Here is a 112,302-nt window from a genome sequence, read left to right on the forward strand (position 1 = left end):
CCGAGCCCGGTCTGCCGTGCGCCGTCGCCGGATCCGCGCACCGGGGCGGGTCTGACGGCACGGCGGGACCCGGCCGTGCCGGCGCCGCCGGAGTGGAGCCGGGTTCCCGCCCGGGTACGGCGCCCCGCTCGGCCTCGCGGGTGCTCTGCGGCGTCTCGGCGGATCCGGGCCGTGCGGGTGTCACCACCGGTGCCGCCCACCGGGGCGGGGCCGGCGGCGGGGTGCCCGGGGGAACCGGTTCCCGCGGGGGTGCGGGAGGCGGGGGCGTGCCGTCGCGACCGGGAACGGCCCGGGGGCGGTTCGGCGGGGCGGCGGGTTCCTGCTGCGGAGGGGTCCGGCGCTGGCGGGGGGCCGTGCGGGGAACCTCGCGTATCGCGCGGAGGGGGGTCGTGGTCTCCGTCGGCGTCTCGGGGCGCCGTGGGCGCGGTGTCTCGGCGCTCATCCGCCCCCCGATCGTTCTCGTGCCTGGACGCCGCCGGGGCAGGCCCGTTCGCCGACGCGTAGCCGTCACTCTAAAGGCTGGACACGCTCGGGCGACAACGCGACCGCAGGTCGGGGCCGTTCTGACCGGAACGTCCCGTCCGCGCCCCCTACCCCCCGGTAGTCGCTTCTGGCACGCTCGGCGCATGACTCCCCCCGTGCTCCCCCGCGCCGCCGACCGGGCCCGCTACGACCGGGCCACCGCCGACCTGGACGCCCCGCTCGCGCTCGTGGACCTGGCGGCCTTCGACGCGAACGCCGACGACCTGGTGCGCCGCGCGGGCGGCAAGCCGGTCCGGGTCGCGAGCAAGTCGGTGCGCTGCCGGGCGCTGCTGGAGCGGGTGCTGGCCCGGCCGGGCTTCGCTGGTGTGATGGCCTTCACGCTGGCGGAGGCTCTGTGGCTGGCCCGCTGCGGTGTGGACGACGTGTTGCTGGCCTATCCGTCCACCGACCGCGCCCGGTACGCGGAGCTGGCTGCCGACCCGAAGCTGGCCCGCGCGGTCACCGTGATGGTGGACGACCCCGCGCAGCTCGGGCTGATCGACTCGGCGCGGGGCGGCGGGCGTGAGGAGGTGCGGGTGTGTCTGGAGCTGGACACGTCGCTGCGGCTGCTGGGCGGGCGGATACGGATCGGGGCGCGCCGTTCGCCGGTGCGGGAGCCCGCGCAACTGGCCGGGCTGGCGCGGTCGGTGCTGCGGCGGCCGGGGTTCCGGCTGGCGGGGCTGATGGCGTACGAGGGCCATGTGGCAGGTGTGGGGGACGCGGTGGCGGCGCGTCCGCTGCGTTCGCACGCGGTGCGGCTGATGCAGTCGGTGGCGCGGCGGGAGCTGGCGGAACGGCGTGCGGCGGCGGTGGCGGCGGTGCGGTCGGTGGCGCCGGACCTGGAGTTCGTGAACGGCGGCGGCACCGGCAGCGTGCAGTTCACGGCCGCCGAGGACGCGGTGACCGAGATCGCCGCGGGTTCCGGTCTGTACGTGCCGCGGCTGTTCGACGACTTCTCGTCGTTCGGCGGCCGTCCGGCCGCGCTGTTCGCCCTGCCGGTGGTGCGCAGGCCGGGTGTGGGCGTGGTGACGGTGCTGGGCGGCGGCTATCCGGCCTCGGGGGCGGCGGGCCGGGACCGGCTGCCGGTGCCGTATCTGCCGGAGGGGCTGCGCTACGACCCGGTGGAGGGGCCGGGCGAGGTGCAGACGCCGCTGCTGGGCTCGCCCGCGGACGACCTGCTGATCGGGGACAAGGTGTGGTTCCGGCACGCGAAGGCGGGCGAGCTGTGTGAGCGGTTCGACCGGCTGCATCTGGTGGAGGGCGACCGCGTGACGGCGGCCGTCCCGACGTACCGCGGCGAGGGCTGCACCTTCCTCTGACCTGCCGCCCCGGCCTTCCTCAGCCGTCGCCCGGGGCGATGCTGCTGCCCACGCCGCCGGTGGAGCCGCCGATCCGCCGGATCCCCTGCGCGATCTCGTCGATCAGCTCCGGCCCGGGCGCGCCCTCGGCCGAGGCGACGGCGAACCGCACGACGACCGGGGTGCCGCCGCCGGTGGGCGACGGGAACACCAGCGACTGGACGTGACCGCCCTCGCCCTTCTCGGTGGTGACCTGCCAGCGCACGAGGTAGCCGGTGCGCCCCGCCGCGACGGCCTGCCGCTGGGCGACCACCTTGTGGGAAGTGATACCGCCATAGGGGGAGTTGCCCAGCGAGTCCTTCCCGAATGCCTCCTCCGCGGCCTTGGAGATGTCCTCCTTCGCCAGCTTCTCGGGGTCGGTCTCGGCGGAGGAGACGGTGCGGGAGCTGACCTGGCCGTACTTGCAGTACCGACTGCCGACGGGGCAGTCGAAGGTCTCCTTGGTGATCATGGTCGCCCCGCTGTACGAGCCGTACTTCGGCTTCTCCCAGCCCTCGGGGACCGGCAGGCTGATGCCGTTGAGCTGGTCGAGCAGCACGGACGGTTCCCCGGCCGGGGAGGCGGAGGGCTCGCGCGGCGGTTCCGGCCCGTCCTTGCCGGTGGCCCGCACCGGGGACTCGGGTGCGGACGCCGGGGGCTGCCTGGACTCCGGGGTGTCCGCGCCGTCCGTCGGCCGCAGCACGACGACGGCGGTGACGGCGACCGCCGCCACGGCGACGGCCGCGGCGGCGATCAGGGCGGCGCGCCGCCCGCGCTTCGGTGGGATGACGACGGCCGCGGGCTGCGCCTGCACCGGTCCACCGCCCGCCGGGCGGGTGTGCGCGGTCCACGCGGTTCCGTCCCACCAGCGCTCGACGGCGGGGGTGGAGGGATCCGGGTACCAGCCCGGCGGTGTCGTCATGCTCACGCGGTCAGCCTAGTCACCGGTCACAGCGGGGTGACGTAGGCACCCGAGATCCCGCCATCCACCAGGAAGTCGGTCGCGTTCACGAACGACGAGTCGTCGCTGGCCAGGAACGCCACCGCCGCCGCGATCTCCTCCGCCTCCGCGAACCGGCCGACCGGGATGTGCACGAGCCGCCGCGCGGCCCGTTCCGGGTCCTTCGCGAACAGCTCCCGCAGCAGCGGGGTGTTGACCGGCCCCGGGCACAGGGCGTTGACCCGGATGCCCTCACGGGCGAACTGCACGCCCAGCTCGCGGGACATGGCGAGGACGCCGCCCTTGGAGGCGGTGTACGAGATCTGCGAGGTGGCCGCGCCCATGACGGCCACGAAGGACGCGGTGTTGATGATGGATCCCCTCCCCTGACGGCGCATGTAGGGGATGGCGGCCTTGCAGCACAGGTACACGGACGTGAGGTTGACGTCCTGGACGCGCTTCCAGGCCTCCAGGCCGGTCTCCAGGATGGAGTCGTCGTCGGGGGGTGAGATGCCCGCGTTGTTGAAGGCCGTGTCGACGCTGCCGTAGGTGTCGTACGCGGTCCTGAACAGTGCCTCGACCTGCTCGGGGTCGGTGACGTCGACGCGCACGAAGAGGCCTCCGACCTCGTCGGCGGCGGCCTTCCCGGCCTTCTCGTCGATGTCGCCGCACACGACGTGGGCACCTTCGGAGGCGAGGCGGCGGGCGGCGGCGAGGCCGATGCCGCTGCCCGCGCCGGTGATGACGGCGGTACGGCCGACGAGGCGGCGGCAGAGGGACGGGTTCTCGGTCATGGTGGGTCAGCCTTCCGTGCTGCCGGGGACGCTGCTGATGAAGACGTTCTTGGTCTCGGTGAAGGCGGCGAGGGCGTCGGGGCCCAGCTCGCGGCCGATGCCCGAGTGCTTGTAGCCGCCGAAGGGGGTCCAGTAGCGGACGCTGGCGTGGGAGTTGACGGACAGGTTCCCGGCCTGGACGGCCTGCGAGACCCGCAGGGCACGGCCCACGTCCCGAGTCCACAGGGAGCCGGACAGGCCGTAGTCGGTGGCGTTGGCGAGGCGTACGGCGTCGGCCTCGTCGTCGAAGGGGAGGACGACGGCGACGGGTCCGAAGATCTCCTCGGTGGCGGCGGGCGCGTCGGGTGCGAGCCCGGTGAGGACGGTGGGCGGGTACCAGAACCCGGGGCCGTCGGGAGCGCTGCCCCGGATGGCACCGGCGCCGGCGGTGCCGTCCTCGGGGACGTAGGACCGCACACGGTCGAGCTGCGCACGGGAGATGAGCGGTCCCATCTGGGTCTGCTCGTCGCCGGGGTCACCGACGACGACCTTCTCGACGGCGGGCGCGAGGAGTTCGAGGAACCGGTCGTACGCGCCGCGCTGCACGAGAATGCGGGTACGGGCGCAGCAGTCCTGGCCGCTGTTGTCCAGGAAGGACATGGGCGCGGCGAGGGCTGCGGCTTCCAGGTCGGCGTCCGCGAAGACGATGTTCGGGCTCTTGCCGCCGAGTTCGAGAGTGACGCGCTTCATGTGCGTGGCGCATCGGGCCATGACCGCCCTGCCGACGCCGGCCGAGCCGGTGAATACGATCTTCGCGACGCCCGGGTGGTCGACGAGCGCCGCCCCGGCGACGGGACCCCGTCCGGGGAGGACCTGGAAGAGGTGCTCGGGAAGACCCGCCTCCACGGCGAGTCCGGCCAGGCGGAGAGCGGTCAGAGGGGTCGTCTCGGCGGGCTTGAGCAGAACGGCGTTGCCCGCGGCGAGGGCCGGGGCGGCGCCCCAGGCGGCGATGGGCAGGGGGAAGTTCCACGGGGCGATGACGCCGACGACGCCGAGAGGTTCGAGGAAGGTGACGTCGATGCCGCCGGGGACGGGGATCTGGCGTCCGGTCAGCCGCTCCACTCCCCCGGCGCTGTAGTCGAGGAGGTCGCGTACGTTTCCGGCTTCCCAGCGGGCGTTGCCGAGAACGTGGCCCGCCTCGCGGACCTCCAGGAGGGCGAGTTCCTCCAGGTGCTCGTCGACGGTCACGGCGAAGCGGCGCAGCAGCCGGGCCCGGTCGGCGGGGGCGAGGGCGGCCCAGATGCGCTGGGCGGCGGCGGCCCGCGCGACGGCGGTGTCCACGTCGGCGGCCGTTGCGGCGGGGACGGTGGCGATGACCTCCTCGGTGGCGGGGTTGAGCACGTCGAGCACGTCGGGCACGTCAGGTGCGGTCAAGGGTCGGTCCTCACATGCGTTCGAAGGAGCGGCGCAGTTCCCAGTCGGTGACGGCGGCGTCGAAGGCGGCCAGTTCGACGCGGGCCATGTTGTGGTAGTGGGCGACGACCTCGTCGCCGAAGGCGTCCTTGGCGAGGGGGCTGGTCTCCCACAGTTCGGCGGCCTCGCGCAGCGTGGCGGGGACGTGCGCGTAGTCGCCCGTGTAGGCGTTCCCGGCGCAGGGCTCGGGCAGTTCGAGCCGCTGCTCGATGCCGTGCAGCCCTGCGGCGATCAGTCCGGCCACGGCGAGGTACGGGTTGACGTCGCCGCCCGGGAGGCGGTTCTCGAACCGGGTGGAGGGACCGTGGCCGACGACCCGCAGGGCGCAGGTGCGGTTGTCGTGGCCCCAGGCGACGGCGGTGGGGGCGAAGGAGCCGGGCTGGAACCTCTTGTATGAGTTGATGTTCGGGGCGTAGAGGAGGGAGAAGTCCCGCAGCGCGGCGAGCTGCCCGGCGAGGAAGTGCCGCATCACCGGCGACAGGGCGGCTGCGGTGCCCACGGGCCCGTCCCCGGCCATCACGTTGCGCCCGTCGGCGTCCTGGAGGGAGAGGTGGATGTGGCAGGAATTGCCCTCGCGCTCGTCGTACTTGGCCATGAAGGTGAGCGCGACGCCCTCCTGGGCGGCGATCTCCTTGGCGCCGGTCTTGTAGAGGGCGTGCTGGTCGCAGGTGGTGAGGGCCTCGGCGTAGCGGAAGGCGATCTCGTGCTGGCCGGGGTTGCACTCGCCCTTGGCGGACTCGACGGTGAGCCCCGCGCCCGCCATGTCGTTGCGGATCCGGCGCAGCAGGGGCTCGACCCGGCCGGTGCCGAGGATCGAGTAGTCGACGTTGTACTGGTTGGCGGGGGTGAGGCCCCGGTAGCCGGTGTCCCAGGCCTGTTCGTAGGTGTCCTTGAAGACGATGAACTCCAGCTCGGTGCCCACGTGGGCGGTGAACCCGTGGGCGGCGAGCCGGTCGAGCTGGCGGCGCAGGATCTGGCGGGGCGAGGCCACGACGGGCGCCCCGTCGTGCCAGGCGAGGTCCGCGAGGAGCAGGGCGGTGCCGGGGTGCCAGGGGACACGGCGGAGGGTGAAGGGGTCGGGACGCAGCGCGAAGTCCCCGTATCCGCTGGACCAGGAGGACATCGCGTAGCCGTCGACGGTGTTCATCTCGGCGTCGACGGCGAGGAGGTAGTTGCAGCCCTCGGTACCGTGCTCCAGCACCTCGTCGAGGAAGAAGGGCGCAGCGAACCGCTTGCCCTGGAGGCGGCCCTGCATGTCGGGGAAGGCCAGGACGACGGTGTCGATCTCGCCGCCCGCGACGAGGGCGCGCAGCGCGTCGACGGTCAGCGGGGGTGTGCGGTCTGCCACGGGGTGGGTCCTCCTTGGATCAGCCGGAAGCCATAAGGTATGGGTGACAACCATTTCTTGGGAAGGGGGTGCGGCCGGATGCCCGAAGAGACGCCCGAACGGGGGCAGGCGGCTGATCCGCTGACGCCGGTGCTGCGGCCGGTGCGGGCGGGCAACGGGTTCGAGGAGGCCCTGGAGCAGATCCTCCAGGTCGTGCGGCTGGGGCTGGTCCCGCCGGGCGAGCGGCTGCCCGCCGAGCGGGAGCTGGCGGAGCGCATGGGCATCAGCCGGGTGACGCTGCGCGAGGTGCTGAAGGTGCTCCAGGAGCAGGGGCTGGTCGACTCCCGGCGCGGCCGGTACGGCGGGACGTTCGTGCTGCGCGGCGACCGGGCACCCGGCGAGGAGGAGCTGCGGCGGCGGATCGCGGCCGTCGACCTGGAGGACGCGCTGCGGTTCCGGGAGGTGCTGGAGGTGGGCGCGGCCGGGCTGTGCGCGGTGGAGGGCCTGGCCGGCGAGGACGCCGAGCGGCTGCGGAAGGCGCTGCGCGCCACACACGACGCGCCGCTGGACGACTACCGCCGCCGGGACACCCTGCTGCACCTGACACTGGCCGAGCTGTCCGGCTCCCAGACCCTGACGGCGCAGTACGCGGCGGTCCGGGCGACGGTCAACGACCTGCTCGACGGCATCCCCCTGCTCGTGCGGAACCTGGAGCACGCCCAGCACCAGCACGACGCGCTGGTGGAGGCGGTGCTGGAGGGCGACGCGGAGGCGGCGCGGGAGGTGGCGCGGGAGCACTGCGCCGGGACGGCGGCGCTGCTGCGCGGGTTCCTGGCGTGAGGGCCGCCGGAGCCCGTCCGGGCGGCGCGTAACCCGAAAGTAACGCACGGGGCTTGCGTTTCGGCCGCGCTCGCCGCAAAGGTATGGGGCCATTCCATTGGGCTGGACCCGAGGCGGGGAGCTGACGCTGCCATGACGCTGGAAGACACCACAGGCACCACGGGGAGCGGGACGGGCCCCGCCGACGACTACCTGAAACGCCGCGCGCTGCGGCAGGGCAGCGCCGGATGGCTGCTGCTCACCGGGCTCGGCGTCGGGTACGTCGTCTCCGGTGACTACTCCGGCTGGAACATCGGCCTGGCCGAAGGCGGTTTCGGCGGGCTGGCCGTCGCCATGGTGCTGATGGGCACGATGTACGCGTGCCTGGTCTTCTCGCTGGCCGAGCTGTCCGCGATCCTGCCCTCGGCGGGCGGCGGCTACGGCTTCGCGCGCCGCGCACTGGGCACCTGGGGCGGCTTCCTCACCGGCACGGCGATCCTCATCGAGTACATCCTGGCCCCCGCGGCCATCGCCATCTTCATCGGGGACTACGTCGAGTCGCTGGGCCTGTTCGGCCTGACCTCCGGCTGGCCGGTCTACCTGGCCTGCTTCGCGGTGTTCATCGGCATCCACCTGTGGGGCGTGGGCGAGGCACTGCGCTTCAGCCTGATCGTCACGGCCATCGCGGTGGCGGCACTGCTGATCTTCGCGGTGGGCGCGTTCACCGAGTTCCGCGCGTCGACCCTGACCGACATCCCGGTGAGCGCGGACGCTTTCGGTGCGAACTCCTGGCTCCCCTACGGCCTGCTGGGCATCTGGGCGGCGTTCCCGTTCGGCATGTGGTTCTTCCTCGGCGTGGAGGGTGTGCCGCTGGCAGCGGAGGAGGCCAAGGACCCGGTGAGGTCGATGCCCAGGGCGATGTCGCTGTCGATGGCGGTGCTGATCCTGCTGGCCGTGGTGACGTTCTTCGCGGCGACGGGTGCGCGGGGCGCGGCGGCGATCCAGGACGCGGGCAACCCGCTGGTGGTGGCGCTGGAGGGCGACGGCGGCCCGACGCCCCTGAGCCGCTTCGTCAACTACGCCGGACTGGCGGGCCTGGTGGCCTCCTTCTTCTCCCTGATCTACGCGGGCTCACGCCAGCTGTTCGCGCTCTCCCGGGCGGGCTACCTGCCCCGCTTCCTGTCCCTGACCAGCCGCCGGAAGTCCCCGTACCTGGGGCTCCTGATCCCGGGCGCGCTCGGCTTCGCGCTGGCCGCCGGGACCGGGGACGGGGCGCGGATGCTGAACATGGCGGTGTTCGGCGCGACCATCTCGTACGCCCTGATGGCGCTGTCCCACATCGTGCTGCGCCGCCGGGAGCCGCACCTGGAGCGCCCGTACCGCACGCCCGGCGGAGTGCTGACCTCGTCGGTCGCGTTCGTTCTCGCGCTCGCGGCGCTGGTGGCGACGTTCCTGGTGGACAAGGACGCGGCGTTCGTGGCGCTGGGGGTCTATGTGATCGCGGTGGCGTACTTCGCGTTCTACAGTCGGCATCGCCTGGTCGCGAGCGCGCCGGAGGAGGAGTTCGCGGCGCTGGCCGCGGCCGAGGCGGAGTTGGACCGCGCGTGAGAGGAGCCGGTGTGGCCGGGCCGCTGATCGGTGTGACGACGTATCTGGACCCGGCGAAGTGGGGGGCGTGGGCCATGCCCGCCGCGCTGCTGCCCGCGGCGTACCCTCGGCTGGTCCAGGCTGCGGGCGGGCTGGCGGCGATGCTCCCGCCCGACGCCCCGCGGGCGGCGGCCCCGGTGGTGGCACGGCTGGACGGGCTGGTCGTCGCGGGCGGCGCGGACGTGGAGCCCGTTCGGTACGGGGCGGCACCCGACCCGCGTACGGGCCCGCCCGCGCGGGAGCGGGACGGGTGGGAACTGGCCCTGATCGAGGCGGCGTTGGCCTCGGGCACACCGCTGCTGGGCATCTGCCGGGGTATGCAGCTGCTGAATGTCGCGCTCGGCGGCAGCCTCGTACAGCACCTGGACGGCCACGCCGCCGGGGTCGGCCGCTTCGGCGCCCACACCGTGAAGCCGGTCCCGGGGACGCGGTACGCCTCCCTGGTCCCCGAGGCGACGGAGGTCCCCACCTACCACCACCAGGCGGTGGAGCTTCTGGGCCGGGGCCTGGAGCCGTCCGCGTACGCGGAGGACGGAACGGTCGAGGCGCTCGAACTGCCGGGCGGGGCGTGGGCTCTGGGCGTCCAGTGGCACCCGGAGATGGGCGAGGACACCCGGGTGATGGCGGGGCTGGTGCGCGCGGCGGGCGCGTGAGCAGGCGGCCCCGCCCTCGCGCCTTCCGGTGACCGGGGGCTTCGCACCCCGGTCACCGTGGGCGCGCCTTCGGCGCTCCTCCTCAGGGTCCGGACGGCTCGGACCGGCGCCCGGGGTCCCCTGTGCGAAGAGCCTGGGGGAACTCGCGGAGCGGGAGCTCGGGGGCGGCGTCCCGGGTCCGGGGAAGGGGCGGCAGGGGACACCGGACGGCCCCGCACCCGCGCGGGTCACCGCGCCCGCGACAGCGACAGCAGGTCACGCGCCGGCCCGGTCGGCCGAGGCCCCCGCGGCCACACCGCCCGCAGCGCCCTGCGCAGGTCGACGCCCTCGACCGGCACCTCCACCAGGCGGCGCGACGCCAGCTCCTCCGTCACGGCCAGTTCGCTCAGCACCGCCGGCCCCGCCCCGCTCACCGCCGCCGCCTTGACCGCGGTCGTCGACGCCAGTTCGAGCAGCGGCGCCGCCAGTCCTCCGTGCCCCGCCAGTGCCGAGTCCAGTACCTGACGCGTCCCCGATCCGTACTCCCGCAGCACCAACGGCATCGCCGCCAGCTCCGCGGGCGTGACCGGAACCCGTCGCCGCGACCACCGGTGCCCCGGCGCCGCGACGACGACGAGCCGGTCATGGGCGACGACCACACCCTGCAGCCCGTCCGGCACGGACAGCCCCTCCACGTATCCCAGGTCCGCCTCGCCCGCCACCAGCAGCGCCGCCACCGCCGCCGAGTTGCCCGCCTGGAGCGACACGGCCGTGTCGGGGCGGTCCGCCCGCAGGGCGATGAGCCACCCGGGCAGCAGGTACTCGGCGATGGTCATGGACGCGGCCACCCGCAGCCGCGAGTCGCGCCGGTCCCGCAGCGCCTGCGCACCCGCGTCGAAAGCCTCGGCCGCCTCGACGACCCGCCGCGCCCAGTCGGTGACGAGCGCGCCCGCGTCGGTGAGCCGGGAGCCGCGTGGCGAGCGGTCGACCAGGGCGACGCCCAACTGCCGCTCCATGGAGCGGATGCGGCTGCTGGCGGCCGGCTGCGTGATGCCGACCTCGCGCGCCGCCCGGCCGAGGCTGCCGTGCCGGGCGACGGCGAGCAGAAGTTCCAGGGCGCCGAGATCAGGCACACGATGCGACAGGCTCATAACCACAGTTTATGGGGTCATAGCAGGAAGGTCCCTGGTCAGGCGGTTGCACGGCAGTGAGAGTGAGAGTCATGTCCACGACGCTCGTACGCCCACGCCCCCTTCGCCAGACCCGGCACGCCGCTCCCGGGGTCCGCCATCTCGGTCCCAACTGGTACGCGGTGGTGATGGGCACCGCGATGGTCGGCACAGCGGGCGCCGGGCTCCCCCTGCCCCTCCCGCGCACCCTCTGGGTGGCCCTGTGGGCGCTGGCCGCGGCGATGCTGGCGGCCCTGCTGGCGGCCCGCGCGGTGCACTGGGCGCGCCACCGGGACCAGGCTCGGGCACATCTGCTGGATCCGGCGGTGGCGCCGTTCTACGGGTGTCTGGCGATGGCGCTGCTGGCGGTCGGTGGCGGGGCCCTGGCGGTGGGCCCTCCCGCCGTCGGCGCGGGCGCGGCCGTGGCGCTGGCCGCGGTGCTGTTCGCCGCCGGTACGGTGACCGGTCTCGCGACGGCCGTGGTGATCCCGTACCTGATGGTCGTCCGGTACCGGATCGGCGCCGGGGACGCGTCGCCGGTGTGGCTGCTGCCGGTGGTGCCGCCGATGGTGTCGGCGGCGGTCGGCCCGCAGCTGGTGCCGCATCTGCCCGAGGGACAGGCGCGGGCGACGATGCTCGCGGTGTGCCTGGGCCTGTTCGGGGTCGGTCTGCTGGCGGTCCTGCTGGTCCTGCCGCTGGTGTTCGGCCGTCTCCTGGTGGGCGGGGAGCCGCCGACGGCGGCGGCTCCGGCGCTGCTGCTGGTGCTGGGGCCGCTGGGCCAGTCGACGACGGCGGCGAGCGCCCTGGCGGACGCGGCGCCCTCGTTCCCGTACGCCGCCGGGCTCGCCGTGCTGTACGGGACACCGGTCACGGGCTTCGCGTTGCTGTGGCTGGCATGGGCGGGGGCGCTGGTGGTGCGGGCGCTGCGGCGGGGGATGCGGTTCGCGATGACGTGGTGGGCGTTCACCTTCCCGGTGGGGACGTGCGTGACGGGTCTTGAGGGGCTGGCGCGGCACACCGGACTCGCGGCGCCCCGCTGGCTGGCGGTGGGTCTGTTCGCCCTGCTGGCGGCGGGATGGCTGGCGGCGGCGTCGGGGACGGTGCGGGGCCTGGTCAGCGGAGCGCTGCCCGCAGGGCCCGGTCCAGCACAGCAGGGGCCGCGGCCAGGGAGGGCCCGTACCAGGTGAGGTGCCGTCCGTCGACGAGCGCGGCGGGCAGCCCGGGGAACGCCTCGGGGCCGTCGGCGGCGGTGAACCGGTAGGGCTCGTCGGGCAGCACGACCAGATCGGCGCCGCTCGCCCGCAGCTCGCCGAGCGGCACGCGCGGATAGCGGTCGGGGTGACCGGCGTACAGGTTGTCCACCCCGAGCCGGGCGAGCAGGTCACCGGCGAAGGTGTCCCTGCCGAGCACCATCCAGGGCCTCCGCCAGACCGGCACGACGGCGCCGAGCGCTGGGCCCTCGGTCCGCACGGCGGCCCACGCCGCCTCGGCCTCGTCGAGCCAGCGCGGCCGGGAGGCGACCCCGCAGGCCCGCAGGACGCGCTCCAGTTCGGCCAGCGCCTGCTCCAGGTCGCGTACCTCGGTGACCAGCACGTCGATACCGGCCTCGCGCAGGGCCGCGAGGTCGGGCGCCCGGTTCTCCTCCTCGTTGGCGACGACGAGGTCGGGCCGGAGCCCGGTGATCAGCCCGGCATCCGGGTTCTTGGTCCCGCCGACCCGCGTGACGTCGAGATCGGCCGGGTGGCTGCACCAGTCGGTGGCGCCGACCAGCAGGCCGGGCGCGGACACGGCCACGGCCTCGGTGAGCGACGGCACCAGCGACACGACCCGCGGGGTCCGGCCCCGGCGGATCACCGCCCCGTCTCCATGTGCGGCGCCACGGCGACGACGAGGAGCCGCGTGTCGGGCGCGGAGGCACGCCAGCGGTGGCGCACCCCGCCGGACAGGTGCATGGTGTCGCCCCGCTCCAGCCGGTAGGCGCGGCCCTCGGCCTCCACCTCCACGGTGCCGTCCGCGACGTACAGCAGCGCGTCGTTGCGCAGGACGAGCTCCCGTCCCGCGTCGTGCTCGCCGGTGAACTCCTCGGCGTGCAGCTGGTGCTCGCCGCGGACCAGGGGGCGCGCGCCGGAGTCGGCGGCGGGGTCCCGGCTGCCCGCGTCGGCGCGTACGACGTCGACGGTACGGGCGGTGTCGGCGGCATCGAGCAGTTCGGGGGCAGTGGTCTTCAACGCCTCCGCGATGCACTCCAGCGACCGGGCGCTGGGGCGGGCGCGCTCGTTCTCGACCTGGCTGAGAAAGGGCACGGACAGGCCGCTGCGCTCGGCGACCGCCGCGAGGGTGAGCGACAGCGCGCGGCGCCTTCTGCGCACGGCCGCACCCACCCGGGGCGCGTCCTTGTCGTCACCCGGCCGGGGCGTCTCCTTGTCGTCGTGCATGTTTCCCTCCCTTCCCTCCCTGCTCTCTCCACCTTACGCAGCACGGGTACCGCCGAGTAGCACAATCGGCCGAAGCGGGCGGCTGCCAGTGCGGTACGGCATGATGCGGGATGTGACGCGACGCCTGATGCTGCTGGACACCGCTTCCCTGTACTTCCGGGCCTATTTCGGGGTCCCCGACACGGTGAGGGCCCCGGACGGGACGCCGGTGAACGCCGTGCGCGGGCTGCTGGACTTCATCGCCCGGCTGGTGCAGGACCACCGGCCGGACGAGCTGGTGGCCTGCATGGACGCGGACTGGCGCCCGGCCTGGCGGGTGGCGCTGATCCCCACGTACAAGGCGCACCGCGTCGCTGTGGAGACGCCGGCCGGGCGGCCGGACGAGGAGGAGGTGCCCGACACCCTCTCCCCCCAGGTCCCGGTGATCGAGCAGGTACTGGACGCGCTGGGCATCGCGCGTGTGGGCGTCGCCGGGTACGAGGCGGACGACGTGATCGGCACGCTGACGGCCGGGGCACGGGGCCCGGTGGACATCGTGACCGGCGACCGGGACCTGTACCAGCTGGTGGACGACGCGCGCGGGGTGCGGGTGCTGTACCCGCTGAAGGGCGTCGGGACGCTCCAGGCGGTGGACGAGGCCTGGCTGCGCGGGAAGTACGGCGTGGACGGCGCGGGCTACGCGGACCTGGCCCTCCTCCGCGGTGACCCCAGCGACGGCCTGCCGGGCGTCCCGGGCATCGGCGAGAAGACGGCGGCCAAGCTGCTCGCGGCCTTCGGTGACCTGGCCGGAATCATGGCGGCGCTGGACGACCCGGCGGCCGGACTCACCCCGTCGCAGCGCAGACGGCTGGACGAGGCCCGCGACTACGTGGCGGTCGCCCCGAAGGTCGTCCGGGTCGCGAGCGACGTCCCGCTGCCGCCGTTCGACCCGGAGCTGCCGAAGGAGCCGCGCGACCCGGTGGCGCTGGGAGAGCTGGCGCACCGCTGGGGCCTGGGCGGGTCGCTGGACCGTGTGCTCACGGCCCTCCCCGGCTGACCACCCACGGAGGTGTTAGCTTAGCCATACCTAAGTGATAGTCAGTCGAGACGGGAGAGCCGCCGTGGCATCGGAACAGTCGGCCCGCAAGGCACCGCGGGCCCATGAGGCCCGGGTAGTGCGCACCGAGCGGATCGCCCCGCACATGGTGCGGATCGTGCTCGGCGGCGACGGGCTGGCGGCGTTCGCCACGGCGGGCTGGACGGACCACTACGTGAAGCTGCTGTTCCCACCGGACGGGGTCACGTACCCGGAGCCGTTCGACATCGAGCGGATCCGCGCGGAGCTGCCCCGGGACCAGTGGCCCGCGCAGCGCACGTACACGGTCCGGGCGTGGGACGAGGCGCAGCGCGAGCTGACGGTCGACTTCGTCGTCCACGGCGACGAGGGCCTCGCCGGCCCGTGGGCGGCGCGCGCCGTCGTCGGCGACACGGTACGGCTCCTGGGCCCGGGCGGCGGGTACGCGCCGGACCCGGAGGCGGACTGGCACCTCCTGGCGGGCGACGAGAGCGCGCTCCCGGCCATCGCCGCGTCGCTGGAGCGGCTGCCGGAGGGCGCGGTGGCGTACGCGTTCATCGAGGTGGCCGAGCCGGACGACGAGCTGAAGATCGCCGCACCCGGGAGCGCTCGGGTCCACTGGCTGCCGCGGCGGGGCCGACCGGTCGGCGAGGCCCTGGTCGCGGCGGTCCGCGCCCTGGACTTCCCGCCCGGAGACGTCCACGCCTTCGTCCACGGCGAGGCCGCCGCCGTCAGGGAACTGCGCCGCCACCTCCGCCTGGACCGCGGCGTCCCCCTGAACCGCCTGTCCATCTCGGGCTACTGGCGTCTCGGCAAGACCGACGAGGCCTGGCGCGCGGTGAAGCGCGAATGGAACGCCCGGATCGAAAAGGAACAGGAAGCCGCGTAGCCCTGTGGGGCGCGGGCCCGGGCGGCGGGCCGCGCCCCTGCTGCGGCACACGCCGCGCCGAGAGCGGAACGGGTGGGCACGGCGGGACCGCCCCCGTGCCCGCGGAACCCTCGCCCGGCGGCCCGCACCCCGCCACGCCCGCAGTGACTGCGTGAGCCGGGGCGCCCCGCTGCGGGGAGACGCTTCTCCCCGGGCACCCGCCGCGGGGCCACTCCAGGGCGCGAGGATTCCGCCCTGCTCAGCGGCGGCCCGCCGTTCGGGCGAAGCCGAGAACGCGCAGGCCCGTTGGCGGGCGGGCACGGGGCCGGCCCCGTGGCCCGAGGATCCCGGCCCGGCCCGCACAGGCCGTCCCGCCCTCCCCGGCACGGACGGGTCGGGGCCGCTACGGGGCCCGCCTCCTCACGACGGCCTCCGCGGGCCCCACCCACGGCGGCCCCCGTCACCGCCCATCGCGGCGGGGGCGTGCCTGTACGCATACCCCCACGCCGGGCGGCCCGGAGGGCGGCGCCCCCACGCTCAGCCCGCACCCGTCCCGTACCGGCGCGCCGACGCGTCGACATGCGCCAGCAGCCTCAGCGACGTGAACACCGCGTCGCCCACCACCGTGCCCACCACTGCGGCCTCCACCAGGTCCTCCCGCTCCACCTCGCGCGCGATGTACGCGAGGTCCGTCTCCGCGACCCGTTCCGCCGCCTGCGCGTACGCGTCCAGGTTCAGTTCGGCGAACCGCTCGTGCCCCAGGCGCCGCAGGGCCGCCAGCGCGGCGGTCAGGGACCCGTACGCGGGGTGGTCCTTGTACGCCACCCACCCCCGCCGGGCGATGAGCGCCGCGACCTCCTGCTCGGCCACCTCCAGATCCGCGTCCGACTCCGCCTTCACCTCCGGCACGACATGCCCGTGCGCCGCACCGAGCACCTTGTGCACGGGCCGCGACGGATCCTCCACCGCCGTCACGACCTCCCGCACCCCCGACACCGAGAGCCCGCCGACGTCGATCAGCGCCCGGATCAGCTTCAGCCGGCGCACGTGCGACTCGTCGTAGCTGGCCTGGTTGGGGCTGCTCAGCTGTCCGGCGGGCAGCAGCCCCTCCCGGACGTAGTACTTGATCGTCGGCACCGAGACCCCGGTCCGACGGCTCAACTCACCCACGCGCACTCCGCGCTCACCTCCCGTTTCCACTCCCGCCCTTGCCAGGGCGACACCCCATCATAGATAGTGTCGCTATCGGATAGTGGAGAGTGCCACTATCCATAGTGCCTCTATCCATGATGCCAACGGGGGGTCACCCATGCCCGATGCACCTGCCGCACCGACCCGGCTTCACCGGCCTCTGGTCGTGGTCTCCGCCGCCATGGCGGTCGTCGCCGTCGCCTGCGCGGTCGGGCTGGCCGTCGACGACCGGACCCTGGTCGGCATGCCGATCTGGAACAAGCCCTTCAAGTTCGCGGTGTCCTTCGTCGCCTACGGCCTGTCCATGGCCTGGATCCTGTCGCTGCTCCCCCGCCACCGCCCCGGCGCCCGGCGTGCCGGCTGGTGGTCCGGCTCCGCCCTCGCCGTGGCGATGGTCGTGGAGATGCTGCTCATCGCGGGGCAGGCGTTCCGGGGGCGGCAGAGCCACTTCAACAACGCGACACCGCTCGACGCGGCCGTGTACCAGACCATGGGCGGGTTCTCCCTGGTCCTCTGGGCCGGCACCTTCGCCGTCGGCGTCCTGCTCTTCCGGGCCCGCCTCGCGGACCGCGCCTCTGCCTGGACGCTCCGTGCGGGCGTCGTGCTGTCCCTCGCGGGCGGCGCGGTCGGCGGCCTGATGGGCATGCCCGCGCCCGGTCAGCAGCCCGGGGTGTCGGACCTGCTCGGCGCACACAGCGTGGGCGTGCCCGACGGCGGCCCGGGCCTGCCGCTGACCGGCTGGTCCACCGTCGGCGGGGACCTGCGCGTCCCGCACTTCGTCGGCCTGCACGCCCTGCAGGTACTGCCCCTGGTGCTGCTGGCCCTGGCCGCCCTCGCGCCGCGCTTCCCCCGCCTGGCGGACCCGCTCGTACGGCTGCGCCTGACGGTGACGGCCTGCACCGCGTACGGGGCGCTGCTCGCCCTCCTCATCTGGCAGGCCCTGCGCGGCCGGCCGCTGACCGGTCCGGACACGCCCACCCTGGTGGCCGCCGCCGTCGTCCTGCTGCTCACCGCAGCCGGGGCCTTCGCCTCACTGCGTACCGCACCGGGCCAGGCGGAGCCGCCCCGGGCCGAGTCCGCCCGCGCGTTCGAGCGCGCGCTCTGACCCGGCGGGCACACGGGTCGCGGCCCCTGCCCGACCGGGCAGGGGCCGCGATTCTCCTGAGCTGTCGTCAGCCCACCGAGCTGTACGCCACCACGCCCCGCAGCAACCCGTCCACGGCCTTGCGGGCGTTCCTCGCGACCGTGCTGCCCTCCGAAGGCGCCGCTGCCGCGATCTGGCCGAGCACGTCGATGACCTGCTTGCACCAGCGCACGAAGTCGCCCGCCGGCATCTCCGCCTCACGCAGCACCTCGTCCAGGCCCTTGCCGGACGCCCACTGGTGGACCGCCCAGGCGAACCCCATGTCCGGCTCGCGCTGGCCCACGCCCTCCGCCTGATTGATCCGGAAGTCCTCCTCCAGACCGTCCAGCCGGCCCCAGATCCGCACCATCTCGCCCAGTGCGGCCTTCGCCTGGCCCGAGGGCAGCTTCGGCGCCACCGCGTCGTCCGACTGCCGCGCCTCGTAGACGAGCGCCGACACGCAGGAAGCCAGGTCCGCCGGACCGAGCCCCTCCCAGACGCCCTCGCGCAGGCACTCGCTGGCCAGCAGGTCCAGCTCCCCGTACAGCCGGGCCAGCCGCTTGCCGTGCTCGGTGACCTCATCGCCGCGCAGGTAGTCCAGCTCCGTCAGCAGTGCCACGATCCGGTCGAAGGTGCGGGCGATGGTGTTCGTCCGTCCCTCGATGCGCCGCTCCAGCTGCCGGGTGTCCCGCTGCAGCCGGTGGTAGCGCTCGGCCCAGCGGGCGTGGTCCTCCCGCTCGTCGCAGCCGTGGCAGGGGTGGGCCCGAAGCTCCTTGCGCAGCCGCGCGATCTCCCGGTCGTCGACGGCCTCGGAGCGGCGCTTGCGGTGCCGCTCCGGCACCAGGTGCCCGGCCTTGGTGCGCAGCGCGGACGCCAGGTCGCGGCGCGACTGCGGGGAGCGCGGGTTGAAGGAACGGGGGATCCGCATCCGCTCGACCGGCTCCACCGGCACCGGAAAGTCGATCGAGGCCAGCCGCTTGACCTGCCGCTCGGCGGTGAGCACCAGCGGCCGCGGCCCGTCGTGGTACTCCAGCCCCCGGTGCCCGTTGGACCGCCCGCCCGGCAGGCCGGGGTCCAGGACGAGGGCCAGGCCCGCGAACTTGCCGGTCGGCACATGGATCACGTCACCGGGCTTGAGCCGCTCCAGCGCAGTGGCCGCGGCGGCCCGCCGCTGTGCGGCGCCCTGCTTGGCCAGCTCGTTCTCCCGGTCCTTCAGGTCGCGGCGCAGCCGGGCGTACTCCTCGAAGTCCCCGAGGTGACAGGTCATGCCCTCCCGGTAGCCCTCCAGGCCCTCCTCGTTGCGCTGCACCTGCCGGGAGATGCCGACCACCGAGCGGTCGGCCTGGAACTGGGCGAAGGACGTCTCCAGCAGCTCGCGCGAGCGGTGCCGGCCGAACTGGTCGACCAGGTTGACCGCCATGTTGTACGACGGCTTGAAACTGGACCGCAGCGGGTAAGTGCGCGTACCGGCCAGGCCCGCGAGGTGGCCCGGGTCCATGCCGCGCTGCCACAGCACCACCGCGTGGCCCTCGACGTCGATGCCGCGCCGCCCGGCCCGGCCGGTGAGCTGGGTGTACTCGCCGGGCGTGATGTCGGCGTGCTGCTCGCCGTTCCACTTGACGAGCTTCTCCAGCACCACCGAGCGGGCGGGCATGTTGATGCCGAGCGCCAGCGTCTCGGTGGCGAACACGGCCTTGACCAGGCCCTGTACGAACAGCTCCTCGACGACCTCCTTGAAGGTCGGCAGCATGCCGGCGTGGTGCGCGGCGATGCCCCGCTCCAGGCCTTCCAGCCATTCGTAGTAGCCGAGGACGTGCAGGTCCTCGGACGGGATGGAGGCCGTGCGCTCCTCGACGATCTCGCGGACCCGGTGACGGGCCTCCTCGTCGTTGAGCCGCAGCCCCGCGTACAGGCACTGCTGGACGGCGGACTCGCAGCCCGCGCGGCTGAAGATGAACGTGATGGCGGGCAGCAGACCCTCGGCGTCGAGCCGCTCGACGACCTCGGCGCGGCCGGGCGTCCAGATCCGCGACCGCTGGCGGCGCTCCCGCTCCCGGTCGGCCTCGCGGACCATCTTGCCCCGCCGCCGGTCGCGGGGGTTGTACGTGCGCGAGTTCTCCATCCGCGCGAGGCGCAGGAGATCGGGGTTGACCTCGCGGCGGGCGACCCCCCGGCCTCCGTGGTCGGTCTCCTCCTCGAAGAGGTCGTAGATCCGGCGTCCGGCCAGCACGTGCTGCCACAGCGGAACGGGACGGCTCTCGGAGACGATCACCTCGGTGTCCCCGCGGACGGTGTCCAGCCAGTCACCGAACTCCTCGGCGTTGGACACGGTCGCGGAGAGCGACACCAGGGTCACCGACTCGGGAAGGTGGATGATCACCTCTTCCCAGACGGCGCCGCGGAACCGGTCGGAGAGGTAGTGGACCTCGTCCATCACCACGTAGCCGAGGCCGCTGAGCGTCTGCGAGCCCGCGTACAGCATGTTGCGGAGCACCTCGGTGGTCATCACGACCACGGGCGCGTCGGAGTTGACGCTGTTGTCGCCGGTCAGCAGGCCGACCTTGGCGGGGCCGTAGCGTTTGACGAGGTCGGTGTACTTCTGGTTCGAGAGCGCCTTGATCGGCGTCGTGTAGAAGCACTTGCGGCCCTGCTCCAGGGCGAGGTGGACGGCGAACTCACCGACGATGGTCTTGCCCGAGCCGGTGGGAGCGGCTACGAGCACGCCCTTGCCGTCCTCCAGGGCACGGCAGGACTCGATCTGGAAGGGGTCCAGCTCGAAGTCGTAGAGCTCGCGGAAGGCGTGAAGCGCGGTGGCCTGCTCGGCAGCCCGGCGGCGGGCTGCCGCGTACCGTTCCGCTGGTGTGAGGTGGTCGTCTGTCATCTTGCCATCGAGCCTACCCGGCGGCGCCGACAGTCAGCTCAGCGTTTATTCGACCTTGTTCACGGCGCCGCCGCCCCGGCCTCCGGACGCGGGCGGGGGCGGCGGCCGGGTGCCTCAGGTGATGTCGTCGTATCCGTTCAGCCGCTTCCCGCTGGAGCCGTCGGCCTCACCGCTCGCCTGCTCGGGCAGCATCCGTGCGCCGCCCACCGGGTCGGCGGGGCCGACGTCCTCGGGGGTCAGGTCCAGCGTGGACGCCTCGTCGTCGGCCAGTTCGGGCCCCTCGCGGCGCCGCCTGCGCCGGTCGTTGAGCAGCGCGACCGCGACGGCCGAGAAGTACAGGGCGGTCATGGGAACGGCCAGGACGATCATCGACAGGACGTCGGTGGGGGTCACCAGCGCCGAGAAGATCGCGATGCACATGATCATGGTTCGCCACCAGCCGAGCATCCGCCTGCCGCTGATCACACCGCCGAGGTTGAGCAGGACGAGCAGAAGCGGGAGCTGGAAGGCGATACCGAAGGCGAGGACCAGCTTGACCGTCATGCCGATCATGTCGTCCACGGTGACCAGGCTCTGCGAGCCGTCGATGCTGAAACTCAGCATGATCGGCACGGCCTTCGGCAGGATCCAGTACGCGAGCCAGGCACCGGCCATGAACAGCGGCACGCCGAGTGCGACGGTCGAGACCGCGTACTTCTTCTCGTGCCTGTGGAGGCCCGGCGCGATGAACGCCCACAGCTGGTAGAGCCACACGGGGCAGGAGGCGACGAGGGCGGCCATCACGGCCACCTTGACGAAGGTCGCGAGAGGCGAGGTGATGCCGATCTGCGTGAGCACCGCGCAGCGGCCGGCCTGCGCGGCCGGGTCGTCCCCGCTCGTGCAGACGGGTACGGGCTCGCTCAGGAACTCCGCGATGGGCTTGGCGAAGAACAGGGCCACGACGAACAGCGGCACGAAGGCCAGGAGCGCCTTGACGAGCCGGTCGCGCAGTTCGCGCAGATGCTCGACGAGGGGCATCCGCCCCTCGGGGTCCTTGGTCTTCTTGTCCTTCTTGCGGGCAGACTTGAGCAACCCACGTCCCTTGTCTCGTCGAAGGCAGCCGCCCGACCGGGCGGACTGTCCACTTCCCTACGGTCTGCATTCTCCGGGGGACAGCCCCCGGCCCCCAGCCGGACAGGCGGGCGTCAGCCCTGCGTGGTGTGCTTCGGCTCCTCGACGGGGCGGGCGGACGCGACGTCACCCGGGGCGGCCTGGATGGTCCGCGGCGAGGCGGTCTGCTCGGCGGTGCCGGCGGTGCCCTGCGCGTCGCCCTTGGCAGAGTTGTCGGTCTTCATGGCGGCGGCCTCGCTCTTCAGGATGCGGGCCGACTTGCCCAGCGAACGGGCCACGTCCGGCAGCTTCTTGGCGCCGAACAGCAGCACGATGATCCCCACCACGATGAGCAGCTGCCAGATGCCGACGTTCTGAAACCCCATGACTGCCTACCTTCTGACCGAGGTCGTCTGAACCGGGACAGTGTGGGCGCAGATCATGAAAAGCCGCCCGCACGAGTAGTCATCGTAACCCTGGCGGGTAAACGCGCGGCAATGCCCCGGCGTCCCTCCGGCGGTCGCGCATATGGCCTCGTACCTGGGCGTTCAGCCCCGGAGATCAGGCGTTTCCGCGGCCGGGCAGGGACTCCCCGGTGCGGGCCAGGCCGGTGGCCGCGCGCTCCAGGTCGTCGGCGGCGCGGCCGAGCCGCTGTGTGGCGTCGGTCACTTGACGGCCGAGGCGGCGGGCCTCGATGAACACCCGGATACCGAGGACGCCGAGGACGGCGATCCCGAGAAACCCCAGGGCGACGGCGAGCATGGGCCAGAGCATGCGCAGAGCCTAGTCCCTGTCAGACGCACGCCCGACAGGAGCCGGACGCAGGCCGGTCGCAGCCGGTCGCGGGTCAGACCGTCGAGTGGAGCCGCAGCGTCCGCACCCCACCGCCGGTGAGGAGCTCGATGATCCGCTCCCCGGCGGGCTTGCGGACGGCGGAGCCGCACTCGGGACAGGTGAAGGAGTAGAAGGTGGTACGGCGGCTCGCGCCGATGGCGAGGCGCAGCGATCCCGCCGCGAGTTCGAGGCGGGCGCGGCACTCGGGGCAGGCGGCCTTGAACACGACCGCGCCGCGCTGTGCCGGGACTCCGGGCAGCAGCGAGCGCCCGGCCCTGTCTCGCATGTCACCCATGTCTCCGCTCTCCCTTCTTCCCCGCCTCCGCACGGTGTCCGACGGCACACGCCGCCTCGGCCCCGGCCGCGACGGCATCGGCCGCCTCCACGCCGAGCGCGCCGTGACGGACCGCCCCCGTACCGGGCACGACGGCATCCGTCACCACACCGGACTCCCCCGTGTCGTACGTCACCGCGCGGACCGCCGCCCCGGTGTGCGTCCCCGGTCCGACCGCCGCCGATGGGGCGTCACGCCGCCGCCTCGTCGTACGCGGCCAGCGCCTCCCGCGCGGCGAGGCGGGCGCTCTCCGCGAGCCCGGCCGGGGCGGTGATCCGCCCGTCCCGGCCCAGCCGCAGCGCCAGCCGCCGCAGGGACGCCGGGTCCGGGGTGCGGAGCGTGATCCTGAGCCCGCCGTCGGGCAGCTCCTCCGCCTTGTCGTGCGGGTAGTACTCCGCGACCCACCGTCCCCCGGGACCGACCTCCACGACGACCTCCGGATCGTCGGCGGACGGCTGGACCAGGCCCTCGGACAGGTCCCGCAGCTCGATCTCGGGCGGCGCGGACGGCGCGTCCAGCAGCCGGATCTCGGCCACCCGGTCCAGCCGGAAGGTGCGTCGCGCCTCCGACAGCCGGCACCACGCCTCCATGTAGGTGTGGCCCACGGCGAACAGCCGGATCGGGTCCACCTCACGCTCGGTGAGCTCGTCGCGGGCGGGCGAGTAGTAGCGCAGCCACAGCCGCCGCCGTTCGGAGATGGCCCGGTCGACCTCCGCGAACACTCCGCCCTCGGCCTCGAAGGTCACCGACAGCCGGGAGCTGGCGCCCGCCGCCTCCCCGGCCGCGGCCTCCAGCTTGGCGGTGGCCCGCAGCAGCGCCTCGCGGTCGCCCTCGCGCAGCCCCGGGAGTGTGGCCACGGCCCGGGCGGCGACCAGCAGGGCGGTGGCCTCGTCGGCGGCGAGGCGCAGCGGCGCGGCCACGTCGTCGGGGTTGTGCCACCAGATCTGCTCGCCGTCCGTGTCGATGTCGAGCAGGTCACCGCCCCGGAAGCTGGTGCCGCACATGGGCAGCACGTCGAGGTCCGCGATCAGCTCGGCCTCGGTGATGCCGAAGGCGCGGGCCACGTCCCCGACGTGTGCACCGGGGCGTTCCCGCAGATAGGTCACCAGGGAGAGCATCCGCCTGGTCTGGTCGATCGCGTTGGGCGCCATCGCTCGCTCGTCCGTCCGTTTCCTTCAGCAGTTCCTGGCTGTCCCTGAGCAGTACGTCCCCGAGGGGCGACGGGCTCAGCGGCCCCCGGCGACGGCCCGCAGCCGCTCCACCACTTCGGCCCGGAGGTCGGCGGGCTCCCGGACGACGACATCCGGGCCGAACTCGACCAGCCAGGCGTCCAGCCCGTGCCCGTACGGGATCTCCAGCTCGTCCCAGCCGTCCCCGGCGTCGCGCACGGACAGGGCGCGGGCGCGCAGCGGATATCCGCAGCCCGCGCGCAGCCGGATCCGTGCGGTACGGGTCGCGCTCTCCCCGGCCCAGCGTTCCACGGTCTCGCGGACGGTGGACACGTCCGGCACGGGCGCGGTGTACTTCCCCGCCCGGGAGCGGACCTTGCCGCTGATCCGGGACAGCCGGAAGACCCGTTCGGCACCCCGGTCGCGGTCCCAGCCCGCCAGGTACCAGTGGCCGCGCCAGCACTCCAGGGTCCAGGGCTCGACCTGCCGGTTCTCGGCGTGGGCGGCGTTGGACCTGCGGTAGGGGAAGACGACGGGGCGCCGGTCGCGGCAGGCGAGCATGAGGGGCTCGAACGCGGCCTCGTGCACGGGGATGCGCGGTTCGAGCGCGCCCGCCCGGTCCTCGTAGGGGTCGTCGGCCTCGGGCATCCCGGCGGCGCGCAGCTTCTGGAGGGCGCCGCTGGCGGCTCCGGCGAGCCGGGCCTGCTGCCACACCTTGGCGGCCAGACCGAGGGCGGCGGCCTCCTCGGCGTCGAGCTGGACGGGCGGGAGGCGGTTGGAGTCCCGGCGGGCGAGGTAGCCGGTCTCACCCTCCAGGTTCTCCACGGTCTCGATGACCAGGCCCAGCTCCCGCAGGTCGTCCTTGTCCCGCTCGAACATGCGGTTGAAGGAGTCCTCGGAGGTCTGGGCGGCGCCGTCCCCGTGGCCGAACGCCTCCCGGTAGGCCTCGATGGAGCCGCGCAGTTCCCGTTTGCTGAGCGGTCTGCCGGTGCCCAGCAGGCACAGCGCGAGATTCATCAGCCGCTCGGCCTTGGCAATGGCCATCGACGCCCAGCACCTCTTCGTATGGAGTCACTATCGCGAGTCACTATCGCCCGATGACCGTACCGCCCCGGGGTGTCCCGGGAAAAGTCGCCCCCGTGTCGGCCCGAACGGGAGTCGCGGCAGACGAACACCAGGTCGCGGCCGGGGAGTCCGGCGGTCCGTGGGCCGGGAGGAAGCCACGAGGGCCCGCGCCGGGAGGCGCGGGCCCTCGATCGGCTCCGAGCGGACACCCGGGCCGGATTCAGACGGCCACGAGGTCGCAGACGAAGATCAGCGTCTCGCCGGGCGCGATCCGGCCGCCACCGGCTCCGCGGTCGCCGTAGGCCAGGTGCGGCGGGATGACCAGCTTGCGGCGGCCTCCGACCTTCATGCCCTGCACGCCCCGGTCCCAGCCCTGGATGACCTGACCGGCACCGAGCTGGAACTCCAGCGGCTTGCCGCGGTTCCAGGAGGCGTCGAACTCCTCACCCGTGGAGAAGGAGACACCCACGTAGTGGACCTTCACCATGGCACCGGCCTTGGCCTCGGGGCCCTCGCCCTCCCAGATGTCCTGGATCTCCAGGTCCTTCGGCGCCGGGCCCTCCGGGAAGTCGATCTCCGGCTTGTCGATGTTCACGAACGTGCTCCTGTTGATCGCGTGTGCACAACCTGCACAGTCTTACATCTCCGCCACTGACGCGAAGACAGGCTCACACCTTCGCCAGGATGTCGAGCGAGAACACCAGCGTGGAGTTGGCCGGGATGGCCCCGGACTCCTGGTCTCCGTAGCCGAGGTCCGGCGGCACCACCAGCATGACGCGGCTGCCGACCTTCTTGCCGGTGAGGCCGTCCTGCCAGCCCTTGATGAGCTGCTGGAGCGGGAACTCGGCGAGCTCGCCGCGCGCGTAGGTGGAGTCGAACTCCTTGCCGCCGTCCCAGAGGACGCCCTTGTACTGGAGGAGCAGCTTGTCCTCCAGCTTCACCTCGGGGCCGTCGCCCTCCAGGATGTACTGCGAGACGAGCTTCTTGGGCGCGTCGGCCTTCGGCACCGTGATCTCGGGCGCCTTGCCGTCGGTGTTGGTGCCGACCTCGGGAAGTTTCGCGTCGCTCTGCGCGACCTCCTCGCCCTTGGCGGAGCTCTTGCCGTTGAAGGTGTCCCGGACGTCGATGACGAACACCATGGTGTCGGTGCCCTTGATGCCGGGGCGCCCCTCGGAGCCGTATCCGAGCGCCGGCGGGATCGCCATCTCGACGCGGCTGCCGACCTTCTTCCCGGCCAGGCCGATCCGCCAGCCGTCGATCACGCTGCCCTGCTGGAGCCGGATGACCAGCGGCTCCCCCCGGTCGTACGAGTTGTCGAAGACCTGCGCCGTGTCCCAGATCTGGCCCAGGTAGTCGGCCTGCACGTAGTCGCCCTCCGCGACCGAGGTGCCCGAGCCGGGCAGCACCGTCTTCACGGCCAGATCCGTGGACGGCTTGCCGGGGCCCTTCGCCACGGTCGGCTTCTCACCGAACTTCGTCCCGGCCGTGATCTCCGGCAGCGGACCGTCCACGACCTTCGCGCTCGCCGTGGGCGAGGCCTCGGCGGACGGGCTGTCACCGGGCTGGGCCTTGTCTGAGCTGCCGTCACCGCAGCCCGCGAGCGTGAGCAGGCCGGCGGGCACGGTGAGAAGAAGGGAGCGACGACGCACGGGAAGCCTCGTATCTGGTCGGTGGTCGGTCTTGCGGTTGACGTGCGCGCCACTTTACGGCGTCAAGGACGCGCCACACGAGCAACGTGTGCACCCCCCACCGCGTTCCGTCCCGCCCCCGCACACGCCGAAGGCCCCGCACCGCTCCCACGGCACGGGGCCCGTGAAGCACGGCCCGGCGGCTCACATCCCGGCGATCAGCTTCTCCACCCGGTCGTCCACCGAACGGAACGGGTCCTTGCACAGCACGGTCCGCTGTGCCTGGTCGTTCAGCTTCAGGTGCACCCAGTCGACCGTGAAGTCCCGGCGCTGCTCCTGCGCCCTCCGGATGAAGTCGCCGCGCAGCCGCGCCCGAGTCGTCTGCGGCGGCACCGACTTGCCCTCGAAGATCTTCAGGTCGTTGCAGACCCGGGCCGCCTGCCCCTTCTTCTCCAGCAGGTAGTACAGCCCCCGGCGCCGGTGGATGTCGTGGTACGCGAGGTCTATCTGCGCGACCCTCGGGTGCGACATCGTCATGTTGTGCTTGGCCCGGTACCGCTCCAGGAGCTTGTACTTCATCACCCAGTCGATCTCCGTGGCGATCCGGTCCAGCTCCTCCGACTCGATCGCGTCCAGCGTGCGGCCCCACAGCTCCAGGACCCGCTCGACCGTGCCCGTGCGGATACCGCGCCGGTCGACGAAGTCGGCGGCCTTCTCGTAGTACTCGCGCTGCACCTCCAGCGCCGAGGCCTCGCGCCCGTTGGCCAGCCGCACCTTGCGCTGGCCCGTGATGTCGTGGCTGACCTCGCGGATCGCCCGGATCGGGTTCTCCAGCGTGAGATCCCGCATGACGGTGCCCGCCTCGATCATGCGCAGCACCAGGTCCGTCGCACCGACCTTCAGCAGCATCGTCGTCTCGGACATGTTGGAGTCACCGACGATGACATGCAGTCGGCGGTACCGCTCCGCGTCGGCGTGCGGCTCGTCCCGGGTGTTGATGATGGGCCGCGAACGGGTCGTCGCGGAGCTGACGCCCTCCCAGATGTGCTCCGCACGCTGGCTGACGCAGTACACCGCCCCGCGCGGCGTCTGCAGCACCTTGCCGGCACCGCACAGCAGCTGGCGGGTCACGAGAAACGGGATCAGGATGTCCGCCAGCCGCGAGAACTCCCCGTGCCGGGCGACAAGATAGTTCTCGTGGCAACCATAGGAGTTGCCCGCCGAGTCGGTGTTGTTCTTGAAGAGGTAGACGTCGCCCGCGATTCCCTCCTCGTGCAGGCGGCGTTCGGCGTCCACGAGCAGACCTTCCAGAATGCGCTCACCGGCCTTGTCATGTGTGACCAGCTCCACGACGTTGTCGCATTCCGGCGTCGCGTATTCCGGATGCGAGCCCACGTCGAGGTACAGCCGGGCCCCGTTGCGCAGAAACACGTTGCTGCTGCGGCCCCATGACACGACACGGCGGAAGAGGTAGCGCGCCACTTCGTCCGGCGACAGACGGCGCTGTCCCCTGAACGTGCACGTGACGCCGTACTCGTTCTCCAGCCCGAAAATGCGGCGGTCCATGACTGAACATTACGCCTCAGCGCCCCCGCGCAAACCGGGTTGGGCAGGACCGTTTCACTCAGTTTCCGGAACTCGGACGACGGCACCCGGCGCCACCGCCGTCCCCTCGTCCCCTGCGGCCGCGGCCGCGGCGCGGTCCACCAGGCCCTCGCCGCCCGCTGCCACCGCCCCGCCGGGCACGGCCACCGCCAGTGCCCGCCCCGTCAGCAGCAGCACCAGCAGCGCCGCCGCACCACCGGCCACGGCGACCGCGAACCCGGCGGGCACCCCCGACAGCTCGACCGCCGGGCCGGCGGCGGCCGTTCCCACCGCCGCACCCACCCCGAACGTCGTCACCAGCCAGGAGAACGCCTCCGTCACCGTCCCGCGCGGCGCGTGCCGGTCCACGACGATGAACGCGCAGGCGATCGCCGGAGCCAGGAACACTCCGGCCACCCCGGCCAGCACGGCCATCACCACCGGCCCGGCTGTCAGCAGCAGCGGTGCGTAGCCCAGTGCCAGCAGCCCCACCAGCACCCGCAGCCGCGCCTCGGGCGCCCCCGCCCAAGGCCGGGCCCCGTACACCAGCCCGCCCACCAGTGCGCCCAGCCCCAGCGCCGCCATCAGCACCCCGTACACGCCCTCGCCGCCGTGCCCGTCCTCCGCGTACGCCATCGCCGCCACCGTGATGGAACCCAGCGCCAGCCCCACGAAGAAGAACGCACCCAGCAGCGCCAGCAGACCACGCGACCGCAGCGCCCCCAGCCAGTGCGCCTCGCGGGGCTCCGACCGCCACGCCCGCGAGGGCTCGGAGACCACCACCGACAGCGCCCCCAGCAGCCCCACCACGTTGATCACGAGCAGCGCCGCCGCGGGCGACCACAGCCACACCAGCAGCGTCACCAGCAGCGGCCCGACGGTGAACATCACCTCCTGCGCCACCGCGTCCAGCGCGTACGCCCGGTGCACCCGGTCCTCCCGGCCCAGCACACTCGGCCACAGCGCCCGCAGTCCGCCCTCCAGCGGCGGTGTGAACAGCCCGGCCACCACGACGGCCGCGAACGCCGACGGCAGCGTCCCGATCCCGACCGCGGCCAGCGCCGCCATGCCCGCCGCGGACACCACCGCCGCCGGGAGCTGTACCCGGGGCTGGCCGTACAGGTCCACCGCCCGGCCCAGCACCGGCTGTCCCAGCGCCGTCGCCAGCCCGTACACCGCCGCCAGGGCGCCCGCCAGGCTGTAACTGCCGCCCTCCGCCCGGGTGAACAGCACGATCGCCACATGCGCGGTGCCGTTCGGCAGCCGCCCCACCAGGGTGCCCACCAGCAGCCGCACGGCATGTGGAGCCCTGAGGATGTCGGCGTATCCGCCGCCTGCCGCGCCCATGTCCGGAACCCCTGCCCCTCCCCCCTGTGTCCGCTCTTCGGCCGACCGCAGGGGTTTTACGTATAACTTCGTGGTCCGTCATACGTACCATGTCCGCATCCAGAGGTCCACCCAGCCGGCACAGGGAGCCAGATGTGACGTCCCCGGAACCCCACCGCGGGGCCCGCCCCACCAGCCGCGACGTCGCCCGGGCCGCCCAGGTCTCGCAGGCCACCGTCTCGCTCGTGCTCGGCGACAAGTGGCGCGGCCGGGTCTCCGAACGCACGGCCGCACTCGTCCGCCGCACCGCGGACGACCTCGGCTACCGCCCCAATCTGGCCGCCCGCACCCTGCGCCTGGGCCGCACCCGCACCGCCCTGCTGGTCGTGCCCGCTCTCAGCGGCGAGTTCTTCGCCCGCGTCTACACCGGCGCCGCCACCGTCGCCGCCCGGCACGACTTCGGTGTCGTCCTCTACCCGTCACCGGAGGGCACCGGCCCCGCAAAGGACCCCTTCGCCTCCGCGCGCGCCGCCCTGGACGGAGTCATCGCCTCCTCCATGGCCGCCGACGCCCTCACCGCCATCCGTGGCACCGACCTGCCCCTCGTCATGCTGGACAGCGATCCCGCAGACCCCGGCCCCGCCGCCCGCGTCAATCTCGACGTCGCGGACGGCATGCGCCAGATCACCGACCACCTGCTGGACCTCGGCCACCGGCACTTCCTGCACCTGGCCTCGGCCGTGCCGTCCTGGACCTTCCACGTCCGCGCCCGCGCCCTGGCCGACCGGCTGAACGGCCGCCGCGGCATCACGCTCCGCACCGCCACCACGCCCCTGGACGTCCCGGGAGCGCGCGCCGCCGCCGAGCGCGCCCTCACCGCGCCCGGCCCCCGGCCCACCGCACTCATCTGCGACGACGACATCCTGGCGGCGGGCGCCTGCAAGGCGGCGCGGCGCCTGGGGCTGCGGGTCCCGGAGGACGTCTCGGTCACCGGCTTCGACGACCTGGCCCTGGCGACCGCCCTGGAACCCGAGCTGACCACCGTACGGCTCCCCGCCGAACGCATCGGGGAACGCGGCATGCAGGCCCTGCTCGCTGTCCTGGAGGGCCGCACCCCCGAGACCGGCGACCTCCCGGTCACCCTGATGGCCCGCGACTCGACGGCCCCGCCGCCCGAGGCACGGAACGGCCCCTGACGCGCCGGTGCCCCGGTCCGCCGCAGGGCGAGCCGGGGCACAGCGACGCGACCGGGGGTTACGGCTTCGTCAGAGGGGTCTCCCCGGGGCCCTCGCCCTCCCCCTCGTCGGACTCGGCGTCCGTCGGCGTGCTGGCCGGCTCCTCGGCGGCCAGCAGCCGCGCGAGCTGCCGCCCGACGATCCGCTTGAACTTCCGGCTCTGCGGACGCGTACGGTCCAGGACCGCCACCTCCAGCCGCTCGGCGGGAATCTCCCGCTCACCGCCGCTGGTGTCCCGCGACAGCGCCTGCACCGCTAGCTTCAGCGCCTCCGCCAGGGACATCCCGTCGCGGTGCCGCTGGTCCAGGAAGCCGCTGATCTGCTCGGCGTTGCCGCCGACCGCGACCGAACCGTGCTCGTCGACGATCGACCCGTCATGCGGGAGGCGGTAGATCTGGTCGCCCTCGGGCGACTCCCCCACCTCCGCGACGACCAGCTCCACCTCGTACGGCTTCTCACCGGCACTGGAGAAGATCGTGCCCAGCGTCTGCGCGTACACGTTCGCCAGACCGCGCGCGGTGACGTCGTCGCGGTCGTACGTGTAGCCGCGCAGATCGGCGTAACGGACCCCGCCGATCCGCAGGTTCTCGTACTCGTTGTACTTGCCCGCGGCGGCGAAGCCGATCCGGTCGTAGATCTCGCTGAACTTGTGCAGCGCGCGGGACGGGTTCTCGCCGACGAAGACGATGCCGTCGGCATACTGCATCACGACAAGGCTGCGGCCCCGGGCGATGCCCTTCCGGGCGTACTCCGCCCGGTCGGCCATGGCCTGCTGGGGTGAGACATAGAACGGCGTCGACACAGGCTATCCGTCCCTTTCTGTCAGTGGCGGGTTCATCAGAGCAGCTCGGCGCGGGGGCCGTCCGGCTGCTCCAGGCGGCGCTCCAGGACCGACCGGGCGACCTCGGACGACTCCTCCCCGGTGAGCCGCCGGTACCCCTCGTCAGTGATCACCGCGACGATCGGGAAGATCCGCCGGGCCATGTCCGGGCCGCCGGTCGCGGAATCGTCGTCCGCCGCGTCGTACAGCGCCTGCACCACCAGGGTGACCGCCTGCTGCTCGGTCAGGTCCTCGCGGTAGAGCTTCTTCATGGACCCGCGGGCGAAGAGCGAACCGGAGCCGGTGGCCGCGTATCCCGGTTCCTCGGAGCGCCCGCCGGTCACGTCGTACGAGAAGATGCGGCCCTTCTCGCGGTCCAGGTCCCAGCCCGCGAACAGCGGGATCACGGCGAGGCCCTGCATGGCCATGCCCAGGTTGCTGCGGATCATCGTCGACAGCCGGTTCGCCTTGCCCTCCAGCGAGAGCTGCGTCCCCTCGACCTTCTCGAAGTGCTCCAGCTCCAGCTGGAACAGCTTCACCATCTCCACTGCGAGGCCCGCCGTGCCGGCGATGCCGACGGCCGAGTACTCGTCCGCCGGGAACACCTTCTCGATGTCCCGCTGCGCGATCATGTTGCCCATCGTCGCCCGCCGGTCACCGGCCAGCACCACGCCCCCGGGGAACGTGACGGCGACGATCGTGGTCCCGTGCGGCACCTCGATGGCCCCCTGCACCGGCGGCAGCGCCCGCCGCCCCGGCAGCAGCTCGGGCGAGTGCTCGCCCAGGAAGTCCATGAAGGACGAGGACCCGGGCGTCAGGAAGGCAGCCGGCAGACGCCCTGTGCTGGGAGTGTTGGCTTCCACGAGTTCCCCTCCAGATATGCGGCTGCCCGACGGGCGACGTCGGGATCGTCTCGATACTTGCCGATGACCGGCTCGCGGCCGGAGCACGGTACGCCACGGACCCTACCCGTCCTGTGACAATGATCCACATCCTCGGGGGGCCAGGACAAGCGGACCGCGCGTACCCCGCCCCGCGCCTCCGTCACGGCGTTGCACTCCGCCTCCGTGAGACCGTACCCCCGCAGGGGACGGCCTGTGCGGCCCCCGGCCTTCGGGTACTCCCCGCGGGCCGTCGGCAGAGCGCCGGACGCGGTCCGGTTCCGCCCCCGGCTCCCCGGGCGTTCTCGGCAGCAGGACGGCGCGCCGTCCTCCAGCGACCGGTTCGATGCGAACGCTGCGCGCGGTTTGGCCTGACGGCGCCGCGCACAGCGCTTCGCTCCCCCCGTCTTCGTCACTCAGAACCCCACTTGACCTTCGGTCTGGCTACTCTCCGCCCTTCTGAACGAAGCTCTTGACGAACTCCTCGGCGTTGGACTCGAGGACATCGTCGATCTCGTCCAGGACGGAGTCCACGTCGTCGCTCAGTTGCTCCTGGCGCTCCTTGAGGTCCTCCGAAGCCTGCGCCTCGGGCGCCTGCTCCTCGACCTCCTCCGTGGAGCGCGTGGCCTTCTGCTGGCCGCCGCCGGTGTCCTTGGTCGCCATATCCCTCACCCCGCTCGAATCTGCCCGCTTGGTCAGGTGTCTCAAGATCAGACCCTACAAGCCGGGTCCGACATCGGCCCTGTCTTTCTGAACGTCGGGGGGCCACTTCCATGATTCCCTGCGGTGGCCCCGCGGAAGCCTCGATCAGCCTCCGGAAAGGACCCGGACCAGCTCCTCCGCCGTGCGGCAGCGGTCCAGGAGGTCCTTCACATGCGCCTTGGTCCCGCGCAGCGGCTCCAGAGTGGGGACGCGCTGGAGGGAGTCCCGGCCCGGAAGGTCGAAGATCACCGAGTCCCAGGAGGCCGCGGCCACGTCGTCGGCGTACTGCTCCAGGCAGCGGCCCCGGAAGTAGGCCCTGGTGTCCTCCGGAGGGCTCTTCTCGGCCCGTTCGACGTCGGTCTCGTCCAGCAGGCGCTTCATCCTCCCCCGGGCCACCAGACGGTTGTACAGGCCTTTCTCGGGGCGTACGTCCGCGTACTGGAGGTCCACGAGGTGGAGGCGGGCCGCGTCCCAGTCGAGGCCGTCGCGGCGCCGGTAGCCCTCCATCAGCTCCCGCTTGGCGATCCAGTCGAGTTCGCCGGACAGGCTCATGGGGTCGTTCTCGAGCCGGTTGAGGGTGTCCTCCCAGCGGGTGAGGACGTCCAAGGTCTGCTCGTCGGCGTCGGCGCCGAACCGGTCCTCGACGTACTTGCGGGCGAGTTCGAAGTACTCCATCTGCAACTGGACCCCGGTGAGTGTCCGGCCGCTGCGGAGCGTGATCAGCCGCTGGAGGGTCGGGTCGTGGGAGACCTGATGGAGGGTGCGTACGGGCTGGTCGACGGCCAGGTCGACGGTGATGAAGCCGTCCTCGATCATGGACAGGACCAGGGAGGTCGTCCCCAGCTTCAGATACGTCGAGATCTCGGAGAGGTTGGCGTCCCCGATGATCACGTGCAGGCGGCGGTACCTCTCCGCGTCCGCGTGGGGCTCGTCCCGGGTGTTGATGATGGGCCGCTTGAGCGTGGTCTCCAGGCCGACCTCGACCTCGAAGTAGTCGGCGCGCTGGCTCAGCTGGAAACCGTGCTCCTGGCCGTCCTGGCCGATACCGACACGGCCCGCGCCGGTGACGACCTGGCGGGAGACGAAGAACGGCGTGAGGTGGCGCACGATGTCCGAGAAGGGGGTCTCCCGCTTCATCAGGTAGTTCTCGTGGGTGCCGTACGAGGCTCCCTTGTTGTCGGTGTTGTTCTTGTAGAGGTGGATGGGCTGGGCGCCCGGGAGCTGCGCGGCTCGCTGGGCCGCCTCGGCCATGATCCGCTCGCCGGCCTTGTCCCAGAGGACGGCGTCGCGGGGGTTGGTGACCTCGGGTGCGCTGTACTCGGGGTGGGCGTGGTCCACGTAGAGGCGGGCGCCGTTGGTCAGGATGACGTTGGCGAGGCCGATGTCCTCGTCGGTGAGCTGGCTGGCGTCGGCGGCCTCGCGGGCGAGATCGAAGCCGCGGGCGTCACGCAGCGGGTTCTCCTCCTCGAAGTCCCAGCGGGCCCGGCGTGCCCGGTGCATCGCCGCCGCGTAGGCGTTGACGATCTGGGACGAGGTGAGCATGGCATTGGCGTTGGGATGCCCTGGGACGGAGATTCCGTACTCCGTCTCGATGCCCATTACTCGCCGTACGGTCATGCGGCCCTCCTTGCCCGGCGGCGTTCCCTTGCGGGAGCGGCGCTGAGTACCGATTCCCCGATGTTCCGCTGTGCGGTGCCCGACCCCGCACTGCGCGCATCGGCGGTACGGAAGAGCCTAGAGCGCCTTTGCGCCGAGGGGGAGATCGATTGCGTCATTGGTCGGGTGTGCTGCGTTGTGGGCGAGGCCCCTGGAATGCAGGCGGCTGCGGATACCGTGCCCCGTGGGGCGTCGGGACATCCGCAGCCGTTCTGCGCTTTTCCGTGCGTTTTCCTGTGCTTTTAGAGGTACTGACCGGTGTTGGCCACCGTGTCGATGGAGCGGCCTGTGTCCGCGCCTTGCTTTCCGGTGACGAGCGTGCGGATGAAGACGATCCGCTCGCCCTTCTTTCCGGAGATGCGGGCCCAGTCGTCCGGGTTGGTGGTGTTGGGCAGGTCCTCGTTCTCCTTGAACTCGTCCACGCAGGCCTGGAGGAGGTGGGAGACGCGGATGCCCTTCTGGTTCTGGTCGAGGTAGGCCTTGATGGCCATTTTCTTGGCCCGGTCGACGATGTTCTGGATCATCGCGCCGGAGTTGAAGTCCTTGAAGTAGAGGACTTCCTTGTCTCCGTTGGCGTACGTGACCTCGAGGAAGCGGTTCTCCTCGGACTCGGCGTACATCTGCTCGACGACGGACTGGATCATGGCCTGGGCGGCGGCGTCCTTGTTGCCGTGGTGCTCGGCCAGGTCGTCGGCGTGCAGGGGGAGGGACGAGGTGAGGTACTTGCCGAAGATGTCCTTGGCGGCCTCGGCGTCCGGGCGCTCGATCTTGATCTTGACGTCGAGCCGTCCGGGCCGCAGGATCGCCGGGTCGATCATGTCCTCGCGGTTGGAGGCGCCGATCACGATGACGTTCTCCAGGCCTTCGACGCCGTCGATCTCGGCGAGGAGCTGGGGGACGATCGTGTTCTCCACGTCGGAGCTGACACCGGAGCCACGGGTGCGGAAGAGGGACTCCATCTCGTCGAAGAAGACGATGACGGGGGTGCCCTCGCCGGCCTTCTCGCGGGCCCGCTGGAAGACCAGGCGGATGTGCCGCTCGGTCTCACCGACGTACTTGTTCAGCAGCTCGGGGCCCTTGATGTTGAGGAAGTAGCTCTTCCCCGCGGGCTGCCCGGTGACCTCCGCGACCTTCTTGGCGAGCGAGTTGGCCACGGCCTTCGCGATGAGGGTCTTGCCGCAGCCGGGCGGACCGTAGAGCAGGATGCCCTTGGGCGGCCGGAGCTCGTGCTCCTGGAACAGGTCGGGGTAGAGGTACGGGAGCTCGACCGCGTCGCGGATCAGCTCGATCTGGTTGCCCAGGCCACCGATCTTGTCGTAGTCGACGTCGGGGACCTCTTCGAGGACGAGTTCTTCGACCTCGCTCTTGGGGATGACCTCGTAGACGTATCCGGAGCGGGGTTCGAGCAGCAGGGCGTCGCCGGGCCGGACGGTGACGTCCAGCAGGGGCTCGGCGAGCCTCACGACCCTCTCCTCGTCGGTGTGCCCGATGACCAGGGCACGCTCGCCGTCCTCGAGGATCTCCTTGAGGGTGACGATGTCCCCGGCGCTCTCGAAGTGCATGGCCTCGACCACGTTGAGCGCTTCGTTGAGCATCAGCTCCTGGCCGCGCTTCAGCTCGTCGAGGTCGATTCCCGGGCTGACGTTCACCCGGAGTTTGCGGCCTCCGGTGAAGATGTCACAGGTGCCGTCCTCGTTGGCCTGGAGGAAGACACCGAAGCCGGCGGGCGGCTGCGCGAGCCGGTCGACCTCTTCCTTGAGGGCCACGATCTGGTCGCGGGCCTCACGGAGCGTGTTGGCGAGTCGCTCGTTCTGTGCGGACACGCCGGCCAGGTTGGTCTGCAGCTCGACGATCCGCTCCTCGAGAATCCTCGTGTGCCGCGGAGAGTCGGCGAGCTTGCGTCGCAGGACGGCGATTTCCTGCTCGAGATAGGCGACCTGGCCGGCTGGGTCTTCAGACCCCCGCCCCGGCCGGATGCCGCGGTTGATGTCGTCGTCGTGGGCTGCCACGGTCCTCACCTCCTCCAAGGGGAGCTGGACGCTTCCAGACCCTACCTGCGCGGGTGGAGATTGAAACCCCTAGATCACAAAGACTGTCGGGGTGTGTCCGATCTTCACCCTTGCGCTCCTCCCCACGTCAAGGGAATACCCACCCATCAACATCGGAAAGCGGCCGGTTGTATCGTCATCATTGGCCAACACCCGTCAGGGAGGGCCCGACTTGCTTGATGACGCTTCACCCGACGCAGGAAACGGCAGGCACATGACCGCGCAGCACGAGGCCCCTTCGACCGGTACCCAGGAGACTCTGGAGGTCTGGATCGACCAGGACCTGTGCACGGGCGACGGGATCTGCGCGCAGTACGCCCCCGAGGTGTTCGAGCTGGACATCGACGGTCTGGCCTATGTGAAGAGCCCGGACGACGAACTGCTCCAGGACGCGGGGGCGACGACTCCGGTTCCGCTGCCGCTGCTCCAGGACGTGGTGGATTCCGCGAAGGAGTGCCCGGGCGACTGCATTCATGTGCGTCGCGTTTCGGACAGGGTCGAGGTGTACGGCCCCGACGCGGAGTGACCGGGTACCGGCACCCTGCTAGCGCGCGGTCCCGTCAGTGCGGAGGAAGGCGCCTCCGGTCCATTGCCACGTGGCCGGTTCCTGCGTGTCGGGGCAGCAGCGGGGGACGTCGGGGGTGGAGTAGCCGAGCAGCGCGGCGGTGACGGCCCGGTCGTGTACGGCCAGCTCCGAGACGTTGAGGCCCTGGCCCGGGTCGACGAGGGTGGCGACGACGCGGGCGGTGGCGCTGTCACGGCTGTGGGTGAGGACGTAGAGGCCGTGGGGCGGTGTGCCGGAGCCGGCCTGGCAGCGGACCGCGGCCACGGTCTCGGGACGCCCGTCGCCGTCGAGGTCTCCGGTGGCGGTCCCGGTGACGGCGGTGGGGGAACCGGCGCAGTCCAGGGGGTAGGCGGCGGTGGCCGCGTCAGGGGCGGGCGCGTCGGGCGCGGGGGCCGCGGTGGTGCGGCTCTCGGGAAGCGAGGCGGTGGCGGGCCGGGGCTGGAGAAGTCCGGCCAGGGCGATGACGCCTGCCATGGCGGTGGCGGTGGTGAGCCAGTGCGCGGGGCGGGCGTGGGTGTGCGCGAGGTCCGGGAGGGCCGAGGGCTGCACGCGGGGCGTCTCCTGTGGGCTGTGCGGTGGGAGGTGGCCAGCATCGTGCCACAGGTCACAGCCGCTGGGAACGGCGGGGGTCGGAGAGGCGGCGGCCGAATGCGGCGGCGCCGCCGCCGAGTTTCCGCGGGGTGCGGAGAACTCGACGGCGGCGCTGTGGTGTTGCTGTCGTGTGGCCGGGTGTCAGCCCTTGTTGGGTCCCTCGTAGTCGTCGCCGTACGCGCCCTTGGCGGGACGGCGGCGGCGCATCGGGGGTTCGACTCCGTCCGCGAGACGGCGGGCGGTGACGAGGAAGCCGGTGTGGCCGATCATGCGGTGGTCGGGTCGCACCGCCAGCCCCTCGACGTGCCAGTTGCGGATCATCGACTCCCAGGGCTGGGGCTCCGCGTAGCAGCTGATCTCGCGGATGGACTCCACGGTGCGGGCCAGCTGGGTCGTGGTGGCGACGTAGCAGCAGAGGATGCCGCCGGGGACCAGCGCCTTGGAGACGGCGTCGAGGCACTCCCAGGGGGCGAGCATGTCGAGGATGACACGGTCGACGTCCGTGTCGCTGAGGCTGTCCTGGAGGTCGCCGACGGTGAGCTGCCACGCAGGGTGCGGGCCGCCGAAGTAGCGCTCGACGTTGCCCTTGGCGATCTCCGCGAAGTCCTCGCGGCGCTCGTAGGAGTGGAGCATGCCGCTGTCGCCGATGGCGCGCAGCAGGAAGCTGCTGAGCGATCCCGACCCCACCCCGGCCTCGACGACGCGGGCGCCGGGGAAGATGTCGGCGAAGGCGAGGATCTGTCCCGCGTCCTTCGGGTAGACGACTGCGGCCCCGCGGGGCATGGACAGGACGTAGTCGGGGAGCAGGGGGCGCAGCGCGAGGTAGGCGACGTTTCCCGTGGTACGGACGACACTGCCCTCGGGGGCGCCGATCAGCTCGTCGTGGGGGAAGGAACCCTTGTGGGTGTGGAAGTTCTTCCCGGCTTCGAGCGTGAACGTGTAGTGGCGTCCCTTGGGGTCGGTGAGCTGGACCTGGTCCCCGACCTTGAAGGGCCCGCGACGGCGGGCGGCACCGGTCGGTTCGGACATGTGACCAGGGTACCGGGCGGTCGGCGGTGCCCTGTCCACGGGCCGGTCGGCGGGGTCAGCTGGGGCGGGCCATGGCCCGGACGAAGGCGCGTTCCACGTCTGCGGTGGAGAGGACGCCGTAGATCTCGCCGGTGTCCTCGACGACGAGGTATTCGGTGGCGGGGGTCTCGCGGAGCCGGTCGAGGAGGGCTTCGCCGGCGAGCTCGGCGGGGACCTTCATGCCGTCGGTGAGGTCCTGGGCGAGGCTGCTGACGGCGACCCACGGGCGGCGGTGCTGGGGGATGCCGACGATGGCGGTCTCACGGACGAGGGCGGTGGGTTCGCCCTGTCCGTCGACCACGACGAGGGCGCGGGCGCCTGCCTCGTTGGCGCGGCGGAGGGCTTCGGAGAGGGGGGTGTCGGACTGGACGGGGACGGCGCGGCGGGTGAGGGCGCGGGCGCGCAGGTCCGGGAGGTGTTCGCGCAGCCGGGCCATGCGGAGGCTGTTGCCGGCGCCGGTCCAGATGATGGCGGCCAGGATGGCCGCGAGGAGGGCGTCCATCAGCGTGTCCATGCCGCTGATCTCGTCGGTACGGGTGCCGAGGGCCCCGGTGTGGGTGAGCAGCGGGAGGCCGATGAGGACGGCGACGGCGAGGGCGCGGCCGACCCAGGCGGCGGCGACGGTGCCGGCCATGGGCTTGCCGGTGATCTTCCACACGACGGCGCGGAGCATACGGCCGCCGTCGAGGGGGAGACCGGGGAGCAGGTTGAACGCGGCGACGATCAGGTTGGAGATCATCAGGCCGGCGAGGATGACGCCCGGGACGGTGCCGGGTTCGACGGCCTTCATCCCGCCGTAGAAGACGCCCGCGAGGACGAGGGAGAGCAGCGGGCCGACGAAGGCGAGGACGAACTCGCGGCCGGGGCTCTCGGTCTCCTTCTCGATCTCGGAGACGCCGCCGAAGAACTGCAGCTGGATACGGCGGACGGGCAGCCTGAAGCGGAGGGCGGCGACCGTGTGGGCGAGTTCGTGGACGAGGACGGAGGCGTAGAAGGCGACGGCGAAGAACAGGGAGACGAGGTAGCGCAGGGCCCCGAGTTCGGGCAGGACGCGGTCGAGCTGGCCGCCGAAGACCCAGGTGATGAGGGCGGCGACGAGGAACCAGCTGGGCGCCACGTACACGGGTACACCGAAGGCGCGGCCCATGAGAATGCCGCCGCCGGGCTCCTCGGCGCGGCGGGGCTTCGCGGCGTCGCGGGTGGTACGGGCCGTGTCGGACCGCGGGGGCGTTCCGCCGCCGCTCTCGTCGTCCTGGTTCACGGGTTCCCTTCGATGTGGAGGGTGTGGGTGTTTCCTGGTCGATCATGCAGTGTGCGAGGGTCTGTCGTCGATGGTATGCCGCTCGCTGTCGGTGGCGGGTCGTAGGGTCTTGGGTCATGAGCACGAGTCCGCAGCCGTCTTCGACGAGTCCCGAGCCGCCGCTGCCGGAGGCGCCCGCGCCGGTTCCGGAGGTGCAGCCGCCGGTGCCGGGCGGGCGGTCGCCGGCGCCTTCGTCACTGTCGCCGTCGCGGGCGAGTGACTTCATGCGCTGTCCGCTGCTGTACCGGTTCCGGGTGATCGACCGGCTGCCGGAGAAGCCGAGCGAGGCGGCTACGCGGGGCACGCTGGTGCACGCCGTGCTGGAGCGGCTCTTCGACGATCCGGCGGCGGAGCGGACGGCGCCGCGGGCGAAGGCGATGGTTCCCGGGCAGTGGGACCGGCTGCTGGAGTCGCGGCCGGAGCTGGGCGAGCTGTTCGGCGACGATCCGGGCGGGGAGCGGCTGGGGCGCTGGCTGGGCGAGGCCGAGGCGCTGGTGGAGCGGTGGTTCACGCTGGAGGATCCGGTGCGGCTGGAGCCCGCGGAGCGTGAGCTGTTCGTGGAGACGGAGCTGGAGTCGGGGCTGCGGCTGCGGGGGGTGATCGACCGGGTGGACGTGGCGCCGACGGGTGAGGTGCGGATCGTCGACTACAAGACGGGCAAGGCGCCGCGCCCGGAGTACGCGGATGAGGCGTGGTTCCAGATGGTGTTCTACGCGCTGGTGGTGCGGCGGCTGAAGGGCGCGGTGCCGCGGCGGCTGCAGCTGGTGTATCTGGGCAGCGGCGATGTGATCACGTACGACCCGGTGGAGGCGGATCTGCGGCGGGTGGAGCGCAAGCTGCTGGCGCTGTGGGAGGCGATCCGCCGGGCGACGGAGACGGGTGACTGGCGGCCCCGGCGGACGAGGCTGTGCGGGTGGTGCGACCACCAGGCGGTCTGTCCCGAGTTCGGCGGGACTCCCCCGGTGTATCCGCTGCTCGTGGAGCCGTAAGGGCGCGCGGGCGGCGAAAGGGAGAACGCCCGGAGGTGCGGAGCACCGGGCACGCCCGGCCGTCGAAGCACGCTTTCAGCGCCCCGGAGGGGGAACGAGCCCGAGACACCGTCGGTGCGCCCCGTGGAGTCGGGGCAGAATGGGGCTGATCCTGTGGTCTGTTAAGGAGTATTCGTGGCTATCCGCGTCCTACTGGTCGATGACCAGCCGCTGCTGCGTACCGGGTTCCGGATGATTCTGGAGGCGGAGCAGGACCTCGCGGTGGTGGGTGAGGCCGGGGACGGCCTTCAGGCACTCGACCAGGTGCGGGCACTGCAGCCGGATGTGGTGCTGATGGACATCCGGATGCCGCGGATGGACGGGGTCGAGGCGACCCGGCAGATCACCGGGCCGGGACGGGACGGTCCGGCGAAGGTGCTGGTGCTGACCACGTTCGACCTGGACGAGTACGTGGTGGAGGCGCTGCGGGCGGGGGCGAGCGGGTTTCTGCTGAAGGACGCTCCGGCACAGGAGCTGGTGCAGGCGATCCGGGTGGTGGCGGCGGGCGAGGCGATGCTGGCGCCGAGCATCACGCGGCGGCTGCTGGACAAGTACGCGGGGCACCTGCCGTCGGGTGAGGAGCCGGTGCCGGACGCGCTCAACACCCTGACGGAGCGTGAGGTGGAGGTGCTCAAGCTCGTGGCCCGCGGGTTGTCGAACGCGGAGATCGCGGCGGATCTGTTCGTGTCGGAGACGACGGTGAAGACCCATGTGGGCCACGTGCTGACGAAGCTCGGCCTGCGGGACCGGGTGCAGGCGGCGGTGTACGCGTACGAGAGCGGGCTGGTGCGGCCCGGGGCGCAGTAGGCCCGTACGCGCCGCACGCCGGACGGGCTGGGAGTTCAGCCCGTCCGGCGTGCGGGGACGAGAAGGGTCCCGGGGGCAGAGCCCCCGGGGAGGACGGCTCAGCCCTTCTTGATCTCCCAGAAGCGGAAGACGGTGGACGCGTCGAGCGTCCATTCGAGGCCGGTCACGGTGTTGTAGGCGACGGCGTACTGCTTGGCCTGCCACAGCGGCAGGATCGGCAGGTCCTCCGCGACGAGGTTCTGGAGCTGCCCGAAGTCGTCCTGGGCGGTGGCCCGGTCCGCGGCGGCCGCGGTGTCCGGGATGATCTTGTTGGTGATCTTCTTGTTCTCGTAGTGGTTCTGGAGGACGTTGTCCTCACCGAAGAACGGCTGGGTGAAGTTGTCGGGGTCCGGGTAGTCGGGGACCCAGCCCTTCACGTAGACGCCGTACTTGCCCGCCGCGACGTCCTGCTCGTACTGCCCGTACTCGACGGACTTGGCCTCGGCCTCGAACAGGCCGCTGGCGTTGAGCTGCTTGGCGATGGCCTCGATCTGCTCGTCCGTGCCGGGGCCGAAGCGGCTGGGCGTGGAGTAGAGGGTGACCTTGACCTTGCCGGTGATGCCGGCGTCCTGGAGGGCCTCCTTGGCCTTCTCGGGCTGCGGCTGGTCGCCGTAGCGGTCGAAGAAGGCGGTGTTGTGGCCGAGGATGCCGGCGGGGACGATCGAGTACAGCGGCGTCGCCGTGGACTGGTAGACGTCCTGGACGAGGGCGTTGCGGTCGACGAGGTAGGCGATGGCCTGGCGGACGCCGAGCTTGCCGATGACCGGGTCCTTCATGTTGAAGACCAGGTGCTGGACCTCGGCGCTGGAGCCCTCGCGGACCTCGATGCCCTTCTTTCCCGCGGTCGGGGAGCCGTTCAGCTCCTTGATGTCGGCGGCGGCGAGACCTCGGTAGGCGACGTCGACGTCGCCGTTGAGGAGGGCGTCCGCGAGGGCCTTGCGGTCGTCCTGGTACAGCTTCAGGGTGACACCGCCGTTGTTGACCTTGGCGGTGCCCTGGTAATCGGGGTTGACGTCGAAGACGGCCTTGTCGGGGCTGAAGGATTCCAGCTTGTACGGGCCGGAGCCGACGGCCTTGCCGTCGGTGCGCAGCGCGTCGCCCTCGTACTCGCGGTGGTCGACGATCGAGCCGGCACCGGAGGCGATCTTGCTGGGGAAGGTGGCGTCGGGCACCTTCAGGGTGAAGACGACGGTCTTCTCGTCGGGGGTGTCGATGCTGTCGATGGTGGACAGCAGCGGGGCGGGCCCGTTCTCGTCGTCGATCTTCAGGGCGCGCTCGAAGGAGAACTTGACGTCCTCGGAGGTGAGCGGGTTGCCGTTGCTGAACTTCAGGCCGTCACGCAGGGTGCAGCTGTAGACGGTGCTCTTGCCCTTGTCGAAGTCGCAGGCCTCGGCGGCTTCGGGCTGGGGCTCGGTGCCGCCCTTGGGGAAGCTCAGCAGGGACTGGAAGACGTTGTTGAACAGCAGCCAGGAGCCGGGGTCGTAGCCGGACGCCGGGTCGGTGGTCGCCACCATCTCGGACATGCCGACGACGACCCTGGCGGCGCCGTTGGCCGCCGCGTCCTCGTCGGTGCCGCAGCCGCTGAGGGTGGCGGCGGCCAGGCCCGCGGCGAGCGGGGCCGTCAGCCACTTGTTGTGTGCCTTCACTGGAACCTTGCCTCTGGATCTCTCGAACGACCGGGCTGGGGGTACGGCCCGGGTACAGCAGGGGTCAGGTGGTGCCTCGGCCCAGCTCCCAGAGCTGGAGGTCCGAGGAGGTGCCCAGCGCCCATTCGACGCCGGTGACGGTGTCGCGCGAGGCGACGTACTGCTTGCCCTGCCAGAGCGGGAGGACCGGGACGTCGTCGGCGACGATCTCCTGGAGCCGCTGGAAGGTTCCGGCGGCGGCGGTGCGGTCCTCTGCGCGGCGGGACGCGGGGATGAGCCGTTCGCGTGCCTCGGCGTTGACGTAGGGCGTGTTGAGGAAGTTGCCCTTGTCGAGGAACGGCGCGATGTAGTTGTCGGGGTCGGGGAAGTCGGGGAACCAGCCGAGCCCGTAGACGGCGTAGTCGCCGCGCTTCTGGGCGGGGCGGAAGGTGGACCACTCGGCGCCCTCGGCCCTGGCCTCGAACAGGCCGCTGGCGTTGAGCTGATCGCGCAGGGCCGTGAACTCGTCGGCGGTGGCGGTGCCGTAGTGGTCCGTCGTGTAGTGCAGGGTCAGCCGGACCGGGGTGGTGACGCCGGCGTCGCGCAGGATCGCGGCGGCGCGGGTCCGGCTGGGCTCGCCGTACTTGTCGAAGAACGAGTTGGTGTGGGTGGCGACCGTCGTCGGGATCAGCGAGTAGAGGGGCTTGGCGGTGGGCCCGTACACCTTCCGGGTGATCGCGCTGCGGTCGACGAGGGCCGCGACGGCCTGGCGGACCGCCTTGTCCTTGACGGACGGGTCCTCGGTGTCGAAGGCGAGGTAGCGGATCTCCAGGCTGGGGACCTCGGTGAGCTTGATGCCCTCGGTGGGCTGCTCGTCGAGCTTCCTGACCTGCTCGGGCTCCATGGTGCGGGTCATCAGGTCGATGGCGCCGGAGTCCAGGGCGCTCGCCATCGCGGCGGCGTCGGGGAAGCTGCGCAGTTCGACCTTGTCGTTGTGGAGTTCGGCGTCGCCCCGGTAGTGCGGGTTCCTGGTGAACACGACGCTGCTGACGGCGCCCTCGTGCACGATCGGTTTCATCGTGTACGGCCCGGAGCCGTCGACCTCGAAGCCTTCACGAAGCCGGTCGTGCGGGTACACGGCGCTGTTGACGATGCCGGCGACGGGCGTGGACAGCTTGTGAGGGAAGGTGGCGTCGGGTGCGCGGAGGTGGAAGACGACCTCGCGGTAGCCCTTGGCCTCGACGGTGTCGAGGGTGGACAGCAGGCCGGCGGCACCGTTGTCGGCGCGGATGGCCAGGGCGCGCTCGATGGAGAACTTGACGTCCTGGGCGGTGACCGGGCGGCCGTCTGAGAAGGTGAGGCCCTCGCGCAGTTCGCAGCGGTAGCTCTGCTGGGCGCGGTCGGTGAACCCGCACCGGGAGGCGGCGTCGGGGACGGGCTTTCCGCCGCCGCGCGGGATGTGCATCAGGGTCTGGACGGTCTGCCGCAGCACGTTCCAGACGCCGGTGTCGTAGGCGTAGGCCGGGTCGAAGGGGGCGGGAGCGTCCTCGGTGGCGGTGAACCGGTCGGTGGTGCCGACGACGATGGCGCCCGTTCTGTCGGCGCTGCCCGTGCCGCTGCCACAGGCGGCGAGAAGGGGAACGAGCAGGCCGACCACGGCGGGAAACGCCAAGGTCTTGCGATTCATGGGGGACGTACTCCTGAGTCCGGCACGGGGGGTGAAAAAAGATTAGTGGTGCCGCCACTCATCCTGGACCGAGGTCTAGTTGACTGGTCATCAAAGAGTGATGGACGCGGGGTGCCCGGGCGACTCCGGAGCGGAGGCATGTTTCGTACAGCCCATAATGAATGCGGACACAAGGTCGGGTCCGAAGCGGTGCGAAACGGGCATGCATGCCTTTGCAGGCACCGACATGACGCCACGCTCAGTGACCAAGGTCACGTCTGAGGTCTTTGCTTTCCGTCACCGAAAATGCACGCGTGAACGCCCTGCGTTCGGATATGCGAAGCGCGCAGGAATGATCACGAAATCAGGGTGCCGTGACCAGGGAGCGGAGGAAGTCGAGGTCGACCTCCTCCAGGGAGCCCACGACGACCCGGCCGTCGGCGGGCGCGATCGGCGCCAGGGACGGCACGGCGACGACCCGGCAGCCCGCCGCCTCCGCGGCGGCCACACCCGTCGGAGTGTCCTCGACGACCGCGCAGCGCGCCGGTTCCGCGCCGACGCTGCGGGCGGCCAGCAGGTACGGGTCGGGGTGCGGCTTGGTACGGGGCACCTCGTCGCCCGCGACGGTGACCGCGAAGTGCTCCGGGCCCAGGGAGTGCAGGACGCGGTCGATGATGCGGCGGTGCGAGGCGGACACCAGGGCCATCGGGATCTCGTGCGCGGCGAGCTGGGTGAGGAGGCGTCTGGCGCCGGGCATGAGCGGGACGCCGTGGTCGATGCGCTGCTCGAAACGGTCGTTGAGGAGGGTGGTCAGCTCGGGAAGGGCGATGTCCGCGCCCGTGGCCTCGATGAGGTAGCCCGCGCTGCGGGTCATCGGTCCTCCGACGACGATGTCGCGCCAGGACGCGTCCAGCTCGTGCCCGAGGTCCGCGAAGACCGCGACCTCCACGTCCCACCAGAAGCCCTCGGTGTCGACCAGGGTCCCGTCCATGTCGAGGAACACGGCCTGCAGGGCCGATCTGTCGGCCGTACGGGTCAGGGACGCGGGGATGGTGCTGGTCATCCGGCACACCTCCATGAGGGACGAGAAGGCCGACCACGGCACCCGGGGGGAGCTACGGGAACTCCCGCCGGGGGGAACGCGGCCGGCCTGCACTGGACCGACCAGTGTACGTCGGCGGACGGGAAGACGCGCCACGGCTTGCCGCCGTCCGGCTGCCGCGCCCGGCAGGACCGCGGGTCCGGGAACCCGGGGGTCCGCCCCGAGCCCCCCGTACCGCGGCTTCGCTGCTCGCTCCGAGCCCCGGCGGGGAGGCTCAGCGCGCGTTGAAGTACTTCGCCTCCGGGTGGTGGATGACGATCGCGTCCGTGGACTGCTCGGGGTGCAGCTGGAACTCCTCGGAGAGGTGGACCCCGATGCGCTCCGGCTCCAGCAGCGCCGCGATCTTCGCGCGGTCCTCCAGGTTCGGGCACGCTCCGTAGCCGAGCGAGAACCGGGCGCCACGGTACTTCAGCGAGAACATGTCCTCGATGGCCTCCGGATCCTCCCCCGCGAACCCGAGTTCGGCGCGGACGCGGGCGTGCCAGTACTCCGCGAGGGCCTCTGCCAGCTGGACGGACAGCCCGTGCAGCTCCAGGTAGTCCCGGTACGCGTCCGCCTCGAACAGCTCCGCCGTCGCCTCACCGATCCGGGAGCCGACCGTCACGACCTGGAGGCCCACGACATCCGTCTCGCCCGACTCCTCGGGGCGGAAGAAGTCCGCCAGGCACAGCCGGCGGCCCCGGCGCTGGCGCGGGAAGGTGAACCGGGTGCGCTCGTTGCCCTGCTCGTCCAGGATGATCAGGTCGTCGCCCTTGGACACACAGGGGAAGTAGCCGTAGACGACGGCGGCTTCCAGCAGGTTGTCGGTGTGCAGCCGGTCCAGCCAGCCCCGCAGCCGGGGGCGCCCCTCGCTCTCGACGAGTTCCTCGTACGAGGGCCCCTCACCGGTGCGAGCCTGCTTGAGGCCCCACTGGCCCTTGAACAGCGCGCCCTCGTCGAGCCAGCTCGCGTACTCCTTCAGCTGGATGCCCTTGACGACCCGCGTGCCCCGGAAGGGCGGCTCGGGGACCCGGTTGTCCGTGGCCACGTCCGAGCGCACCGCGCCCTCCTGCGGCCCCGCGGCGCCGCCCGCAGCCGACGCGGCTTCCGCGGCCGCCCCGGCGGTGGCACGTACCCGGCGCTGCCTCAGTTCGGGGAGCGCGGCTCCGGGGACGCCGCGCTTGACGGCGACGAGTGCGTCCATAAGGCGCAGTCCCTCGAACGCGTCGCGGGCGTAGCGGACTTCGCCCTCGTAGACCTCGTGGAGGTCCTGTTCGACGTAGGCGCGGGTGAGGGCGGCGCCGCCGAGGATGACGGGGTACTTGGCAGCCAGGTCGCGCTGGTTGAGCTCCTCCAGGTTCTCCTTCATGATCACCGTGGACTTGACGAGGAGCCCGGACATGCCGATGACATCGGCGCGGTGCTCCTCCGCGGCCTCGACGATCGCGGAGACGGGCTGCTTGATCCCGAGGTTGACGACGTTGTAGCCGTTGTTGGACAGGATGATGTCGACGAGGTTCTTGCCGATGTCGTGGACGTCGCCGCGCACGGTGGCCAGCACGATCGTGCCCTTGCCCTCCGCGTCGGACTTCTCCATGTGCGGTTCGAGGTAGGCGACCGCGGTCTTCATCACCTCGGCGGACTGGAGCACGAACGGCAACTGCATCTGGCCCGAGCCGAACAGCTCCCCGACCACCTTCATCCCGTCCAGCAGCGTCTCGTTGACGATCTCCAGGGCCGGACGGGCCGTCAGCGCCTCGTCCAGATCACCTTCCAGGCCATTGCGTTCGCCGTCGATGATCCGCCGCTTCAGCCGCTCCTCCAACGGCAGCGCGGCCAGCTCCTCGGCCTTGCCCGCCTTCAGTGACTTGGCGGTCGCCCCCTCGAACAGCGCCATCAGCTTCTGCAGCGGGTCGTAGCCCTCGGCACGCCGGTCGTAGATCAGGTCCAGGGCCGTGGTGACCTGCTCCTCGTCGAACCGGGCGATCGGCAGGATCTTCGACGCGTGCACGATCGCCGAATCCAGCCCGGCCTTCACACACTCGTCCAGGAAGACCGAGTTCAGCAGGATCCGCGCGGCCGGGTTGAGGCCGAAGGAGATGTTCGACAGCCCCAGCGTGGTCTGCACCTGCGGGTGACGGCGCTTCAGCTCGCGGATGCCCTCGATCGTGGCGATCCCGTCCTTGCGGGACTCCTCCTGACCCGTGCAGATGGTGAAGGTCAGACAGTCGACGAGGATGTCCTCCTCGCGGATGCCCCAGTTCCCGGTGAGGTCGGTGATCAGACGCTGCGCGATCTCGACCTTCTTCTCCGCCGTGCGGGCCTGGCCCTCCTCGTCGATCGTCAGCGCGATCAGCGCGGCGCCGTGCTCCTGGGCGAGGCGGGTGACCTTCGCGAAACGCGACTCCGGCCCGTCACCGTCCTCGTAGTTCACGGAGTTGATCACCGCACGGCCGCCGAGCTTCTGCAGACCGGCACGGATCACGTCCACCTCGGTGGAGTCCAGCACGATCGGCAGCGTCGAGGCGGTCGCGAAACGCCCCGCCAGCTCCTCCATGTCGGCCACCCCGTCGCGGCCGACGTAGTCCACGCACAGGTCGAGCATGTGCGCGCCCTCACGGATCTGCTCCCGGGCCATCTCCACACAGTCGTCCCAGCGCGCCTCCAGCATGGCGGTCCGGAACTTCTTCGACCCGTTCGCGTTCGTCCGCTCGCCGATGGCCAGGTACGAGGTGTCCTGCCGGAACGGCACGGTCTGGTACAGCGACGCCGCGCCCGGCTCCGGCCGCGCCTCCCGCGACGGCGGGACCACCCCCCGCACCCGCTCGACGACCTGCCGCAGGTGCTCAGGTGTCGTGCCGCAGCAGCCGCCCACCAGCGACAGCCCGTACTCCCGCACGAACGTCTCCTGGGCATCCGCCAGCTCCGGGGCCGTCAGCGGATAGTGGGCGCCGTCCTTGCCCAGGACCGGCAGGCCCGCGTTCGGCATGCACGACAGGGGCACACGGGAGTGGCGGGCCAGATAGCGCAGGTGCTCGCTCATCTCCGCCGGGCCCGTCGCACAGTTCAGCCCGATCATGTCGATGCCCAGCGGCTCCAGCGCGGTCAGCGCCGCACCGATCTCCGAACCCAGCAGCATCGTCCCGGTCGTCTCCACCGTCACCGACACGATCAGCGGCACGCTGTAACCGGCGACCTCCATCGCCCGGCGCGCGGCGATGACGGAGGCCTTGGTCTGCAGCAGGTCCTGGGTGGTCTCCACCAGCAGCGCGTCCGCGCCTCCGGCCAGCAGGCCCTCGGCGTTCTGCTGATAGGCGTCACGGATCGTCGTGTACGTGGTGTGGCCCAGAGTCGGCAGCTTCGTACCCGGGCCCATCGAGCCCAGCACCCACCGCTCCTGCCCCGTCGAGGCGGTGAACTCGTCCGCCACCTCGCGGGCGATCCGCGCGCCCGCCTCCGACAGCTCCACGATCCGCTCGTCCGCGTCGTACTCGCCCAGTGCCGTCAGGTTCGCACCGAACGTGTTGGTCTCCACGCAGTCGACACCGGAGGAGAAGTACGCCTCGTGCACCGACCGCACGATGTCCGGGCGGGTGACGTTCAGGATCTCGTTGCAGCCCTCCAGCTGCTGGAAGTCCTCCAGCGTCGGCTCCTGCGCCTGAAGCATCGTGCCCATCGCCCCGTCCGCGACCACCACACGCGAGGCGAGAGCCTCACGGAAGGCAGCCGCACGGGCGGCGGAGGGTGCGGCGGAAGAGGACGGCGACGAGGCCATGGAGGTGCTCCCTGGAGTGCGACGGCTGTCGGCTTTGCGCCACCGGGCGGGAGGCGCACGTCGTCAGCCTAACCGCCGGGGCCCCGGGGCGGGCATCGCGTCCCACGTGGCGGACGGCATGCTTGGCGGGGCGTCGAAGACCGGCCATGACCATCGAGCACGGCCAACCATGTGGCCGGAGGTCGGTAAAGGCCGATAGTGTTCAGCATTGTCGAACCATGGAGTGAAGGAGCAGGCCGAGGATGGCGAAGAACATCCAGTCGCTTGAGCGGGCGGCGGCGATGCTGCGGCTGCTCGCCGGCGGAGAGCGCCGGCTGGGTCTCTCCGACATCGCCTCTTCGCTGGGCCTGGCCAAGGGCACCGCGCACGGCATCCTGCGGACACTCCAGGCCGAGGGCTTCGTCGAGCAGGACGCCGCGTCCGGCCGCTATCAGCTCGGAGCCGAGCTGCTGCGGCTGGGCAACAGCTACCTGGATGTGCACGAGCTGCGGGCGCGGGCGCTGGTCTGGACGGACGACCTCGCCCGGTCGAGCGGCGAGAGCGTCCATCTGGGAGTGCTGCACCAGCACGGGGTGCTGGTGATCCACCACGTGTTCCGCCCGGACGACAGCCGGCAGGTGCTGGAGGTCGGCGCCATGCAGCCGCTGCACTCGACGGCCCTGGGGAAGGTGCTGTCGGCCTACGACCCGGTGGCCCACAGCGAGGCCGTGGAAGTGGAGCGCAAGGCGTTCACCGCCCGCACGGTCACGGGGCTGGACGACTTCGAGGAGTTGCTGGACCTCACGCGGGCGCGCGGCTGGGCCGCGGACGTGGAGGAGACCTGGGAGGGCGTGGCGTCGGTGGCCGCGCCGATTCACGACCGGCGGCGGATGCCGGTGGGCGCGGTGGCGATCACGGGTGCGGTGGAGCGGGTCTGCGACCGGGGCGAGCTGCGGTCGGAGCTGGTGGCGGCGGTGCGGGAGTGTGCGCGGGCGGTGTCCCGCGATCTGGGTGCGGGACGCTTCTGACCTGCATGTGAGCGGTCTGCCGACCGTGCGGCGCCCGGCCCGGGGAACCCCCTGAGCGCCGGGCGTTCCCACATGTGCGCGGAGGGCGACGGTAACGATCGGGTCTACCGGTCACGAACCCTTGACGGCGAATTAACCCGAGGGCAAAACTGCCGTCCATCGGTCGACAATGTCGAACACCTACCGGGATTACGCGCTAGAGTGTGACAACGCCAGGAGGCCGATAACCGCCCTCACCCTGAGGGAATCGCTCTCATCCCGAGGGCAACGGACCACCGGAGGGACCCGGGGTTCGCCTTTCCTGGACGAAGGACAAAGGAGTCGCGGGTGTCCAGCTCCGACATCTTCATCGGCGAGATCATTGGTACCGCCCTACTCATCCTCCTCGGCGGAGGCGTCGTCGCCGCCGTCGTGCTCAAGCGGTCGAAGGCGCACGGCGCCGGCTGGGTCGCCATCACCTTCGGGTGGGGCTTCGCGGTGATGACCGCTGTCTACACTGCCGGTTCCCTCTCCGGCGCCCATCTGAACCCGGCAGTCACCCTCGGCATCGCCATCAAGGACAACGACTGGGCCAACGTGCCCGTCTACTTCGCGGGCCAGCTGCTCGGCGCGATGATCGGCGCCTTCCTGGTCTGGGTGGCCTACTACGGCCAGTTCCACTCCCACCTGCGGGACCCGGAGATCATCCGCAAGCCCGTCGAAGGCGCGATCGAGGGCCCCGGCCCGGTTCTGGGCATCTTCTCCACCGGCCCCGAGATCCGGAACACCTGGCAGAACCTCGCCACCGAGATCATCGGCACCGTCGTGCTGGTCCTGGCCGTCCTCACCCAGGGCCTCAACGACAGCGGCAAGGGCCTCGGCGTCCTCGGCGGTCTGATCGTCGCGTTCGTGGTCGTCTCCATCGGTCTCTCGCTCGGCGGCCCGACCGGTTACGCCATCAACCCGGCCCGTGACCTCGGCCCGCGCATCGTGCACGCACTGCTCCCCCTGCCCCACAAGGGCGGTTCCGACTGGAGCTACTCCTGGATCCCGGTCGTCGGCCCGCTCGTCGGCGCGGCCATCGGCGCGGGCATCTACAAGCTCGCGTTCGTCTGATCCGATAGCGCAGAACAGCTCGGCCCGCACAAGCTCAGTTCCGTCACAGGAAAAGCTCGCGCCAGGCACCAGCCGTACCGCACCCTCACCGACACCGAGGAGCACACCCCCTATGACCGCCACCATCTCCCACGGTTCCGGCCCGTTCATCGCGGCCATCGACCAGGGCACCACCTCCAGCCGCTGCATCGTCTTCGACCGCGACGGACGCATCGTCTCCGTCGACCAGAAGGAGCACGAGCAGATCTTCCCGAAGCCGGGCTGGGTCGAGCACGACGCCAAGGAGATCTGGACCAACGTCCAGGAAGTCGTCGCCGGAGCCATCGAGAAGGCCGGCATCACCCGCGCCGACGTCAAGGCCATCGGCATCACCAACCAGCGCGAGACCACCGTGCTGTGGGACAAGAACACCGGTGAGCCCGTCCACAACGCGATCGTGTGGCAGGACACCCGCACCGACGCACTGTGCAGAGAACTGGGCCGCAACGTCGGCCAGGACCGCTTCCGCCGCGAGACCGGCCTGCCGCTGGCCTCCTACTTCGCCGGCCCGAAGGCCCGCTGGCTGCTGGACAACGTCGAGGGCCTGCGCGAGCGCGCCGAGGCCGGCGACGTCCTCTTCGGCACCATGGACACCTGGGTCATCTGGAACCTGACCGGCGGCGCCGAAGGCGGTCACCACGTCACCGACGTCACCAACGCGTCCCGCACCATGCTGATGAACCTCCACACCATGGAGTGGGACGACAAGATCCTCCAGTCCATGGAGCTCCCGGCCGCGATGCTGCCGGAGATCCGCTCCTCCGCCGAGGTGTACGGCACGGTCAAGGGCGGCGTCCTGGACGGCGTCCCGGTCGCCTCCGCGCTCGGTGACCAGCAGGCGGCGCTGTTCGGCCAGACCTGCTTCGCGGAGGGCGAGGCCAAGTCCACGTACGGCACCGGAACGTTCATGCTGATGAACACCGGCGACAAGATCATCAACTCGTACAGCGGGCTGCTCACCACCGTCGGCTACCAGATCGGGGACAACAAGCCGGTCTACGCCCTGGAGGGCTCGATCGCCGTCACCGGTTCGCTCGTCCAGTGGATGCGCGACCAGATGGGCCTCATCTCCACCGCCGCCGAGATCGAGACCCTGGCCCTGTCGGTCGAGGACAACGGCGGCACGTACTTCGTGCCGGCCTTCTCCGGCCTGTTCGCCCCGTACTGGCGCTCCGACGCCCGCGGTGTGATCGCCGGACTCACCCGCTACGTCACCAAGGCGCACATCGCCCGCGCCGTCCTCGAGGCCACCGCCTGGCAGACCCGCGAGATCACCGACGCCATGACGAAGGACTCCGGCGTCGAACTGTCCGCACTGAAGGTCGACGGCGGCATGACCTCCAACAACCTGCTGATGCAGACCCTCTCGGACTTCCTCGACGCACCGGTCGTGCGCCCGATGGTGGCCGAGACGACCTGCCTCGGCGCGGCCTACGCCGCCGGCCTGGCCGTCGGCTTCTGGCCCGACACCGACGCGCTGCGTGCCAACTGGCGCCGCGCCGCCGAGTGGACCCCCCGCATGGACGCGGAGACCCGCGAACGCGAGTACAAGAGCTGGCTCAAGGCCGTCGAGCGGACCATGGGCTGGATCGAGGACGAGGAGTAAATCGACATGACCACCCTGCAGAGCGTCCCCGCGCTCGGGACGCACCCGGCTGCCGGTTCCCTGCCGAGCCGCGCCGAGACCCGGGAGCAGCTGTCCAAGGCGACCTACGACCTGCTGGTCATCGGCGGCGGCATCCTCGGAATCTCCACCGCCTGGCACGCCGCCCAGTCCGGGCTGCGGGTGGCTCTGGTGGACGCCGGCGACTTCGCCGGCGCCACCTCCTCCGCCTCCTCCAAGCTGCTCCACGGCGGACTGCGCTACCTGCAGACCGGCGCGGTGAAGCTGGTGGCGGAGAACCACTTCGAGCGCCGTGCGGTCTCCCGCCAGGTCGCCCCGCATCTGGCGAACCCCCTGACCTTCTACCTTCCGGTGTACAAGGGCGGACCGCACGGCGCCGCGAAGCTGGGCGCGGGCGTCTTCGCGTACTCGGCGCTGTCGGCGTTCGGTGACGGCGTCGGCCACCTGCTCAGCCCCGCCAAGGCCGCGCAGGACGTGCCGGAGCTGCGCACCGACGGCCTGAAGGCCGTGGCCGTGTACGGCGACGACCAGATGAACGACGCGCGTATGGCGCTCATGACGGTCCGCGCGGCCGTCGAGGCCGGGGCGACGGTCCTCAACCACGCGGCCGTCACCGGGCTGCGGTTCACCGACGGCCGGGTCACCGGCGCCGACCTGAAGGACGGCACCGACGGCACCGAGTTCGGGGTGAACGCCCGCCTCGTGCTCAACGCGACCGGGCCGTGGGTGGACCACCTGCGCCGCATGGAGGACCCCAACGCGGCACCGTCCATCCGCCTGTCGAAGGGTGCCCACCTCGTCCTGAAGCGGACCTCCCCGTGGAAGGCCGCGCTGGCCACCCCGATCGACAAGTACCGCATCACCTTCGCCCTCCCCTGGGAGGACATGCTCCTGCTCGGGACCACCGACGAGGAGTTCGAGGGCGACCCGGCGGACGTCGCCGTCAACGACAAGGACACCGACCAGATCCTGGACGAGGCCGCCTTCTCGATCCGGGACCAGCAGCTGAAGCGTGAGCTGATCACGTATGCCTTCGCCGGTCTGCGGGTGCTGCCGGGCGGGCCCGGCGACACCGCGAAGGCCAAGCGGGAGACCGTCGTCACCGAGGGCCGGGGCGGCATGCTGTCGGTCGCCGGCGGCAAGTGGACCACCTTCCGCCACATCGGCCGCACGGTGATGGGCAAGCTGGCGGCCCTGCCCGGGCGTCCTCTGTCCGAGGACATGGCGCCGGTCTCCAGCCTGCCGAAGAAGCTGCCGCTGCCGGGCATAGCGAACCCGCACGCGGTCGCACACCGGCTGCTGGTCGACGGCGGCACTCCCGGCCCGCGCATGGCCGCCGACACCGCTCGCCACCTGGCCACCCACTACGGCTCGCTGTCCTTCGACATCGCGCGCATGGCGTACGAGTCGCCGGAACTGGCCGAGCGGATCCACCCGGACGCCCCGGAGATCTGGGCCCAGGTCGCCTACGCGCGCGACCACGAGTGGGCGGAGACCGCGGACGACGTGCTGCGCCGCCGCACGACCCTGACGATCCGGGGTCTGGCGACGGACGAGATCCGCGGCAGGGTGGAGACCATGCTGGCCGACAGGGCCTGAACCGGCCCGAACCGGCCTGAACAGACCTGACACAGCGTCCTGATCCGCACATCAGGGCACGAGGGCGGCCCCCCGGTCCGGGGGGCCGCCCTCGACGTGTCGCCGGTGCGGCCGATACCGCACCCGGACGGGGCCGAGGGCTCCGGCGAGGCACCTGTGACGCCGTAAGGTTGGTCTGTACGGACGGAACTTCGGAAGGAGGCCTGGGTGATCGAGCTCGCGGGGGTTCCCGAGCTGATCGACCCGGTCATGGTGGCCGCGTTCGAGGGCTGGAACGACGCCGGCGACGCCGCCTCCACCGCGGTCGCGCATCTGGATCGGGAGTGGAAGGGAGAGGTGTTCGCGGCGCTCGACGCCGAGGACTACTACGACTTCCAGGTCAACCGGCCCACGGTGTGGCTGGATGGCGGGGTACGCCGGATCACCTGGCCGACGACCCGGCTGTCCGTGGTGCGCGTCGGCGGTGACAAGCCCCGGGACCTGGTGCTGGTCCGCGGCATCGAGCCGTCCATGCGGTGGCGCTCGTTCTGCAACGAGCTGCTGGGCTTCGCCCATGAGCTCGGTGTGGAGATGGTGGTGATCCTGGGCGCGCTGCTCGGGGACACGCCGCACACGCGGCCGGTGCCGGTCAGCGGGGTGACCTCGGACCCGGACCTGGCGCAGCGGATGGACCTGGAGGAGACCCGGTACGAGGGGCCGACGGGCATCGTCGGCATCCTCCAGGAGGCGTGCACGCACGCCGGGGTTCCGGCGGTGAGCCTGTGGGCGGCGGTGCCGCACTATGTGTCGCAGCCGCCGAACCCGAAGGCGACGCTGGCTCTGCTGAACCGGTTGGAGGACCTGATCGACCTGCGCATCCCGCTGGGCGAACTCGCCGAGGACGCCCGGGCATGGCAGGTGGGCGTGGACCAACTGGCCTCCGAGGACAGCGAGGTGGCGGAGTACGTCCAGACGCTGGAGGAGGCGCGGGACACGGCCGAGCTGCCGGAGGCCTCCGGCGAGGCCATCGCCCGGGAGTTCGAGCGCTATCTGCGCCGCAGGGACGGCGGGCCGGCGGGGCCCGGTGCGGCGGGTGAGCGGTCCCGGCCGCCGAAGCCGCCGCGGCGCGAGCCCGGCGGCGAGGACGGAACGGAGGAGGAGAGCGGGGGCTCCGGGTAGGGCCTTGTGAGGGGGGCTTGCCCCGCCTCCCGCCGGCTGCGCCCGATCGCGGCTCCGCCGCGGGGGGGGGATCCGCCCCGGACCTCCGCCGGACGGACTGAGATCAGTCCGTCCGGCGCCTGGGGCGGATCCCCCAGGACTACAGCGCCACGCCCATCAGCGCGTCGACCGTACGCGACACCAGACCGGGCGCCCCCTCGTCGGTGCCGCCCCCGGCCCGCTGACGCTCCGCCCAGCGGTCGACCGCCGCCAGCGCCTTCGGCGTGTCCAGGTCCTCGCACAGCGCGTCCCGGACCTCCTCCACGAGCGCGTCTGCGGACGGTCCGTCAGGCCGGGAGACCGCGGCGCGCCAGCGGCCGAGACGCTCGGCGGCCTCCTGGAGGACGTCGTCGGTCCATTCCCAGTCGGCCCGGTAGTGGTGGGCGAGCAGGGCGAGCCGGATCGCGGCCGGGTCGACGCCGTCCCGGCGCAGTGCCGAGACGAAGACCAGGTTGCCCTTCGACTTGGACATCTTCTGGCCGTGCAGGGCGACCATCCCCGCGTGCACATACGCCTTGGCGAACGGGTGCTCGCCGGTGAGCGCGTGCGCGTGCGCGGCGCCCATCTCGTGGTGCGGGAAGATCAGGTCGGATCCGCCGCCCTGTACGTCGAACCCCATGCCGAGGTGGTCGAGCGCGATGGCCACGCACTCGATGTGCCAGCCGGGCCTTCCGGGCCCGAGACTCGCGCCGTCCCAGCTGGGTTCGCCCTCGCGGGCCGCCATCCACAGCATGGGGTCGACCGGGTTCTTCTTGCCGGGGCGTTCGGGGTCGCCGCCGCGCTCGGCGGACAGGCGGCGCATCAGCTCGGCGTCGTAGTGGGACACCTCGCCGAAGTTCTTGTCGGCCTCGACGGAGAAGTAGATGTCGCCGTCCAGTTCGTAGGCGGCGCCCATGTCGCGCAGCCGCTCGACGATCGGAACGATTCCGGGTATGGCCTCGACGGCGCCGATGTACTGCTGCGGGGGCAGGATCCGCAGGGCCGTCATGTCCTCGCGGAACAGCGCGGTTTCGCGCTCGGCCAGGCCCGTCCAGTCGATACCGTCGCGGACGGCCCGCTCCAGCAGCGGGTCGTCGACGTCGGTGACGTTCTGCACGTAGTGAACCTGCCGCTTGGTGTCGAGCCACACGCGCTGCACGAGGTCGAACGCGTTGTAGGTCGCCGCGTGACCGATGTGGGTCGCGTCGTACGGCGTGATGCCGCAGACGTAGATACGGGCGACGGGACCGGGGTCGAGGGTCACTCGGCCACCGGTCGCGGTGTCGTGGATCCGGAGGTCGCGGCCCTTGCCGGGCAGGGCGGGGACCTCAGAAGCGGGCCAGGCATGCATGCTTCGAGCGTAACCGGACGGGTGTTCCGGATACGAACCAGTTGGCAAGATCACACAGGAATTTCCCCGCGCCCGCCGTACTCCCCGCCCGAGGCCGGCGCCCCGCACGGGTCCTACACCGGCGGCCACGGGACGGGCGGCCAGCCGGGTGACGGATGCGGGTGGCGGCCCGTGGTGCGCAGCCGGTTCACCCGGGCGCGCAGGGCGGTCAGCTCGGCCCCGGTCAGCAGGGGAGCCAGCCGGGCGGTCAGCGGCCCGTCGGGCTCCAGGGCGGCGGCGAGGCGGGCCAGGACGTCCAGGGCCTCCTCGGGCAGCGGCTCCCCGGCCCAGCCCCACAGCAGGGTGCGCAGCTTGTCGTCGACGTGGAACGTGACCCCGTGGTCGATGGCGTACAGGCGGCCGTCCCCCGCCGGGATCAGGTGGCCGCCCTTGCGGTCGCCGTTGTTGACGACCGCGTCCAGCACGGCCAGGCGCCGGAGCCGTACGTCGTCGGCGTGGACGAGCAGGGCGGTGCGGCCGTCGCCCACCTGGGCGGGGCCGACCGCCTTCCATCCGTCGCCGGGCTCGTCGCCCTCGACGAGGGCCAGCAGGGCGGGGGCCGCGGGATCCTCCTCGATCCACTGCTGGACCATGCCGGGTCCGTACGGGCCGTCCCGCAGCACCGTCGGGGGGACCAGGTCCCAGCCGGTGGCCTCGGACACGGCGTACGCGGCGGCCTCGCGGCCGGCGAGGGTGCCGTCGGGGAAGTCCCACAGGGGCCGCTCCCCCGCGACCGGCTTGTAGACGCAGTCGGCGCGCTCCCCTTCGTGGGCGACGGTGCAGAGCAGCACCGCGTTGGACGCCTCGCGGACCTGGCCGCGTACGGTCAGCTCACCCTCGGTGAGGAGGCCGACGGCGGTCAGGCCCCGCGGCGGTATCCGTTCTGGCGCGGACATACGTGTCCTTCCGGGTCGAGGGGCAGGCTGCACAGCGGGCACGGCGGGCGTCCGGCGTTGACGACGTCCAGGGCCCGTTTGGCGAAGGCCCTGGCCTGGGCGCCGGTGAGCCGGACACGCAGCATCGGCGGGCCGTTCTCCTCGTCCTGCAGGAGCCTCTCCTCGGCCTCCGCGAGGTCCTCCTCGGAGTCCGCGTCCAGCTCCACCAGGGCCTGTGCCTCGACGATGAGGCGCTGCTCCTCGCCGTCCCAGGCGAGGGCCATGGTGCCGACCCGGAACTCCTCCTCGACAGGAGCGTCGAGGGGGGCGGTGTCGGTGATGTCGGCCGGGGCCACGGCCGGGACCGGGGCGTTGCCCCCGGAGCGCCGTACGACCTCGTCGAGCAGTTCGTCCATGCGCTCCGCGAGCGCGGCGACCTGGGCCTTCTCCAGGGCGACGCTGGTGACGCGCCCGCCGGAGGAGGCCTGCAGGAAGAACGTACGGCGGCCAGGCAGCCCGACCGTACCGGCCACGAAGCGCTCCGGCGGGTCATAGAGGAACACCTGACGGGACACGTTCCCTCTCCCTTGACTGTCTTGACTGTGTGTGGCGACGGCATACGGCTGCGGTGTTCTCCACCCTATCCGTGCGGGGCGATCACGGGGTGCCCGTGCCGCCTCCCACGGTGCCGGCGCCGCCGGTGCCGTCGCCGCCGCCGTCGCGCGGCTTGAGGGCGCTCAGCTCGCCGGTGTCCCCGAGCCGCAGCAGGAAGGAACGCAGCCGGGTGTAGCGAACGGCGGTGACCGAGCAGGGCTCGACGTGGACACGCTGGAAGAGGTCCAGGTGGAGGCCCAGGGCGTCCGCGACCAGGGACTTGATGATGTCGCCGTGGGAGCACATGACGTAGACGGCGTCCTCGCCGTGCTCGGCCTCCACACGCGCGTTCCAGTCCCGTACGGCGTCGACGGCGCGGTTCTGCATGGCGCGCATGGACTCGCCGCCGGGGAAGGCGGCGGCGGACGGGTGCTGCTGGACGGTCTCCATGAGCGGTTCGTCGGCGAGTTCCGCGAGCTTGCGGCCGGACCAGTCGCCGTAGTCGCACTCGTTGATCCGCTCCTCGGTGTGGAGCGGCAGCCCGGGGCGGGCGTCGAGCAGCGGGCGCAGGGTCTCGCGGCAGCGCTGGAGGGGGCTGGTGACGGCGGCCGCCAGGGGGATGCCGTCGAGCCGGGCGGGGAGCGCGGCGGCCTGGGCCGTGCCGTGCTCGTCGAGGGACACGCCGGGGGTGCGGCCGGCGAGTACGCCGGCGGTGTTGGCGGTGGAGCGTCCGTGCCGTACGAGGATCAACGTCGCCATGGACGCCAGCCTAGGACCTCGCGGCCCGGAGGTGAGGGGCCGGGGGTGAGGAGCAGGGGCGGCGGGGAAGGATACGCGTCGTGATCGTGGACTGTGCCATCTACCGGAACGGGCGCCGCCGGGCGGGCCCCGCGGATGTCGTCGCCGCGCTGGCGGAGGCCAGGGGCGCGGCGGACGCGTTCGTGTGGATCGGGCTGCACGAGCCGACGGCGGGTGAGTTCGACCGGGTCGCGGAAGAGTTCGGGCTGCATCCGCTGGCGGTGGAGGACGCGCTGAAGGCGCATCAGCGGCCGAAGCTGGAGGTGTACGAGGACTCGCTGTTCCTGGTGCTGAAGCCGGTGGTGTACGGGCCGGAGGCGGACACGGTGGCCGCGAGCGAGCTGATGGTCTTCATGGGCGACTCGTTCGTGGTGACGGTGCGGCACGGGGAGGGCGCGCCCCTGTCGGAGGTACGGCGGCGGCTGGAGGCGGCGCCGGAGGTGCTGCGGCACGGGCCGACATCGGTGCTGTACGCGGTGAGCGACGCGGTGGTGGACCACTACATCGACGTGGCGGCGGAGCTTCAGACGGACCTGGAGGAGCTGGAGTCGCGGGTGTTCCGGCCGCACGGCGGCAATCCGAAGGACACGGCGGCGCGCATCTACACGTTCAAGCGGCAGGTGCTGGAGTTCCGGCGGGCGGCGGGGCCGCTGGCGGCACCGGTGCAGCGGCTGGCGGGGGCGGGGGTGCCGTTCGTGAGCGAGGAGTCGCAGCCGTTCTTCCGGGACGTCGGCGACCATCTGACGCGGGCGGCGGAGCAGGTGGACGGGCTGGACCGGCTGCTTTCGGACATTCTGTCGGCACACCTGGCGCAGATGGGCGTGCGGCAGAACGACGACATGCGGAGGATCTCGGCGTGGGCGGCGATGGCGGCGGTGCCGACGATGGTGGCGGGCGTCTACGGCATGAACTTCACGCACATACCGGAGCTGCACCGGGTGTGGTCGTACCCGGTGCTGATGGCGCTCATGGCGGTCGCGGTGGCGGGCCTGTACCGGCTGTTCAGGCGCCGGGGGTGGATGTAGTTCAGATGGCGGGGGCCGCCTCCGCGGGGCCGCCGAGGGCGTCTCGGCGTTCCGGCATGCTGAGCCGGACCATGCGCCGCCAGCCGACGGCCCGCTCGTACGCGTACACGGCGCGGATTCCGGCGGCGAGGACGGCGGACTTGGCGCGGGGCCACTTGAGGATGCGGCCCATGTGCGCCATGACGGCGAGGCTCACGTCGCGGTAGACGGCGATCTCGGTGAGGGCGCATTCGCGCAGTACGCGCTGGATGGCGGGGCCGTGCCCGGCCGCGCTGAGGCGGAGCAGCTCCTCATGGCAGTAGGCGAGGTGGTTGTCCTCGTCGTGGCTGATCATCCGGATGGCCCTGCCGACCTCGGGATGGTCCCCGAAGTGGGTGACGAGCATCTCCATCTGGTCGGCGGCGCGCTGCTCGGTGACCCGGCTGTGCGACAGGTAGACGACGATGTCGTGTTCGGTGAGGGGCTCGTCGCGGCGGAGCTTGTCGTGGGCGAGGCCGATGCCGTGCCGTTCGAGCAGCATCGTGTAGTCGGTCTCGGCCGGGACGGGTACGGGGTCGAGGCCGCGCTTCTTCAGCAGGGCGTTGAAGATCCGGCCGTGCTTGTCCTCGTCGGCGCCGTGCCGGGTGATCTTGGGGGCGAGGCCGCGCATGCTGTCGGGGACGAGGGCGGCGATCCGTCCGTTCTCCCAGCCGCCCTGGGTCTCGCCGCTGGCGGCGATGGAGCAGAAGAGCCGGTAGGAGTCGTCGTCGTCGACGATCTCCTGGAACAGGCTGCGGGCCGAGAGCATCGCTGAGCACCTCCACGTCCGCGTTCTCCGCGTGAGGATCCATGTGTCGGCATGAGTCAAATGCCGCGGCGGAGGCCTGGCAACAGCTCGGCCGGGTGGCTCCGCCGAACGGAGGAGCCCGGGCGGGTCGTGCGGGTGTGAGGAGGGGAACGCAGGTACGTGCGAGCTTCCGCCGCCCGGGCGTAACCGACCGGACGGGTGGGGCGTTGTGCTGCGTGACGGCCGTGGCGGGGATGCCCCCGAGCCCCCACCACGGCCGCAGGCGTGTCCGGAGCCCGGCGGTTCGGGCTCCGGCGGGGTCAGTCGACGAGGCCGGCGCGCTCCAGGGCCTCGGTTCCGGCGCGGAGGGCGGCGATCCGCTCGTCGAGCGTGAAGCCGGCCGGGGCGAGCGTGAGAGTGGTGACCCCGGCGGCGGCGTAGGCCTGCATGCGGTCCGCGATGCGCTCGACGGAGCCGAGGAGCGTGGTGTCGTCGATCAGCTGGTGCGGCACGGCCGCCGCGGCGCCGTTCTTGTCACCGGACAGGTACCTGTCCTGGATCTCGGCGGCCTCCTTCTCGTATCCCATGCGCTGGGCGAGCCGGTTGTAGAAGTTCTGCTTGCGGCTGCCCATGCCGCCGACGTAGAGGGCGGTGTACGGACGGAAGGTGTCCGCGAGGGTGGCCACGTCGTCGCCGAGGGCGAGCGGCACGGTCGGGCAGACGTCGAAGCCCTCCATGGTCAGCCCGGCCTTCTCACGCCCGGCGCGGATGTGCCGCAGCGCCGTCTCCTCCAGGTGGGCGGCGGAGGGGAAGATCAGCAGGGCGCCGTCCGCGATCTCACCTGTCTGCTCCAGGTTCTTGGGGCCGATGGCGGCGATGTAGAGCGGGATGTGCTCGCGCTGCGGGTGGACGGTCAGCCTGATGGGCTTGCCCGGGCCGCCGGGCAGGGGCAGGGTCCAGTGCTCGCCGTCGTAGGTGAGCCGCTCACGGGACATGGCCCTGCGGACGATCTCGACGTACTCGCGGGTGCGGGCGAGCGGCTTGTCGAAGGTCACGCCGTACCAGCCCTCGGAGACCTGGGGGCCGGACACGCCGAGGCCGAGGCGGAAACGGCCGCCGGAGAGGGAGTCGAGCGTGGCCGCGGTCATGGCGGTCATGGCGGGCTGGCGGGCCGGGATCTGCATGATGGCGGAGCCCACGTCGATGGACTCGGTCTGCGCGGCGACCCAGGACAGGACGGTGGGGGCGTCGGATCCGTAGGCCTCGGCCGCCCAGCACACGTCGTAGCCGAGACGGTCCGCTTCCTGGGCGACGGCGAGGTTGTCGCCGTCCATTCCTGCGCCCCAGTAGCCGAGGTTGATGCCGAGCCGCATAGCCGGTTCCCCTTTTACTGATCAGTAACGTGGTGGTGAGCGGACTCTAGCGCGCGGGAGGCCGGTGCGGCAGTGGGCCTTCCGGGGCTGTGGACGGAGTTGTCCACAGGTTCTCCGCCTGTGCGGCCCCGGCCAGTAACCTCGCGACCATGGAGCAGAGGCATCTCGGCCGTACCGGCCTGCGCGTGTCCCGGATCGGGCTGGGCACGCTGTCGTGGGGACGGGACACGGACGAACACGAGGCCGGGGAGCAGCTGAAGGTGTTCTGGGAGGCCGGCGGGACGCTGGTGGACACCGCGGACGTGTACGGGGGTGGGGAGGCCGAGTATCTGCTCGGGCAGCTCGTGGAGCGGCTGGTGCCGCGGCGGGAGCTGGTGATCGCGACGAAGGCGGGCAGCGTGCCCGACCCGGACCCGGAGCGCCGCTTCGACGGCTCACGGGGCCACCTGCTGTCCGCGCTGGACGCGTCGCTCGAGCGGCTGGGCACGGACTACGTGGACCTGTGGCTCGTCCACGCCTTCGACCCGCGCACACCGCTGGAGGAGACGCTCCAGGCGCTGGACATCGCGGTGACCACGGGCCGGGCGCGCTACGTGGGGGTGGCGAACTTCTGCGGCTGGCAGCTCGCGAAGGCGGCGACCTGGCAGCTCGCCGCGCCCGGGACGCGCGCCAGGCTGGCGGCCACACAGATGGAGTACTCGCTGCTCCAGCGGGGCGTGGAACGCGAAGTGCTGCCGGCCGCCCGGGACCTGGGCGTGGGCCTGCTGCCCTCGTCGCCCCTGGGGCGGGGGGTCCTGACCGGCAAGTACCGCCACGGCGTCCCGGCGGACTCGCGCGGCGCGTCGGACCACATGGCGCCGTTCGTGGAACCGTACCTGGACGACACGGCACAGCGCGTGGTGGAGGCCGTGACGACCGCGGCGGACGGCCTGGCCGTGACCCCGGGCCAGGTGGCCCTGGCGTGGGTGCGGGACCGTCCGGGCGTGGCGGCGCCGGTGGTGGGGGCACGTACGGCCGAGCAGCTCAGGGCGGCGCTGTCAGTGGAGACCCTTAGTCTTCCCGACGAGATCTGCCGGGCGCTGGACGATGTGTCGGCCCCGGTACACCGCTATCCCGACCAGGACTGGAGCACGCTGTGACCGCCCTTCCCCGGGGGGAGACCCCCGCGACCCCGGAGACCGCCGGCCACCCCGAGTCCACGCCGGACCCGTCGGGTTCGCCGGGTCCGGGGCCGGAGGCCCGGGCGGCTGCCGGTCCGGCCGGGGAAAGAGCCGGAGAGGCCCTGGACGGGGCGGAGGGTGCCGGTGGCCGGCCGCCCCGGGGCGGGACGGCCGGCCACCCGGACTCGGCGCCCGGGCACGGTGCGGCGGCGGACGAGCGGGACGGCGGTCCGGCGGAGGAAGCCGGGGAGGCGGACACCGGGTCCGAGGGCGGGGCGCCGGGCGCCGAGGGCGGCGGCGGGGACGCCGGAGACGACGCGACGGCGACCGCCCACGACGGCCCGGCGGCCGGCGGAGGCGAGCGGCAGGGAGGCGGCGTGGAGGCGGCCGGGGCCATGGGCGGCGAAGCCGGGAGCCCCGGCCGGGAGGCGGAGCCCGGGCACGGCGCGGCGAGCTCAGACGCCACCGACGGCCCGGCGGAGGCCGCGGCCGAGGTCTCCGAGACGGAGGCCGAGCTGGCGGCGCAGCGGGAGGTGCGTGAGCGGATCGAGCGGCGGAAGGCCGAGAAGGACGGGCCGATCGAGAGCGGGGGCAAGCTGAGCGGCGTCGCGGCGGAGCTGCTCGCGGCGGTCCGGGCGGTGGAGAGCGGCGAGAAGCCGCATGCGGCGTTCTCCGCCCCGGCAGCTCCTCCTCCCGCTCCCGCCCCCGCGCCCGCCGCTCAGGCGCCGGTGGCCGCTCGTGGTGCTGTGGCCGCTCCTGCTGCGGCACGCGCGCCGCAGCGGACCGGCCCCGCCGCCCCGCCTGAGGCGGTGGCGGCCGTGCGGGGGGTGCTGTCCGAGGGCGGGGCGCCCGAGGCGCTGGCCGGGCGGGCCCTGGCCGCCTTCGGAGAGGGCGCGGCTTCCGTGCTGCGGGAGGACCCGTGGCGGCTGCTGGCCCTGCCGGGAGTGGCCCCGGAACAGGCCGACGGGTTCGCGCGCGCCCTGCTGGGGCCGGAATGCGGGCCGGGCGACGCGCGGCGCGCGGTCGCACTGGTGGGCTGGGTGCTCCAGCGCGCCGCGCTCCAGGGGCACACGGCCCTGGACGCCGCGCGGCTCCGGGCGGCGCTGGCCGAGCGGTCCGTACCGGACCCGGAGGAGGCCGTGCGGCAGGCCGTGGCCGAGGGCGCCGTACTGGTGTTCCACGACGACGTGGAGGACACCGCGGAGGGCGAGGACGGCGAGGAGGCAGCGCCGGTGCTGGTCGGGCTCGACCGCTACGCCCTCGCGGAGGAGAGCCTCGCCGACGGGCTCGCCCGGCTGGCCCGCGGCGGCCCGGACCCGCGCTGGACGGCCGCGCCGCAGTCCGGCCTGGCCCGCGCGGCGGCCGAGCACGGTCTGGTCGCGCACACCGGAGGGGAGGCCTCCCGCGCGGAGCCGGTCGCGCTGGCCGTGGCCGCCCACGGGCTCGGGCTGCGGGCCGCGGTGGCGGTGCACACCGAGAACGGCCGACGGCGTCTGCCCGGCGACCTGCCGGTCCCGGTGGCCACGGTGGAGGCGCTGCTGTCCGGCACGGGCGGGCCCGGGCGGGACGCGGAGGGGGCGCTGGCCGTCGACCTCCTGGTCGTGCTGGACGCACCGCAGCTGGACGTGGAGACCGCGGCGCTGCTGGTCGAGTCGGTCCCGGACGGCGCACGGCTGGTGCTGAGCGGCGACCCGGGCGTACTGCCGTCGGCGGGGGCGGGGCGGGTGTTCGCGGACCTGCTGGCGGCCCGGCTGTGCCCGCAGGTCGCGTCTCGTACGCCGGACCCGGGTCCGCTGGGCGAGCTGGTGTCAGGCATCGGGGTCGGTGAGCTGAACCGGGTCGAGGCCCCGCACAAGGAGGTCGTGATCGTCCCGGTGCGGGACGCGGGTGAGGCCGTGCACCGCACGGTGCAGCTGGTGGCGGACTCGGTGCCGCGCGCGCTGGGTGTGCCGTCGACGCAGACGCAGGTCATCACGGTCGGCCACGGCGGGGCCGCGGGGACGCGCGCGCTGAACGCCGCGCTCAAGGAACGGCTGAATCCCGGCCCCGGCCGGTTCGGCGGCTTCGACCCCGGCGACCGGGTGGCCTACGCGCCGGTTCCGGGCCGTACGACGCTGGGCCGGGTGGCGTCGGCGGACGCCGAGGGGCTGCACCTGGACAGCGAGGCCGGGCGGGTCGTCGTGTCGAAGGAGGAGGTCGAGTCGGCGCTGCGGCACGGCTGGGCGCTGACCGCCCACCAGGCGGCGGGTATGCGGTGGCCCGCAGCGGTGGTCGTTCTGCCGGGGGATGCGGCGGGGGCACTGGGCCGTACGTGGGTGTACACAGCGTTCGGCCGGGCGGAACGGCATCTCTCCGTCGTCCACGGGGTGGACCAGGCGCTTGCCCGGGCGGTGGCCCTGGACCCGACGCAAGCCCGCGTCACCCGGCTGCGGGGGCTGCTGGAGGCACTGACGGCCGCGGAGGGTGACGGCGAGGACTGAGAACGCCGCAGGGGCTTTTCCTCCTCCCGCCCCATCCGGGCCGTGGCGGTGCGCGGCTCCGCCGCGGGGGGGGCTCCGCTCCGAGCCCCCCGTGCCGCGTCCTCGGCGCTCGTCCTCGCAGGCCGGACGGGCTAGGAGGACCTCGGCGGCAGGTCCTCCTCGTACAGCTCGTCCTCGTCGAACACCGCGCTCACGTCGAAACGGCACACGACGCGGCCCGCGTCCGCCTGGTCGAACGGGTTGCTGAGCCACTCCCCCGGTTCCGGCAGCTCGTCCGCGGCGGCCACCCACAGGGTGGAGTCGCCCTCCTCCAGACCGAACTCCTTGTGCCGGGAGGCGATCTCGTCGGCCTCGTACTCCCCGAAGAGCACACCCAGCGCGGCATGCACACTGGTGCCGACGACGGCCGCCGCACCGGCCCGCTCGGCGTCGTCCTCGTCCTCCCGCTCGATGTCCGCGATGCGCTGCGCCTGGGCGAGCAGCCGCTGCGGCTCGGCCACCGCGTAGTCGCGCCGGATCAGGACACTGACCGCGTTCGGCTCCTCGGGACCCGCGTAGGGCGGCAGGGTGTCCTCCACGCCCGGGATCTCGAAGGGCGTGACCTCGTCGTACCGGTCGTAGAGCCGCTCGTCGTAGGCCTCGGCCGCGGCGGCCAGGTCGTTGAACGCGGCGAACACCTCGGGGTCGTCGTCACCGGTGCGGTTCTCCACCGCGGCCAGGTGGCGGTCCAGTGCGGCTTTGACCGCCTCGGCGGCGGCACGTACCTCGGCAGCGGTCGGCTGCGCAGCATCAGACATGGTGTAGACGCTATCCGTACCAGGCCCCTGCGCGCACAATAGATGCGATGCCGGAATATGAATTTGTCGATGTGTATGTGCCGCGTGGGGTCTCCCGCAGGGAGGCGACGCGGTTGCTGACCGATCACGCCGAGTACGGCCACTGGGAGTTGGACCGGCTCAGCCTGCACCGGGACGGGAGCCGCCGGGTGCGGCTGCGGCGCCGCATCATCCGCCAGGTACGCGCCACCTGGTAGCACGAGAGCGGGCCCCTGGTGTGGGGCCCGCTCCGTGTTCCTGCGGGTGCGCACGGGGTGCGCCCGTGTCGCTACGTCGTCACGTCCTTACGAGGACTGGCGGGCGCGGCGGTAGAGGACCGCGCCGCCGAGCAGCGCGGCGGCGCCGGCCGGGACCAGCAGGCCGAGGGCGTCGGCGCCGGTGTGGGCCAGCTCCTCCATGCCCTTGGGGGCGTCACCCTGCGGGGCGTGGCCGTTCGGCCCGTTCGGAGAGCCGGGCGTGCCGGGCGCTCCCGGCTTACCGGGCTCGTCGGAGTCGTCGCCGGGGCCGCCCGGCTCACCGGGGTTGCCGGGCTCACCGGGCTCACCGGGGTTCCCCGGGTTGCCGGGCTCACCGGGGTTCCCCGGCTCACCGGGCTCACCAGGGTTGCCGGGGTTGCCGGGCTCACCAGGGTTGCCGGGCTCACCAGGGTTCCCCGGCTCACCGGGCTCACCAGGGTTGCCGGGCTCACCCGGGTTGCCGGGCTCACCGGGCTCACCGGGGTTCCCCGGCTGGCCCGGGTTGCCGTTGGCGCACGCGTTGCCGAACGACGGATTCAGGGCGGAGGCGACGTCGACGCTGTTGCCGCAGGCGTTCACGGGCACGCTGACCGGCGCCTGCACGTTGTTGCCGGACGCGACACCCGGCGAGTCACTGGTCGAGCCGCTCGCCTGGGCGCCGCTCGACATGTTGGCGCACTTGTTCCCGAACGACGGGTTCAGCGCACCGACGACGTTCACGGTGTTGCCGCAGGCGTTCACGGGCACGCTGACCGGCGCCTGCACGTTGTTGCCGGACGCGACACCCGGCGAGTTGGCCGCGGCTCCGTCGGCACCCGCCCCGGAGGTCGCCTGGGCGTATCCGCCGCCGAGGGCGAGCACGCCGCCCGCCGCGGCGATGATGGTCAGGCCCTTGCGCGTGACCTGTCGCATAGCTGTTTCCCTGCCTTCTAGGCTTCCGAATGCCTCCGGGCACCTCGCCACGGAGGCCGAATGCCCACCGGCCCCGGAGCGCATGGCGCGCGCTCCGAGGCCGGCCGGGCTCAGACCCTCATGGGTCGAGACTCAACGTGAGGCGAGTGCTCAGGCGTTGACGCAGGTGTTGCCGAAGGCGGGGTTCAGCAGACCGATAACGTTCACGGTGTTGCCGCAGACGTTGACCGGGATGTGAACCGGAACCTGGACCACGTTGCCCGAGAGGACACCCGGGGAGCCGACGGCCGCACCCTGGGCGCCCGCGTCGGCCATCGCCATGCCCGCGCCGGCCAGTACCAGACCACCGGTCGCAGCCGCGGTTGCGACAACCTTCTTGATCATTATTCCTCCTTGTTGGCAGTGCGGTCCCAGCCGCGGACCGCACCACCTGTAACGAGAGGAGTTCGGCAGGGCTACGAGGCGGAGCCGTCGTTCACCCTTTTCGGTCAGACGTGTACAGGCGGACGATTATGGGAGTGTCGTCTCAGCCGACTGTCAGCTCGCGTCGATGAAACGGTCCAGGACCCGGACGCCGAACTTCAGGCCGTCGACCGGCACCCGCTCGTCCACGCCGTGGAACATCCCGGCGAAGTCCAGTTCCGGCGGCAGCTGGAGCGGGGCGAAACCGAAGCAGCGGATGCCCAGGTCGTCGAAGGACTTGGCGTCGGTGCCGCCGGACAGCATGTACGGCACGGCCCGCGCGATCGGGTCCTCGGCGCGCAGCGACGCCTGCATCGCGTCCACGAGCGACCCGTCGAAGCTGGTCTCCAGCGCCTTGTCCGCATGCACGTCCTCCCGCCGCACGCGGGGCCCGAGCAGACGGTCCACCTCGGAGAGGAACTCCTCCTCGAAGCCGGGCAGGAACCGTCCGTCGACATGGGCCGTGGCCTGGCCCGGGATGACGTTCACCTTGTACCCGGCGCCGAGCATGGTGGGCGCGGCGGAGTTGCGGAGCGTGGCGCCGATCATCTTCGCGATGCCGCCCAGCTTCGCGAGGGTCGCCTCCATGTCCTCCGGGTCCAGCGGGGTGCCGAGAGCGTCGGACAACTCGTCGAGGAAGGACCGCACCGTCTTGGTGACCCGCACCGGCCACTGGTGCCGCCCGAGCCGCGCGACGGCCTCGCACAGCTCGGTGACGGCGTTGTCGGAGTTGGTCATCGAGCCGTGGCCGGCGGTGCCGTCCACGGTCAGCCGCATCCAGTGCATGCCCTTCTGTGCGGTCTCGATCAGGTACAGCCGCAGCTGCTCGTTGACGGTGAAGGAGAAGCCGCCGACCTCCCCGATCGCCTCCGTGACGCCCTCGAACAGCCCCGGGTGCCTGTCGACCAGGTAGCGGGCCCCGTACGTGCCTCCGGCCTCCTCGTCGGCCAGGAAGGCCAGGACGATGTCGCGGGGCGGCCTACGGCCGCTGCGCAGCCGGTCCCGTACGACCGCGAGGGTCATGGCGTCCATGTCCTTCATGTCGACGGCCCCGCGCCCCCACACGCAGCCGTCCGCGACCTCGCCGCCGAACGGGTCGTGGGTCCAGTCGGCCGCGTTCGCGGGAACGACGTCGAGGTGACCGTGGATGAGGAGCGCGGGCCGCGAGGGGTCCTCGCCCTCGATCCGCGCGACCGTGGAGGCGCGGCCCTTGTGGGATTCGAGGATCCGGGGCTCCAGTCCGACCTCGGCCAGCTTCTCCGCGACGTACTCGGCAGCGGCGCGCTCTCCCGGGCCCGAGTGGTCGCCGTAGTTGCTGGTGTCGATCCTGATCAGCTCGCTGCAGAGGTCCGCGACCTCGTTCTCGGCGGCCGTACTGCTCCTGGCCGGGGTCGACTCGCTCACGCTGGTTCCTCCCGCGTCGGTGCTGGTGTCCGGGCCCATCCTCCTCCCCACCGGGCACCGGACCCAAGGGCGCCGCCGGGAGGCGGCGGGCCGCGGGCCGGGCTTCCCGGGGGCGTGATCGAGCACGCCGAATGTTTGCTATGGTTTTCCACGTCGGAACGGCCGCGGGCCGCGAGACAGACACCTTGTCCGGGTGGCGGAATGGCAGACGCGCTAGCTTGAGGTGCTAGTGCCCTTTATCGGGCGTGGGGGTTCAAGTCCCCCCTCGGACACCACTGAAGACCCCAGTTCACCTGGGGTCTTTCTGCTGTTCCAGGGGCTTTCCACGCGGGCCCGGGACGGCGTCCCGGCGGGTTACCTTGGGTGCGTGGGCAGACGTGGGGTGCGGGCGCCGGTGGGGCCCCTGGGGCAGCGGGGCGGGGTGGATGCCGTGCGGGTGCGGCTGCCCCACGATCCGGCCGGGGCCTGGCCCACCGTGCGGGATCATCTGGTGGCGCGGTACGGCTCCGCGATCGGGGCAGCCCGGGTGGACGCGATGTTCGCGCAGGGCGCCTTCGTCGGGCCCGACGGGCGCCCCGTGCCGGCCGACGAGCCCTACCTCGCCGGGCGGTATCTGTGGTTCCACCGGGACCTTCCTGCCGAGGAGCCGGTGCCGTTCCCCGTCGGGGTCGTGTACCGGGACGAGCGGATCCTGGTCGCCGACAAGCCGCACTTCCTCGCGACCACGCCACGGGGCCGCCATGTCACGGAGACCGCGGTCGCGCGGCTGCGGCGGGACCTCGGGCTGCCGCAGCTCCAGCCCGCGCACCGGCTGGACCGGCTGACCGCGGGGCTGGTGCTGTTCGTGGTGCGTCCCGGGGACCGGGGCGCGTACCAGACGCTGTTCCGGGACCGGCGGGTGCGCAAGGAGTACGAGGCGGTCGCGCCGTACGGTCCGGGGCCCGGCCTGCCGGTCACCGTGCGCAGCCACATCGTCAAGGAGCGCGGGGTCGTCGCCGCGTACGAGGTCCCGGACGCCGCGCCCAACAGTGAGAGCCGCGTCGGCCTCGTCGAGCGGCGCGGCGAGCTCGGGCGGTACCGGCTGGTGCCGGAGACCGGGCGGACCCATCAGCTCCGGGTCCACATGAACCGGCTCGGCCTGCCGATCCTGCACGATCCCGTCTACCCGGTGGTCCTGGACGGCGACGGGCCGGAGGACTTCAGCCGTCCGCTTCAGCTGCTGGCGCGCGTGCTGGAGTTCTCCGACCCGGTCACGGGAAGGCCGATGCGGTTCGAGAGCCGGCTGCGGCTCAGTTCGTGGCGTTGACCCGCTTGCGGACCAGGAACCAGCCGCCCACCAGCAGCCCCGCGATCAGCGGGACGCAGGCCACCGTCGTACGGCCGACACCGCCGCCCCACCACATCAGGAACAGCACCGAGGCGAGGAACGCCAGCGTCACCAGCTGGGTGTACGGGGCCCACGGGAGGCGGTAGTCCGGGCGGGCCACCCGGCCCTCCCGCGCCCGCCGCCAGAACAGCAGCGAGCAGACCATGATCATGCCCCAGGTGCCGAGGATGCCGATCGAGGCGAAATTGAGGACCAGTTCGAACGCCTCGCCCGGCATCACGTAGTTGAGGACCACGCCGAGGACGCCGAAGCCGGCGGTGAGGAGGATGCCGCCGTACGGGACCTGGCCCTTGTTCATCCGGGCGGTGAACTCCGGCGCGGAGCCGGCCATCGCCATGGAGCGCAGGATCCGGCCGGTGGAGTACAGACCGGAGTTGAGGCTGGAGAGCGCCGCGGTGAGGACGACGAAGTTCATCACCCCGGCCGCGCCCGGGACGCCCAACTCGTCGAAGACGGTGACGAAGGGGCTCTGGTCCGCGGAGTACGCCGTGTACGGGAGCAGCAGGGCGAGGAGGACGACGGAGCCGACGTAGAAGAGGCCGACCCGCCACATGATCGAGTTGATCGCCTTCGGGATGATCCTCTCGGGGCTCTCGGTCTCGCCCGCGGCGACACCGCACAGCTCGACGGAGGCGTACGCGAAGACGACGCCCTGGACGACCAGCAGCAGGGGCAGCATGCCGAGGGGGAAGATCCCGCCGTTGTCGGTGACGGTGTGCAGGCCGGGCGTGTGGCCGCCGACGTCGTGGGAGGTGGTGACGAGGAAGATGCCGACGAGCATGAAGAGCACCAGGGCGGCGACCTTGACGATGGCGAACCAGAACTCCATCTCGCCGAAGTACCTCACGGAGATGAGGTTCGCGGCGAGGACGACCGCGAGCGCGACGAGCGCCAGGATCCACTGGTCGATGTCGCTGAACATGGCCCAGAAGTGGGCGTAGGTGGCCGCGGCGGTGATGTCCGCGACGGCGGTGGTGGACCAGTTGAGGAAGTACAGCCACCCGGCGGTGTAGGCGCCCTTCTCGCCCATGAACTCGCGCGCGTAGCTGACGAACGCGCCGGAGGACGGCCGGTAGAGGACCAGTTCGCCGAGAGCGCGGACGACGAAGAAGGCGAAGACGCCGCAGACCGCGTAGGCGATGGCGAGGGAGGGCCCGGCGCCCGCGAGCCGGCCGCCCGCACCGAGGAAGAGCCCGGTGCCGATCGCTCCGCCTATCGCGATCATGTTGATGTGACGGGACTTCAGGTCCTTGCTGTAGCCGGTGTCGCCGGCGTCGACGTGGGGCCTTCGCACGGGTGCCGGGGCCGGGGCCGAGGTCGTGGCCGCGGGCAGCGGGCGGTCGCTCATGGAGTTGTCGCCTTCGAGGGTCGGGGGGTGGACGTGGTGCGCCGTTGATCACGGCGGCGCCACATCGTCACAGCAGCGGCGCCGGGCTGGCTGTGGCGTATGCCACTTCTTGGCAGCAAAACGGCAGTTCTGAGGTGTCTTTGAGGTTACTATCCGGTTAAGTACGTCTGCGTGACACTGCGTTCACCATGCGAGCGCATGGGACACTCACCCCCATGGCACATCCGGCACACCTGAAGCCGTTCGAACTCGCTCTGCCCGGACCGCTGCGCGACCGGTTGGTCGACGCCGTGCTGACAGGGCGTAAGGTCGCCACCGCCGGGCTGCTCGCGGAGTACGAGGCGGAGGGGGCGGGGCCTCCGGAGGCCGGGGAACGGGCCGCGCTCGTCGACTCGGGCGGGTGCGCGGTCGCGGTGGTGGAGGTGACGGAGGTACGGGTGCTGCCGCTCGGTGACGTGGACCTGCGGCATGCCGTCGACGAGGGCGAGGGCTACCGGTCGGTGGCGGAGTGGCGGGCCGCGCATGAGCGGTTCTGGCGCGGTGACCTGGGGTTCGCGGTGAACGACAGCTCGCAGGTGGTGACCGAGCGGCTGCGGGTGGTGGAGGTGCTGGACCCGGTAGCCGCCGCGGTGGCCGGTGAACTGGCCCTGCACGATCCGGCCGTCCGCGGGTCCCGGGCGGACGCGGAGCGCCTGTTCGACCCGGAGTTCACGGAGGTGGGCCAGTCGGGACGGCGCTGGACACGGGACGAGATGCTGGCGGACATGCCGGAGATGGCCGTGAGCGACCCGGAGGGCCCCCGCATCGAGGCGTACGGGATGAAGGGCGTCCTGCTCGGGCCCGGCCTGGTCCATGTGACGTACGAGACGGGCATCGACGGGCGGCGGGCACGGCGCAGCTCGCTGTGGCGGCGGCTGCCGGAGTCCCCTCTGTGGCGGTTGTACTACCACCAGGGGACGCCGGTCCCGGACGGTCTGCGTTAGTACGCCGGTCCCGGACGGCCCGCGCCGGTCAGCCCACCGCGCGCGCCGCCGCCCGCCCCGCGGTGCGGCCCGAGAAGAGGCAGCCGCCCAGGAAGGTGCCCTCCAGGGAGCGGTAGCCGTGGACGCCTCCGCCTCCGAAGCCCGCGGCCTCCCCCGCCGCGTAGAGGCCGGGCAGAGGGTCGCCGTGCGCAGTGAGGACGCGGGATGTCAGGTCGGTCTCCAGTCCCCCGAGGGACTTGCGGGTGAGGATGCTGAGGCGTACGGCGACCAGCGGGCCCGCCGCCGGGTCGAGGATGCGGTGCGGGGCCGCCGTGCGGATGAGGCGGTCGCCCAGGTACGCCCGGGCACCGCGGATCGCGGTGACCTGGAGGTCCTTGGTGAACGGGTTGGCGATCTCCCGGTCCCGCGCGACGACCTCACGGCGCAGCGCGGCCTCGTCGATCAGCGGCTCTTCGGTCAGCGCGTTCATGCCCCTCACCAGGGCGGAGAGTTCACGTTCGACGACGAAGTCCACGCCCTTGTCCATGAAGGCCCTCACCGGTGCCGGGACGGCGGCGCGGGCCCGGCCGATGACCTCGCGGACGGACCTGCCGGTGAGGTCGGGGTTCTGTTCGGAGCCGGAGAGGGCGAACTCCTTGCCGATGATGCGCTGGTTGAGGACGAACCAGGTGTGTCCGTGGCCTGACCGCATGATGTGTTCGAGCGTGCCGAGCGTGTCGAAGCCGGGGAAGAGCGGGACGGGCAGACGGCGGCCGCGGGCGTCCAGCCAGAGGGAGGACGGGCCCGGGAGGATGCGGATGCCGTGCCGCTGCCAGATGGGGCCGTGGTTCTCGATGCCTTCGGTGTAGTGCCACATGCGGTCGCGGTTGATGTGACGGGCACCGGCCTTCTCCGCGATGCCCAGCATGAGCCCGTCGACATGGGCGGGAACTCCGGACAGCATCCGCCCGGGCGGGGTGCCGAGGCGCTCGGGCCACTGTTCGCGGACCAGGTCGTGGTTGCCGCCGATGCCGCCGGAGGCGACGATCACCGCCTGGGCACGGTACTCGAAGGCGCCGGCCACCTCACGGCTGCTGGCTGTGCCGCGCTCGGCGGCGGACGGGGCCAGGATCTCGCCCGACACGGTGTCCAGGGCACCCGCGGTGCGGGTGAGGCCGGTGACGCGGTGGCGGAACCTGAGCTGGACGAGGCCCCGGGCGACGCCCGCGCGGACCCGGCGTTCGAAGGGGGCGACGAGGCCCGGGCCCGTACCCCAGGTGATGTGGAAGCGGGGCACGGAGTTGCCGTGTCCGTTCGCGTCGTACCCGCCGCGCTCGGCCCAGCCGACTACGGGGAAGAAGCGGACGCCCTGGCCGTGCAGCCACGCCCGCTTCTCGCCCGCCGCGAAGTCGGTGTACGCCTCCGCCCACCTGCGGGGCCAGTGGTCCTCGGGGCGGTCGAAGCCGGCGCTTCCGAGCCAGTCCTGGAGGGCCAGGTCCTGGCTGTCGCGGATGCGCATGCGGCGCTGCTCGGGCGAGTCGACGAGGAACAGCCCGCCGAAGGACCAGTGGGCCTGGCCGCCGAGGGACTGCTCCGGTTCCTGGTCGAGGAGGATGACGCTCCGCCCCGCGTCGACGAGTTCGGCGGTGGCTGCCAGCCCGGCGAGGCCCGCCCCGATCACGATCACATCAGCGTCGTACGCCATGGGGTGCGTCCTTCCGGGGCTGTCGTGGTCCGGGTGGCCGGTCGTGGTCTGATCTTCTGTACGCGGCGGTAACTCGTCAACGGGTACGGAGCGAGAAGAAGGAAGGGGCCGGGAACATGAGCGTGTCGCCCGCCGAGGAGCTGGTGGATGTGGTCGACGAACACGACGAGGTGGTGAGGCGGCTGCCGCGCGGCGAGGTGTACGCGCTCGGGCTGCGGCACCGGTGTGTGTTCGTGCTGGTGCGGGACGCCGAGGACCGGGTGTTCGTGCACCGGCGCACGGCTGCGAAGCTGGTCTTCCCGTCGCTGTACGACATGTTCGTCGGCGGAGTCGTCGGCGCGGGCGAGTCCTACGACGCGGCGGCGTTGCGGGAGGCCGAGGAGGAACTGGGCGTGCGGGGACTGCCACGGCCCGAGCCGGTGCTGAAGTTCCTGTACGAGGACGGGCCCGGCGGGCGGGGCTCGTGGTGGTCGTGGGTCTACGAGGTGCGGTGCGAGCTGCCGGTCGCCCCGCAGGTGGAGGAGGTGGCGTGGCACGCCTTCCTCCCGGAGACCGAGCTGCGGACGCGGCTCGGTGAGTGGGACTGGGTGCCGGACGGAGTGGCGGCGTGGGAGCGCCTGCGGGGACCGGGCGCCGAGGCGGGGGCGGGAGGGCGCGTTTAGGGTGCTCGTGTGAGCAAGATCGGGGCGAGTCTGCGCGGGGTGCGGCTGTGGTTCGCGCCTGCGCGGGTCAGGGAGGAGGGGGAGACACCCGACTACCGGTTCTCGCTCGCCAACGAGCGGACGTTTCTGGCGTGGCTGCGGACCGGGCTCGCGCTGGTGGGCGGCGGTTTCGCGGTGGACCAGTTCCTGCCGGACCTGCGGTGGGGGGTGCGGGTCGGGCTGGCGCTCGCCCTGCTGGGGGCGGGGGCCCTGTGTGCGCTGCGGGCGGTGAACCACTGGGTGCGGTGTGAGCGGGCGATGCGGCGGGGGGAGGATCTGCCGGTGAGCCGGTTCCCGGCGGTGCTGGGGCTCGCGGTGGGACTGGTGGCTTTCGCGATGGTGCTGGTGGTGGTGTTCGGGTGGACGGGATGACGGTCGCGGGCGGCTCCCGGGACCCGGGGCTGCAGCCGGAGCGGACGCGGTTGGCCTGGCGGCGGACGACGCTGTCGTGCACGGTGGCCGCGGCGCTGGCTGCTCGGCAGGCCGTGCACGAGGGACCCACCGCCGCCGGGGTGCTGGGGGCGGGGCTGTCACTGCTGGTGTGGGTGGGTTTCCTGGTGGTCGCGGATCGGAGGATGCGGGCGCTGGGCACGGCGCGGCCGGGGGCGATGTCCCTGCGGGTGGCGGTCGTGGCGGCCGCCTGCACCGTGGCGTTGGCGGCGTTCGCGGTGGGCGTGGTGGTGTGACGGACCGTTCTCCTGCCCGGCCGTTCCCGTTGCCGGGGCGTCGCGCCCGGGCCCGGCGCGGTGTGCTCAGCCGACCGTCACCACGACCTTGCCCCGGAGACCGCCCTCCCGGTTCGCCCGCTGGGCGTCCGCCGCCCGTTCCAGGGGGAACGTCCCGGCCACCCGTACGGTCAGCACGCCCTCCTCGGCCAGGGCGGCCAGTGCCGTGAGGTCGGCCGGGTCGGGGCGGACGAAGACGTAGTGGCCGCCCATGCCGAGGACCTCGCCGTCCGCGACGGACGCCAGGCGGCCCTCGGGGGCCAGCACGTTCGCGGCGTCCCTGAGGGCCTGGCCACCGAGCGTGTCGACCGCCGCGTGGACGCCGTGCGGGGCCAGCTCGCGTACCCGGGCCGTGAAGCGGTCTCCGTACAGGACCGGCTCGGCGCCCAGCTCGCGCACCCGGTCGGCGGCCGCCTCGCGGACGGCGCCGATCACCCGGCATCCGGCGTGGCGGGCGAGCTGGACGGCCATGGCGCCGACGCCGCCCGCCGCCGTGTGCACCAGGACCGTCTCGCCCTCCCGGACCCGGAGCGCCCGGTGCAGCACCTGGTACGCGGTGAGGCCGGCCAGCGGGAGCGCCGCGGCCTCCTCGAAGCCCAGGTTGCGGGGCTTGCGGGCCAGGGTGCGCACGGGCGCGGCCACGTACTCCGCGAATGTGCCGTGGCACAGGACGTCCTCGCGGACATAGCCCATGACCTCGTCGCCGGCCGCGAACTCGGGGACCGCGACCCCGGGCTGGACGACCACACCGGACATGTCCCAGCCGGGGATGACGGGGAAGTACGCGGGCAGGACGGTGTCCAGGTAGCCCGCCTGGCACTTCCAGTCCACCGGGTTCACCGCGGCGGCCCGCACCTTGACCAGGACCTTGTCGGGGCCGACCTTCGGTTCGGGCAGCTCGCCGTACTCCAGGACCTCCGGCCCGCCGTAGCGGCGGTAGCTGATCGCCTTCATGAGTCCGACCCTCCGACGGGACACCGGCGCCCGCAACCCCGGCCCCTCCGCGGATTTCCGGCCGAGGTGATCAGTCGGGTGAACCGGATTAATCTGGAGGTGTACCCCGCCCCTCCCGACGGAGGCCCACCATGACGGTCCTGCACCAGGAACACCCGGGACACCCCCACGTCCACGGCCCGGCCTGCGGCCATCCGTCCGTCGTCCACGGGGACCACGTCGACTACGCCCACGACGGTCATCTGCACCGCGAGCACTCGGGCCACTGGGACGAGTGCGAGCCGGGCGAGCACATCGCCCACAGCGGGCACGCGCACGAGCACGGTGAGAACTGCGGGCACCCCGCGGTGGCCCACGGCGACCACATCGACTACCTGCACGACGGCCACCGGCACGCCGCCCACAACGGTCACTGGGACGATCACTAGGGAGCCCGCGGCGAGCAGCCGGGCCCGGCCTCGGCGCCGGGTGGGCCCGCGCAGCTGCACCGGCGGGCGGGCGCGCCGGTGGGCGGCAGCCCTCTGCCCGAAGGCAGCCGGGATCCTGGCGAGAGGGTGTACCGGACCCCGCGTACCGCACAGGGCCGGCCGGGACACGCCCCTGAGAGCCGAGCCGGCGGCATCCGCCCCGCGCGTTCTTCCGCCCGTTCCGCTCTAGACGGCATACCGACTGGTCGGTCATCATGCGTCGGGGCGCTCCCCGAGGCCGCCCCGGTCCACCCGCACGCGACCGTCCGGAGGTACGCCCATGAGCCCCGCCCCGCCGCCAGGTCTCGACCCCGAGCGGCTGCGCGCCCTGCTGGACCGCGAGCGGCCGGGGCTGGCCGGCGGGCCGCTGAGCGCCCGGCTCATCGAGGGCGGCCGGTCCAATCTGACGTACGCCGTCACCGACGGCACCGCCCGCTGGGTGGTGCGCCGCCCGCCCCTCGGCCACGTCCTGGCCACCGCGCACGACATGCGCCGCGAGCACCGGGTGATCAGCGCGCTGCGGGGCACGCCCGTGCCCGTCCCCGCGCCGGTGCTGCTCTGCGAGGACGAGGCGGTGCTCGGCGCGCCCTTCTACGTCATGGAGTACGTGGACGGCACGCCCTACCGGTCCGCCGCCGAGCTGGCCGGACTGGGGCCGGGGCGCACCCGGGAGGCCGTGCTGAACCTGCTGGACACGATGGTGGACCTGCACGCCGTGGACCCCGCGGCGGTCGGTCTCGGGGACTTCGGGCGGCCCGAGGGGTTCCTGGAGCGGCAGCTGCGCCGCTGGGGCAAGCAGCTCGACGCCTCCCGGGGCCGGGCCCTGGCGGGGATCGACGACCTGCACTCCGCGCTCGGCCGGGACCTGCCGGCCTCTCCCGCGCCGACGGTCGTGCACGGCGACTTCCGCCTCGACAACGTCCTCCTCGGGCCGGACGACGCCGTCAGGGCCGTACTCGACTGGGAGATGTCCACACTCGGCGACCCGCTGACCGACCTCGGACTGCTGGTGATGTACAGCACCGAGCTGCAGGTGCCGCACTCCCCCGTCAGCACCACCGCCGCCGCGCCCGGGCACCCCTCCCCGGCCGAGCTGGTCCGGCGGTACGCCGACCGGTCGGGGCGCGACACCTCCGCCGTCGCCTGGTACACGGCCTTCGCCTGGTTCAAGCTCGCCGTGATCCTGGAGGGCATCCACTACCGGTACACGCTCGGCCAGACCGTGGGCGCCGGCTTCGACCGGATCGGGGATCTGGTCCCCGCCTTCATCGAGCACGGTCTCACCACGCTGCGCACCCGCACCCTCCAGGAAGGCTGACCCGACATGGACTTCGCGTTCGACACCCGCACCGAGGAACTGCGGGCCCGGCTGCTGGCCTTCATGGACGAGCAGGTGTACCCGGCCGAGGCGGTCGTGGACGAGCAGCGGGCGAAGCTCGGCTCACCCTGGGAGACGCCGCCGGTGGTGGAGGAGCTGAAGGCCGAGGCGAGGCGGCAGGGGCTGTGGAATCTCTTCCTCCCCGACGAGCGGTACGGAGCCGGGCTCACCAATCTCCAGTACGCCCCGCTCGCGGAGATCACCGGGCGCTCCCCGCAGCTCGCCCCGACCGCGCTGAACTGCGCCGCGCCCGACACCGGGAACATGGAGGTGCTGGCCCAGTTCGGGACCGCCGGGCAGCGCGAGCGGTGGCTGAAGCCGCTGCTCGCGGGCACGATACGGTCCGCGTTCGCGATGACGGAGCCGGAGGTCGCCTCGTCCGACGCGACGAACGTCGAGACCCGCATCGAGCGGGACGGGGACGACTACGTCGTCACCGGGCGGAAGTGGTACATCTCCGGGGCCATGCACCCCGACTGCCGGATCTTCGTCGTCATGGGGAAGACCGACCCCGACGGGGGTGACGTCCGGCGTCAGCAGTCCATGGTGCTGGTGCCGCGTGACACGCCGGGCGTCGAGGTGCGGCGGGCGATGCGGGTGTACGGGTACGAGGACCACTACCACGGCGGACACGCGGAGGTAGTGTTCGACCGGGTGCGGGTGCCGGTCGGCAACCTGGTCGGAGAGGAGGGCGGCGGGTTCGCCATCGCCCAGGCACGGCTGGGCCCGGGGCGGATCCACCACTGCATGCGGCTGATCGGCATGGCCGAGCGGGCCGTGGAGCTGATGTGCCGCCGGGCGGTGTCCCGTGAGGCCTTCGGCAAGCCGCTGGCCGCGCAGGGGCAGGTGCAGGGGTGGATCGCGGACGCCCGGGTGGCGATCGAGCAGTTGCGGCTGCTTGTGCTGAAGACCGCCTGGCTGATGGACACGGTCGGCAACAAGGGCGCCCACACCGAGATCCAGGCCATCAAGATCGCCACGCCGCGCACGGTCCTGGAGATCCTGGACCGTGCGGTGCAGCTGCACGGCGCGGGCGGGGTGGGCCAGGACTTCCCGCTGGCCGAACTGTGGGCGGCGGCCCGGACCCTGCGGATCGCGGACGGCCCTGACGAGGTCCACCAGCGCTCCCTGGCCCGGCGGGAGCTGAAGCGGTACGCCTGAGCGCGCCTGACCGGGCGTCTCGTCCCCCCGTTCCGAGGCCGGTTCCGCACCGGACCGGCTGCTCTCGCCGGTGGGGCGGCGGCTCATGAGGCGGCCACCGCGACGTGGACCATGGCTTCGGAACGGGCGGGAAGGGCTCCGTGGCCGCGGGACGGGCACTGGCGGTCAGGCAGCCGACGCCTCGCCCGGCCGTCCGAGGGCGGGGCCGGACACCGAATCCCCGGGTTGTCGGGGCGTGACGTCGATCCCGACGGCGCTGCCCGGGAGGTGCCGTGTCCGGCGGCGGCGTTCTCGTGACCCTGGCCGCCCCAGGCCTTGCTGCCGGCGGGGGCCGGCTGGTCCGGTCAGGGGCGCGGCGCGCCCGGGCGGGCCGTCCGGTCGGCGGGCACGCATGTGGGCGTCCCCGCCGACGGTGACAACGCGGGCGACGGCACTGCTCATCCCGATTCCCCGGCGGAGGCCCTGATCTCCTGCGCCCGTTGTCCGCACCGGCCCCCTCCTTTCCGGCGCGGAGGGCTGTGCACGCGGTGTCAGGCTGTCCTGCGGCGCCTGAGGGCGTAGAAGGTGATGCCGCCGATGACGAGGACCGCAGCCCCGATGCCGACGGTTACGGCGAGCCTTCCTGCGGGCGGGTCGTCGTCCGTCGCCGACGTCGTTGTGGCGCCGGTCCTGCCCTGTCCGCGGTTCCCTTCCGCTCCGGACGGCGAGGAGCTGCGGGCGGCGGTGTCGCCGAAGAAGAACACCGGACCGTTTCCGGCGCGGGGTGTGCCGGCGATGTCCACGGCCAGCGAGACCGGTACGACGGCGCCCTTCGCCTTGTCGTCCGGTTCGGCCACCTGTGCCTGGATGTAGTACGTGCCCGGTATGTCGTATCCCCTGGGGTCGGGGCTCTTCGTGTCGTCCTGCTCGGTGATGTCCCAGGGGCCGCAGACGCGCTCGAAGTGCCCGGTCCTGCCCATGAAGAGCTTGGCCACACGGTGATCCTCGTTGCAGAGCGCCGACTCGCGCTGGGCGTTGTAGACGGTCACGCTCCACCCGGTGAGAACGGAGCCGGGAAAGTCGTCCGGGATGTCCACGCCGGCCTTGACCGTCAGTCTCTGCCCCGCCTTCAGCTCCACCCGCCAGAGGGGGGCCTCACCGACGGCGATGGACTGCCGGTGGGTACCCGGGCCGATCGGGGTGGCGCTGTTGAAGGAGAAGCCGCCCTCGGCGTCGGCCCCGGCACGGGGCTCCGGAGTCCGCGCAGCGGCCTTCTGGGTCGTCTTGTCGGCGATGCCGACGAGAAGCTCGACGGGCATCGGCTTGTCACCGGACCGGGTCACTTGGTTCTCCACCACGATGCAGCCGGTGTCGTCCGGCGCGGGCAGCTCGTTGCCCGCGCCGGACTTGCTGCGGCCTCCCGTGGAGATCACGTTCGCCCACCCCATCGACTGCGTGAACTCCCGGAGCCAGGCACTGGGTTTGCCGTCGCCCGCGGGGCCGGCGGCGACGGTGATGATGGAACCGCGCTCGTACCCCTCCTCGGCGACGGCGGTGGCACTCACCTGAAGCAGCTGGTCCGGCCGCTTCTTGACCTTGTAGTAGAGGTCGCGGCCCCCGGTGAACCTGTCCAGGTACTGGCCCGGGGAGACCAGCGGAGCGTCCTGGCAGCCGTTCAGGGAGCCCTCGACCGGCTTTCCGGTGGCGTGGTAGGTCCGCCACGCCTTGCGGAACAAGGCGCCCAGGTCGGCGGTCAGCGAGTCGGCGTCGGCGGCGTCCGCATACGACCCGTCGGTCACATCGGCGATGCACTTCAGCTGCGCACGCACCGAAGCGGACGTCCGGAACCCGACGACATCCACAGCGAGATCCACACCTTGGGTCTTGAGCTCGCGGGCCACCTCGCACGGAGGCGGCGGCGCACAGGTGTCCTCACCGTCCGAGACCAGGACGATGCGGCGCTTGCCGCTCGCTCCGAGGTCCTTGGCGGCTTCGCGGAGCGAGACGCCGATCGGGGTGAACCCGACTGCCTTGAAGGCCTCGATCCGCAGCTTGGCCTCGGCACGCGCCGCCCGGTCCATCGGCGCAACCGGCAGGACCTGCTGTGTGTCCGCGCAGCCTTGCCGCTTGTCCTGTCCTGGATACGTGGCGCCGTAGACCCGCAGCCCCAGCGGCGCCTCCTCAGGGGCGGTCTCGATGATCCGGGTGACCGCTTCCTTGGCGGCGGCGAGGCGGGTCTGGCCGCCGGCGTCGTTCTCGTTCATCGACCCCGAGAGATCGAGAACCAGGTCGATCCGGGTCGGCTCCGGTACGTCAGGTGCCGCGGGGGTAGCACTCGCCGTCGCGGCGGGCGACAGGAGGGCGCCGAGTATCAGCGCGGATGCGGCAGCGAACACGCCTCGTCGGCGTGGTCTCGGGTACATGAAGGCGATCTCCAGGAGGTCTGTCTGCCGGCCCCCGGGCACGAGTTGCCGGGAGAACGAGCCTCGGGCATGGCGGCACGCGGTCCGGGCCCGGCATGCGGGGGGACGTGCGCAGGCTCGGCCTGCGGGGCCGGTGCGGCCATGTGGTCTGAACTGCGGTGCGGTTCAGTGGTTCCACGGGTGACTGGGACTCGACCCCTTCGACGCTACACACCTGCGAATGGTTCCAAAGTCAGCCGGGCGCCCATTCCCATGCATCCGTGGTGCAGCTTGACGGACAGTCATTTCGATTGCAACTTTGTTTGCGGCGCTTCTCAGTTGGCTCGGCGCACATGTCCGTCCACTGCGGCGGCGCGTCGTTCGCCGGGCTCGGCAGCGGCGTCGCGGACGTGACGGGGGCAGGCGGTACCACCGGCGGGAACAGCTCCTCCGACGTGTCCCCGCCACGGTGCGCACCGCCCAGCACCCCGGAGGAGACGACGCCCTAAGGCCGCAGGGCCCTCAGCAGCAGGTCGGCCAGGTGGTCCGCCACCTGTCGGGGGCTGAGGGGGCCGTCCGGGCGGTACCAGGTGGACAGGTGGTGGACGGATCCGAAGTGGTAGTCCACCACCAGGTCCGCCGGGGTGGCGGTGGAGAAGACCCCGGCCCGCTGGCCCTCCTCGATCAGCGCGCGGAACCGCTCGTGGTAGCGGCGCCGTTCGGCCCGTACCTGCTTGTTCTTCTCCGGGCTCAGGTGGTGCATGGAGCGGAAGAAGATCGCCGCGTCGTCGAGATTGTCGATGGTGGTGACGACCACGTCCGCCGCGGCGTCCCGCAGGCGCTGCTCGACGGGTGCGTCGGCGTTGGCGTAGGCGTCCAGGCGCTCCTGCTGGAGGCGCAGCACGCGGGCGTAGACCTCCTGGAGGAGATCCTCCTTGGAGCCGAAGTAGTGGTAGAGGGCGCCTTTGGTCACCCCCGCGGCCTCGACGATCTCCTGGACGGAGGTGCGGTCGTAGCCCTGCTCCGCGAAGAGCCGGGTGGCGGCGGCCAGCAGCCTCCGGGGGACGGGTGGGGTGCCGGTCGGGTCCCCGTCGGTCCCGTCCGTCGTCCTGGCCATGCGCCGCCGCCTCTCTGCTCGCTCACCTGTGCGCCGTCCGGTCGTCGGGGCGCCGCCCGATCTTTCCACGTGGCGGCGCCTGGATCACTCCCCTACGCCCTCCCATTCGCGCTGGATGCCGTTCATCCCGCCCAGCCAGCGCTCGGGGTCGGCGGCGCGCGCCCGGTAGTATCCGGCGACCTCTGGGTGCGGCAGGATCAGGAAGCGGTCCTGGGCGATGCCCTCGAACAGGGCGTCCGCGACGTCCTCGGGCTCGATCGCGGTGGGGGCCAGGACCAGTTCCCCGGCGGTTCCGGCGGCGGTGAGCATGTCCGTCCGGACGCCCTGCGGACAGATCGCGTGGACCTTCAGCCCCCGGTGGCGGTAGGTCAGGGACAGCCACTCCGCGAAGGCGTACGCGGCGTGTTTGGACGCGCTGTAGGGTGCGGCGCCCACCATGGTGAGCAGCCCGGCGGCCGACACGGTCGACACGAACCGGCCGCCGCCGCGCTCCAGCCAGCCGGGCAGGAGGGCGCGGGCTGCGCGTACATGGGCCATGACGTTGACGTCCCAGGCGGCCGACCACACCGCCTCGTCCGCGAAGGCGTCGCCGGGCGAGGCGAGCCCGGCGTTGGCGCACCATACGTCGACGGCGCCGTCGAGCACGTCCAGGACCTCCGGTACGACGGCCGAGGCGTCACCGGGGACGGCCACCGCCCGGGCGCCGATCTCCCCGGCCACGGCACGCGCGCGGTCCGCGTCCAGGTCGTTGACGACGACCCGGCTGCCCTCGGCGGCGAACCGCCGGGCGAGCGCGGCGCCGATCCCGCCGCCCGCACCGGTGACGACGACTCCCTGACCCTGGACACCGCCCATCGGCGTACCGCCTTTCGAGGGGCCTCTCGGCAACGGAAACGGACCGCGCGCCATACTAACCAGTCGGTATGCCCGGACGGAAGGGGCCGGGGACCTAGCGTGCGGGTTCATGAGACGGACGGACGTGTCCCGCCGGGGACTGCTGACGGGTGCGGCTGCCGCCACCTGCACGGGCACCGCCACCGCGGCGTGCACGGCCTCGCGGACGGCGCCCCTGCCGTCGGGGACCGGAGGCGGCCCCCGCGTGCGGACCGGGTTCGACCGGCTGGCGGAGGACGGGTTCCGGCTGCTGGCGGGGCAGCGGGTCGGGGTGGTCACCAACCCGACGGGGGTGGCGTCGGACGATCTTCGGCACATCGTGGACGTGCTGCACGCCGACGACCGGGTGCGGCCGGCCGCGGTGTTCGGGCCCGAGCACGGCTTCCGGGGGACGGCCCAGGCGGGCGGTTCCGAGGGGCGGTTCGACGACCCTGCGACGGGACTGCCGGTGTACGACACGTATCTGAAGGGCGGCCGGGAACTGGCGGACGTCTTCACCGCGTCCGGGGTGGACACGGTGGTGTTCGACATCCAGGACGTGGGCGCCCGCTTCTACACGTACATCTGGACGCTCTACGACTGCATGGACGCGGCGGCGCGGGCGGGACTGCGGTTCGTGGTGCTGGACCGGCCGAATCCGGTCGGCGGGCGGGCGGCGCGGGGGCCGGTGCTGGACCGGAGGTTCGCGTCCTTCGTGGGGCGCGAACCGGTCGCACAGGTGCACGGGATGACGGTCGCCGAGCTGGCGCGGCTGTTCAACGGGGAGTTCCTGGCGCGCCCGGTGGAGCTGGAGACGGTACGGATGACGGGATGGCGGCGCGGTGAGCGGTTCGGCGCGACGGGGCTGCCGTGGGTGCCGCCGAGCCCCAACATGCCGACGCCCGGCACGGCGCTGGTGTACGCGGGGACGTGCCTTTTCGAGGGGACGAACCTGTCGGAGGGGCGGGGCACGACACTGCCGTTCGAACTGCTGGGCGCGGAGGGGGTGGACGGACGGTGGGCCGAGGCGGCGAACGGGCTGGGACTGCCGGGGGTGCGGTTCCGGGAGGCGTACTTCACGCCCGCCTTCTCGAAGTTCCGGGGGCGGAGGGTGGGCGGGGTGCAGCTGCATGTGACGGACCCCGAGGTGTTCGATCCGGTACGGACCGGGGTGGGCCTGCTGGTGACCGCCCGTCGGACCTGGGAGGACTTCGCGTGGCGGGCGGACGGCTGGATCGACAGACTGACCGGTTCGGCGACCGTGCGGACGCTGGTCGACGCGGGCGCCGACCCCGCCGAGGTGGTCGCCTCCTGGCAACGTGACCTGCGGGTTTTCGAGACGGTGCGGCTCCGGTATCTGATGTACCGGTGAAGGCGCAGAATGAGACGGGGGCCTGTTCGTGACGCTTTCACGTGGAGGCCGCTATGACGACACCGACGACGGCTGCGGCGCACAACGCCGGTGAGACGCAACGGAGAACGCTCTGGCCGGGCGTCGCGGGGATCGCGTCCGGTGTGCTGCTGCTCGTCTCCCTGCTGGTCGTGCTCGCCGTCAGCCCGGACGTCCGGGGGCGGGAGGGACTGCGGGAGACGTTCCTGTTCTACCTCGACCAGGGCAACCTCGATCTGTCCGTCGCCATGGCGACGGTCCAGCTGGTGGCGGCGGTGCTGTTCGTGTGGTTCCTTGCGGCGCTGGCCCGGCTGGCCGGGAACCGGTCGCATCTGGTGCTCGGTTCCGGGGTGGCCTTCACCGTGCTGCTGCTGGTGGCGGCGCTCACCGGGTCCGTCTTCGCGCTCTCCGTGAACAGCACGGAGGTGGTCCGGGTGACCCTCCCGACCACGGTGATCGCGATTCTGCTGCTGGACATGGCGTACGCGGCGTACATTGCCGCCATGGCCGTGGCGGCGGTGCTGCTGTTCACGGTGTGGCGGGTGTCGGTGACGACCGGGGCGGTCCCCGTGTGGCTGGGCTGGTTCGGGTTCGCCGTGGCCGTGGCGTCGCTCGCGGGGCCGTACACCGCCTGGCTCACCGCGCCGTTGATGGCGGTGTGGATCCTGCTGGCAGGACTGCTGCTGGTGCTGAGGCCGCCGGCGACGGCGATGGCCGAGCCACCGGGTGCGGGACCGGCTGCGGCCGGGACGCCCGGTGCGCGGGCTTCGGACGCCGGCCCTCCCCGGGGGGAGCCTCCACTGCCCTGAAGTGCTCCGAACACCTCCGCCGCCGCTTCCGTATCTCTGATGGGGCGTCCCCGTAATGGGATCCATCCGTTTTCCGATGGAGCCGGATGACGGTGCCCGTACGTCCATTCAGCGACGGTGGAGTACCCGCGACGGAGGTGGCGGAGTGATGGCCGGTTTCCGAAGTCTCGCCAGACAGGTGCGCGATCCGCGGTGCGACCCGGCACTGCGGCGTTACTCACTGCGCAAGTGCCTTGAGCGGTTCGCCCCGTACGGGCACCGCGCGACCTGGCACCACTTGTGCTCCCGCCACCGGTTCGGGCCGGAGGACCGGGACGCCGACCCGGCGCGGCTGGTGGCCGCGCTGGAGGAACTGGAGGAGGCGCGGGCGGTGTGGCTCGCGTACGAGCGGCGGTTCGCGGAGCGGCGCAGGCGGGAGAAGCACCTGGGGCTGCGCCGCCCGGCCGCGGTCGACGAGTGGCACCGGCGCGCGTGGGGCGGCAACGGGGTGGCCGGGTGCCTGGATCCGGGGCTGCGGCCGGCCGCGCCGCTGGGAGAGGTGCTGCGGCAGCTGATCGCCGCGCTGGAGTCGGCGCCCGGGCCGGACCGGCCGGCCGCCGGGGGCCCGGCCCCCGGGCCCCCGGTTCGCGCCTGACGGCGCTCGTCGTCACGCGCCGGGCCGGTCCTGCCGACGGTGTTCGGGGAGGAGACGGGAGCCGACGACGCGCTGGCCGAAGATGTCGTCCGGGTTGGACAGCACGCAGTTCTTCATGGACAGGCAGCCGCACCCGATGCAGTCGGTGAGCGTGTCCCGGAGCTTGGCCAGCTGCTCTATGCGCGCGTCGAGTTCCGCCCGCCACAGCTGGGACATCCGCGCCCAGTCCGCCCGGGTGGGGGTGCGCCCCTCGGGGAGTTCCGCAAGGGCCTCGCGGATCGTGGCGAGCGGGATGCCGACACGCTGTGCCGCGCGGATGAAGGCGACGCGGCGCAGTGTGTCCCGGCTGTAGCGGCGCTGGTTGCCACTGGTGCGGCGGCTGGAGATGAGGCCCTTGGTCTCGTAGAAGTGCAGGGCCGAGACGGCGGCTCCGCTGCGCGCGGAGAGCTGGCCGACGGTGAGCTCTTGGATCTTCTCGGGAATCTGTGGCACCCCCCAGAGCCTACTGATCCGTTGACAGGAGCGACCCCTCGGCGCATGCTGAGCAAGCGCTTGCACAGTCGAGGGAGGGCAGGGATGACGCAACCCAGGGTGTTCACGTCCGCCGACGAGCTGCGGGCCGCGGTCGGGGAGCGGCTCGGCTACAGCGACTGGCTGGAGGTGGACCAGAAGCGGATCGACCTGTTCGCGGAGGCGACCGGCGACCACCAGTGGATCCACGTGGATCCGCAGGCCGCGGCGCGGGGGCCCTTCGGCACGACGATCGCGCACGGCTACCTGACGCTGTCCCTGCTGCCCGCGCTCGTCCCGCAGCTGCTGCGGGTGGAGGGCGTGACGATGGGCCTCAACTACGGGGCGAACAAAGTGCGTTTCCCGGCTCCGGTGCCGGTGGGATCGCGGCTGCGGGCGACCGCCGCGCTGAAGGAGGTCACGGATGTGCCCGGCGGGGGCGCGCAGCTGACGCTCACGGTGACCGTGGAGCGGGAGGGCGGCGACAAGCCGGTGTGCGTGGCGGAGCCGGTGTACCGCTACGCCTTCTGACGGCCGCCTGCGGCCGCCCCCGGCTGCCGCCCGGCGCCGACCATGCGCAGCACGAGCCCGGCGTACAGCTCACCGACCTCCTCAGGGGTACGGCGGCCCCGTACGTTGAACCAGCGGGCCACATCGATGCAGAGCGACAGCACGGCGACGGCGGTGCCGCGGACGTCGTCGACGTCGAACTCGCCTGCCGCGATGCCCTCCTCGACGATGCGCCGGACCACCGCGTCGCTCTGGCGGCGCAGCGCCACGATCTCGTCGCGGTGCTCGGGGCGCAGCGCGTCGAGTTCGTACTGGACGACGCGGGCGGTGGCGTACCGTCCGGCGTGCCAGCGGACGAAGGACCGTACGGCGCCGGCCAGCCGCTCGGCGGCGGTGCCGGGTCCGGCGGCGGCACTCTCCAGGATCTCCAGGGCCTTGGTGTGGCCGATGCTGCTGATCCGGTGGAGCAGCTCTTCCTTGGTCTTGTAGTGGATGTAGAGCGCGGCGGGGCTCATTCCGGCGCGGCCGGCGATGTCCCGGGTGGTGGTGGCGTGGTAGCCGCGCTCCGCGAACGCCTCGACGGCGGCCACGAGCAGCCGCCGGGCCGCCTCCGGGGCGACCTCGCCCCACGGCGCGTCGTCACCGCCGTCGGCTGCGTTGCCCGCCGTGTCCTCCGCCGTGCTCATCGTTCGCCCCTTCCCGCGATACGGGCCCGCACTGCGGGCCCGAACACCATACCGCGATGGTGAGCAAGCGCTTAGAGCTTCTGGAACGGGTCGTGCTCGGCCAGCAGCTTCTCCAGCCGGGCCTGGTCGACACGGCTGACGATCTGCCCGGCCTCCTGCCGGTCGCGGACGACCTTGGCGAGGGTGAAGGCGGAGGTCGTGAGGTAGAGCACGGCGATGCCGAGGAAGGCACGGACCCAGATGTCGGCCTCCAGGTTGACGACGCCGAGCGTGACGGCCCCGAGGGCGACGGCGAAGGAGGCGACGGCCTGACCGTAGTAGGCGGCGGTGTTCTTGTTCTTGAGCGGCGTGTCGGACATGACCCCAGCCTGCGGCCCGTGTGACCCTCCGCACATCCGTCGCGCTACTCAGATTCCGTACTCAGGGAGGCCGGGCGGCATGGCCTCAGAACGCGGAGACCCCGGTCAGCGCGCGGCCGATGACGAGCTTCTGGATCTGGCTCGTGCCCTCGTAGAGGGTCATCACGCGTGCGTCCCGCAGGAGTTTGCCCACCGGGTACTCGTCGATGTAGCCGTAGCCGCCGAAGACCTGGAGGGCGTTGTTGGCGCAGCGCACGGCCGCCTCCGAGGCGAAGAGCTTGGCCCGGGAGGCCGCGGTGGCGAAGTCCCGGCCGCGGTCCACGAGGTCGGCGACCCGCCAGGTGAGGAGCCGGGCCGCCTCGACGTCCACGGAGATGTCGCTGATCAGCTCCTGCACCAGCTGGTACGAGGCGATGGGCCTGCCGAACTGCTCCCGCTCCCCCGCGTAGCCGACGGCCGCGTCGAGGGCCGCCTGGGCGATGCCGACGCAGCCCGCGGCGACGGACATCCGGCCCTTGGCTAGGGCCGACATGGCGATGGCGAAGCCCTTGCCCTCCGGGCCGAGGAGGGCGCCGGGCGGCACCCGGACGTCCTGGAGCACCAGCTCCGCGGTGGCCTGGCCGCGCAGGCCGAGTTTGCCGTGCACGGGGCGGCGGGTGAGCCCCGGCGTGTCGGCGGGGACGAGGAACGCGGAGATGCCCCGGTGGCCGGGCGTGTCGTTCGTACGGGCGAAGAGCAGGACGACGTCGGCCCAGGTGCCGTTGGTGATGAACATCTTGGAGCCGTTGACGACCCAGTCACGGCCGGGCGCCTCGCGTACCGCCCGGGTGGCGAGCCCCGCCGCGTCGGAGCCCGTGCCGGGCTCGGTGAGCCCGAAGCAGCCCAGCGCCTCACCGGAGGTGAGCCGCGGCAGCCAGCGCCGCTTCTGCCCCTCGTCGCCCCAGGCCGCGATCGTCTTGGCGACCAGCCCGAGGGAGACGGAGACGATGCCGCGCACGGACGAGTCGCCGCGGCCCAGTTCCTCGTTGACGAGGCAGTACGAGAGGTGGTCGCCGCCCGAACCGCCGTACTGCTCCGGGACGGTGAGCCCGAGGAAGCCGAGGGCCCCGAGCTTGCGCACGATCGCCGGGTCGACGGACTCGGCGCGGTCCCAGTCGGAGGCGTACGGGGTGACCTCGCGGCGGACGAAGTCCTCGGCCAGCCTGCGGGCCGCCTGCTGCTCCTCGCTCAGCTCCAGGTTGACGCCTGTCACGCCGGCCCCCTTTAAATTATCACTGCTAGTTTTCGGTCGGGCAGCCCTACTATGTGCCGCATGGCCCGACCACGCAAGCCCCTGCTCAGCCGAGAACGCATCGTCGCCGCGGCGGCGGCCCTGGTGGACGCGGAGGGGCTCGACGCGGTCTCGACCCGGCGGCTGGCCGCCGAACTGGGGGTCAGCGGGCCGTCGCTGTACAACCACTTCCGGACGAAGGACGAGATCCTGGAGGCGGTCGCGGACGCGGTGAGCGCGCGGGTCGACCTGTCGATGTTCGACGAGGCGGACCCCCGGGACTGGCGCACGGCGCTGCACGACTGGGCGGTGTCCTATCGGGCGGCGCTCAGCGCGCACCCGAACATCGTGCCGGTCCTGGCCCGGGGGCCGGGGCGCAGGCCCGCGGGCCTCCGGGTGGCGGACGCGGTGTTCGGCGCGATGGTGCGCGCCGGGTGGCCCCCGGCGCAGGCGACGCATATCGGGGCGCTCATGCGGTACTTCATCACCGGCTCGGCGCTGGGGTCGTTCGCGCGGGGATTCGTCGATGACGCGGGGGCGTACGATCCGGCCGACTATCCGCACCTGGGACAGGCGCACCTGCTGGCGGAGCACCAGCGGCAGGTCGACGAGGGCGCCTTCGAGACGGGGCTCCAGGCGCTGCTGGAGGGGCTGGCGGTGCGGTTCGGGGCGGGAGCCGGGGACGGCTGCCCTGCCCCGCCCCCTCGCGAACCCGGGGGCACCGCCCCCGGCCCCCAGGACCGCCCCCGCTAGCTCAGCGAGCGGGGAGCGCTCCTGGAGACGGCGCGCCTGTCCCCGGACACCGGACGGGGCACGGGCGGGCCGCTCGTGCTCAGGCTCCCGGCGTGCTCGGATCGAAGACCACCAGTGCCCGGCCGCCCTTCCCCGCGCGCATGTTGTCGAAGGCCGTCGGGATGTCCTCCAGGCCGATCCGGTCCGTGACCAGGGCGGACAGATCCAGGCGGCCCTCACGGACGTGCTCCGCCAGGACCGGGAGGTCTTCGGCCGGGCTGGAGTTTCCGTACACGCAGCCGGAGAGGGTGCGGCCCCAGTGGAAGATCTCCAGGGCGTTGAAGGAGACCTGCTGGTCCTTGCCGCCGATCCCGACGACCGTGGTGCGGCCGCCGCGGCGGGTGGAGTCCCAGGCGGTACGGATGGTGTCGGCCCGGCCGACGCACTCGACGGCCACGTCCGCGCCCTGCCCGCCGGTCAGTCCGCGGATCTCCCTGGCGGTGGTGCCGGAGGCGAGGACGAACTCCGTCGCGCCCGCCGCCCGCGCCAGGGCCTCCTTCTCCTCCGACACGTCCACCGCGACGACCGGCCCCGCACCCGCGATACGCGCCGCCTGGAGCGCGGCCAGGCCGACCCCGCCCACGCCGAACACGGCGACGGACTCGCCCTCGCGGACGCGGGCGGAGTGGTGGACCGCGCCGTAGCCGGTGAGCACGGCGCAGCCGAGCAGGGCGGCGTCGGTGAGCGGCACCCCGTCGGGGACGGGCAGCACGCAGTTCGCGGCGACCACGGTCTCCTCCGCGAACGCGGCAACGTTCAGGCCCGGGTGCAGCTCGGTGCCGTCCTCGGTGACGGCGTGCACCCGCCCCACCCCGGTGAGCGCGTCGGCGCAGAGCCACACCTCACCGAGCCCGCAGTGATGGCAGGTCCCGCACGACGGGGCCCAGTTGAGGACCACGCCGTCACCCGGTGCGACACGGGTGACCCCTTCACCGACCGCGACGACCGTCCCGGCGCCCTCGTGTCCGAGTACGGCCGGGACGGGCACGCGCATGGTGCCGTTCGACAGGGACAGGTCGGAGTGGCAGACCCCGGCGGCGGCAAGGCGCACCCGGACCTGTCCGGGCCCGGGCTCGGGCAGGTCGATGCGGGTTATCTCCAGCGGAGACCCGACGGACGGCAGGACGGCGGCACGGACGACCACGATCGGTTTCTCCCGAAGCAGGGGGCGGGTTGGGTTGGTGGAACGGGCTCAGAACTGGAGCGACTTGGTGTGCAGGTACTCGGTCAGGCCGTGAGCGCCCAGCTCCCGGCCGATGCCGGACCGCTTGTAGCCGCCGAAGGGGGCGAGCGCGTTGAACCGGCCGCCGTTGACGTCGATCTGCCCGGCCTCCATACGGCGGGCGAACGCCGTGGCCGCCTCCGGCTCGCCCCACACCGCGCCCGCCAGGCCGTAGTCGGTGCCGTTGGCGATCCGCAGGGCGTCCTCCTCGTCCTCGTACCGCAGGAACACGACGACCGGGCCGAAGATCTCCTCCTGGGCGATGGTCATCTCGGGGGTGACGTCGGCGAAGAGGGTGGGGCTGACGTAGAAGCCGCGCGCCAGCGGCGGCGTGGGGCCGCCGGTCACCAGGCGGGCACCCTCCGCGATGCCCTTCTCGATGTAGCCCACGACCCGGTCCCGCTGGGCGGCGCTGACGAGCGGGCCGAGCCGCTCCCCCGGCACATACCCGGCGAGCGCCTCGGCGGCCACGGCCACGGCCTCCTCGTACCGGTCCCTGTGGACGAGGACCCGGGTGAGCGCGCTGCACCGCTGACCGGAGTTGGACAGGGCGTTGGCGAGGCTGCCCCTGACCGCCGCGGCCACGTCGGCACCGGGCAGCAGGACGCTCGCGGACTTGCCGCCCAGCTCCAGCGCGACGCGCTTGACGGCCCCGCCGGCGAGCGCGCCGACGCGGCGGCCGACGGCGGTGGATCCGGTGAAGGACACCATGTCCACGCCCTCGTGCTCGACGAGCGCCTGCCCGGCGACCGGGCCGAGGCCGGTGACCATGTTGAACACCCCGGCGGGAAGGCCCGACTCGTGCACCGCCTGCGCGAACAGCAGGGCGGTGAGCGGGGTGTTCTCGGCCGGCTTGAGCACCACCGTGCAGCCCGCGGCGAGCGCGGGGACCACCTTGGCGACGATCTGGTGGAGGGGGTAGTTCCAGGGCGTGATCGCGCCGACCACGCCGACCGGCTCCATCAGCACGGTGGAGTTGCCGACCTTCTCCTCGAAGGGGTACGTCGCGAGCAGCTCGGCGTACGAACCGGCGACGGCGACCGGCAGCCCCACGTGCACGGCCTGCGCCAGCTTCGGCGGGGCGCCCAGCTCGGCGGTGACCGTCGCGGCGATCTCGTCCGCGCGGGCCGCCACCGCGTCGCGCAGGGCCGCGATCCGGGCCGCGCGCCGGGCGGGCGGGGTGGCCGCCCAGTCCGGGAACGCGGCGCGCGCGGCCCGTACGGCCGCGTCCACGTCCTGTGCGGACCCGGCCGCCACATGGGCGATGACCTCCTCGGTCGCCGGGTTCACCACCGCGACGGACTCGGCGGTGGTGACCGGCTGCCACGCCCCGTTGACGTAGCTCCCCTCGTGGACCTTCATCGCTGCTCCCTGCTCGACCCGGTGACCGGCGATCCGATGACCCGATGACCTGTTGACCCTCTGGCTGCGAACCAAACTAGCGGCGGTAGTTTTCTGTCGCCAGGGGGACCGGGCGGCGGGACGGCACGATCCTGCCATCCCGGCGGGGGACGGACCCGGCCGGGTCAGAAGGCCACGCGTACGCGATCGTCGACACGGGCGACGGATTCCTGGGCGAACATGTCCGTGTACACGCCCCTGATCCGTTCGATCCGGGCCCGGGCCGCCTCGGCCTCGCTCGACGGATACAGCAGGATCAGCTCGTACGACCGCTCACGCACGATCGCCCCGGACGCACCCCGCCACTGGCCGCGCCCCTCCTGGACCGTGAGACCGTCCGGGAAGCGGGGGGTGACCTCATGGTCGACGAACGCCATGAACTGCCGGTCGGTGACGGCGGGCCCGCCGTCCGGACGTTCGGTGCCGAAGAGCAGGCGGGTCTCGACGAAGGGCCGGGCGCCGGCAGGGGAGGCGGCGGGCGGGGGCGCCCCGTCGGCGAGGGTGGCGTACGCGGTGGGGGCGGCGGCTCCGAGCAGCGCGGCGGCTGCCAGGGCGACGGGGAGGCGGGCGCGGGGCGAGACGCGGGTGCGGGTGCCGGCGGACTTGGCGGACATAAAAGCGTTCTCCTCTTGCCTTGTGGGTCGCGGTCGCGCGAGGACAGCGATCACTCTTGCAGGGAGTGATCGGATCGTCACGCTTTCAGGACGGCCGTCAGGTGGGCGAAGACCACGACGTTCGCCGCGTAGCCCCCCTTCGGGCGGAAGGAACCCCCGCAGGTGAGCAGCCGCAGCTCGGGCCGGTCCGCCTGGCCGTAGACCTCCCGGTCGGGGAACCGGTCCTTGTCGTACGTACGGACGCGGTCGACGGTGAACACCGCGGTGAGTCCGTCCTCGCGGGTGACACGGACGGTGTTGCCCGGCTTGAGGGAGTCGAGGTTCAGGAAGATGGCCGGACCGGTGCGGGTGTCCCGGTGACCGACGGCGATGGCAGTGCCCTTCTCGCCGGGCGTGGGCCCGCCCTCGTACCAGCCCACGAGCCGGGGGTTGTCGACGGGCGGGGAGCGCAGGGCTCCGGACCGGTCGAGACCGAGGCCGACGACGGGTGCCTCGATGGTGATCGCGGGAATGGCGAGACGCTTCGCCGCCGAGGGCGGGAGGGGCGCAGGGAGCGGCTCGGCCTTCTTGACGGGTGACGGGGCGGGGGCGGGCTTCGCGGACGACGTGGGCTTCGCGGTGGGTCTGGGCTTCGTGGTGGGGGTCGGCTTCGCGGTGGGGGTGGCCTCGGGCACCTGCGCCGTCTTCGAGGCCTTCGCGGCCGGGGTGGCGGACCCGGCGGCCACGGCGGGCCCGGACGGTTCGCCGTCCTGGGCCCACCACATCCCGCCGGCGACGAGCACCCAGGCCAGCACCACGGTCCGGGTGAGGCGGAAGAGGCGTCGCTGCCGGCGGGTGAGCCGTGCGGTCCGGGGCCTGCGCGGGCTACGCCGCGCCATGGGCGCGCCGGCGGCGGCGGACGAGGATCAGCCCGGCCGTCCCCGCCAGGCCGGCGGCGAGCGCCGAACCGACGCCGAACGCCGCGGAGCCGCCGCCGCTGTCGCCGCCGGCCGGCTCGGCCATCCCACCGCCGCCGGCCCCGACACCGCCGTGCGGGTACTCGTGGTGCCGCTTGCCCGGGCCACCGCCGTTGCCGTTGCCGCCTCCGTTGCCGTTGCCGCCTCCGTTGCCGTTGCCGTTGCCGCCGGGTGGGCAGTCGACGCGGAAGACCTTCATCTTCCCGGCACCCGAGGCCCCCTCGAAGGTCCAGGTGAGCTTGTACATGCCGTCCGGCAGGGACAGCTCCTGGGTGTGTCCGGTGCCGGTGGCGAGGGTGATGTCTCCCTGCAGGGTGGCGTCGCCGGACTGCATCGGCTGGGGCACGATCGACCAGCTCACCTGCTGGAGCGTGTCGAAGTTGAAGGCGGCGAGGTAGAAGCGGCAGACCTTGGGTTCGTTGCGCTGGTCGGTGGTGGGCGTGGTGATGCTGTGGATCTTGATGTCGCCGTTGTCGCCGGGGGCGGCGACGGCCGCGGGCGCGGTGCCGAACGCGGCTCCACCGAGGGCGAGGGCGGCGACGGCGGTGCGCAGGAGTGGTCGGGCTGCGGTCATGAAGGGGGCCTCCGTGAGAAGTCGAACGAATCGGCTCTGTCCGGCCTTGAGCCGCTTCGAATGACCTGGAGCAGCCCCGAACGGCCTCGAACGGCCCGAGTCGGTCGTAACCGACCCAAACCGGCCTGATGAGCCGATAATCCGACTATCAGTCAGATTCCGGACATCCACGGACTTCACGGCGGCGCGCCGCCACGGTTCGCCCGGTCGGCGCAGCAACGCTGAAGGCCCGCCGTCACCCCCGTTGACGACGGGCCGACCGAATCCTACGGTCATACATAGGATTCCATGAAACCGCAGGAGCGTGCCATGACCACCCAGCCGCCGGCGCAGGCGACCAAGACGGCCGAGAACCTGGAGTACCTCTCCGGTTTCGGCAACGAGCACCACTCGGAGGCCGTCCCCGGCGCCCTGCCTCAGGGCCGGAACTCGCCGCAGCGCGCCCCGCTGGGGCTCTACGCCGAGCAGCTCAGCGGCAGCGCGTTCACCGAGCCCCGGGCTCACAACCGGCGCTCGTGGCTGTACCGGATCCGGCCCTCGGCGGCGCACCCGCCGTTCGTGCGTGCCGACAACGGCGCCCTGCGCTCGGCTCCCTTCACCGAGACCGTTCCGGACCCGAACCGGCTCCGCTGGAACCCGCTGCCGCAGCCCGCCCCCGGCACGGACTGGCTGGCCGGGCTGTGGACCCTCGGGGGCAACGGCGACCCCGCGCAGCGCTCGGGCATGGCCGTGCACCTCTACCACGCGAACGCCTCCATGGAGCGGGTCTTCAGCGATGCCGACGGCGAGCTGCTGATCGTTCCCGAGCAGGGCGGGCTGCTGCTCCGCACCGAGCTGGGCCTGCTGGCCGCCCGGCCCGGCGAGGTCGCGCTGGTCCCGCGCGGGGTGCGCTTCCGTGTGGAGCTGCTCGACGCCACGGCGCGCGGCTATGTGTGCGAGAACTACGGGCAGCCGTTCCAGCTCCCGGACCTGGGCCCGATCGGTGCCAACGGCCTGGCCAACCCGCGTGACTTCCGCGCCCCGGTCGCCGCGTACGAGGACGCCGAGGGCCCCGTGGAGGTGGTCAACAAGTACTGCGGCAACCTGTGGGCCGCGACCTACGGCCACTCGCCGCTGGACGTCGTCGCCTGGCACGGCAACCACGTCCCGTACGTCTACGACCTGCGGACGTTCAACGTCATCGGGACGATCAGCTACGACCACCCGGACCCGTCGATCTTCACGGTGCTGACCTCCCCGTCCGACACCCCGGGCCTCGCGGGCGTCGACTTCGTCGTGTTCGCGCCGCGCTGGCTGGTCGGTGAGGACACGTTCCGGCCGCCGTACTTCCACCGGAACGTGATGAGCGAGTACATGGGCCTGATCGAGGGCGCGTACGACGCCAAGGCGGAAGGATTCGTGCCCGGCGGCGGCTCGCTGCACAACATGATGTCCGCGCACGGCCCCGACCGGGAGACCTTCGACAAGGCGAGCGCCGCCGACCTCGTGCCGCAGAAGGTGGACGACGGCCTGGCGTTCATGTTCGAGACCCGGTGGCCGATGACCACCACGGCCCAGGCGGTGGACGCGGACCACCTTCAGCGGGGCTACGACGACGTGTGGCAGGGTCTGGAACGCCACTTCCGCCCGTAGTACGCCCCGGCTGTACGCAGCAGTACGGAGATGCCGTGTCCGCCTTCGCCCCCGACTCGCTGGTCCTGAACCGCAAGCTGCCGCTGTGGTACCAGGTGTCCCAGTCCCTGCGCGCGTCCGTACTCGGACGCTCCCCGGACGCGTCGCTGCGCCTCCCCACCGAGGAGCAGCTCGCGGCGCACTACGGGGTGAGCGTGCTGACCATGCGCCAGGCGCTGAAGGAGCTGGAGGAGGAGGGCCTGATCAGCAGGCACCGGCGGCGCGGCACCTTCATCGAACCGGGGGCGCGGCGCAGCGCCCCGCGCCGGCTGCTGGGTTCGATCGACGCGATCGTGGCCCAGCAGTCCGGTGAGCGGACGACGATCCTCGGCCACGGCCCGGGCCGGGTGCCCGGCGACCTGGCCGAGCACTTCCCTGACTCGGCCGAGGTCGTCACGTACCGGAGGCTCCGCCGCGACGCGGAGTCGGACGAGCCGACGAACTGGGCGGAGAACGCGGTACGTCCGGACGTGGCGGCCCGGATCGACCTGGCCGATCTGGAGCGCTGGCCGATGACGAAGGTGCTGCGGGACGCGGTCGGCGTGCGGATCAGCCGCATCACGGACACGGTGGAGGCACGGCTCGCGGACCCGGAGACGGCGGAGCTGCTCCAGGTGCCGCTGCTGTCCCCGATCCTGCACTACACGGGCGTGACGTACGGCGAGGACGGCCGGGTGGTCGACGTGGCCCGGATCCGGTACCGGGGGGACCGGTTCTCCTTCACGGTGACGGTCGAGGCGGACTGAGAGGCGGGCGGGCCGCCTCGGTCACTACCATGTCGGGCCGTGCCGACCGTGAACGACGACGCCCCGCTGCTCGACGACCTCATGCCGTGGTCCGTGCCGCCCCTGCGCCTCGGCCGGGAGTGGGTGGTCGCCCCCGACCTCCGCACCCTGCGCGCCCGCTGGGACGCGCTGCTCGCGGCCGAGGGCGCCGAGCGCGACGCGCTGTTCCGGCCGAGCCGGGCCCGGACGACGCGCACGGCGGTCGCCGCGCTGCCGGGGCAGCGGACCGGGACGGTGCGGCTCGTACGGGAGGCCGGGCCCTGCCCGGAGCCGGTGCGCCTGGCGTACGGCCCGTTCGACGAGCAGTGGCTGCTGCCGGACCACCGGCTGATCGACGTGGCGCGCCCCGAGCTGTGGCGGGTGGCGGACGACCGTCAGCTGTTCGCCGTGGAGCAGCCGTACGTGCCCCGGGCGGCGGGGCCCGCGCTGCTGGTGACGGCCGCGCTGCCGGACGGCCGCTCCCCCGCCGGGCGCCCCGGCCGGATCCGGCCGCTGTACCGGCGTCCCGGGGGTCTGGAGCCCAATGTCGTGCCCGGGCTCCTGGAGCTGCTGGAGGCCCGCTACGGGATGCCGGTCACCGCGCGGGACCTGCTGGCCTGGGCGGTGGCGGCGGCACGGCCCACGCCCGAGGGGTGCCGGGTGCCGTTGCCGGGCGGGCCCGGGACGTGGGCGGCGGGGGTGGCCCTGGGACAGCGGCTGACGGGGATCCACCTGCGGGGCGCGCGGGGCGGTGACCGGCCGCGCCTTCCCGGCGGGCGGCGCCCCTACGTGCGGGCCCCGCTGCCTCCGGACCCCGGCACGCTCGCGTACGACGCGGAGGGCGAGGCCCTGGTGGTGGGCGGGACGGGGCGGATCGCTCCGGTGCCCGAGGAGGCCTGGGAGTTCCGGGTGGGCGGCGCGCGGATGCTGCCGCTGTGGTTCGAGCGGCGTGCGGGTGAGGCCGAGCCGGGGACGCTGGACGCGGTCAGGCCTCGGGAATGGCCGCGGGAATGGACGTCCGAGCTGCTGGAGCTCGTCACCGTGCTGGCCCTGCTGGACGGCCTGGAGGCCGAGCGCCGGGCCCTCCTGCCGGGCGGGGGTCCGGGGCTCACCCGCAGCGCGCTGCGGGCCGCCGGGGTGCTGCCCGCAGGGGACGCCGCGCGGCGGCCGGCATCAGTGCTGGACCACTGGGAGGAGGGGCCGGAGGGGCAGGGCGCGCTGCTGTAGGCGGTGCACGACGGGCCCTCCCCCGCCCCGCGCCCAACGGAACCGGGGTCCCCGTTCTCGCGCCTGGGAGCTACCGCCGACCCGAGGAGCCTGGGAGAGCCCGGCCCCGGAAGCCGGCCGGACCGGCGTCGGCGTGTGTGGGGGGGGAAGGCACCGCCGGACGCACGCCCAGTGGCGCCCGGCCCGTGACAACGTGCCCCGTACACGATATGCACGGGTGCCATGAGCACCCACCCGCAGCCCCTGCCGCTCGACGGAGTCACGGTCGTCGCCGTCGAGCAGGCCGTATCCGCTCCTTTCGCCACCCGCCAGCTCGCGGACCTGGGCGCCCGGGTCATCAAGATCGAGCGCCCCGACGGCGGTGACTTCGCCCGCGGCTACGACACCGCGGCCCGCGGGCTCGCCTCGCACTTCGTGTGGTGCAACCGCGGCAAGGAGTCCCTGGCGGTCGACCTCAAGGACCCCCGCGGGCTGGCCCTCGTACGGCGGCTCGTCGCGGACGCCGACGTGTTCGTGCAGAACCTGGCGCAGGGTGCGGCGGCCCGCCTGGGCCTGGACGCGGCGACCTTGTGCGCGGCGCACCCCCGTCTCGTCGCGGTGGACATATCCGGCTACGGCGCGGGCGGCCCGTACGCGCACAAGCGGGCCTACGACATGCTCGTGCAGTGCGAGGCGGGCCTCGTGTCGGTGACGGGCACGGCGGAGCAGCCGGTCAAGGCGGGCGTCCCGGCGGCCGACATCGCGGCGGCGATGTACGCGTTCTCGGGCGTGCTGGCGGCGCTGCTGCGGCGGGCGGCGACGGGGCGCGGCGGCCCGGTGGAGGTCTCCATGCTGGAGTCGCTGGCGGAGTGGATGGGCCACCCGCTGCACCACGGTATGCACGGGGGCGAGGCACCGGTGCGTACGGGTGTGGCGCATGCCGTCATCGCCCCGTACGACGCCTACGGGACGGCCGACGGCGGGCAGGTGCTGCTGTCGGTGCAGAACGACCGCGAGTGGCGCCGCCTGGCCGAGCAGGTGCTGGGCCGCCCGGAGTTGGGCGAGGATCCGGACTTCGCCACGAATACGGCCCGGGTGGCGCGCCGGGAGAAGACGGACGCGGTGGTGGCGGAGGCGCTGGCCGCGCTGGACACGGCGGAGGCGCTGGCGCGGCTGGACGCGGCGGGCATCGCGTGCGCCCGGCTGAACACGGTGGCCGATGTGGCGGGCCACCCCCAGCTGTCCGCGCGCGACCGCTGGCGTGAGGTTCCCTCACCGGCGGGCCCCCTGCGGGCCCTGCTGCCGCCGATCACCCTTCCGGACGGCCCGGAGGCACGCATGGGCGCGGTCCCTTCCCTCGGGGAGCACACGGACCTGCTGCTCCGGGAACTGGGTGTGCCGGCGGAGGACCGGGCGGCGCTGCGGCGAGAGGGCGTGGTCGCCTGACGGACGCGGGCTGCCCCTGGGCGGACGGAGGCGCGGGCCGGATGGCGCGTGACACATGACGTGTGAGGCGGGCCGGGCTGCCCGGGACCGGGCGGCAGAAGGCCGTCACGCCGGGCGTGCGACGCGGGGTGGCAGGACGGGCCGCAGGGCGCGCAGCGCCGACGGGGCCGGGTGAGGAATCACCCGAGCGCAGGGCACGGACCACCGAACGCGTGGCCGGGGGACGGGGGCACGCGGCGCAGGATCCGGGCCCGGGATGCCGGACGGGCGGTGCGCGGGGTGTGGGCGGGAGGCCGGTGCGGGGAGGGGTGTACGTGACGTCGGAGCGGGGCTCGGGGTGACCGGCCGGGCCCCGCTCCGCTAGCCGTGGTTGCCGAAGAGCGAGCGGCGCAGTCGGCGCAGCGGCGCGAAGAGCGAGACACGCGCGCTCCTGCTCCGACGGCTGTGCACGACGTCACGGGTCGTCAGCTCACGCATCAGCGAGGTCGCCTCCGCGACGTCGCGCTGCGGAATGGCCGGCCCCCCGAGAACCGCGAGGTGGCGGTCCAGTCGCGAACTGGTCGCGCCGCTCTTACAACTGATCGCAGGCACACGCGGCCTGCCGCGCATCGTTATCTGTTCCATGTCACTCCCCACCCGTACAAGGGCACCCGGCCCGGGCCACGTTAAGCCTATCGTCCCCGCATCGCAGCCGTGTATCCCGGTATCGGGATTCACCGCACACATACGAGGGTTGACAGTTACTCTCCGAATGTGTCTGATTCCAGGGCGAGTTGGACGCGCCCCGAAGCGCCGGACCGGCTTGCTCGAGCCCTTCCGGCGCCCGGGGAGCGGGGGCTGCGCGACAGCGCCCCGACCAGGGACTACACCGCCCCGCGGAACGTCGGCAGGTACCCGCCCGACTGCCCCGACGCCGTCGGGTGGTAGGACTCACCGATGTTGAGCCACTTCACACTGTGCAGCCACGACGAGCCCGAGCAGATCTCGTGCCCGGTGAACGCCGGCCGGACGTCCGCGAAGGTGAACCCGTGGTCCGCAGCACGTTTGGCGAGCGCCGCGTTCAGGTGGTCGGCGCCGCCGTTGATGGCGCGGCGCTCGTTCTCGGTCAGCCCGGTGACGCAGCTCCCGCCGATCTTGTAGAAGCGGGGGTAGCCGAGGACGACGACCCGGGCCGAAGGGGCCTTCTGACGGATGGCGTCGTAGACGGAGTCGAGCCGCCCGGGCAACGTGTCGTCGACGTAACTCTTGGCCTGGTTGACGCGGTTGACGCAGCTGGACTCCGACTGCAGGACGCAGGTGGTCATGACGTCCGCGAACCCGGCGTCGTTGCCGCCGACGGTGATCGAGACGAGGTCGGTGCCGCTGTTGAGCGGAGCGATCTGACTGTTCGTCACATCGTGGGTCTTCGCGCCCGAGCAGGCGGTGAACGCGAAGGACGAGGGCGCGTTCGCGGCGGCCCAGAGCGCGGGGTACGCGCGGGGTGTGCGCTTACAGGAGCCGCTGGAGCCGTCGTAGTTGCCGGCGCCGACGCCGGACGAGTAGGAGTCTCCGAGCGCCACGTAGTCGACGGCGGCGGAGTCCGCGTGGGCGGCGCCGGCCCCGGTGAGGGCGAGCGCCGCACCGAGGAGCAGCGAGGACACGAGCGCGGCGGTGCGGGTCGTTTTCATGTAACCCCCTTCGGCAGGTTCTCTGCCTGACTTGCGTAGCGCGCAGCCGTGTACATGCCAATACATCTGGCGTGGACCCGCACAGAGTTCACTCTCCCGGAGTCACCGCCTCCCCCCTTGCCACACGAGAAGACAAACACCACACAATCAGGATCACTGACAGTGAAATAAAACAAAGAAGCCAAAAGGCGGCCCAGGGGACGGCCTCTTGTCATACAGTCAGACGCGTCAATACCGTCGTACATCCACCCGCACCGGCTCATCTCGCGAGGCGACTCCAGGGGAGGGGTCAGACGCCTCGCAGCACCCGAGGGCCGGAGCGGGGCGCGGTAGGGGGGTGTCGTGCTCGGTGCCTTGACCGAGTCACGTGCCGCGCAAGAGCACTGCCCGCTCACCCGGCATGGTCATGAACGCAGCAGTACGAACAGGGTGAGAACCCCCCTTTCGAACCGGACACCCATCCGGGCCGCCCAGCCGCGGGCGGCCCACCGGACGAGAGGGAACCGACCGATGAGCAGCTCCTTCCTGCGCCCGGCCACCCGGACCACACCGGCGGCGGACTCCGCCGAGTGGCGGGCCATCACCTCGCACCTGGCCATCACCCCGCCCGTCAGCGTGGTCATCCCGGCCATGAACGAGGCGGAGAACCTTCCGTACGTCTTCAAGACCCTGCCCGGCTGGATCCACGAAGTGGTGCTGGTCGACGGCAACTCCACCGACGACACCGTGGCCGTGGCCCGCTCCCACTGGCCCGAGGTCAAGGTGGTGAAGCAGGCAGGAAAGGGCAAGGGCGACGCGCTGATCAGCGGGTTCGCCGCCTGCTCGGGCGACATCATCGTCATGGTCGACGCCGACGGCTCGGCGGACGGCCACGAGATCGTGTCGTACGTCTCCGCCCTTGTCGGCGGCGCCGACTTCGCCAAGGGCTCCCGCTTCGCCAACGGCGGCGGCACCGACGACATGACCGCGGTCCGCAGGCTCGGCAACCGCCTGCTGTGCGCGGTCGTCAACGCCAAGTTCGGCGCCCGCTACACCGATCTGTGCTACGGCTACAACGCGTTCTGGCGGCACTGCCTGGACGCCGTCAGCCTCGACTGCACCGGCTTCGAGATCGAGACCCTTCTCAACATCCGCGTGGTCACGGCCGGTCTGCGGGTCCAGGAGGTGCCCAGCCACGAATACGTCCGCATCCACGGCGCCTCCAACCTGCACGCCGTACGGGACGGACTGCGGGTCCTGAAGGTGATCCTGCGCGAGAAGCGGACGCGCCGGGCCCCGGCCGGCCCGGGTCCGGGCACCGGGCTCGGCCCCGCCGCCGTCCCTCCGGTCAGCGTCCCCCGAGGAGAGCTGTCTTGAGCGGACACAGCGTTCCCGTCGGCGGTCGCCGGTTCTCCGTCGTCATCTGCGTCTACACCGAGGACCGCTGGGCGGACATCCTGGCCGCCGTCGACTCCGTACGGCTCCAGTCGCGGTCCGCGCTGGAGACCCTGCTCGTCGTCGACCACAACCCGCCGCTGCTGGAGCGGCTCGCCGAGGAGTACGGCGGCGAGGCCGCCCGCGTACGGGTCCTCGCCAACACCGGTCCACGCGGGCTGTCCGCCGGGCGCAACACCGGGATCGCCGCCGCCAGGGGCGACGTCGTCGCCTTCCTCGACGACGACGCGGTGGCCGAACCCGACTGGCTGCGGCACTTCGACGCCGCCTACGACGACCCGGACGTCATGGCCGTCGGCGGCAGGACCGAGCCGCTGTGGGCGTCCGGCCGCCGCCCGGTGTGGTTCCCGGAGGAGTTCGACTGGATCGTCGGCTGTACGTACCGGGGCGTGCCGCCGGGCAGGGTCCGGGTCCGCAACGTGCTCGGCGGGAACGCCTCCTTCCGGCGGGCCGCGTTCGACGCGGCGGGCGGCTTCGCCACCGGTATCGGGCGGGACGGCGACCGGCGGCCTCTCGGCTGCGAGGAGACCGAACTGTGCATCCGGCTCGGCACCGCCCTGCCCCGGGCGGTGTTGCTGGTCGACGACCGCGCCGTCATCCACCACAGGGTGCCGCGCGTGCGGGAGCGGTTCGGCTACTTCCGCACGCGGGCGTACGCCGAGGGCCTGTCGAAGGCCCTGGTGGCCCGCAGTGTGGGGGCAGTCCGGGGCCTGGAGACCGAGCGCCGCTACACGACACGGGTCCTTCCCGCCGGAGTGGCGCGCGGGCTGCGGGACCTCGTGCTGGGCAGACCCGGCGGCGCGGGGCGGGCCGGGGCGATCGTGGCGGGCGTGGCGCTGGCCGCGGCCGGGTACGCCCGGGGGGTGCTGCGGGCGCGGCGGGGACGGGGCACGGCGTTCTCGTGGGGCCCCGTCGGAGCCGTGCACGCCGGAGAGGAGCCGCTGTGAACGACGGCCCCCCGGCCCCTTCGGGGCCGGTCCCGATCCTGATGTACCACGCGGTCGCGCACCGGCCCGCCCGCGCGGTGCGCGGGCTGTCGGTGGCGCCGGAGGCGTTCGCCGCCCAGATGATGGTGCTGGCCGAGTACCGCTGCACGCCGCTGACCACGGCCGCGCTGGCCGAGGCGTGGCGGACCGGCAAGCCGCTGCCGGAGCGGCCGGTGCTCGTCACCTTCGACGACGGCTACGAGGGCGTGCACCGTCACGCCCTGCCCGTGCTGGCCGAACACGGCTTCCCGGCCACGCTGTTCGTGTCGACGGGCTGGCTGCGCAGCCCTCACGGCACGGGCGGCGCCCTCGACACGATGCTCGACTGGGACCAGGTGCGGGAGCTGGCGGCGGCGGGCACCGAGATCGGCGGCCACACCCACACACATCCGCAGCTGGACCAGGTGGACGACGCCCGGCTGCGGTACGAGGCCGAGCACTGCCGGGAGATCGTCGCCGGGGAACTGGGATCCGCCCCGGTCTCCTTCGCCTACCCGTACGGCTACTCCGACCGCCGGGTGCGGCAGGCCGTGCGCGCCGCCGGGTACGCGCAGGCCCTGGCGGTCGGCAACGCGTGCGCGCGACGCGCCCAGGGGCCGTACGCACTGCGGCGGGTCACCGTGCGCCGCTCCACGACGGTCGATGAGTTCCGGCGCCTGGTGCGGGGGCGGGCACTGGGGCGGCTGTTCGCACGGGACCGGGCGCTGACGAAGGGGTACGCGGTGGTGCGCCGCGCCCGGCGGGCGGTGACGTCGGCCAGGAGGCTCGGGGCCTGAGCGTCCCGGGGGCACGAGGGCGGGAGTGCGGGCGGCCGGACGGCAAAAACCGGTGCGATGAGGGCAAGGGTGACGGATCATGGGGCGCATGCCTGCCAACCCTCAGGACGCCCTGCCGATCCGGCTCACCGTCGACGACAGCGACTCGCCGTCGGACGTGGTGGACGCGCTGTTCCTCGGACGTTTCACGACCGGGGAGCAGCCGTACGCGCGCAGCCGCTCGCTCGACCGCGTCAAGTCCGGCTCCACGCTGCTCCCGCCCGGGGCGACCGTGCTGCGGACCGCCCGCGGGGAGACCCGCAGCGCGGTGCTCGCGGAGGGCGAGGGCTGGACGCTGCTGGTGTCCCGCTGGAACCGGGGCGCGGACGTGACGGTCACGGCGGTCGACGAGGAGACGGCCGACCGCGTGCTGGCCGCCGCCACGGACGGCGCCCAGGACGAGCCCGAGCCTCAGCCGGACGACGTGCCGATGGGGTTCTGGTACCTGTCGCCGCGGCGCGGCCCGCACCGCACGTCCCGGCAGATCGCGGCCGGGACGTGGGACGAGGTGCGGCCCAACTACACGGCGCCCGTGGCGGACGCGCTGGACCGGCTGATGAAGACCACCCCGGAGGACATCGCGGGCCGGCTCCTGCTGTTGCACGGCCCGCCCGGCACGGGCAAGACCTCCGCGCTGCGCACGCTGGCGCGGGAGTGGCGGGACTGGTGCCAGGTGGACTGCGTACTGGACCCGGAGCGGCTCTTCTCCGACATCGGGTATCTGATGGACATCGCGATCGGTGAGGACGAGGAGTCCGGCAAGGGCCGCTGGCGGCTGCTCCTGCTGGAGGACTGCGACGAACTGATCCGGGGCGAGGCCAAGGAAGCGGCGGGCCAGGCCCTCTCGCGGCTGCTGAACCTGACGGACGGCCTGCTGGGCCAGGGCCGCAACGTCCTGGTCGGCGTCACCACCAACGAGGACCTGGAGCGCCTGCACCCGGCGGTGGTGCGGCCCGGCCGCTGCCTGGCACGGGTCGAGGTGGGCCCGCTGACCCGGCCGGAGTCGGTGGACTGGCTGGGGACGGGGGAAGGGGTGCCCTCCGAGGGCGCGACGCTCGCGGAGCTGTACGCACTGCGGCGCGGAGTCGGCCCGTTGTCCCTGCCGGAGGCGCGGCAGCCCGGCGCGGGACTGTACCTGTAACCGCGCCCAGGGGGAGCGCGGCAGTTTTTACCGACGCGTAACTTCCCATGTGACGCTACCCACACGTAACTTGGCCTGAAGCGCGCGGCCTCACCCAAGCCGTGCGCCTACCCCCATGAGTGGTCCGGGCCGCTGGGGCGCATTGTCATCGCCCATTTCCTTGAGCCGCAAGGAGACCACTCGATGGTGCCCTCCCGCAGACACCTCCAGCATGCCCTGAGAGCGCTGACCGTCCTGCTCCTGACGTTCGCGGTCGCCCTGCTCCCCGCAGGCGCCGCCCAGGCGTCGACCGGACCCAGCAGCGGCTGGAACGACTACACCTGCAAGCCCTCCGCATCCCACCCCCGCCCCGTCGTCCTGGTCCACGGCACGCTCGGCAACTCGGTCGACAACTGGCTGGGGCTCGCGCCCTATCTCGTACGCCGTGGCTACTGCGTCTTCTCCCTCGACTACGGGCAGCTGCCCGGCGTGCCGTTCTTCCACGGCCTGGGCCCCGTCGCGGAGTCCGCCAGGCAGCTCGACACGTACGTGGACAAGGTCCTGGGCGCGACCGGCGCCGCCGAGGTCGACATCGTCGGCCACTCGCAGGGCGGCATGATGCCCCGCCAGTACCTCAGGTTCCACGGCGGCGCCGCCAAGGTGAACGCCCTCGTCGCGATCGCGCCCAGCAACCACGGCACCACCCTGAGCGGCCTGACCAAGCTGCTGCCCTACTTCCCGGGCGCCGCCGAGTTCCTCAGCGAGAAGACCCCCGCCCTGACCGACCAGGCGGTGGGCTCCCCGTTCCTGCAGAAGCTCAACGAGGGCGGCGACACCGTGCCCGGGGTCCGTTACCACGTCATCGCCACCAAGTACGACCAGGTCGTCACGCCGTGGCGCTCGGCGTTCCTGAGCGGGCCGAACGTCACCAACGTCCTGATCCAGGACAAGTGCGCGCTCGACTTCTCCGAGCACGTGACGATCGGTCTGATGGACCGCGTCACCTTCCACGAGGTGGCCAACGCCCTGGACCCGGCGCGGGCCACCCGGACGACCTGCGCGTCCGTCTTCGGCTGACGGTTCCTCAGGAAGAGCGGCGGCGGGCCACGCCGAACACGAGCGCCGCGCCCGCCGCCAGCACGACGGCACCGCCGACGGCCACGTACGCGGTGGTTCCGGAGCTCCCGGTGGCGGCGAGGTTCTGGTCGTCGCCGGAGGCCTGGGGCGCGGCGGAGCCGGCGGGCTCGGCGGCCTTCGTGTCGGCCTTCGTCTCCGCCTTCTGCTCGGCCGGGGCCGGGCTGCTCACGACGGGGGACGGCGAACCGGCGTCCTTGGCGTCAGGTGTGTTGCCGCTGTCACCGCCGTCCGTCGGGGCCGGCGTGGGTGTCGCGTGGTCGTCCCCGCCATGACCCCCGTGGTCGACCGTCGACTTGTCCCGGTTCTCCTCGATCTGCTCGTCGGTCGGCGCGGACGGGGCGGGCACCGGCCCGGCCTCACTGCCGAAGACCACGTCGGAGCAGGTGTAGAACGCCTCCGGCGAGTCGGACCGCTGCCAGACGGAGTAGACGAGGTGGCGGCCGGACCTCTCCGGGACGGTGCCCTGGAAGACGTAGGCCCCGTTCTCCAGTTTCGGGTCGGTGGCCGTGGCGAACGGCTTGTCCTCCAGGTCCGCCCAGGTCAGCGGCTTGGCCGGGTCGTAGCCGTCCTTCGTCAGATAGAGCGCGAAGGAGCCCCGGTGCGGCGCGGTCGCCTTGTAGCGGAAGGTGTGGCTGCCGGACGTGAGCGGGCTGGCGGGCCAGTCGGTACGGGGCAGGTCGAGGCCCTTGTACTTGTCGCGGCCCGCGCTGCACAGCTTCCCGTCCGGGATCAGCTGCTTGTGGCGCCCGGCGGCGTCCCCGATGTTGACCTCGTTCCAGTCGTAGAACGCCTGGGTGCCGCTCACCGCGACGGCCGCCTTGCAGGCCGCCGACTTCGGCTGTTCGGGCCCCTCCGCGTGGCAGGCGGCCACCCGGCTCACCGGGTCGGTCATCGATCCGTGCGCGGCGGCGGGCGCGGCGCCCCCGGCCAGCGCGAACGGCACGGCGGCGGCGACTACGAGAGCGGCTGCCCCGGCACGGCCGGTACGGGACGGACGGTGCTCGGACATGGAGGGTCTCCTTCAGGTGTGGGGGGTGGGACTGCGGGCCCCGGGGGATACGGCCCGGGGCGACGGCGGAGCGGTACGGGTGTCCGGCGCGGCCCCCCGACAGCACCGGCGGGCCCGAACCGGCCGCCACAGCAAGCACGCTAGCCCCGGAAACCCCCGGAATCCCCTGCTCAGCCCCCTGAACGACGATCCTTAGGGCGCCCTTAAGGTCGCCCTAAGCGCCTCCTCAGAAAGATCCCCGGCCTTCTGCCTACCGCAGTTCGGCTCCCTCACGGGCCCGCGCTTCCAGCTCGTCCAGCGCGGCCACGGCCCGCGCCGCGGCCTCCGGATCCCGTTCACCGAGCCCGCTGGCCCCGAACTCGTCCTCGTCCAGCCGGAGCACGAGGCTCCGGTCAGCCGAGACCCACAGGTCCAGGTCCAGGTCCTCGACGGTGATCCGGTCGGCGGTGACGATCGCGGGGCGGGTGATGTCGCAGTACCAGCCCTTGAACGTGCCGTCGGCGGCGCGGACCTCCTTGACGGAGTACCAGCGGTCCCGCCGGTAGTGCTCGGTGAAGACGTCGCCGGGCTCGAACCGTACGAACCCGAAGTCCCGGACCCCGTCGCCCGCCCACCGGGCGCGGACGGTCACCACCGTGCCGTCGTCCTCGACCGGCGTCGCCGGATAGCTGATCTTCACGCGCCCCGCCTTGACGAGCACCACTTCGATCACGGCCTCAGCCGACTGTGCGGACATGGCGGACCTCTCCTGCGAAGAACTCGTAGCCGAACCAGGTGTTGACGGCGAGCATCGGGGCGTTGCCCTCGTCGTTGTGCGTGATGGCCTCCGTGTAACCCGCCGCGCGGGCCCGCCGCAGCGAGTCCGCCTTGGCCAGTTTCGCCAGGCCCCTTCCCCGGTACGCCCGCATGGTTCCCGTCATGCCCGAGAGGTAGCGGCTCCGCCCGTCGGTGTGGGCGGCGGTGAACGCGGCGACCCGGCCGTCGACCGTGACGACGCTGGACAGCCGGTGGTCCAGCAGCGGGTTGCGCCAGGTGGAGTCCAGCCACTCCTCGTAGCTGTCGAACTCGCTCGGGATGTCGGACGGTTCGTCCAGCACCGCCTCCGCGTCCGCCTCGTACAGGGGGCGCGGGTCGGCCGCGTAGTCGGCGGCGGTACGCAGTTCCACGCCGGGCGGCAGCGCCGCCGGCGCCTCGGGGAGCGCG

At 72.5% G+C, this 112,302-nt stretch carries 104 protein-coding genes, 1 tRNA gene and 2 pseudogenes (1 of these 107 only partly in view); 45 read left to right on the plus strand and 62 right to left on the minus strand.

Annotated features, from left to right (window positions below; translation table 11 throughout):
- Positions 1-638: 638 nt before the first annotated feature.
- Positions 639-1,841, plus strand: a complete 1,203-nt coding sequence (locus I3F58_RS07605) for an amino acid deaminase/aldolase (RefSeq protein WP_240107600.1) — start codon at positions 639-641, stop codon at positions 1,839-1,841.
- Positions 1,842-1,860: 19 nt separating this feature from the next.
- On the opposite strand, the gene I3F58_RS07610 is transcribed toward I3F58_RS07605, so the two are convergent.
- Genes I3F58_RS07610 through I3F58_RS07625 form a run of 4 tightly spaced genes read right to left on the minus strand, consistent with a single transcriptional unit; the run spans position 1,861 to position 6,393 of the window.
- A complete protein-coding gene (locus I3F58_RS07610) occupies positions 1,861-2,781 on the minus strand; it encodes a DUF2510 domain-containing protein (protein ID WP_275678275.1) in 921 nt (306 codons plus the stop codon).
- 26 nt (positions 2,782-2,807) lie between these two features.
- Entirely contained in the window at positions 2,808-3,593 is a 786-nt protein-coding gene (locus I3F58_RS07615) for a 3-oxoacyl-ACP reductase (protein ID WP_240107487.1), read from the minus strand.
- 6 nt (positions 3,594-3,599) lie between these two features.
- Positions 3,600-5,006, minus strand: a complete 1,407-nt coding sequence (locus I3F58_RS07620) for an aldehyde dehydrogenase (RefSeq protein WP_240107488.1) — start codon at positions 5,004-5,006, stop codon at positions 3,600-3,602.
- Positions 5,007-5,016: 10 nt separating this feature from the next.
- Positions 5,017-6,393, minus strand: a complete 1,377-nt coding sequence (locus I3F58_RS07625; protein ID WP_240107489.1) for a glutamine synthetase family protein — start codon at positions 6,391-6,393, stop codon at positions 5,017-5,019.
- Between the two features lie 78 nt (positions 6,394-6,471).
- On the opposite strand from I3F58_RS07625, the gene I3F58_RS07630 reads away from it, so the two are divergent.
- The 3 genes from I3F58_RS07630 to I3F58_RS07640 all read left to right on the plus strand — a co-directional run bounded on the left by I3F58_RS07630 (position 6,472) and on the right by I3F58_RS07640 (position 9,491).
- Positions 6,472-7,212, plus strand: a complete 741-nt coding sequence (locus I3F58_RS07630) for a FadR/GntR family transcriptional regulator (protein ID WP_240107490.1) — start codon at positions 6,472-6,474, stop codon at positions 7,210-7,212.
- 132 nt (positions 7,213-7,344) lie between these two features.
- Positions 7,345-8,799, plus strand: a complete 1,455-nt coding sequence (gene eat / locus I3F58_RS07635; RefSeq protein WP_240107491.1) for an ethanolamine permease — start codon at positions 7,345-7,347, stop codon at positions 8,797-8,799.
- Between the two features lie 11 nt (positions 8,800-8,810).
- A complete protein-coding gene (locus I3F58_RS07640) occupies positions 8,811-9,491 on the plus strand; it encodes a gamma-glutamyl-gamma-aminobutyrate hydrolase family protein (protein ID WP_240107492.1) in 681 nt (226 codons plus the stop codon).
- Positions 9,492-9,718: 227 nt separating this feature from the next.
- Here I3F58_RS07640 and I3F58_RS07645 read toward each other — a convergent pair whose 3' ends face one another.
- Positions 9,719-10,621 carry a LysR family transcriptional regulator gene (locus I3F58_RS07645; protein ID WP_240107493.1) on the minus strand — a complete coding sequence of 301 codons (903 nt, stop codon included), beginning with the start codon at positions 10,619-10,621 and terminating at the stop codon, positions 9,719-9,721.
- Between the two features lie 71 nt (positions 10,622-10,692).
- On the opposite strand from I3F58_RS07645, the gene I3F58_RS07650 reads away from it, so the two are divergent.
- The gene (locus I3F58_RS07650; protein ID WP_240107494.1) at positions 10,693-11,826 is read left to right on the plus strand and encodes a C4-dicarboxylate ABC transporter; all 1,134 of its coding nucleotides are present in this window, start codon (positions 10,693-10,695) and stop codon (positions 11,824-11,826) included.
- Here the strand turns inward: I3F58_RS07650 and I3F58_RS07655 are convergent.
- Together I3F58_RS07655 and I3F58_RS07660 are read right to left on the minus strand one after the other, a co-directional pair.
- A complete protein-coding gene (locus tag I3F58_RS07655) occupies positions 11,753-12,493 on the minus strand; it encodes a helical backbone metal receptor (protein WP_240107495.1) in 741 nt (246 codons plus the stop codon). The genes I3F58_RS07650 and I3F58_RS07655 overlap by 74 nt on opposite strands.
- Positions 12,490-13,074 (minus strand): helix-turn-helix domain-containing protein, encoded by a 585-nt coding sequence (locus I3F58_RS07660; protein WP_240107496.1) that lies wholly within the window; start codon positions 13,072-13,074, stop codon positions 12,490-12,492. The genes I3F58_RS07655 and I3F58_RS07660 overlap by 4 nt, the downstream gene beginning before the upstream one ends.
- A gap of 127 nt (positions 13,075-13,201) precedes the next feature.
- On the opposite strand from I3F58_RS07660, the gene I3F58_RS07665 reads away from it, so the two are divergent.
- Together I3F58_RS07665 and I3F58_RS07670 are read left to right on the plus strand one after the other, a co-directional pair.
- The gene (locus I3F58_RS07665) at positions 13,202-14,110 is read left to right on the plus strand and encodes a 5'-3' exonuclease (protein WP_240107601.1); all 909 of its coding nucleotides are present in this window, start codon (positions 13,202-13,204) and stop codon (positions 14,108-14,110) included.
- A gap of 64 nt (positions 14,111-14,174) precedes the next feature.
- Complete coding sequence (locus I3F58_RS07670; RefSeq protein WP_240107497.1) at positions 14,175-15,017, plus strand: siderophore-interacting protein; 843 nt, start codon at positions 14,175-14,177, stop codon at positions 15,015-15,017.
- A 516-nt stretch (positions 15,018-15,533) separates the two neighbouring features.
- Here I3F58_RS07670 and I3F58_RS07675 read toward each other — a convergent pair.
- Entirely contained in the window at positions 15,534-16,172 is a 639-nt protein-coding gene (locus I3F58_RS07675) for a MerR family transcriptional regulator (protein ID WP_240107498.1), read from the minus strand.
- Positions 16,173-16,305: 133 nt separating this feature from the next.
- Between I3F58_RS07675 and I3F58_RS07680 the strand changes: the two genes are divergently transcribed.
- The gene (locus tag I3F58_RS07680; RefSeq protein WP_240107499.1) at positions 16,306-17,292 is read left to right on the plus strand and encodes a hypothetical protein; all 987 of its coding nucleotides are present in this window, start codon (positions 16,306-16,308) and stop codon (positions 17,290-17,292) included.
- A 67-nt stretch (positions 17,293-17,359) separates the two neighbouring features.
- Here the strand turns inward: I3F58_RS07680 and I3F58_RS07685 are convergent, their stop codons facing one another.
- From I3F58_RS07685 to I3F58_RS07735, 11 genes are all read right to left on the minus strand, one after another.
- Positions 17,360-20,191: an RNA helicase gene (locus tag I3F58_RS07685; RefSeq protein WP_240107500.1), complete on the minus strand. Its 2,832-nt coding sequence runs from the start codon at positions 20,189-20,191 to the stop codon at positions 17,360-17,362.
- 114 nt (positions 20,192-20,305) lie between these two features.
- Positions 20,306-21,262 (minus strand): twin-arginine translocase subunit TatC, encoded by a 957-nt coding sequence (gene tatC, locus I3F58_RS07690; protein ID WP_240107501.1) that lies wholly within the window; start codon positions 21,260-21,262, stop codon positions 20,306-20,308.
- A gap of 113 nt (positions 21,263-21,375) precedes the next feature.
- Positions 21,376-21,666 carry a Sec-independent protein translocase subunit TatA gene (gene tatA / locus I3F58_RS07695; RefSeq protein WP_240107502.1) on the minus strand — a complete coding sequence of 97 codons (291 nt, stop codon included), beginning with the start codon at positions 21,664-21,666 and terminating at the stop codon, positions 21,376-21,378.
- Between the two features lie 175 nt (positions 21,667-21,841).
- Positions 21,842-22,054, minus strand: coding sequence for a hypothetical protein (locus I3F58_RS07700; protein ID WP_240107503.1), 213 nt, complete (start codon positions 22,052-22,054; stop codon positions 21,842-21,844).
- A gap of 73 nt (positions 22,055-22,127) precedes the next feature.
- A complete protein-coding gene (locus I3F58_RS07705; protein ID WP_240107602.1) occupies positions 22,128-22,400 on the minus strand; it encodes a hypothetical protein in 273 nt (90 codons plus the stop codon).
- A gap of 239 nt (positions 22,401-22,639) precedes the next feature.
- Complete coding sequence (locus I3F58_RS07710) at positions 22,640-23,599, minus strand: YafY family protein (RefSeq protein WP_240107504.1); 960 nt, start codon at positions 23,597-23,599, stop codon at positions 22,640-22,642.
- 75 nt (positions 23,600-23,674) lie between these two features.
- Positions 23,675-24,661, minus strand: a complete 987-nt coding sequence (locus I3F58_RS07715) for a YafY family protein (protein ID WP_240107505.1) — start codon at positions 24,659-24,661, stop codon at positions 23,675-23,677.
- 241 nt (positions 24,662-24,902) lie between these two features.
- Positions 24,903-25,277, minus strand: a complete 375-nt coding sequence (locus I3F58_RS07720; RefSeq protein ID WP_240107506.1) for an FKBP-type peptidyl-prolyl cis-trans isomerase — start codon at positions 25,275-25,277, stop codon at positions 24,903-24,905.
- 73 nt (positions 25,278-25,350) lie between these two features.
- The gene (locus I3F58_RS07725) at positions 25,351-26,331 is read right to left on the minus strand and encodes an FKBP-type peptidyl-prolyl cis-trans isomerase (RefSeq protein WP_240107507.1); all 981 of its coding nucleotides are present in this window, start codon (positions 26,329-26,331) and stop codon (positions 25,351-25,353) included.
- A gap of 183 nt (positions 26,332-26,514) precedes the next feature.
- Positions 26,515-27,876 carry a Pup--protein ligase gene (gene pafA, locus I3F58_RS07730; protein ID WP_240107508.1) on the minus strand — a complete coding sequence of 454 codons (1,362 nt, stop codon included), beginning with the start codon at positions 27,874-27,876 and terminating at the stop codon, positions 26,515-26,517.
- A 54-nt stretch (positions 27,877-27,930) separates the two neighbouring features.
- Positions 27,931-29,241, minus strand: a complete 1,311-nt coding sequence (locus tag I3F58_RS07735; protein ID WP_240107509.1) for an MFS transporter — start codon at positions 29,239-29,241, stop codon at positions 27,931-27,933.
- 134 nt (positions 29,242-29,375) lie between these two features.
- Here I3F58_RS07735 and I3F58_RS07740 point away from each other — a divergent pair, with 134 nt between their 5' ends.
- A complete protein-coding gene (locus I3F58_RS07740) occupies positions 29,376-30,416 on the plus strand; it encodes a LacI family DNA-binding transcriptional regulator (RefSeq protein ID WP_240107510.1) in 1,041 nt (346 codons plus the stop codon).
- Positions 30,417-30,474: 58 nt separating this feature from the next.
- Here the strand turns inward: I3F58_RS07740 and prcA are convergent, their stop codons facing one another.
- From prcA to arc, 6 genes are all read right to left on the minus strand, one after another.
- Positions 30,475-31,257, minus strand: coding sequence for a proteasome subunit alpha (gene prcA / locus I3F58_RS07745; protein WP_240107511.1), 783 nt, complete (start codon positions 31,255-31,257; stop codon positions 30,475-30,477).
- Positions 31,258-31,292: 35 nt separating this feature from the next.
- Positions 31,293-32,138 carry a proteasome subunit beta gene (gene prcB / locus I3F58_RS07750; RefSeq protein WP_240107512.1) on the minus strand — a complete coding sequence of 282 codons (846 nt, stop codon included), beginning with the start codon at positions 32,136-32,138 and terminating at the stop codon, positions 31,293-31,295.
- Positions 32,090-32,572, minus strand: coding sequence for an endonuclease domain-containing protein (locus I3F58_RS29600; protein WP_308354965.1), 483 nt, complete (start codon positions 32,570-32,572; stop codon positions 32,090-32,092). The genes prcB and I3F58_RS29600 overlap by 49 nt, the downstream gene beginning before the upstream one ends.
- A gap of 28 nt (positions 32,573-32,600) precedes the next feature.
- Positions 32,601-32,819, minus strand: a complete 219-nt coding sequence (locus I3F58_RS07760) for a ubiquitin-like protein Pup (protein ID WP_240107514.1) — start codon at positions 32,817-32,819, stop codon at positions 32,601-32,603.
- A 144-nt stretch (positions 32,820-32,963) separates the two neighbouring features.
- A complete protein-coding gene (dop, locus tag I3F58_RS07765) occupies positions 32,964-34,475 on the minus strand; it encodes a depupylase/deamidase Dop (RefSeq protein WP_240107515.1) in 1,512 nt (503 codons plus the stop codon).
- 281 nt (positions 34,476-34,756) lie between these two features.
- Positions 34,757-36,523 carry a proteasome ATPase gene (arc, locus tag I3F58_RS07770; protein ID WP_240107516.1) on the minus strand — a complete coding sequence of 589 codons (1,767 nt, stop codon included), beginning with the start codon at positions 36,521-36,523 and terminating at the stop codon, positions 34,757-34,759.
- A gap of 253 nt (positions 36,524-36,776) precedes the next feature.
- Here arc and I3F58_RS07775 point away from each other — a divergent pair, with 253 nt between their 5' ends.
- On the plus strand, positions 36,777-37,088 hold the full coding sequence (locus tag I3F58_RS07775) for a ferredoxin (protein WP_240107517.1): 312 nt from the start codon (positions 36,777-36,779) through the stop codon (positions 37,086-37,088).
- A gap of 18 nt (positions 37,089-37,106) precedes the next feature.
- On the opposite strand, the gene I3F58_RS07780 is transcribed toward I3F58_RS07775, so the two are convergent.
- The 3 genes from I3F58_RS07780 to I3F58_RS07790 form a co-directional block, all read right to left on the minus strand.
- A complete protein-coding gene (locus I3F58_RS07780) occupies positions 37,107-37,676 on the minus strand; it encodes a hypothetical protein (RefSeq protein ID WP_240107518.1) in 570 nt (189 codons plus the stop codon).
- Positions 37,677-37,859: 183 nt separating this feature from the next.
- Positions 37,860-38,747, minus strand: a complete 888-nt coding sequence (locus I3F58_RS07785; RefSeq protein ID WP_240107519.1) for a tRNA (adenine-N1)-methyltransferase — start codon at positions 38,745-38,747, stop codon at positions 37,860-37,862.
- Positions 38,748-38,802: 55 nt separating this feature from the next.
- On the minus strand, positions 38,803-40,047 hold the full coding sequence (locus I3F58_RS07790) for a site-2 protease family protein (RefSeq protein ID WP_240107520.1): 1,245 nt from the start codon (positions 40,045-40,047) through the stop codon (positions 38,803-38,805).
- Positions 40,048-40,163: 116 nt separating this feature from the next.
- Here I3F58_RS07790 and I3F58_RS07795 point away from each other — a divergent pair, with 116 nt between their 5' ends.
- Both I3F58_RS07795 and I3F58_RS07800 read left to right on the plus strand, forming a co-directional pair.
- Positions 40,164-41,075, plus strand: a complete 912-nt coding sequence (locus tag I3F58_RS07795) for a RecB family exonuclease (protein WP_374207922.1) — start codon at positions 40,164-40,166, stop codon at positions 41,073-41,075.
- A 174-nt stretch (positions 41,076-41,249) separates the two neighbouring features.
- Positions 41,250-41,921: a response regulator transcription factor gene (locus I3F58_RS07800; protein WP_240107521.1), complete on the plus strand. Its 672-nt coding sequence runs from the start codon at positions 41,250-41,252 to the stop codon at positions 41,919-41,921.
- Positions 41,922-42,019: 98 nt separating this feature from the next.
- On the opposite strand, the gene I3F58_RS07805 is transcribed toward I3F58_RS07800, so the two are convergent.
- From I3F58_RS07805 to metH, 4 genes are all read right to left on the minus strand, one after another.
- Entirely contained in the window at positions 42,020-43,606 is a 1,587-nt protein-coding gene (locus tag I3F58_RS07805) for an ABC transporter substrate-binding protein (RefSeq protein ID WP_240107522.1), read from the minus strand.
- 64 nt (positions 43,607-43,670) lie between these two features.
- Entirely contained in the window at positions 43,671-45,272 is a 1,602-nt protein-coding gene (locus I3F58_RS07810; protein ID WP_240107523.1) for an ABC transporter substrate-binding protein, read from the minus strand.
- 343 nt (positions 45,273-45,615) lie between these two features.
- Complete coding sequence (locus I3F58_RS07815) at positions 45,616-46,314, minus strand: HAD family phosphatase (protein ID WP_240107524.1); 699 nt, start codon at positions 46,312-46,314, stop codon at positions 45,616-45,618.
- 253 nt (positions 46,315-46,567) lie between these two features.
- Entirely contained in the window at positions 46,568-50,107 is a 3,540-nt protein-coding gene (gene metH / locus I3F58_RS07820; RefSeq protein ID WP_240107525.1) for a methionine synthase, read from the minus strand.
- 242 nt (positions 50,108-50,349) lie between these two features.
- Here metH and I3F58_RS07825 point away from each other — a divergent pair, with 242 nt between their 5' ends.
- The 5 genes from I3F58_RS07825 (at position 50,350) to I3F58_RS07845 (ending at position 56,629) form a co-directional block, all read left to right on the plus strand.
- Positions 50,350-51,114 (plus strand): IclR family transcriptional regulator, encoded by a 765-nt coding sequence (locus tag I3F58_RS07825; protein WP_240107526.1) that lies wholly within the window; start codon positions 50,350-50,352, stop codon positions 51,112-51,114.
- Between the two features lie 327 nt (positions 51,115-51,441).
- A complete protein-coding gene (locus I3F58_RS07830) occupies positions 51,442-52,209 on the plus strand; it encodes an MIP/aquaporin family protein (RefSeq protein ID WP_240107527.1) in 768 nt (255 codons plus the stop codon).
- A 112-nt stretch (positions 52,210-52,321) separates the two neighbouring features.
- Positions 52,322-53,854, plus strand: coding sequence for a glycerol kinase GlpK (gene glpK / locus I3F58_RS07835; RefSeq protein WP_240107528.1), 1,533 nt, complete (start codon positions 52,322-52,324; stop codon positions 53,852-53,854).
- 6 nt (positions 53,855-53,860) lie between these two features.
- Positions 53,861-55,471 (plus strand): glycerol-3-phosphate dehydrogenase/oxidase, encoded by a 1,611-nt coding sequence (locus I3F58_RS07840; RefSeq protein ID WP_240107529.1) that lies wholly within the window; start codon positions 53,861-53,863, stop codon positions 55,469-55,471.
- A gap of 207 nt (positions 55,472-55,678) precedes the next feature.
- The gene (locus I3F58_RS07845) at positions 55,679-56,629 is read left to right on the plus strand and encodes a PAC2 family protein (RefSeq protein WP_240107530.1); all 951 of its coding nucleotides are present in this window, start codon (positions 55,679-55,681) and stop codon (positions 56,627-56,629) included.
- Positions 56,630-56,768: 139 nt separating this feature from the next.
- On the opposite strand, the gene mshC is transcribed toward I3F58_RS07845, so the two are convergent.
- From mshC to I3F58_RS07865, 4 genes are all read right to left on the minus strand, one after another.
- Positions 56,769-57,998, minus strand: coding sequence for a cysteine--1-D-myo-inosityl 2-amino-2-deoxy-alpha-D-glucopyranoside ligase (mshC, locus tag I3F58_RS07850; RefSeq protein WP_240107531.1), 1,230 nt, complete (start codon positions 57,996-57,998; stop codon positions 56,769-56,771).
- 113 nt (positions 57,999-58,111) lie between these two features.
- On the minus strand, positions 58,112-58,933 hold the full coding sequence (locus tag I3F58_RS07855) for an SCO1664 family protein (RefSeq protein ID WP_240107532.1): 822 nt from the start codon (positions 58,931-58,933) through the stop codon (positions 58,112-58,114).
- The gene (locus tag I3F58_RS07860) at positions 58,897-59,487 is read right to left on the minus strand and encodes a DUF3090 domain-containing protein (protein WP_240107533.1); all 591 of its coding nucleotides are present in this window, start codon (positions 59,485-59,487) and stop codon (positions 58,897-58,899) included. Before I3F58_RS07860 ends, I3F58_RS07855 begins: the two co-directional genes overlap by 37 nt.
- Positions 59,488-59,569: 82 nt before the next feature.
- Positions 59,570-60,265 carry a histidine phosphatase family protein gene (locus tag I3F58_RS07865; protein WP_240107534.1) on the minus strand — a complete coding sequence of 232 codons (696 nt, stop codon included), beginning with the start codon at positions 60,263-60,265 and terminating at the stop codon, positions 59,570-59,572.
- A gap of 71 nt (positions 60,266-60,336) precedes the next feature.
- Between I3F58_RS07865 and I3F58_RS07870 the strand changes: the two genes are divergently transcribed.
- Positions 60,337-61,329, plus strand: coding sequence for a magnesium and cobalt transport protein CorA (locus tag I3F58_RS07870; protein WP_240107604.1), 993 nt, complete (start codon positions 60,337-60,339; stop codon positions 61,327-61,329).
- A gap of 1 nt (position 61,330) precedes the next feature.
- On the opposite strand, the gene I3F58_RS07875 is transcribed toward I3F58_RS07870, so the two are convergent.
- Positions 61,331-62,116: a ferritin-like domain-containing protein gene (locus I3F58_RS07875; RefSeq protein ID WP_240107535.1), complete on the minus strand. Its 786-nt coding sequence runs from the start codon at positions 62,114-62,116 to the stop codon at positions 61,331-61,333.
- 299 nt (positions 62,117-62,415) lie between these two features.
- Positions 62,416-63,468: an LLM class F420-dependent oxidoreductase gene (locus I3F58_RS07880; RefSeq protein ID WP_240107536.1), complete on the minus strand. Its 1,053-nt coding sequence runs from the start codon at positions 63,466-63,468 to the stop codon at positions 62,416-62,418.
- Between the two features lie 149 nt (positions 63,469-63,617).
- Between I3F58_RS07880 and I3F58_RS07885 the strand changes: the two genes are divergently transcribed.
- Entirely contained in the window at positions 63,618-64,607 is a 990-nt protein-coding gene (locus I3F58_RS07885) for an aldo/keto reductase (RefSeq protein ID WP_240107537.1), read from the plus strand.
- The gene (locus I3F58_RS07890; protein ID WP_374207923.1) at positions 64,604-67,108 is read left to right on the plus strand and encodes a helix-hairpin-helix domain-containing protein; all 2,505 of its coding nucleotides are present in this window, start codon (positions 64,604-64,606) and stop codon (positions 67,106-67,108) included. Before I3F58_RS07885 ends, I3F58_RS07890 begins: the two co-directional genes overlap by 4 nt.
- Before the next feature lie 131 nt (positions 67,109-67,239).
- On the opposite strand, the gene I3F58_RS07895 is transcribed toward I3F58_RS07890, so the two are convergent.
- The gene (locus I3F58_RS07895; protein WP_240107538.1) at positions 67,240-67,905 is read right to left on the minus strand and encodes a hypothetical protein; all 666 of its coding nucleotides are present in this window, start codon (positions 67,903-67,905) and stop codon (positions 67,240-67,242) included.
- Positions 67,906-67,952: 47 nt separating this feature from the next.
- On the opposite strand from I3F58_RS07895, the gene I3F58_RS07900 reads away from it, so the two are divergent.
- Positions 67,953-68,141, plus strand: coding sequence for a DUF5703 family protein (locus I3F58_RS07900; protein ID WP_010472255.1), 189 nt, complete (start codon positions 67,953-67,955; stop codon positions 68,139-68,141).
- 87 nt (positions 68,142-68,228) lie between these two features.
- Here the strand turns inward: I3F58_RS07900 and I3F58_RS07905 are convergent, their stop codons facing one another.
- The 3 genes from I3F58_RS07905 to I3F58_RS07915 all read right to left on the minus strand — a co-directional run bounded on the left by I3F58_RS07905 (position 68,229) and on the right by I3F58_RS07915 (position 70,958).
- Positions 68,229-69,092 (minus strand): chaplin, encoded by an 864-nt coding sequence (locus I3F58_RS07905; protein WP_240107539.1) that lies wholly within the window; start codon positions 69,090-69,092, stop codon positions 68,229-68,231.
- A gap of 150 nt (positions 69,093-69,242) precedes the next feature.
- The gene (chpH, locus tag I3F58_RS07910; protein ID WP_240107540.1) at positions 69,243-69,476 is read right to left on the minus strand and encodes a chaplin ChpH; all 234 of its coding nucleotides are present in this window, start codon (positions 69,474-69,476) and stop codon (positions 69,243-69,245) included.
- A 153-nt stretch (positions 69,477-69,629) separates the two neighbouring features.
- Positions 69,630-70,958 (minus strand): M20/M25/M40 family metallo-hydrolase, encoded by a 1,329-nt coding sequence (locus tag I3F58_RS07915; protein WP_240107541.1) that lies wholly within the window; start codon positions 70,956-70,958, stop codon positions 69,630-69,632.
- Positions 70,959-71,145: 187 nt separating this feature from the next.
- Between I3F58_RS07915 and I3F58_RS07920 the strand changes: the two genes are divergently transcribed.
- Together I3F58_RS07920 and I3F58_RS07925 are read left to right on the plus strand one after the other, a co-directional pair.
- Positions 71,146-71,233: transfer RNA gene (locus I3F58_RS07920), tRNA-Leu, on the plus strand.
- Between the two features lie 92 nt (positions 71,234-71,325).
- On the plus strand, positions 71,326-72,264 hold the full coding sequence (locus I3F58_RS07925; RefSeq protein ID WP_240107542.1) for a pseudouridine synthase: 939 nt from the start codon (positions 71,326-71,328) through the stop codon (positions 72,262-72,264).
- Here the strand turns inward: I3F58_RS07925 and I3F58_RS07930 are convergent.
- The gene (locus I3F58_RS07930) at positions 72,248-73,693 is read right to left on the minus strand and encodes an amino acid permease (RefSeq protein ID WP_240107543.1); all 1,446 of its coding nucleotides are present in this window, start codon (positions 73,691-73,693) and stop codon (positions 72,248-72,250) included. The genes I3F58_RS07925 and I3F58_RS07930 overlap by 17 nt on opposite strands.
- A gap of 215 nt (positions 73,694-73,908) precedes the next feature.
- On the opposite strand from I3F58_RS07930, the pseudogene I3F58_RS07935 reads away from it, so the two are divergent.
- Both I3F58_RS07935 and I3F58_RS07940 read left to right on the plus strand, forming a co-directional pair.
- Positions 73,909-74,304 (plus strand): annotated as a pseudogene (locus I3F58_RS07935) (ASCH domain-containing protein); the annotation flags it as partial.
- 18 nt (positions 74,305-74,322) lie between these two features.
- Positions 74,323-74,676, plus strand: a complete 354-nt coding sequence (locus I3F58_RS07940; protein WP_308354966.1) for a DUF4440 domain-containing protein — start codon at positions 74,323-74,325, stop codon at positions 74,674-74,676.
- Between the two features lie 28 nt (positions 74,677-74,704).
- Here I3F58_RS07940 and I3F58_RS07945 read toward each other — a convergent pair whose 3' ends face one another.
- A complete protein-coding gene (locus I3F58_RS07945; RefSeq protein WP_240107544.1) occupies positions 74,705-76,360 on the minus strand; it encodes an FAD-binding dehydrogenase in 1,656 nt (551 codons plus the stop codon).
- 116 nt (positions 76,361-76,476) lie between these two features.
- On the opposite strand from I3F58_RS07945, the gene I3F58_RS07950 reads away from it, so the two are divergent.
- The 3 genes from I3F58_RS07950 to I3F58_RS07960 are packed head-to-tail and all read left to right on the plus strand — an operon-like array spanning position 76,477 to position 77,747.
- The gene (locus I3F58_RS07950; RefSeq protein ID WP_240107545.1) at positions 76,477-77,022 is read left to right on the plus strand and encodes an NUDIX domain-containing protein; all 546 of its coding nucleotides are present in this window, start codon (positions 76,477-76,479) and stop codon (positions 77,020-77,022) included.
- Positions 77,023-77,040: 18 nt separating this feature from the next.
- Positions 77,041-77,433 (plus strand): DUF202 domain-containing protein, encoded by a 393-nt coding sequence (locus I3F58_RS07955; protein ID WP_240107607.1) that lies wholly within the window; start codon positions 77,041-77,043, stop codon positions 77,431-77,433.
- Entirely contained in the window at positions 77,430-77,747 is a 318-nt protein-coding gene (locus tag I3F58_RS07960; protein ID WP_240107608.1) for a DUF202 domain-containing protein, read from the plus strand. The genes I3F58_RS07955 and I3F58_RS07960 overlap by 4 nt, the downstream gene beginning before the upstream one ends.
- A gap of 66 nt (positions 77,748-77,813) precedes the next feature.
- Here the strand turns inward: I3F58_RS07960 and I3F58_RS07965 are convergent, their stop codons facing one another.
- Positions 77,814-78,740: an NADP-dependent oxidoreductase gene (locus tag I3F58_RS07965; protein ID WP_240107546.1), complete on the minus strand. Its 927-nt coding sequence runs from the start codon at positions 78,738-78,740 to the stop codon at positions 77,814-77,816.
- 131 nt (positions 78,741-78,871) lie between these two features.
- Here I3F58_RS07965 and I3F58_RS07970 point away from each other — a divergent pair, with 131 nt between their 5' ends.
- The 3 genes from I3F58_RS07970 (at position 78,872) to I3F58_RS07980 (ending at position 81,746) form a co-directional block, all read left to right on the plus strand.
- On the plus strand, positions 78,872-79,168 hold the full coding sequence (locus I3F58_RS07970) for a hypothetical protein (protein ID WP_240107547.1): 297 nt from the start codon (positions 78,872-78,874) through the stop codon (positions 79,166-79,168).
- 319 nt (positions 79,169-79,487) lie between these two features.
- A complete protein-coding gene (locus I3F58_RS07975) occupies positions 79,488-80,525 on the plus strand; it encodes a phosphotransferase family protein (RefSeq protein ID WP_240107548.1) in 1,038 nt (345 codons plus the stop codon).
- A 6-nt stretch (positions 80,526-80,531) separates the two neighbouring features.
- On the plus strand, positions 80,532-81,746 hold the full coding sequence (locus I3F58_RS07980) for an acyl-CoA dehydrogenase family protein (protein WP_240107549.1): 1,215 nt from the start codon (positions 80,532-80,534) through the stop codon (positions 81,744-81,746).
- Between the two features lie 530 nt (positions 81,747-82,276).
- On the opposite strand, the gene I3F58_RS07985 is transcribed toward I3F58_RS07980, so the two are convergent.
- The 3 genes from I3F58_RS07985 to I3F58_RS07995 form a co-directional block, all read right to left on the minus strand.
- Positions 82,277-84,121, minus strand: coding sequence for a VWA domain-containing protein (locus I3F58_RS07985; protein WP_240107550.1), 1,845 nt, complete (start codon positions 84,119-84,121; stop codon positions 82,277-82,279).
- 511 nt (positions 84,122-84,632) lie between these two features.
- The gene (locus tag I3F58_RS07990; protein WP_240107551.1) at positions 84,633-85,244 is read right to left on the minus strand and encodes a TetR/AcrR family transcriptional regulator; all 612 of its coding nucleotides are present in this window, start codon (positions 85,242-85,244) and stop codon (positions 84,633-84,635) included.
- An 84-nt stretch (positions 85,245-85,328) separates the two neighbouring features.
- Positions 85,329-86,099 (minus strand): SDR family oxidoreductase, encoded by a 771-nt coding sequence (locus I3F58_RS07995; protein ID WP_240107552.1) that lies wholly within the window; start codon positions 86,097-86,099, stop codon positions 85,329-85,331.
- 109 nt (positions 86,100-86,208) lie between these two features.
- On the opposite strand from I3F58_RS07995, the gene I3F58_RS08000 reads away from it, so the two are divergent.
- The 3 genes and pseudogenes from I3F58_RS08000 to I3F58_RS08010 form a co-directional block, all read left to right on the plus strand.
- Positions 86,209-87,489 carry an exo-beta-N-acetylmuramidase NamZ domain-containing protein gene (locus I3F58_RS08000; RefSeq protein ID WP_240107553.1) on the plus strand — a complete coding sequence of 427 codons (1,281 nt, stop codon included), beginning with the start codon at positions 86,209-86,211 and terminating at the stop codon, positions 87,487-87,489.
- A gap of 53 nt (positions 87,490-87,542) precedes the next feature.
- Positions 87,543-88,316 (plus strand): hypothetical protein, encoded by a 774-nt coding sequence (locus I3F58_RS08005; protein ID WP_240107554.1) that lies wholly within the window; start codon positions 87,543-87,545, stop codon positions 88,314-88,316.
- Positions 88,317-88,464: 148 nt separating this feature from the next.
- A pseudogene (locus tag I3F58_RS08010) lies at positions 88,465-88,920 on the plus strand (hypothetical protein); the annotation flags it as partial.
- A gap of 42 nt (positions 88,921-88,962) precedes the next feature.
- On the opposite strand, the gene soxR reads toward I3F58_RS08010, so the two are convergent.
- Positions 88,963-89,442 carry a redox-sensitive transcriptional activator SoxR gene (soxR, locus tag I3F58_RS08015; RefSeq protein ID WP_240107555.1) on the minus strand — a complete coding sequence of 160 codons (480 nt, stop codon included), beginning with the start codon at positions 89,440-89,442 and terminating at the stop codon, positions 88,963-88,965.
- Positions 89,443-89,526: 84 nt separating this feature from the next.
- Here soxR and I3F58_RS08020 point away from each other — a divergent pair, with 84 nt between their 5' ends.
- The gene (locus I3F58_RS08020; RefSeq protein WP_240107556.1) at positions 89,527-89,991 is read left to right on the plus strand and encodes a MaoC family dehydratase; all 465 of its coding nucleotides are present in this window, start codon (positions 89,527-89,529) and stop codon (positions 89,989-89,991) included.
- On the opposite strand, the gene I3F58_RS08025 is transcribed toward I3F58_RS08020, so the two are convergent.
- From I3F58_RS08025 to I3F58_RS08035, 3 genes are all read right to left on the minus strand, one after another.
- Entirely contained in the window at positions 89,979-90,656 is a 678-nt protein-coding gene (locus I3F58_RS08025) for a TetR/AcrR family transcriptional regulator (RefSeq protein ID WP_240107557.1), read from the minus strand. The two genes, I3F58_RS08020 and I3F58_RS08025, sit on opposite strands and share 13 nt — an antisense overlap.
- Before the next feature lie 71 nt (positions 90,657-90,727).
- Positions 90,728-91,015 carry a YiaA/YiaB family inner membrane protein gene (locus I3F58_RS08030; RefSeq protein ID WP_240107558.1) on the minus strand — a complete coding sequence of 96 codons (288 nt, stop codon included), beginning with the start codon at positions 91,013-91,015 and terminating at the stop codon, positions 90,728-90,730.
- Between the two features lie 85 nt (positions 91,016-91,100).
- Entirely contained in the window at positions 91,101-92,267 is a 1,167-nt protein-coding gene (locus tag I3F58_RS08035; RefSeq protein ID WP_240107559.1) for an acyl-CoA dehydrogenase family protein, read from the minus strand.
- Positions 92,268-92,327: 60 nt separating this feature from the next.
- Here I3F58_RS08035 and I3F58_RS08040 point away from each other — a divergent pair, with 60 nt between their 5' ends.
- Positions 92,328-93,038 carry a TetR/AcrR family transcriptional regulator gene (locus I3F58_RS08040; RefSeq protein WP_240107560.1) on the plus strand — a complete coding sequence of 237 codons (711 nt, stop codon included), beginning with the start codon at positions 92,328-92,330 and terminating at the stop codon, positions 93,036-93,038.
- Positions 93,039-93,117: 79 nt separating this feature from the next.
- On the opposite strand, the gene I3F58_RS08045 is transcribed toward I3F58_RS08040, so the two are convergent.
- The 5 genes from I3F58_RS08045 to I3F58_RS08065 all read right to left on the minus strand — a co-directional run bounded on the left by I3F58_RS08045 (position 93,118) and on the right by I3F58_RS08065 (position 97,844).
- Complete coding sequence (locus tag I3F58_RS08045) at positions 93,118-94,221, minus strand: Zn-dependent alcohol dehydrogenase (RefSeq protein ID WP_240107561.1); 1,104 nt, start codon at positions 94,219-94,221, stop codon at positions 93,118-93,120.
- A 48-nt stretch (positions 94,222-94,269) separates the two neighbouring features.
- Entirely contained in the window at positions 94,270-95,661 is a 1,392-nt protein-coding gene (locus I3F58_RS08050) for an aldehyde dehydrogenase family protein (protein WP_240107562.1), read from the minus strand.
- Positions 95,662-95,825: 164 nt separating this feature from the next.
- Positions 95,826-96,314: a DUF3574 domain-containing protein gene (locus I3F58_RS08055; protein WP_240107563.1), complete on the minus strand. Its 489-nt coding sequence runs from the start codon at positions 96,312-96,314 to the stop codon at positions 95,826-95,828.
- Between the two features lie 77 nt (positions 96,315-96,391).
- Positions 96,392-97,192, minus strand: coding sequence for a class F sortase (locus tag I3F58_RS08060; RefSeq protein WP_240107564.1), 801 nt, complete (start codon positions 97,190-97,192; stop codon positions 96,392-96,394).
- Positions 97,179-97,844, minus strand: coding sequence for a hypothetical protein (locus I3F58_RS08065; RefSeq protein ID WP_240107565.1), 666 nt, complete (start codon positions 97,842-97,844; stop codon positions 97,179-97,181). The genes I3F58_RS08060 and I3F58_RS08065 overlap by 14 nt, the downstream gene beginning before the upstream one ends.
- Positions 97,845-98,153: 309 nt before the next feature.
- Between I3F58_RS08065 and hmgA the strand changes: the two genes are divergently transcribed.
- The 4 genes from hmgA (at position 98,154) to I3F58_RS08085 (ending at position 102,931) form a co-directional block, all read left to right on the plus strand.
- Positions 98,154-99,476, plus strand: coding sequence for a homogentisate 1,2-dioxygenase (gene hmgA, locus I3F58_RS08070; RefSeq protein WP_240107566.1), 1,323 nt, complete (start codon positions 98,154-98,156; stop codon positions 99,474-99,476).
- 35 nt (positions 99,477-99,511) lie between these two features.
- Complete coding sequence (locus tag I3F58_RS08075; protein WP_240107567.1) at positions 99,512-100,261, plus strand: GntR family transcriptional regulator; 750 nt, start codon at positions 99,512-99,514, stop codon at positions 100,259-100,261.
- Between the two features lie 39 nt (positions 100,262-100,300).
- Positions 100,301-101,506: a type ISP restriction/modification enzyme gene (locus I3F58_RS08080; RefSeq protein ID WP_374207924.1), complete on the plus strand. Its 1,206-nt coding sequence runs from the start codon at positions 100,301-100,303 to the stop codon at positions 101,504-101,506.
- 222 nt (positions 101,507-101,728) lie between these two features.
- Complete coding sequence (locus I3F58_RS08085) at positions 101,729-102,931, plus strand: CaiB/BaiF CoA-transferase family protein (protein ID WP_240107568.1); 1,203 nt, start codon at positions 101,729-101,731, stop codon at positions 102,929-102,931.
- Positions 102,932-103,291: 360 nt separating this feature from the next.
- On the opposite strand, the gene I3F58_RS08090 is transcribed toward I3F58_RS08085, so the two are convergent.
- Both I3F58_RS08090 and I3F58_RS08095 read right to left on the minus strand, forming a co-directional pair.
- Positions 103,292-103,555 carry a hypothetical protein gene (locus I3F58_RS08090; protein WP_240107569.1) on the minus strand — a complete coding sequence of 88 codons (264 nt, stop codon included), beginning with the start codon at positions 103,553-103,555 and terminating at the stop codon, positions 103,292-103,294.
- 239 nt (positions 103,556-103,794) lie between these two features.
- On the minus strand, positions 103,795-104,598 hold the full coding sequence (locus I3F58_RS08095; RefSeq protein ID WP_240107570.1) for an SGNH/GDSL hydrolase family protein: 804 nt from the start codon (positions 104,596-104,598) through the stop codon (positions 103,795-103,797).
- Positions 104,599-105,108: 510 nt separating this feature from the next.
- Here I3F58_RS08095 and I3F58_RS08100 point away from each other — a divergent pair.
- From I3F58_RS08100 to I3F58_RS08120, 5 genes are all read left to right on the plus strand, one after another.
- Positions 105,109-105,954 (plus strand): glycosyltransferase family 2 protein, encoded by an 846-nt coding sequence (locus I3F58_RS08100; RefSeq protein ID WP_240107571.1) that lies wholly within the window; start codon positions 105,109-105,111, stop codon positions 105,952-105,954.
- Positions 105,951-106,979 (plus strand): glycosyltransferase family 2 protein, encoded by a 1,029-nt coding sequence (locus I3F58_RS08105; protein WP_240107572.1) that lies wholly within the window; start codon positions 105,951-105,953, stop codon positions 106,977-106,979. Before I3F58_RS08100 ends, I3F58_RS08105 begins: the two co-directional genes overlap by 4 nt.
- A 41-nt stretch (positions 106,980-107,020) precedes the next feature.
- Positions 107,021-107,794, plus strand: a complete 774-nt coding sequence (locus I3F58_RS08110; protein ID WP_240107610.1) for a polysaccharide deacetylase family protein — start codon at positions 107,021-107,023, stop codon at positions 107,792-107,794.
- An 88-nt stretch (positions 107,795-107,882) separates the two neighbouring features.
- Complete coding sequence (locus I3F58_RS08115; protein WP_240107573.1) at positions 107,883-108,974, plus strand: DUF5925 domain-containing protein; 1,092 nt, start codon at positions 107,883-107,885, stop codon at positions 108,972-108,974.
- A gap of 183 nt (positions 108,975-109,157) precedes the next feature.
- A complete protein-coding gene (locus I3F58_RS08120) occupies positions 109,158-110,030 on the plus strand; it encodes a triacylglycerol lipase (protein WP_240107574.1) in 873 nt (290 codons plus the stop codon).
- Positions 110,031-110,037: 7 nt separating this feature from the next.
- On the opposite strand, the gene I3F58_RS08125 is transcribed toward I3F58_RS08120, so the two are convergent.
- The 3 genes from I3F58_RS08125 to I3F58_RS08135 form a co-directional block, all read right to left on the minus strand.
- Positions 110,038-111,099, minus strand: a complete 1,062-nt coding sequence (locus I3F58_RS08125) for a lytic polysaccharide monooxygenase (RefSeq protein ID WP_240107575.1) — start codon at positions 111,097-111,099, stop codon at positions 110,038-110,040.
- Positions 111,100-111,349: 250 nt separating this feature from the next.
- A complete protein-coding gene (locus tag I3F58_RS08130) occupies positions 111,350-111,835 on the minus strand; it encodes a DUF402 domain-containing protein (RefSeq protein WP_240107576.1) in 486 nt (161 codons plus the stop codon).
- Positions 111,816-112,302, minus strand: partial view of a GNAT family N-acetyltransferase gene (locus I3F58_RS08135; protein WP_240107577.1) — the 3' portion only. It continues 437 nt past the right edge of the window; only the last 487 of its 924 coding nucleotides appear in the window; its start codon lies beyond the right edge, outside the window; the stop codon is at positions 111,816-111,818. The genes I3F58_RS08130 and I3F58_RS08135 overlap by 20 nt, the downstream gene beginning before the upstream one ends.

The sequence above is a fragment of the Streptomyces sp. MUM 203J genome, assembly GCF_022414595.1.
Taxonomy (GTDB): Bacteria; Actinomycetota; Actinomycetes; order Streptomycetales; family Streptomycetaceae; genus Streptomyces.

Excerpts from the sequence above, each read along its gene's own strand:
- I3F58_RS07610 (WP_275678275.1), bottom strand. The coding sequence starts at position 2,781 with ATGACGACACCGCCGGGCTGGTACCCGGATCCCTCCACCCCCGCCGTC.
- I3F58_RS07615 (WP_240107487.1), bottom strand. The coding sequence starts at position 3,593 with ATGACCGAGAACCCGTCCCTCTGCCGCCGCCTCGTCGGCCGTACCGCC.
- I3F58_RS07630 (WP_240107490.1), top strand. The coding sequence starts at position 6,472 with ATGCCCGAAGAGACGCCCGAACGGGGGCAGGCGGCTGATCCGCTGACG.
- eat (WP_240107491.1), top strand. The coding sequence starts at position 7,345 with ATGACGCTGGAAGACACCACAGGCACCACGGGGAGCGGGACGGGCCCC.
- I3F58_RS07645 (WP_240107493.1), bottom strand. The coding sequence starts at position 10,621 with ATGAGCCTGTCGCATCGTGTGCCTGATCTCGGCGCCCTGGAACTTCTG.
- I3F58_RS07650 (WP_240107494.1), top strand. The coding sequence starts at position 10,693 with ATGTCCACGACGCTCGTACGCCCACGCCCCCTTCGCCAGACCCGGCAC.
- I3F58_RS07660 (WP_240107496.1), bottom strand. The coding sequence starts at position 13,074 with ATGCACGACGACAAGGAGACGCCCCGGCCGGGTGACGACAAGGACGCG.
- I3F58_RS07665 (WP_240107601.1), top strand. The coding sequence starts at position 13,202 with ATGCTGCTGGACACCGCTTCCCTGTACTTCCGGGCCTATTTCGGGGTC.
- I3F58_RS07680 (WP_240107499.1), top strand. The coding sequence starts at position 16,306 with ATGCCCGATGCACCTGCCGCACCGACCCGGCTTCACCGGCCTCTGGTC.
- I3F58_RS07685 (WP_240107500.1), bottom strand. The coding sequence starts at position 20,191 with ATGACAGACGACCACCTCACACCAGCGGAACGGTACGCGGCAGCCCGC.
- tatA (WP_240107502.1), bottom strand. The coding sequence starts at position 21,666 with ATGGGGTTTCAGAACGTCGGCATCTGGCAGCTGCTCATCGTGGTGGGG.
- I3F58_RS07700 (WP_240107503.1), bottom strand. The coding sequence starts at position 22,054 with ATGCTCTGGCCCATGCTCGCCGTCGCCCTGGGGTTTCTCGGGATCGCC.
- I3F58_RS07705 (WP_240107602.1), bottom strand. The coding sequence starts at position 22,400 with ATGCGAGACAGGGCCGGGCGCTCGCTGCTGCCCGGAGTCCCGGCACAG.
- I3F58_RS07710 (WP_240107504.1), bottom strand. The coding sequence starts at position 23,599 with ATGGCGCCCAACGCGATCGACCAGACCAGGCGGATGCTCTCCCTGGTG.
- I3F58_RS07715 (WP_240107505.1), bottom strand. The coding sequence starts at position 24,661 with ATGGCCATTGCCAAGGCCGAGCGGCTGATGAATCTCGCGCTGTGCCTG.
- pafA (WP_240107508.1), bottom strand. The coding sequence starts at position 27,876 with ATGGACCGCCGCATTTTCGGGCTGGAGAACGAGTACGGCGTCACGTGC.
- I3F58_RS07735 (WP_240107509.1), bottom strand. The coding sequence starts at position 29,241 with ATGGGCGCGGCAGGCGGCGGATACGCCGACATCCTCAGGGCTCCACAT.
- I3F58_RS07760 (WP_240107514.1), bottom strand. The coding sequence starts at position 32,819 with ATGGCGACCAAGGACACCGGCGGCGGCCAGCAGAAGGCCACGCGCTCC.
- dop (WP_240107515.1), bottom strand. The coding sequence starts at position 34,475 with ATGACCGTACGGCGAGTAATGGGCATCGAGACGGAGTACGGAATCTCC.
- I3F58_RS07775 (WP_240107517.1), top strand. The coding sequence starts at position 36,777 with ATGACCGCGCAGCACGAGGCCCCTTCGACCGGTACCCAGGAGACTCTG.
- I3F58_RS07785 (WP_240107519.1), bottom strand. The coding sequence starts at position 38,747 with ATGTCCGAACCGACCGGTGCCGCCCGCCGTCGCGGGCCCTTCAAGGTC.
- I3F58_RS07795 (WP_374207922.1), top strand. The coding sequence starts at position 40,164 with ATGAGCACGAGTCCGCAGCCGTCTTCGACGAGTCCCGAGCCGCCGCTG.
- I3F58_RS07810 (WP_240107523.1), bottom strand. The coding sequence starts at position 45,272 with ATGAATCGCAAGACCTTGGCGTTTCCCGCCGTGGTCGGCCTGCTCGTT.
- I3F58_RS07815 (WP_240107524.1), bottom strand. The coding sequence starts at position 46,314 with ATGACCAGCACCATCCCCGCGTCCCTGACCCGTACGGCCGACAGATCG.
- metH (WP_240107525.1), bottom strand. The coding sequence starts at position 50,107 with ATGGCCTCGTCGCCGTCCTCTTCCGCCGCACCCTCCGCCGCCCGTGCG.
- I3F58_RS07825 (WP_240107526.1), top strand. The coding sequence starts at position 50,350 with ATGGCGAAGAACATCCAGTCGCTTGAGCGGGCGGCGGCGATGCTGCGG.
- glpK (WP_240107528.1), top strand. The coding sequence starts at position 52,322 with ATGACCGCCACCATCTCCCACGGTTCCGGCCCGTTCATCGCGGCCATC.
- I3F58_RS07840 (WP_240107529.1), top strand. The coding sequence starts at position 53,861 with ATGACCACCCTGCAGAGCGTCCCCGCGCTCGGGACGCACCCGGCTGCC.
- mshC (WP_240107531.1), bottom strand. The coding sequence starts at position 57,998 with ATGCATGCCTGGCCCGCTTCTGAGGTCCCCGCCCTGCCCGGCAAGGGC.
- I3F58_RS07855 (WP_240107532.1), bottom strand. The coding sequence starts at position 58,933 with ATGTCCGCGCCAGAACGGATACCGCCGCGGGGCCTGACCGCCGTCGGC.
- I3F58_RS07865 (WP_240107534.1), bottom strand. The coding sequence starts at position 60,265 with ATGGCGACGTTGATCCTCGTACGGCACGGACGCTCCACCGCCAACACC.
- I3F58_RS07875 (WP_240107535.1), bottom strand. The coding sequence starts at position 62,116 with ATGCTCTCGGCCCGCAGCCTGTTCCAGGAGATCGTCGACGACGACGAC.
- I3F58_RS07880 (WP_240107536.1), bottom strand. The coding sequence starts at position 63,468 with ATGCGGCTCGGCATCAACCTCGGCTACTGGGGCGCAGGAATGGACGGC.
- I3F58_RS07885 (WP_240107537.1), top strand. The coding sequence starts at position 63,618 with ATGGAGCAGAGGCATCTCGGCCGTACCGGCCTGCGCGTGTCCCGGATC.
- I3F58_RS07895 (WP_240107538.1), bottom strand. The coding sequence starts at position 67,905 with ATGTCTGATGCTGCGCAGCCGACCGCTGCCGAGGTACGTGCCGCCGCC.
- I3F58_RS07900 (WP_010472255.1), top strand. The coding sequence starts at position 67,953 with ATGCCGGAATATGAATTTGTCGATGTGTATGTGCCGCGTGGGGTCTCC.
- I3F58_RS07905 (WP_240107539.1), bottom strand. The coding sequence starts at position 69,092 with ATGCGACAGGTCACGCGCAAGGGCCTGACCATCATCGCCGCGGCGGGC.
- chpH (WP_240107540.1), bottom strand. The coding sequence starts at position 69,476 with ATGATCAAGAAGGTTGTCGCAACCGCGGCTGCGACCGGTGGTCTGGTA.
- I3F58_RS07930 (WP_240107543.1), bottom strand. The coding sequence starts at position 73,693 with ATGAGCGACCGCCCGCTGCCCGCGGCCACGACCTCGGCCCCGGCCCCG.
- I3F58_RS07945 (WP_240107544.1), bottom strand. The coding sequence starts at position 76,360 with ATGGCGTACGACGCTGATGTGATCGTGATCGGGGCGGGCCTCGCCGGG.
- I3F58_RS07950 (WP_240107545.1), top strand. The coding sequence starts at position 76,477 with ATGAGCGTGTCGCCCGCCGAGGAGCTGGTGGATGTGGTCGACGAACAC.
- I3F58_RS07960 (WP_240107608.1), top strand. The coding sequence starts at position 77,430 with ATGACGGTCGCGGGCGGCTCCCGGGACCCGGGGCTGCAGCCGGAGCGG.
- I3F58_RS07965 (WP_240107546.1), bottom strand. The coding sequence starts at position 78,740 with ATGAAGGCGATCAGCTACCGCCGCTACGGCGGGCCGGAGGTCCTGGAG.
- I3F58_RS07970 (WP_240107547.1), top strand. The coding sequence starts at position 78,872 with ATGACGGTCCTGCACCAGGAACACCCGGGACACCCCCACGTCCACGGC.
- I3F58_RS07975 (WP_240107548.1), top strand. The coding sequence starts at position 79,488 with ATGAGCCCCGCCCCGCCGCCAGGTCTCGACCCCGAGCGGCTGCGCGCC.
- I3F58_RS07980 (WP_240107549.1), top strand. The coding sequence starts at position 80,532 with ATGGACTTCGCGTTCGACACCCGCACCGAGGAACTGCGGGCCCGGCTG.
- I3F58_RS07990 (WP_240107551.1), bottom strand. The coding sequence starts at position 85,244 with ATGGCCAGGACGACGGACGGGACCGACGGGGACCCGACCGGCACCCCA.
- I3F58_RS07995 (WP_240107552.1), bottom strand. The coding sequence starts at position 86,099 with ATGGGCGGTGTCCAGGGTCAGGGAGTCGTCGTCACCGGTGCGGGCGGC.
- I3F58_RS08000 (WP_240107553.1), top strand. The coding sequence starts at position 86,209 with ATGAGACGGACGGACGTGTCCCGCCGGGGACTGCTGACGGGTGCGGCT.
- I3F58_RS08005 (WP_240107554.1), top strand. The coding sequence starts at position 87,543 with ATGACGACACCGACGACGGCTGCGGCGCACAACGCCGGTGAGACGCAA.
- I3F58_RS08020 (WP_240107556.1), top strand. The coding sequence starts at position 89,527 with ATGACGCAACCCAGGGTGTTCACGTCCGCCGACGAGCTGCGGGCCGCG.
- I3F58_RS08025 (WP_240107557.1), bottom strand. The coding sequence starts at position 90,656 with ATGAGCACGGCGGAGGACACGGCGGGCAACGCAGCCGACGGCGGTGAC.
- I3F58_RS08030 (WP_240107558.1), bottom strand. The coding sequence starts at position 91,015 with ATGTCCGACACGCCGCTCAAGAACAAGAACACCGCCGCCTACTACGGT.
- I3F58_RS08040 (WP_240107560.1), top strand. The coding sequence starts at position 92,328 with ATGGCCCGACCACGCAAGCCCCTGCTCAGCCGAGAACGCATCGTCGCC.
- I3F58_RS08050 (WP_240107562.1), bottom strand. The coding sequence starts at position 95,661 with ATGAAGGTCCACGAGGGGAGCTACGTCAACGGGGCGTGGCAGCCGGTC.
- I3F58_RS08055 (WP_240107563.1), bottom strand. The coding sequence starts at position 96,314 with ATGTCCGCCAAGTCCGCCGGCACCCGCACCCGCGTCTCGCCCCGCGCC.
- I3F58_RS08060 (WP_240107564.1), bottom strand. The coding sequence starts at position 97,192 with ATGGCGCGGCGTAGCCCGCGCAGGCCCCGGACCGCACGGCTCACCCGC.
- I3F58_RS08065 (WP_240107565.1), bottom strand. The coding sequence starts at position 97,844 with ATGACCGCAGCCCGACCACTCCTGCGCACCGCCGTCGCCGCCCTCGCC.
- hmgA (WP_240107566.1), top strand. The coding sequence starts at position 98,154 with ATGACCACCCAGCCGCCGGCGCAGGCGACCAAGACGGCCGAGAACCTG.
- I3F58_RS08085 (WP_240107568.1), top strand. The coding sequence starts at position 101,729 with ATGAGCACCCACCCGCAGCCCCTGCCGCTCGACGGAGTCACGGTCGTC.
- I3F58_RS08090 (WP_240107569.1), bottom strand. The coding sequence starts at position 103,555 with ATGGAACAGATAACGATGCGCGGCAGGCCGCGTGTGCCTGCGATCAGT.
- I3F58_RS08095 (WP_240107570.1), bottom strand. The coding sequence starts at position 104,598 with ATGAAAACGACCCGCACCGCCGCGCTCGTGTCCTCGCTGCTCCTCGGT.
- I3F58_RS08100 (WP_240107571.1), top strand. The coding sequence starts at position 105,109 with ATGAGCAGCTCCTTCCTGCGCCCGGCCACCCGGACCACACCGGCGGCG.
- I3F58_RS08110 (WP_240107610.1), top strand. The coding sequence starts at position 107,021 with ATGTACCACGCGGTCGCGCACCGGCCCGCCCGCGCGGTGCGCGGGCTG.
- I3F58_RS08115 (WP_240107573.1), top strand. The coding sequence starts at position 107,883 with ATGCCTGCCAACCCTCAGGACGCCCTGCCGATCCGGCTCACCGTCGAC.
- I3F58_RS08120 (WP_240107574.1), top strand. The coding sequence starts at position 109,158 with ATGGTGCCCTCCCGCAGACACCTCCAGCATGCCCTGAGAGCGCTGACC.
- I3F58_RS08125 (WP_240107575.1), bottom strand. The coding sequence starts at position 111,099 with ATGTCCGAGCACCGTCCGTCCCGTACCGGCCGTGCCGGGGCAGCCGCT.
- I3F58_RS08130 (WP_240107576.1), bottom strand. The coding sequence starts at position 111,835 with ATGTCCGCACAGTCGGCTGAGGCCGTGATCGAAGTGGTGCTCGTCAAG.